General features: G+C 63.9%; 101 protein-coding genes, 2 tRNA genes and 3 pseudogenes (2 of these 106 only partly in view). 69 read left to right on the forward strand and 37 right to left on the reverse strand.

Annotated features, from left to right (window positions below):
* Positions 1–88, forward strand: partial view of an NAD-dependent malic enzyme gene (locus tag O6R08_RS03925; RefSeq protein WP_271418826.1) — the final stretch only. Its footprint begins 1,619 nt before the window's first position; only the last 88 of its 1,707 coding nucleotides appear in the window; its start codon lies beyond the left edge, outside the window; its stop codon occupies positions 86–88.
* A gap of 110 nt (positions 89–198) precedes the next feature.
* On the opposite strand, the gene O6R08_RS03930 is transcribed toward O6R08_RS03925, so the two are convergent.
* On the reverse strand, positions 199–441 hold the full coding sequence (locus tag O6R08_RS03930; RefSeq protein WP_271418827.1) for a hypothetical protein: 243 nt from the start codon (positions 439–441) through the stop codon (positions 199–201).
* Here O6R08_RS03930 and O6R08_RS03935 point away from each other — a divergent pair.
* Both O6R08_RS03935 and O6R08_RS03940 read left to right on the forward strand, forming a co-directional pair.
* Positions 434–724, forward strand: a pseudogene (locus tag O6R08_RS03935) (hypothetical protein); the annotation flags it as partial. The gene O6R08_RS03930 and the pseudogene O6R08_RS03935 sit on opposite strands and share 8 nt — an antisense overlap.
* Before the next feature lie 172 nt (positions 725–896).
* Positions 897–1,901, forward strand: a complete 1,005-nt coding sequence (locus O6R08_RS03940) for a DUF4192 domain-containing protein (protein WP_271418828.1) — start codon at positions 897–899, stop codon at positions 1,899–1,901.
* 24 nt (positions 1,902–1,925) lie between these two features.
* Here O6R08_RS03940 and O6R08_RS03945 read toward each other — a convergent pair whose 3' ends face one another.
* Positions 1,926–2,759: a VIT1/CCC1 transporter family protein gene (locus O6R08_RS03945; RefSeq protein WP_271418829.1), complete on the reverse strand. Its 834-nt coding sequence runs from the start codon at positions 2,757–2,759 to the stop codon at positions 1,926–1,928.
* A gap of 141 nt (positions 2,760–2,900) precedes the next feature.
* Between O6R08_RS03945 and leuS the strand changes: the two genes are divergently transcribed.
* The 5 genes from leuS to holA all read left to right on the forward strand — a co-directional run bounded on the left by leuS (position 2,901) and on the right by holA (position 11,738).
* Positions 2,901–5,381, forward strand: coding sequence for a leucine--tRNA ligase (gene leuS / locus O6R08_RS03950; protein WP_271418830.1), 2,481 nt, complete (start codon positions 2,901–2,903; stop codon positions 5,379–5,381).
* Between the two features lie 169 nt (positions 5,382–5,550).
* Positions 5,551–6,522 carry a helix-hairpin-helix domain-containing protein gene (locus O6R08_RS03955; RefSeq protein WP_271418831.1) on the forward strand — a complete coding sequence of 324 codons (972 nt, stop codon included), beginning with the start codon at positions 5,551–5,553 and terminating at the stop codon, positions 6,520–6,522.
* A 40-nt stretch (positions 6,523–6,562) separates the two neighbouring features.
* On the forward strand, positions 6,563–8,845 hold the full coding sequence (locus tag O6R08_RS03960) for a ComEC/Rec2 family competence protein (protein ID WP_271419226.1): 2,283 nt from the start codon (positions 6,563–6,565) through the stop codon (positions 8,843–8,845).
* Positions 8,846–8,991: 146 nt separating this feature from the next.
* Positions 8,992–10,707: a DEAD/DEAH box helicase gene (locus tag O6R08_RS03965; RefSeq protein WP_271419227.1), complete on the forward strand. Its 1,716-nt coding sequence runs from the start codon at positions 8,992–8,994 to the stop codon at positions 10,705–10,707.
* 32 nt (positions 10,708–10,739) lie between these two features.
* Positions 10,740–11,738 carry a DNA polymerase III subunit delta gene (gene holA / locus O6R08_RS03970; protein WP_271419228.1) on the forward strand — a complete coding sequence of 333 codons (999 nt, stop codon included), beginning with the start codon at positions 10,740–10,742 and terminating at the stop codon, positions 11,736–11,738.
* A 174-nt stretch (positions 11,739–11,912) separates the two neighbouring features.
* Here the strand turns inward: holA and rpsT are convergent, their stop codons facing one another.
* Positions 11,913–12,179 (reverse strand): 30S ribosomal protein S20, encoded by a 267-nt coding sequence (gene rpsT, locus O6R08_RS03975; RefSeq protein ID WP_271418832.1) that lies wholly within the window; start codon positions 12,177–12,179, stop codon positions 11,913–11,915.
* A gap of 254 nt (positions 12,180–12,433) precedes the next feature.
* On the opposite strand from rpsT, the gene lepA reads away from it, so the two are divergent.
* From lepA to menD, 3 genes are read left to right on the forward strand one after another with little or no spacing between them, the layout of a single operon-like run.
* The gene (gene lepA, locus O6R08_RS03980) at positions 12,434–14,281 is read left to right on the forward strand and encodes a translation elongation factor 4 (protein WP_271418833.1); all 1,848 of its coding nucleotides are present in this window, start codon (positions 12,434–12,436) and stop codon (positions 14,279–14,281) included.
* Positions 14,278–15,294: an o-succinylbenzoate synthase gene (locus O6R08_RS03985; RefSeq protein WP_271418834.1), complete on the forward strand. Its 1,017-nt coding sequence runs from the start codon at positions 14,278–14,280 to the stop codon at positions 15,292–15,294. Before lepA ends, O6R08_RS03985 begins: the two co-directional genes overlap by 4 nt.
* Complete coding sequence (gene menD / locus O6R08_RS03990) at positions 15,291–16,835, forward strand: 2-succinyl-5-enolpyruvyl-6-hydroxy-3-cyclohexene-1-carboxylic-acid synthase (RefSeq protein ID WP_271418835.1); 1,545 nt, start codon at positions 15,291–15,293, stop codon at positions 16,833–16,835. Before O6R08_RS03985 ends, menD begins: the two co-directional genes overlap by 4 nt.
* Positions 16,836–16,864: 29 nt before the next feature.
* Here the strand turns inward: menD and O6R08_RS03995 are convergent, their stop codons facing one another.
* From O6R08_RS03995 to O6R08_RS04010, 4 genes are read right to left on the reverse strand one after another with little or no spacing between them, the layout of a single operon-like run.
* Positions 16,865–18,100, reverse strand: a complete 1,236-nt coding sequence (locus O6R08_RS03995) for an isochorismate synthase (RefSeq protein ID WP_271418836.1) — start codon at positions 18,098–18,100, stop codon at positions 16,865–16,867.
* Positions 18,097–19,263, reverse strand: a complete 1,167-nt coding sequence (locus tag O6R08_RS04000) for an AMP-binding protein (protein WP_271418837.1) — start codon at positions 19,261–19,263, stop codon at positions 18,097–18,099. Before O6R08_RS04000 ends, O6R08_RS03995 begins: the two co-directional genes overlap by 4 nt.
* Positions 19,264–19,302: 39 nt before the next feature.
* The gene (locus tag O6R08_RS04005; protein ID WP_271418838.1) at positions 19,303–20,292 is read right to left on the reverse strand and encodes a 1,4-dihydroxy-2-naphthoyl-CoA synthase; all 990 of its coding nucleotides are present in this window, start codon (positions 20,290–20,292) and stop codon (positions 19,303–19,305) included.
* Positions 20,293–20,325: 33 nt separating this feature from the next.
* Positions 20,326–20,847 (reverse strand): rhomboid family intramembrane serine protease, encoded by a 522-nt coding sequence (locus O6R08_RS04010; RefSeq protein WP_271419229.1) that lies wholly within the window; start codon positions 20,845–20,847, stop codon positions 20,326–20,328.
* 228 nt (positions 20,848–21,075) lie between these two features.
* On the opposite strand from O6R08_RS04010, the gene acs (O6R08_RS04015) reads away from it, so the two are divergent.
* The 3 genes and pseudogenes from acs (O6R08_RS04015) (at position 21,076) to O6R08_RS04025 (ending at position 26,151) form a co-directional block, all read left to right on the forward strand.
* Positions 21,076–22,962, forward strand: a complete 1,887-nt coding sequence (gene acs / locus O6R08_RS04015) for an acetate--CoA ligase (protein ID WP_271418839.1) — start codon at positions 21,076–21,078, stop codon at positions 22,960–22,962.
* 143 nt (positions 22,963–23,105) lie between these two features.
* Positions 23,106–24,989: an acetate--CoA ligase gene (gene acs / locus O6R08_RS04020; RefSeq protein WP_271418840.1), complete on the forward strand. Its 1,884-nt coding sequence runs from the start codon at positions 23,106–23,108 to the stop codon at positions 24,987–24,989.
* Positions 24,990–25,162: 173 nt separating this feature from the next.
* Positions 25,163–26,151, forward strand: a pseudogene (locus O6R08_RS04025) (IS481 family transposase).
* Positions 26,152–26,848: 697 nt separating this feature from the next.
* On the opposite strand, the gene O6R08_RS04030 reads toward O6R08_RS04025, so the two are convergent.
* The gene (locus O6R08_RS04030; protein WP_271418841.1) at positions 26,849–27,418 is read right to left on the reverse strand and encodes an AAA family ATPase; all 570 of its coding nucleotides are present in this window, start codon (positions 27,416–27,418) and stop codon (positions 26,849–26,851) included.
* Between the two features lie 118 nt (positions 27,419–27,536).
* On the opposite strand from O6R08_RS04030, the gene O6R08_RS04035 reads away from it, so the two are divergent.
* From O6R08_RS04035 to O6R08_RS04050, 4 genes are all read left to right on the forward strand, one after another.
* A complete protein-coding gene (locus O6R08_RS04035) occupies positions 27,537–27,974 on the forward strand; it encodes a hypothetical protein (RefSeq protein WP_271418842.1) in 438 nt (145 codons plus the stop codon).
* 225 nt (positions 27,975–28,199) lie between these two features.
* Positions 28,200–28,580 carry an IS110 family transposase gene (locus tag O6R08_RS04040; RefSeq protein WP_271418843.1) on the forward strand — a complete coding sequence of 127 codons (381 nt, stop codon included), beginning with the start codon at positions 28,200–28,202 and terminating at the stop codon, positions 28,578–28,580.
* Positions 28,581–28,719: 139 nt separating this feature from the next.
* Positions 28,720–28,899: a transposase gene (locus O6R08_RS04045; protein ID WP_271418844.1), complete on the forward strand. Its 180-nt coding sequence runs from the start codon at positions 28,720–28,722 to the stop codon at positions 28,897–28,899.
* Positions 28,900–28,981: 82 nt separating this feature from the next.
* Positions 28,982–29,179 (forward strand): hypothetical protein, encoded by a 198-nt coding sequence (locus tag O6R08_RS04050; RefSeq protein WP_271418845.1) that lies wholly within the window; start codon positions 28,982–28,984, stop codon positions 29,177–29,179.
* 384 nt (positions 29,180–29,563) lie between these two features.
* On the opposite strand, the gene O6R08_RS04055 is transcribed toward O6R08_RS04050, so the two are convergent.
* Genes O6R08_RS04055 through O6R08_RS04065 form a run of 3 tightly spaced genes read right to left on the reverse strand, consistent with a single transcriptional unit; the run spans position 29,564 to position 32,704 of the window.
* A complete protein-coding gene (locus O6R08_RS04055; RefSeq protein ID WP_271418846.1) occupies positions 29,564–30,418 on the reverse strand; it encodes a carbohydrate ABC transporter permease in 855 nt (284 codons plus the stop codon).
* Positions 30,411–31,415, reverse strand: coding sequence for a carbohydrate ABC transporter permease (locus O6R08_RS04060; RefSeq protein ID WP_271418847.1), 1,005 nt, complete (start codon positions 31,413–31,415; stop codon positions 30,411–30,413). The genes O6R08_RS04055 and O6R08_RS04060 overlap by 8 nt, the downstream gene beginning before the upstream one ends.
* Positions 31,412–32,704, reverse strand: coding sequence for an ABC transporter substrate-binding protein (locus O6R08_RS04065; protein WP_271418848.1), 1,293 nt, complete (start codon positions 32,702–32,704; stop codon positions 31,412–31,414). The genes O6R08_RS04060 and O6R08_RS04065 overlap by 4 nt, the downstream gene beginning before the upstream one ends.
* A 140-nt stretch (positions 32,705–32,844) precedes the next feature.
* Between O6R08_RS04065 and hemW the strand changes: the two genes are divergently transcribed.
* From hemW to O6R08_RS04080, 3 genes are all read left to right on the forward strand, one after another.
* The gene (gene hemW, locus O6R08_RS04070) at positions 32,845–34,035 is read left to right on the forward strand and encodes a radical SAM family heme chaperone HemW (RefSeq protein ID WP_271419230.1); all 1,191 of its coding nucleotides are present in this window, start codon (positions 32,845–32,847) and stop codon (positions 34,033–34,035) included.
* 75 nt (positions 34,036–34,110) lie between these two features.
* On the forward strand, positions 34,111–34,989 hold the full coding sequence (locus tag O6R08_RS04075; protein ID WP_271418849.1) for a DUF3097 domain-containing protein: 879 nt from the start codon (positions 34,111–34,113) through the stop codon (positions 34,987–34,989).
* Positions 34,986–35,747 (forward strand): inositol monophosphatase family protein, encoded by a 762-nt coding sequence (locus O6R08_RS04080; RefSeq protein WP_271418850.1) that lies wholly within the window; start codon positions 34,986–34,988, stop codon positions 35,745–35,747. Before O6R08_RS04075 ends, O6R08_RS04080 begins: the two co-directional genes overlap by 4 nt.
* A 20-nt stretch (positions 35,748–35,767) precedes the next feature.
* On the opposite strand, the gene O6R08_RS04085 is transcribed toward O6R08_RS04080, so the two are convergent.
* Complete coding sequence (locus tag O6R08_RS04085) at positions 35,768–36,451, reverse strand: MBL fold metallo-hydrolase (RefSeq protein ID WP_271418851.1); 684 nt, start codon at positions 36,449–36,451, stop codon at positions 35,768–35,770.
* 143 nt (positions 36,452–36,594) lie between these two features.
* Here O6R08_RS04085 and hrcA point away from each other — a divergent pair, with 143 nt between their 5' ends.
* The 3 genes from hrcA to O6R08_RS04100 are packed head-to-tail and all read left to right on the forward strand — an operon-like array spanning position 36,595 to position 39,533.
* Positions 36,595–37,623: a heat-inducible transcriptional repressor HrcA gene (gene hrcA, locus O6R08_RS04090; protein WP_271418852.1), complete on the forward strand. Its 1,029-nt coding sequence runs from the start codon at positions 36,595–36,597 to the stop codon at positions 37,621–37,623.
* A 3-nt stretch (positions 37,624–37,626) separates the two neighbouring features.
* On the forward strand, positions 37,627–38,802 hold the full coding sequence (gene dnaJ, locus O6R08_RS04095; RefSeq protein WP_271418853.1) for a molecular chaperone DnaJ: 1,176 nt from the start codon (positions 37,627–37,629) through the stop codon (positions 38,800–38,802).
* Positions 38,799–39,533 (forward strand): 16S rRNA (uracil(1498)-N(3))-methyltransferase, encoded by a 735-nt coding sequence (locus O6R08_RS04100; protein ID WP_271418854.1) that lies wholly within the window; start codon positions 38,799–38,801, stop codon positions 39,531–39,533. Before dnaJ ends, O6R08_RS04100 begins: the two co-directional genes overlap by 4 nt.
* Positions 39,534–39,655: 122 nt before the next feature.
* On the opposite strand, the gene O6R08_RS04105 is transcribed toward O6R08_RS04100, so the two are convergent.
* The 4 genes from O6R08_RS04105 to O6R08_RS04120 all read right to left on the reverse strand — a co-directional run bounded on the left by O6R08_RS04105 (position 39,656) and on the right by O6R08_RS04120 (position 45,077).
* Positions 39,656–40,063: a DoxX family protein gene (locus tag O6R08_RS04105; RefSeq protein WP_271418855.1), complete on the reverse strand. Its 408-nt coding sequence runs from the start codon at positions 40,061–40,063 to the stop codon at positions 39,656–39,658.
* A 158-nt stretch (positions 40,064–40,221) separates the two neighbouring features.
* Complete coding sequence (locus tag O6R08_RS04110; RefSeq protein WP_271418856.1) at positions 40,222–42,372, reverse strand: RecQ family ATP-dependent DNA helicase; 2,151 nt, start codon at positions 42,370–42,372, stop codon at positions 40,222–40,224.
* An 83-nt stretch (positions 42,373–42,455) separates the two neighbouring features.
* On the reverse strand, positions 42,456–43,673 hold the full coding sequence (locus O6R08_RS04115) for a UDP-N-acetylglucosamine pyrophosphorylase (protein WP_271418857.1): 1,218 nt from the start codon (positions 43,671–43,673) through the stop codon (positions 42,456–42,458).
* A 171-nt stretch (positions 43,674–43,844) separates the two neighbouring features.
* A complete protein-coding gene (locus O6R08_RS04120) occupies positions 43,845–45,077 on the reverse strand; it encodes a hypothetical protein (RefSeq protein WP_271418858.1) in 1,233 nt (410 codons plus the stop codon).
* 119 nt (positions 45,078–45,196) lie between these two features.
* Between O6R08_RS04120 and tgt the strand changes: the two genes are divergently transcribed.
* From tgt to O6R08_RS04145, 5 genes are all read left to right on the forward strand, one after another.
* Positions 45,197–46,438, forward strand: coding sequence for a tRNA guanosine(34) transglycosylase Tgt (tgt, locus tag O6R08_RS04125; RefSeq protein ID WP_271418859.1), 1,242 nt, complete (start codon positions 45,197–45,199; stop codon positions 46,436–46,438).
* A gap of 47 nt (positions 46,439–46,485) precedes the next feature.
* Positions 46,486–47,835: a sensor histidine kinase gene (locus O6R08_RS04130; RefSeq protein WP_271418860.1), complete on the forward strand. Its 1,350-nt coding sequence runs from the start codon at positions 46,486–46,488 to the stop codon at positions 47,833–47,835.
* A complete protein-coding gene (locus O6R08_RS04135) occupies positions 47,835–48,491 on the forward strand; it encodes a response regulator (protein ID WP_271418861.1) in 657 nt (218 codons plus the stop codon). The genes O6R08_RS04130 and O6R08_RS04135 overlap by 1 nt, the downstream gene beginning before the upstream one ends.
* A gap of 84 nt (positions 48,492–48,575) precedes the next feature.
* Positions 48,576–49,508: an ABC transporter ATP-binding protein gene (locus O6R08_RS04140; protein WP_271418862.1), complete on the forward strand. Its 933-nt coding sequence runs from the start codon at positions 48,576–48,578 to the stop codon at positions 49,506–49,508.
* Positions 49,505–50,716, forward strand: a complete 1,212-nt coding sequence (locus O6R08_RS04145; RefSeq protein WP_271418863.1) for an ABC transporter permease — start codon at positions 49,505–49,507, stop codon at positions 50,714–50,716. Before O6R08_RS04140 ends, O6R08_RS04145 begins: the two co-directional genes overlap by 4 nt.
* 130 nt (positions 50,717–50,846) lie before the next feature.
* Here the strand turns inward: O6R08_RS04145 and O6R08_RS04150 are convergent, their stop codons facing one another.
* On the reverse strand, positions 50,847–51,599 hold the full coding sequence (locus O6R08_RS04150; RefSeq protein ID WP_271418864.1) for a queuosine precursor transporter: 753 nt from the start codon (positions 51,597–51,599) through the stop codon (positions 50,847–50,849).
* A 37-nt stretch (positions 51,600–51,636) separates the two neighbouring features.
* On the opposite strand from O6R08_RS04150, the gene pip reads away from it, so the two are divergent.
* Positions 51,637–52,641 carry a prolyl aminopeptidase gene (gene pip / locus O6R08_RS04155; RefSeq protein ID WP_271418865.1) on the forward strand — a complete coding sequence of 335 codons (1,005 nt, stop codon included), beginning with the start codon at positions 51,637–51,639 and terminating at the stop codon, positions 52,639–52,641.
* Between the two features lie 44 nt (positions 52,642–52,685).
* On the opposite strand, the gene O6R08_RS04160 is transcribed toward pip, so the two are convergent.
* Positions 52,686–53,774: a phosphotransferase gene (locus tag O6R08_RS04160; RefSeq protein ID WP_271418866.1), complete on the reverse strand. Its 1,089-nt coding sequence runs from the start codon at positions 53,772–53,774 to the stop codon at positions 52,686–52,688.
* A 177-nt stretch (positions 53,775–53,951) separates the two neighbouring features.
* Between O6R08_RS04160 and O6R08_RS04165 the strand changes: the two genes are divergently transcribed.
* From O6R08_RS04165 to leuA, 5 genes are read left to right on the forward strand one after another with little or no spacing between them, the layout of a single operon-like run.
* Positions 53,952–54,905 carry a PhoH family protein gene (locus tag O6R08_RS04165; RefSeq protein ID WP_271419231.1) on the forward strand — a complete coding sequence of 318 codons (954 nt, stop codon included), beginning with the start codon at positions 53,952–53,954 and terminating at the stop codon, positions 54,903–54,905.
* On the forward strand, positions 54,902–55,369 hold the full coding sequence (ybeY, locus tag O6R08_RS04170) for an rRNA maturation RNase YbeY (protein WP_271418867.1): 468 nt from the start codon (positions 54,902–54,904) through the stop codon (positions 55,367–55,369). The genes O6R08_RS04165 and ybeY overlap by 4 nt, the downstream gene beginning before the upstream one ends.
* Positions 55,366–56,664: a hemolysin family protein gene (locus O6R08_RS04175; RefSeq protein WP_271418868.1), complete on the forward strand. Its 1,299-nt coding sequence runs from the start codon at positions 55,366–55,368 to the stop codon at positions 56,662–56,664. The genes ybeY and O6R08_RS04175 overlap by 4 nt, the downstream gene beginning before the upstream one ends.
* The gene (era, locus tag O6R08_RS04180) at positions 56,657–57,679 is read left to right on the forward strand and encodes a GTPase Era (protein ID WP_271418869.1); all 1,023 of its coding nucleotides are present in this window, start codon (positions 56,657–56,659) and stop codon (positions 57,677–57,679) included. Before O6R08_RS04175 ends, era begins: the two co-directional genes overlap by 8 nt.
* A gap of 39 nt (positions 57,680–57,718) precedes the next feature.
* On the forward strand, positions 57,719–59,443 hold the full coding sequence (gene leuA / locus O6R08_RS04185; RefSeq protein WP_271418870.1) for a 2-isopropylmalate synthase: 1,725 nt from the start codon (positions 57,719–57,721) through the stop codon (positions 59,441–59,443).
* Positions 59,444–59,472: 29 nt separating this feature from the next.
* Here the strand turns inward: leuA and O6R08_RS04190 are convergent, their stop codons facing one another.
* Together O6R08_RS04190 and O6R08_RS04195 are read right to left on the reverse strand one after the other, a co-directional pair.
* Positions 59,473–60,168, reverse strand: coding sequence for an isoprenyl transferase (locus tag O6R08_RS04190; RefSeq protein ID WP_271419232.1), 696 nt, complete (start codon positions 60,166–60,168; stop codon positions 59,473–59,475).
* Positions 60,169–60,329: 161 nt separating this feature from the next.
* Entirely contained in the window at positions 60,330–60,995 is a 666-nt protein-coding gene (locus tag O6R08_RS04195; protein ID WP_271418871.1) for a hypothetical protein, read from the reverse strand.
* Between the two features lie 142 nt (positions 60,996–61,137).
* Between O6R08_RS04195 and recO the strand changes: the two genes are divergently transcribed.
* Complete coding sequence (gene recO, locus O6R08_RS04200; RefSeq protein WP_271418872.1) at positions 61,138–61,878, forward strand: DNA repair protein RecO; 741 nt, start codon at positions 61,138–61,140, stop codon at positions 61,876–61,878.
* A 10-nt stretch (positions 61,879–61,888) separates the two neighbouring features.
* Here the strand turns inward: recO and O6R08_RS04205 are convergent, their stop codons facing one another.
* Positions 61,889–63,064 (reverse strand): sensor histidine kinase, encoded by a 1,176-nt coding sequence (locus tag O6R08_RS04205; protein WP_408640132.1) that lies wholly within the window; start codon positions 63,062–63,064, stop codon positions 61,889–61,891.
* A gap of 36 nt (positions 63,065–63,100) precedes the next feature.
* Positions 63,101–63,283 carry a hypothetical protein gene (locus O6R08_RS04210; RefSeq protein WP_271418874.1) on the reverse strand — a complete coding sequence of 61 codons (183 nt, stop codon included), beginning with the start codon at positions 63,281–63,283 and terminating at the stop codon, positions 63,101–63,103.
* Positions 63,284–63,619: 336 nt separating this feature from the next.
* Here O6R08_RS04210 and O6R08_RS04215 point away from each other — a divergent pair, with 336 nt between their 5' ends.
* Positions 63,620–64,291 (forward strand): response regulator, encoded by a 672-nt coding sequence (locus O6R08_RS04215; RefSeq protein ID WP_271418875.1) that lies wholly within the window; start codon positions 63,620–63,622, stop codon positions 64,289–64,291.
* On the opposite strand, the gene O6R08_RS04220 is transcribed toward O6R08_RS04215, so the two are convergent.
* The gene (locus O6R08_RS04220; protein ID WP_271419233.1) at positions 64,292–64,699 is read right to left on the reverse strand and encodes a Fur family transcriptional regulator; all 408 of its coding nucleotides are present in this window, start codon (positions 64,697–64,699) and stop codon (positions 64,292–64,294) included.
* Between the two features lie 230 nt (positions 64,700–64,929).
* Between O6R08_RS04220 and O6R08_RS04225 the strand changes: the two genes are divergently transcribed.
* The 4 genes from O6R08_RS04225 (at position 64,930) to O6R08_RS04240 (ending at position 70,113) form a co-directional block, all read left to right on the forward strand.
* Positions 64,930–66,321 carry a glycine--tRNA ligase gene (locus tag O6R08_RS04225; RefSeq protein WP_271418876.1) on the forward strand — a complete coding sequence of 464 codons (1,392 nt, stop codon included), beginning with the start codon at positions 64,930–64,932 and terminating at the stop codon, positions 66,319–66,321.
* Between the two features lie 233 nt (positions 66,322–66,554).
* On the forward strand, positions 66,555–67,214 hold the full coding sequence (locus tag O6R08_RS04230) for a succinate dehydrogenase cytochrome b subunit (protein WP_271418877.1): 660 nt from the start codon (positions 66,555–66,557) through the stop codon (positions 67,212–67,214).
* The gene (locus tag O6R08_RS04235) at positions 67,211–69,358 is read left to right on the forward strand and encodes a fumarate reductase/succinate dehydrogenase flavoprotein subunit (RefSeq protein ID WP_271418878.1); all 2,148 of its coding nucleotides are present in this window, start codon (positions 67,211–67,213) and stop codon (positions 69,356–69,358) included. The genes O6R08_RS04230 and O6R08_RS04235 overlap by 4 nt, the downstream gene beginning before the upstream one ends.
* On the forward strand, positions 69,355–70,113 hold the full coding sequence (locus O6R08_RS04240; RefSeq protein ID WP_271418879.1) for a succinate dehydrogenase/fumarate reductase iron-sulfur subunit: 759 nt from the start codon (positions 69,355–69,357) through the stop codon (positions 70,111–70,113). The genes O6R08_RS04235 and O6R08_RS04240 overlap by 4 nt, the downstream gene beginning before the upstream one ends.
* A 110-nt stretch (positions 70,114–70,223) precedes the next feature.
* On the opposite strand, the gene bluB is transcribed toward O6R08_RS04240, so the two are convergent.
* Positions 70,224–71,990: a 5,6-dimethylbenzimidazole synthase gene (gene bluB / locus O6R08_RS04245; RefSeq protein ID WP_271418880.1), complete on the reverse strand. Its 1,767-nt coding sequence runs from the start codon at positions 71,988–71,990 to the stop codon at positions 70,224–70,226.
* 215 nt (positions 71,991–72,205) lie between these two features.
* On the opposite strand from bluB, the gene dusB reads away from it, so the two are divergent.
* The 4 genes from dusB (at position 72,206) to O6R08_RS04265 (ending at position 76,710) form a co-directional block, all read left to right on the forward strand.
* Positions 72,206–73,273: a tRNA dihydrouridine synthase DusB gene (dusB, locus tag O6R08_RS04250; protein ID WP_271419234.1), complete on the forward strand. Its 1,068-nt coding sequence runs from the start codon at positions 72,206–72,208 to the stop codon at positions 73,271–73,273.
* A gap of 48 nt (positions 73,274–73,321) precedes the next feature.
* Positions 73,322–74,440 (forward strand): HD domain-containing protein, encoded by a 1,119-nt coding sequence (locus tag O6R08_RS04255; RefSeq protein ID WP_271418881.1) that lies wholly within the window; start codon positions 73,322–73,324, stop codon positions 74,438–74,440.
* A 258-nt stretch (positions 74,441–74,698) separates the two neighbouring features.
* Positions 74,699–76,063 carry a hypothetical protein gene (locus O6R08_RS04260; protein ID WP_271418882.1) on the forward strand — a complete coding sequence of 455 codons (1,365 nt, stop codon included), beginning with the start codon at positions 74,699–74,701 and terminating at the stop codon, positions 76,061–76,063.
* 2 nt (positions 76,064–76,065) lie between these two features.
* Complete coding sequence (locus tag O6R08_RS04265; protein WP_271418883.1) at positions 76,066–76,710, forward strand: hypothetical protein; 645 nt, start codon at positions 76,066–76,068, stop codon at positions 76,708–76,710.
* Positions 76,711–76,842: 132 nt separating this feature from the next.
* Here the strand turns inward: O6R08_RS04265 and O6R08_RS04270 are convergent, their stop codons facing one another.
* On the reverse strand, positions 76,843–77,565 hold the full coding sequence (locus tag O6R08_RS04270) for an ABC transporter permease (protein ID WP_271419235.1): 723 nt from the start codon (positions 77,563–77,565) through the stop codon (positions 76,843–76,845).
* A 96-nt stretch (positions 77,566–77,661) separates the two neighbouring features.
* On the opposite strand from O6R08_RS04270, the gene dnaG reads away from it, so the two are divergent.
* From dnaG to O6R08_RS04295, 5 genes are all read left to right on the forward strand, one after another.
* A complete protein-coding gene (gene dnaG, locus O6R08_RS04275) occupies positions 77,662–79,539 on the forward strand; it encodes a DNA primase (protein WP_271418884.1) in 1,878 nt (625 codons plus the stop codon).
* Between the two features lie 87 nt (positions 79,540–79,626).
* Positions 79,627–80,439: a sigma-70 family RNA polymerase sigma factor gene (locus O6R08_RS04280; RefSeq protein ID WP_271418885.1), complete on the forward strand. Its 813-nt coding sequence runs from the start codon at positions 79,627–79,629 to the stop codon at positions 80,437–80,439.
* A gap of 4 nt (positions 80,440–80,443) precedes the next feature.
* A complete protein-coding gene (locus O6R08_RS04285) occupies positions 80,444–80,959 on the forward strand; it encodes a hypothetical protein (RefSeq protein WP_271418886.1) in 516 nt (171 codons plus the stop codon).
* A 275-nt stretch (positions 80,960–81,234) separates the two neighbouring features.
* On the forward strand, positions 81,235–81,969 hold the full coding sequence (locus tag O6R08_RS04290; protein WP_271418887.1) for a DUF6882 domain-containing protein: 735 nt from the start codon (positions 81,235–81,237) through the stop codon (positions 81,967–81,969).
* A 189-nt stretch (positions 81,970–82,158) separates the two neighbouring features.
* Positions 82,159–82,231, forward strand: a tRNA-Asn gene (locus O6R08_RS04295).
* 133 nt (positions 82,232–82,364) lie between these two features.
* On the opposite strand, the gene O6R08_RS04300 is transcribed toward O6R08_RS04295, so the two are convergent.
* The gene (locus O6R08_RS04300) at positions 82,365–83,768 is read right to left on the reverse strand and encodes an alpha,alpha-trehalose-phosphate synthase (UDP-forming) (RefSeq protein ID WP_271418888.1); all 1,404 of its coding nucleotides are present in this window, start codon (positions 83,766–83,768) and stop codon (positions 82,365–82,367) included.
* A 125-nt stretch (positions 83,769–83,893) separates the two neighbouring features.
* Here O6R08_RS04300 and otsB point away from each other — a divergent pair, with 125 nt between their 5' ends.
* Positions 83,894–84,787 (forward strand): trehalose-phosphatase, encoded by an 894-nt coding sequence (gene otsB / locus O6R08_RS04305; protein WP_271419236.1) that lies wholly within the window; start codon positions 83,894–83,896, stop codon positions 84,785–84,787.
* Between the two features lie 511 nt (positions 84,788–85,298).
* A complete protein-coding gene (cysK, locus tag O6R08_RS04310) occupies positions 85,299–86,234 on the forward strand; it encodes a cysteine synthase A (protein WP_271418889.1) in 936 nt (311 codons plus the stop codon).
* 51 nt (positions 86,235–86,285) lie between these two features.
* On the opposite strand, the gene pdxR is transcribed toward cysK, so the two are convergent.
* Positions 86,286–87,692 (reverse strand): MocR-like pyridoxine biosynthesis transcription factor PdxR, encoded by a 1,407-nt coding sequence (gene pdxR, locus O6R08_RS04315; protein WP_333907907.1) that lies wholly within the window; start codon positions 87,690–87,692, stop codon positions 86,286–86,288.
* A gap of 146 nt (positions 87,693–87,838) precedes the next feature.
* Here pdxR and pdxS point away from each other — a divergent pair, with 146 nt between their 5' ends.
* The 5 genes from pdxS to O6R08_RS04345 all read left to right on the forward strand — a co-directional run bounded on the left by pdxS (position 87,839) and on the right by O6R08_RS04345 (position 92,764).
* The gene (gene pdxS, locus O6R08_RS04325) at positions 87,839–88,678 is read left to right on the forward strand and encodes a pyridoxal 5'-phosphate synthase lyase subunit PdxS (RefSeq protein ID WP_271419238.1); all 840 of its coding nucleotides are present in this window, start codon (positions 87,839–87,841) and stop codon (positions 88,676–88,678) included.
* 1 nt (position 88,679) lies between these two features.
* A complete protein-coding gene (gene pdxT, locus O6R08_RS04330) occupies positions 88,680–89,297 on the forward strand; it encodes a pyridoxal 5'-phosphate synthase glutaminase subunit PdxT (protein WP_271418890.1) in 618 nt (205 codons plus the stop codon).
* Positions 89,298–89,370: 73 nt separating this feature from the next.
* Positions 89,371–90,708, forward strand: a complete 1,338-nt coding sequence (gene bioA, locus O6R08_RS04335) for an adenosylmethionine--8-amino-7-oxononanoate transaminase (RefSeq protein ID WP_271418891.1) — start codon at positions 89,371–89,373, stop codon at positions 90,706–90,708.
* Entirely contained in the window at positions 90,705–91,409 is a 705-nt protein-coding gene (bioD, locus tag O6R08_RS04340) for a dethiobiotin synthase (RefSeq protein ID WP_271418892.1), read from the forward strand. Before bioA ends, bioD begins: the two co-directional genes overlap by 4 nt.
* Positions 91,406–92,764 carry an APC family permease gene (locus O6R08_RS04345; RefSeq protein WP_271418893.1) on the forward strand — a complete coding sequence of 453 codons (1,359 nt, stop codon included), beginning with the start codon at positions 91,406–91,408 and terminating at the stop codon, positions 92,762–92,764. Before bioD ends, O6R08_RS04345 begins: the two co-directional genes overlap by 4 nt.
* A 16-nt stretch (positions 92,765–92,780) precedes the next feature.
* Here O6R08_RS04345 and O6R08_RS04350 read toward each other — a convergent pair.
* A pseudogene (locus O6R08_RS04350) lies at positions 92,781–93,982 on the reverse strand (SLC13 family permease); the annotation flags it as partial.
* 192 nt (positions 93,983–94,174) lie between these two features.
* Between O6R08_RS04350 and O6R08_RS04355 the strand changes: the two are divergent.
* Both O6R08_RS04355 and O6R08_RS04360 read left to right on the forward strand, forming a co-directional pair.
* Positions 94,175–94,248 (forward strand) — tRNA-Ile (locus O6R08_RS04355).
* A 335-nt stretch (positions 94,249–94,583) separates the two neighbouring features.
* Positions 94,584–95,618, forward strand: a complete 1,035-nt coding sequence (locus tag O6R08_RS04360; protein ID WP_065672635.1) for an esterase/lipase family protein — start codon at positions 94,584–94,586, stop codon at positions 95,616–95,618.
* Between the two features lie 146 nt (positions 95,619–95,764).
* Here the strand turns inward: O6R08_RS04360 and O6R08_RS04365 are convergent, their stop codons facing one another.
* Together O6R08_RS04365 and O6R08_RS04370 are read right to left on the reverse strand one after the other, a co-directional pair.
* Positions 95,765–96,562 (reverse strand): HAD-IIB family hydrolase, encoded by a 798-nt coding sequence (locus O6R08_RS04365; RefSeq protein ID WP_271418895.1) that lies wholly within the window; start codon positions 96,560–96,562, stop codon positions 95,765–95,767.
* Entirely contained in the window at positions 96,562–97,446 is an 885-nt protein-coding gene (locus O6R08_RS04370) for a hypothetical protein (protein WP_271418896.1), read from the reverse strand. Before O6R08_RS04370 ends, O6R08_RS04365 begins: the two co-directional genes overlap by 1 nt.
* A 151-nt stretch (positions 97,447–97,597) precedes the next feature.
* Here O6R08_RS04370 and O6R08_RS04375 point away from each other — a divergent pair, with 151 nt between their 5' ends.
* From O6R08_RS04375 to O6R08_RS04400, 6 genes are all read left to right on the forward strand, one after another.
* A complete protein-coding gene (locus O6R08_RS04375; protein WP_333907908.1) occupies positions 97,598–98,722 on the forward strand; it encodes an AAA family ATPase in 1,125 nt (374 codons plus the stop codon).
* 48 nt (positions 98,723–98,770) lie between these two features.
* Positions 98,771–99,775, forward strand: a complete 1,005-nt coding sequence (locus tag O6R08_RS04380) for a DUF58 domain-containing protein (protein WP_271419240.1) — start codon at positions 98,771–98,773, stop codon at positions 99,773–99,775.
* On the forward strand, positions 99,772–100,746 hold the full coding sequence (locus O6R08_RS04385) for a VWA domain-containing protein (protein WP_271418897.1): 975 nt from the start codon (positions 99,772–99,774) through the stop codon (positions 100,744–100,746). The genes O6R08_RS04380 and O6R08_RS04385 overlap by 4 nt, the downstream gene beginning before the upstream one ends.
* The gene (locus O6R08_RS04390) at positions 100,737–101,699 is read left to right on the forward strand and encodes a VWA domain-containing protein (RefSeq protein WP_271418898.1); all 963 of its coding nucleotides are present in this window, start codon (positions 100,737–100,739) and stop codon (positions 101,697–101,699) included. The genes O6R08_RS04385 and O6R08_RS04390 overlap by 10 nt, the downstream gene beginning before the upstream one ends.
* Positions 101,700–101,753: 54 nt before the next feature.
* Positions 101,754–102,473: a YggS family pyridoxal phosphate-dependent enzyme gene (locus O6R08_RS04395; RefSeq protein ID WP_271418899.1), complete on the forward strand. Its 720-nt coding sequence runs from the start codon at positions 101,754–101,756 to the stop codon at positions 102,471–102,473.
* A 74-nt stretch (positions 102,474–102,547) separates the two neighbouring features.
* Positions 102,548–103,051 (forward strand): DUF3145 family protein, encoded by a 504-nt coding sequence (locus tag O6R08_RS04400; RefSeq protein WP_271418900.1) that lies wholly within the window; start codon positions 102,548–102,550, stop codon positions 103,049–103,051.
* Between the two features lie 54 nt (positions 103,052–103,105).
* Here O6R08_RS04400 and O6R08_RS04405 read toward each other — a convergent pair whose 3' ends face one another.
* The 6 genes from O6R08_RS04405 to O6R08_RS04430 all read right to left on the reverse strand — a co-directional run bounded on the left by O6R08_RS04405 (position 103,106) and on the right by O6R08_RS04430 (position 108,113).
* On the reverse strand, positions 103,106–104,380 hold the full coding sequence (locus tag O6R08_RS04405) for a beta-ketoacyl-[acyl-carrier-protein] synthase family protein (RefSeq protein ID WP_271418901.1): 1,275 nt from the start codon (positions 104,378–104,380) through the stop codon (positions 103,106–103,108).
* 72 nt (positions 104,381–104,452) lie between these two features.
* A complete protein-coding gene (locus O6R08_RS04410; protein WP_271418902.1) occupies positions 104,453–104,698 on the reverse strand; it encodes an acyl carrier protein in 246 nt (81 codons plus the stop codon).
* Positions 104,699–104,780: 82 nt separating this feature from the next.
* The gene (locus O6R08_RS04415) at positions 104,781–105,779 is read right to left on the reverse strand and encodes a beta-ketoacyl-ACP synthase III (protein ID WP_271418903.1); all 999 of its coding nucleotides are present in this window, start codon (positions 105,777–105,779) and stop codon (positions 104,781–104,783) included.
* Positions 105,776–106,648 (reverse strand): ACP S-malonyltransferase, encoded by an 873-nt coding sequence (locus O6R08_RS04420; protein ID WP_271419241.1) that lies wholly within the window; start codon positions 106,646–106,648, stop codon positions 105,776–105,778. The genes O6R08_RS04415 and O6R08_RS04420 overlap by 4 nt, the downstream gene beginning before the upstream one ends.
* A 188-nt stretch (positions 106,649–106,836) precedes the next feature.
* Complete coding sequence (locus tag O6R08_RS04425) at positions 106,837–107,751, reverse strand: 2-dehydropantoate 2-reductase (protein WP_271418904.1); 915 nt, start codon at positions 107,749–107,751, stop codon at positions 106,837–106,839.
* Positions 107,748–108,113 carry a NifB/NifX family molybdenum-iron cluster-binding protein gene (locus tag O6R08_RS04430; protein WP_271418905.1) on the reverse strand — a complete coding sequence of 122 codons (366 nt, stop codon included), beginning with the start codon at positions 108,111–108,113 and terminating at the stop codon, positions 107,748–107,750. The genes O6R08_RS04425 and O6R08_RS04430 overlap by 4 nt, the downstream gene beginning before the upstream one ends.
* 236 nt (positions 108,114–108,349) lie before the next feature.
* Between O6R08_RS04430 and O6R08_RS04435 the strand changes: the two genes are divergently transcribed.
* Positions 108,350–109,717 carry a sugar porter family MFS transporter gene (locus tag O6R08_RS04435; RefSeq protein WP_408640133.1) on the forward strand — a complete coding sequence of 456 codons (1,368 nt, stop codon included), beginning with the start codon at positions 108,350–108,352 and terminating at the stop codon, positions 109,715–109,717.
* A gap of 22 nt (positions 109,718–109,739) precedes the next feature.
* On the opposite strand, the gene O6R08_RS04440 is transcribed toward O6R08_RS04435, so the two are convergent.
* Entirely contained in the window at positions 109,740–110,843 is a 1,104-nt protein-coding gene (locus O6R08_RS04440) for a PucR family transcriptional regulator (RefSeq protein WP_271419242.1), read from the reverse strand.
* A gap of 365 nt (positions 110,844–111,208) precedes the next feature.
* Between O6R08_RS04440 and aceE the strand changes: the two genes are divergently transcribed.
* From aceE to mgrA, 3 genes are all read left to right on the forward strand, one after another.
* The gene (aceE, locus tag O6R08_RS04445; protein ID WP_271418907.1) at positions 111,209–113,962 is read left to right on the forward strand and encodes a pyruvate dehydrogenase (acetyl-transferring), homodimeric type; all 2,754 of its coding nucleotides are present in this window, start codon (positions 111,209–111,211) and stop codon (positions 113,960–113,962) included.
* A gap of 117 nt (positions 113,963–114,079) precedes the next feature.
* Positions 114,080–114,484 carry a DUF3052 domain-containing protein gene (locus tag O6R08_RS04450; RefSeq protein ID WP_271418908.1) on the forward strand — a complete coding sequence of 135 codons (405 nt, stop codon included), beginning with the start codon at positions 114,080–114,082 and terminating at the stop codon, positions 114,482–114,484.
* 4 nt (positions 114,485–114,488) lie between these two features.
* On the forward strand, positions 114,489–115,343 hold the 5' portion of the coding sequence (gene mgrA / locus O6R08_RS04455; RefSeq protein ID WP_271418909.1) for an L-glyceraldehyde 3-phosphate reductase. It continues 159 nt past the right edge of the window; 855 of the gene's 1,014 nt are visible here — the first part of the coding sequence; the start codon lies at positions 114,489–114,491; its stop codon lies beyond the right edge, outside the window.

The raw sequence follows: 115,343 nt of genomic DNA on the forward strand, positions 1-115,343 counted from the left end.
TGTGGCGACCGAGACCACGGACAACCCGGTCGAGAAGGTGTTCTCGGCGATGTGGCAGGCCCATTACCCGCGTATCGAGGTCGTCTGACGGCGTTGTGTCTCGACGAGGAATTGTGCGGCGAGGCGCCCGGTGTCATGCCGGGCCCCTCGCCTTTGCCCGATCAGTGCTGCACGCCGCGGATCATGCCTTGATGCGGATCAGCCCTTGATCGTCAGCGCGGAAATGGGATTGACCAGTCCGCCTTGATGAGTGAGCATGACTGTGGAGTCAGTGCGCGGGCAGTCAATGGTGATCGTGCCGTGGACCTCGTGGTCTGGGGAGACGGTGTCGCCGAGGGTCCCCGTGGTCCGCGAGTCCCCACCGTGGACGCTCGTCGACTCGTTTTCCATGACGTAGAAGTCGTAGCCGGTCAGGGATCCCTTGGTGACCTCGATGGTCACTGTGAGAGTGACACTTCCAGGCCCCCACTCGACGTCGTCGATCGACCACGTTCCCTGGGTGGCGTTGTCATCGTCAGTGAACGGCACTGAGGAGGCCGCCGCGGTGACCGATGCCGGGATCGGTGTCGCAGTGGTCGACGATGACGACGCCGTCACCGGAGTTGGTGTGGGGGTCGGGGAGGCAACAGGCTCTCTGGTGACCCGACGGGCGACCATGACGAGGGCAATGATGACTGCCACCGCGATGATGGCGGCAATCCAGCCGCCATGGCGTTTCGGCGGCTGATACTGGCTGATGTCAGGCGGTTGGCTCATGGTGGCCCCCACTGTACGTCGTCGCCACGTGCGGGTGTTGTCCACAGGGCCGGATCGGGGCGAGATGATCGGCGCCGGAGTTGTCCACAGATCCGAAATTGGTTGGCGGATTTCATGGGGTCGTGACGACAACTGTAAGTATGACAACACTGCATTCATCCACCACTGGTGATCGTGATCCGCTGACCGTCAGGACCGTCGACGATGCGATCACCCTGGCCCCCTATCTGCTGGGCTTCCACCCCAGCGACAGCTTGCTACTCATCGTCGCTGACGATGGCGCAACCTGCCAGGGGTTCGTCGCCCGGGTTGACCTCGACGACGTGGCATCGCCCCTCGGCATGGAGGCCTTCGCGTCTCGAATCGTCACGCTGGCAGGACACGGACGCACGGTCATCCTTGCCTTCACCGAGGATCAAGACCGGGGCATGGCCGTTCTGGCATCAGCCACCCAGGCGATGGCGGGCGTCAACATTGGTGAGGCCGCTTGGACCGACGGCCACTGCTGGCGCAGCCTCTACTGCAACGAACCACACTGTGCGCAGAATCACCCGTACACGCCCGCTCCGCAGATTGCTGCCGAGGCGGTGTATCGGGGGCTCACCGTCTTGCCGAGCCGCACCAACCTCGTTGATCAACTGTCGGGGCCCGGACGCACATGCGACCCCGACACCCGTGGACTCCTCACCAATGCGCGACGACGACTCTCGCGCCGCAGTGACGCCGTCGTCGCCGCCAGATGCCGTGCCCTCGTGACGTCCGGTTCGCCGATCGACCACGCCGTCGTCGCTGAGATGGCCGTCGCTGTCCAGCGCCCAGAGGTGGCACGCACCGTGTGGATGGCCATGGAACGCACGTCCGCGTCGAGATGGCTGACGATCTGGAGCCAAGCCGTCGGGATGATCCCTGACCGTATGGCCCCGGCCCCCTTGGCTCTCTGTGGGCTGGCCGGGTGGCTCAGCGGCGACGGGGCGGTGGCGTCAGTGTGTGCCAGCCGATGCCAGTTCATGACCGGGGCTGCAGACCTGCCCCAGGCCCTCACGGTCATCGTCGACTCCTTCGTGCCGCCCAATCTGTGGGAGATCATGGATCACGACCCCACAGTGATCGCCCACCCACTCCCGGAGGAGCAGGTGGGCGCATGAGTCACATGGCAGGGGCGAGGACGGTCAGACCTGCGCGCCGACGAGGTGACCGATGAGGTAGGTGATCGTCATCGAGCAGATGCCCACGATGATGTTGCGGGCTATCGGGCGGGCCTTGCCGCTGCCGCTGGCGAGGGCCGACCCCAGGCCAGTGAGGAACAGGCCGATGATCGTCGCGGCGATGGTCATGTAGACGCGGATGGTCGTGGGGGAACACACCATGGCGAGCAGAGGCACGAGGGCGCCGACGGTGAAGGCCGCCATCGAGGCGAACGCCGCGTGCCAGGGATTGGTGTACTCGTCGGGGTCGATACCCAGCTCAGCCTCGGCATGGGCGCGCAGCGGATCATGGTCGGTGAGCTCGCGGGCAACCTGACGGGCAGTCTTTTCGGACAGGCCCTTCCCGGCGTAGATTTCGGCGAGTTCCTCGAGCTCCTCATCAGGGAAGTCGCGCAGCTCGGCAGCCTCCTTGGCCATGACGGCCTTCTCGATGTCACGCTGGGAGCTCACCGAGACGTACTCGCCACCGGCCATGGACAAGGCCCCGGCGACCAGCCCCGCCAAGCCGGCGATGAGGAGGGAGGAACGATCAACCGTGGCGCCGGCGACGCCCATGACGATGCCGGCCGTCGAGATGATGCCGTCATTGGCTCCGAGCACCGCGGCACGCAACCAGTTGAGTTTGGAGTTGAGGCTGCCCATGCCCTTGTCAGCCTCGTGGGGCTTGCGGGCCGGAGCGGGGGAGTCGGTCGAGGGGGTCGACGATTCCTGGATGGGGGCCAAGGCAGACATGGCAGGAACGCAGGGCGTCGTGGTCTCCTCGTCTGGCGTGTTCGTGCGGCGTGCCGTGGTACTCATGACATCAACTGTGCTCTTGCGCAACGACTGTTCACAAGCAAGGACAGGGAACCCTGACGGTGCATGTGGGCTGGTTTCGCTACACTGGCGCGTACGTGTCGCGGGTCCGCTGAGACCCGTAGTGGATCCGAGAGGTGTGACGTGAGCGACGAGGTGCGCGAGACGACGGGCTACGACGCAGCCGCAGCCCAGGAGAAGTGGTCCCAGTACTGGCAGGACAACCGCACCTTCGCAGCCCTTGACGATGGCTCCAAGGAGCGCCGCTACGTCCTCGACATGTTCGCCTACCCCTCCGGTGACCTCCACATGGGTCACGCCGAGGCGTTCGCCATCGGTGATGTCCTCGCCCGCTACTGGCGCCTGCGCGGTTTCGACGTCCTGCACCCGGTCGGCTGGGACTCCTTCGGTCTGCCGGCCGAGAACGCCGCCATCAAGCACGGCACCCACCCCGCCGAGTGGACCTACCGCAACATCGACACCCAGGCCGCATCCTTCCAGCGCTACGCCGTCTCCTTCGACTGGTCGATGAGGTTGCACACCTCCGACGAGGAGTATTACCGCTGGACCCAGTGGCTGTTCAGCCGCTTCTTCGAGAAGGGGCTGGCCTATCGCAAGGACTCCTGGGCCAACTGGTGCCCCAATGACCAGACGGTGCTCGCCAACGAGCAGGTCAAGGATGGCCGCTGCGAGCGCTGCGGCGCCGTCGTGACGAAGCGTCAGCTCAACCAGTGGTACTTCCGCATCACCGACTACGCCCAGCGTCTGCTTGACGACATGGACCAGATCGAGGGCAAGTGGCCCGATCGAGTGCTGTCGATGCAGCGCAACTGGATTGGACGTTCCGAGGGCGCCTACGTCGACTTCACCATCGACGGCCGCCCCGAGCCGGTGCGGGTCTTCACCACTCGCCCCGACACCCTCTACGGGGCGACCTTCATGGTCGTCGCCCCCGATTCCGCCCTGGCCCAGGAGATCGTCTCCGACCAGGCCCGTCCCGACTTCGAGGCCTACCTCGACGAGGTCAAGAAGAAGTCCGAGATTGAGCGTCAGTCCACCGAGCACGAGAAGACCGGTGTGCCCCTGGGCGTCGAGGCCACCAATCCGGTCAACGGGGCCAAGATCCCGGTATGGGCCGGTGACTACGTGTTGGCCGACTACGGCACCGGTGCCGTCATGGCTGTGCCGGCTCACGACCAGCGCGATCTCGACTTCGCCCGCAGGTACGGCATCGACGTCATCCCGGTCATTGACACTGGTGAGGCTGATCCGCGTGAATCCGGTATCGCCACCACAGGAGACGGCGCCTACCAGAACTCCGGATTCCTCGACGGCATCACCACCAAGGCCGAAGCCATCGAGAAGATGAGCGAGTTCCTCGGCGACAAGGGGATCGGCGAGGCAACGATCACCTACCGTCTGCGTGACTGGTTGCTCAGTCGTCAGCGTTTCTGGGGATGCCCCATCCCGATCATCCACTGTGAGTCCTGTGGCGACGTCGTGGTCCCTGACGACGAGCTGCCGGTCAAGCTGCCCGACCTGCGCGGTGCCGAACTGGCCCCCAAGGGCACCTCCCCGCTCGCCGGTGAGGAGGCCCGCGAGTGGCGCGAGGTGCCCTGCCCCAAGTGTGGCCAGGCTGCCCAACGCGACACCGACACCATGGATACCTTCGTGGACTCGTCGTGGTACTTCCTGCGCTACTGCTCCCCGCACTTCGACCAAGGCCCCTTCGACACCGAGGCGGTGCGTCGATGGATGCCGGTCGCCCAGTACATTGGCGGCGTCGAGCACGCCACCATGCACCTGCTGTACTCGCGGTTCTTCACCAAGGTGTTGCACGACCTCGGCATGGTCGACTTCACCGAGCCCTTCGAACGGCTCATGAACCAGGGGCAGGTCATCAACGAGGGCCGGGCGATGTCGAAGTCGCTGGGCAACGGTGTTGACCTGGGCAAGCAGATCGACCAGTTCGGCGTCGACGCGGTGCGCACCACCGTCATCTTCGCTGGCCCGCCGGACGAGGACATCGACTGGGCCGACGTCTCCCCGGCCTCGACCCTGAAGTTCCTGCAGCGGGCATGGCGGGTGGCCTCGGAGGTCACCAGCGACCCCGACGTTGACGTGACCAAGGGGGACGGCAACCTTCGTCGCGTGACCCATCGCAGTATCGCCGACATCACCGAGCTGTTGGAAAGCGGTCGCTACAACGTCGTCGTGGCGCGCATCATGGAGCTGGTCAACGCCACCCGCAAGGCCATCGACTCCGGTTGCGGCCCGGCCGACCCTGCGGTGCGCGAGGCCGTCACCTTCACCGCCCAGGCGCTGTCGCTGGTGGCCCCGTACCTGGCTGAGGAGATGTGGGAGATGCTTGGTCTGGCTCCTTCTGTCGCCAACTCCCAGTGGCCGACCGCCGACGAGAAGCTGCTGGTCGCCGAGGAGGTGACGATGGTCGTCCAGGTGACGGGTAAGGTCCGAGCGAAGATCCAGGTCAGCCCTGACATCACCGAGGAGCAAGCCCTTGAGGTGGCCCTGGCCGATCCCAACGTCCAGCGGTTCACTGAGGGCAAGGAGATCGTGAAGGTCATTGCCCGCCTACCGAGGATGATCTCCATCGTCGCGAAGTGACCCGCCCAGATCCTGGCGGTCATGCTTCCGCATGATCGTGGCGATAACGACCTGACATTGTGACGACGCGGCGGCGAGCCTGTGGACAGCAGACTCGCCGCCGCGTCGCGTTGTCCACAGAAGTAAAAAAGGTGGCGGATTTCGGGGTCCTGAGACGACAAATGTAGGTATGAGCGACGAGTACCGAGAACGTCTTGAGGACCTCATGGCCCGCCTGCCTGCCCGGCAACTGGGGCCGCGACGTTCGGCCACCCCCGTGGCGCAGGAACCAGCGAGAGGGGCACCAGAGAGGCAGGAGCCGACCGAGGAGGAGTCCACGAGGCCGAGACGACCAGTGACCCGGGCCCACGCCTCAGCCGTGGGTATCCTGCTCGTCCTCGTGCTGTCGGTGGTGGCCGTGGGATTGCTGAGGTCCAAACCCACCGAAGTGCCTGCCGGGGTGGCGGTCGTCTCGACGGTGCCAGAAGGTGCCAGTCTGCCGGGTACCTCCAGCAGCGACTCGCAGACCACTGGGGAGTCAGCCCCGGCCGCAGGCCCAGGAGTGAACGCGGCACCAGAAGTGAACACCGCCCCAGGAGGGAACGCGACGCCGGGCGGGAACACGGTGCAGGGAGCGAACCCTTCGCCAGCGCCGGGCCAGGTCGGTAGCGTTCAGGTGCACGTGGCGGGGAAGGTGAGACACCCGGGCGTCTACACGGTGCCAGCCGACGCCAGGGTGGTTGACGCCGTTGACGCGGCCGGAGGTATGGCCTCGGGAGCCCATCCGGGACACCTCAACCTTGCTGCCCCGATCTGCGATGGCTGCCAGATATGGATTCCCAGCCGTGGGGACGCCACTGTGACCCCTCCTGGCCAGACAGCCGATACCCAGACAGCTACTACGACGACACATCAAGGGGCCGGGCCGACCGATGCTGGTGAGTCGGGAAGTGGGTCGACGGCTGGCGGTGGCCCGATCAATCTCAATACGGCGAGCCAGGGCGAACTCGAGTCGATCGATGGGGTGGGGCCGGTCATGGCAGGCCGGATCATGGCGTGGCGCCAGGAACACGGTCGGTTCACCTCGGTCGATCAACTGCGCGAGATCTCCGGGGTCGGCCCCAAGACCTTCGAGAAGATCAAACCCCATGTCACGCTCTGATCGTGCCCGTGAAAGGCAGGACGTCACACCGGATGTGCGCATGGTTCCGGTCGCCGCAGTGGCGTGTGTGGCAGCGGCACTGGGGACCAGCGATCATCCCCGGCTCATCCTCGCCGCCGCTGCAGGATGCCTTGTCGCGACCATGATCGCAGCATGGCGCACGAAATGGCTGGTGGTCGTGGCGGCCCTCGTGGGTCTCAGCGTCCTGGCCACCTCCGGTATGCGCAACCACATCGTCCACGACATGGGCGTGGCGGAGCTGGCCGACGCAGGGGCCATGGCGACGCTGACAGGTCGGGTGACCGTGGAGCCACGGACCTTTGAGGGTGACGGGCCTGGCGGATCGACGGTCATGATCACGCTGGCCGTCAGTCGCGTCGCCACGGAGGATCGGGTCGTCAAGCAGGCGACCCAGGTCGTCGTCATGGCAACGGGGGCCAGGTCGGCACCAGCCAGCAAGCTCGCCGTGGGGGATCATGTCGAGGTCCGTGGCCTGCTGACCCCGCCACGGCCAGGACGGGCGGAATCGGCCGTGGTGAAGTTGCGTTCACCGCCCAAGGTCGTGGCCCGCCCCGGTCCGCTGGACCGTGCCGTCAATCACTTTCGCGCCGGTCTGGTGACGGCGGTGGCGGGGTGTCCTGACGGTCAGCGAGCCATCGTGCCTTCCTTGGTTCTCGGGGACACCACTGCAGTCTCCGACGACATGTCCGACGACTTCCGTGTCACCGCCTTGACTCACCTCATGGCCGTGTCGGGGGCCAATCTGGCTTCCACGACCGCCTTGGTGTGGTGGATCGGGGCGTGGTGCGGCATGAAGAGACGCGGGTTACGGGTGCTCTCGGTGATCGGTGTCGTCGGCTTCGTCGTGGTGTGTCGGGCTGAGGCCTCCGTCGTGCGAGCAGCCGCCATGGGAGCCGTGGCGATGGCGGCAACCGGGGTGTCCTTCGACCGGCGCGGGGGAGTGCGGACCCTGGCGGTCGCGGTGACCGGCCTCATGCTCGTCGATCCGTGGCTGGTGCGCTCCGTGGGATTCTGGCTGTCGGCCTGCGCCACGGCAGGGATCTTGTGGTGGGCTCAACCCTGGGCGAGCGCGATGGCATGGGCGCCAACCTGGCTGGCAGCCGCCGTCACGGTGCCGTGGGCTGCCCAGCTCGCGACTCAACCCGTCGTCACCTGGATGGCAGGATCTGTCTCCACCACCGGTCTCGTCGCCAACTTGGCAGCCGCCCCCTTCGTCCCACCCGCCTCAGCCCTGGGAATGACGGCCGCACTCGTGGCCCTCATCTGGCCACCCTTGGCGGTGCCACTGGGTCGCCTGGCCGGGTGGTGTGTACAGCCCATCATCTGGATCGCTCATCTGGGAGCCAAGGCGCCGGCTGGCCTGCTGACCTGGCCCGTCACGGGAACGGCCATCGCCGTGCTCGGCGGGCTCTGCCTGGGACTGGCCCTCATGACACCAACCGTCCTGGCAAGGCCATGGTTGACGACGTTGGCTGGCCTTGTGATCCTCGCAGCCACCGTGGTCCGACCTCCCGTTGCCGGCTGGCCGGGAACCTGGCAGGTGGCGGTGTGCGACGTCGGGCCGGGGAGTGCTGCGCTGGTGCGTGCTGGCCCCCGTGCCGCAGTCGTCGTCGACACTGGTCCTGATCCGGGCAGACTGGGCCGCTGCCTCGACGATCTTGACGTCGACCAGGTGCCGATGGTGGTGCTCAGCCATGATCATCCCGATTCCGTTGGCGGGTTCGACGTGATCAGCGATCACGGGCCGACGACCACGGTTGTCGTCCCTGCGTTGTCGTCCGCCCAAGGGGTGGCCACGCCGGTGGGACAGACCGCAGCACGGCTGGGAGCACAGGTCATCGCGGCGCACTCGGGTCAGGTCATGACGGTCGGCACGGCACGGCTTGAGCTGTTCGCGTCGCACCCCCTGGTTGATGCTGAGGCACCCCAGGGCGAGCCTGTCGGGGAGAACACCTCTCGTCTCATCGTCAAGGTCACGGTCGAGGGACTACGAGTTCTGCTGGCCGGGGACGCCGAACCCGACGCGCAGCGCCATCTCCTGACCGGTCACGCCGACCTGTCAAGTGATGTCCTCGTCATTGCCCGGCGCGAATCGTCCCATGAGGATGGCGACTTCTGGGCTGCTACCGGCGCGAGCGTCGCGGTGATGTCGGCAGGCACGTCCAACTCGTCGGGGCGGTCCTCGCACCAGGCAGCGTCCCTGGCCGCGACGATGGGGATGCAGGTGCACAGCACGGGCGAGGAAGGCACGGTATTGCTGGCGCGCCGTGGTGAGACGGTCCTGGTGCAGACCCGGTCATGACCGATCCCGTGTTCTGTCTTGCCGGAAGATTCGTTGCTGTGGAGGTGTCGCTTGGGCGCGCTAATCTGAGCGGTCGGTTCACCTGAGGTGTGCCCTCGTGGGAAGGAGAACAGGTGGCGTCACGGTTCACGACCAAAGGGCCCCGCATGCCGATGCGGTTGCGTACCTGGCAGCGGGAGGCACTGGATTCGTACCTGGCTTCCAACCCCCGCGACTGGCTGGTGTGCGCCACCCCTGGTGCCGGCAAGACGACCTTCACCCTGGCCGTCGCAGCGCATCTGTGGCAAGACCACGTCATCAACCGTGTCATCGTCGTATGCCCAACTGATCACCTGCGCACCCAGTGGATCGGCGCGGCCCGAGGGCTTGGATTCGATCTGCGTGACACCACGAACGCCGAGGCTCTCCCACCCGACTGCCACGGCTGCGTCGTCACCTATGCCCAGGTGGCCCAGAAACCTGCGTTGCACGCTGCCCGGGCGACCAACATGCGCACCCTCGTCATCTTCGACGAGATCCACCACGCCGGCGACGTCATGAGCTGGGGTTCTGGGGTCATCGAGGCCTTCTCGGGTGCACAGCGACGCCTTGGTGTCACCGGAACTCCGTTCCGTTCCGACGAGGCCAAGATTGCCCACGTCCGCTACGAGGAGGTTGGTGATGGCGTCTTCGAGTCGGTGGCCGACTACACCTATGGCTACGGTGACGCCTTGCGCGACGGGGTCGTGCGTCCCGTCACCTTCGCCACCTACACCGGACGATCCACCTGGACTGACGCGGTGGGGGAGACCCACACCGCCATTCTCGGTGACTCCGAACTGACCAAGGCCAACGAGGAGATGGCCTGGCGTACCGCGTTGGACTCCGACGGGGAGTGGATCGCCCACGTCATGGCGGCGGCGTGGGCGCGCGTCAACCAACTGCGCGAGTCCGGGACGATTCCGCACGCCAAGGTGCTCATCCCGGCCTCGAACCAGAAGGTGGCCAAGGAATACGCCGAGGTCTGGCGAGACGTCACTGGCAATGAGCCTTCGGTGATCCTGTCCGAGGATGCGGCCTCGGCCAAGAAACTCACCGCCTACCGCGACGATCCCGACGCGATCTGCGCAGTCTGTGTGCGCCTCATCACCGAGGGCGTCGACGTTCCCGACGCCGCGGTGCTGATCTACTCGACGACGGCCTCCACCCCGCTGTTCTTCGCCCAGATGGTGGGGCGTGTGGTCCGTGCACGCAATCGTCGCGAGCGTGCCACGGTCTTCCTTCCGGCGGTGGGACGTCTGCTCGACCTGGCCTCCGAGATGGAGGAGACCCGTGACCACGTCATTGGGCCACCACAGGAGCCCGACCTCATCGAGGAGTTCGACACCCGGGAGCGTTCCGAGCCTGATCCCGACGCCGGGACTTGGCAGGCGGTCGCCTCCGACGCCATCCTCGGCGAGGTCATTGACACCTATGCCCCCACGCCGTCTGATGGCGGACTGTTCGCCCTTGACGGGCTTCTCAGCCCCGAGCAGGAACGCGCCCTGCTGGCCCGTGACGAGAAGATCCGCGCCGAGCAGGCTCGCCGCGTCGCCTCAGCTCGCCGTGCCTCCAAGGCGTCCCAGGCGGAGCAGGAGAGGCAGGCCCGACGTGACGACCTCGTCGCCCTGCAGCGCCAAGGTGGTTCGGTGTATGACACCATCAGCGATCCGCGTGAGATGCGCCGAGAGATCCATCGAGCCCTGCTCGACTACTCCCGCCACCACGACCTCACCCCGCAGGCAGGGTGGGGGCAGCTCTATCGGGAGGTGCCCGGCCCCAAGAACGAGTCGGCACCGATGGATCTGTTACGCGCCCGATTGGAGTGGCTGCACTCTCACTGAGTCCTTGACCAGGCAGAACATCGCCGGAGGCGATCTCGACGGCGTCCTCTGGCATCCTTGGGAAGGTGAGTTCGGTCTACGGCAGAGCATTGTTGGTCCAGGGGTCAGAGACCCTGCTGTCGGACAGGGCAGTCGACTCCCGGGTGAAGGCCGCCCGACGAGAAGCCCCGGAGGCTGAACTCGTCGAGTTGGTCGGTCGCGAGGTCGATGCCGGTCGTTTCGTGGAAGCCACCGGAGGATCGCTGTTCAGCGAGGCGACGATCGTCATCGTCGACTCCATCGCCGATCTCGACAAGGATCTGTTCGACCTGGTTGCCACCACCGCAGCGCACCCCTCGGAGGACCTGTGTCTCATCCTCGTCCATCCCGGAGGGGTGAAGGGGAAGGGGCTGCTCACCAAACTCTCCAAAGCCAAGATCGAGACGGTGAAGGCCGATTCCCCCAAGCCGTGGGCCATCCCCGAGTTCATCGCCACGGAGGCCCGTCGAGCCCATCTCGACATGGATCATGACGCCGCCGACGCCTTGCACCAGGCCCTCGGCAATGACCTGCGCACCTTGGCTGCTGCCATTGACCAGCTCGCCAGTGATTCACCCGACGGGCGGATTGACGCTCAAGCTGTCACGACCTATTTCGGCGGCAGGGCGGAAATCTCGGCCTTCAGCGTGGCCGATGCCAGCTTGGAGGGGCGACTTCCAGATGCGTTGGAAACCTTGCGATGGGGGTTGTCGACCGGAGTCCAGCCGGCAGCGGTGACGGCTGCGATGGCACTCGGGCTGCGTTCCCTGGGGTTGTTCCTGGACATGCGCAGTTCTCGGATGGGCGACAAGCAGTTGGCTCAGGCGATCGGCGTCTCGCCGTGGAAACTCAAGGCTCTCAACAAGCAGGGGCGGTCGTGGAGCAAGGCCGGGGTGGCCAGGGCAATTCGGCTGGTCAATAGCTGCGACGGTGCTGTCAAAGGTGCCGCAGTGGATGCCAACTACGCCTTGGAGTCGATGCTCATCGACGTCGAGAAAGCCCGGCAGGAGTAAACGTCCGGATGGTCGCGCCGGAGGACCCCGGACCGTCTGGCTGTCTGACGGGGTGGGTTGGGCTGCGATGGTTGGCCGGGTCCTGAGCGTGGTTCACAGCAGGCACGTCAAGCGCCTCGACCACCCAGTGGGTCGAGGCGCTGTGTGTGTCCCCTGACGGGGAGAGAAAAATACTCAGGCGGCCAGCGAGTTGAGCTTCTTGGAGATGGCCGACTTGCGGTTGGCGGCCTGGTTCTTGTGGATGACGCCCTTGGACACGGCTTTGTCGAGCTGACGGTTGGCGATCCTGGCGGCCTTGGTGGCAGCCTCGACGTCTCCGGCCTCAGCGGCGCGACGGAAGTTACGCACGTAGGTGCGCAGGGCAGACTTGACGGCCTTGTTGCGCTGGCGCGCCTTCTCGTTGGTCTTCACGCGCTTCATCTGCGACTTGATGTTGGGCACTGGGCAGCCTCTGATTTCTTGATCGATGTACGTGGAAAGCGCCAGACAGGCGCGACAGGACACATTACCAAATCAACACGGCAGCCCCAAATCAGTGGACTTTCTCGTGGCAGCCCTACCCCCGGCGTCGTCCGTCGTGCTCAGATGCGTTCGCATGTGAGCCCCCGACGTGAGCCCCCCGAGATGAGCGCGGTGTCGCTGGTGCGTGAGAGACTGATAGTTGAGCCGGTCACCCCGGCACCCACCGTCGAGACATGAGGGAGCAGATGTCCGCGCCTCAGCCTGGCAGCACAGATCCGGCCATCATTCGGAACTTCTGCATCATTGCGCACATTGACCACGGCAAGTCGACCCTGGCCGACCGCATGTTGCAGATCACCGGTGTCCTTGACGATCGCAGCGCCCGCGCCCAGTACTTGGACCGGATGGACATCGAGCGGGAACGCGGCATCACCATCAAGTCCCAGGCAGTGCGGATGCCGTGGCAGGTCGATGGCGTCACCCACATTCTCAACATGATCGACACCCCTGGTCACGTCGACTTCTCCTACGAGGTGTCGCGGTCCCTCCAGGCTTGCGAGGGGGCGATCCTGCTCGTTGACGCAGCCCAGGGCATCGAGGCCCAGACCTTGGCCAACCTGTACCTGGCCCTGGAAGCCGACCTGGAGATCATCCCGGTTCTCAACAAGATCGACCTCCCGGGAGCCGAACCGGATCGCCACGCTGCTGAGATCGCCGGGATCATCGGTTGCGACGAATCCGAGGTGCTGCGTGTCTCCGCGAAGACCGGTGACGGGGTCGACGACCTGCTCAACACCATCGTCGCCAAGGTCCCGGCCCCCGAGGGAGTGGCCGACGCCCCCGCTCGCGCCCTCATCTTCGATTCGGTTTACGACACCTACCGCGGCGTCGTCACCTATGTTCGCGTCGTCGACGGCGCGCTGAATCACCGCGAGAAGATCCTCATGATGAGCACCGGGGCCGCCCATGAGGTGCTTGAAATTGGTGTCATTTCCCCGGAGATGGTTCCCGCTGACGGGCTGTCCGTCGGTGAGGTTGGGTACCTCATCACCGGCGTGAAGGATGTTCGTCAATCCCGAGTCGGCGACACCGTTACCAATGCCGCCAAACCTTCCGAGACCGATCTCGGTGGCTACCAGCACCCCAAGCCGATGGTGTACTCGGGGCTCTTCCCGATTGACGCCAAGGACTTCCCGGAGCTGCGTGACGCCCTCGACAAGTTGCAGCTCAATGACGCGGCCCTGGTCTACGAACCCGAGACCTCGACGGCCCTGGGATTTGGTTTCCGCGTCGGTTTCCTCGGACTGCTGCACATGGAGATCGTGCGTGAGCGCCTGGAACGTGAGTTCGACCTTGACCTCATCTCCACCGCCCCCTCCGTCGTGCACCACGTTCTCATGGAGGACGGGTCGACCGTCACCGTCACCAATCCGTCGGAATACCCGACCTCCGGACGTATCGCCGAGGTGCGCGAGCCCATCGTCGATGCCACCATCCTCAGCCCCGCCGAGTACATCGGCACCATCCTCGAGCTGTGCCAGCAGCGTCGCGGGGTCCAGCAGGGGCTGGATTACCTGTCCTCAGATCGCGTGGAAATTCGGTACCAGTTGCCACTCTCGGAGATCGTCTTCGACTTCTTCGACCAGCTCAAGTCCCGCACCAAGGGGTACGCCTCGCTGGATTACCACGAGGCAGGCGAGCAGGCCGCTGACCTCGTCAAGGTCGACATCCTGCTCAATGGCGATCCGGTCGACGCCCTCAGCTCGATCGTTCACCGCGACAAGTCCTATTCCTATGGCGTCGCCATGGCAGCCAAGCTCAAGGAACTCATCCCACGCCAGCAGTTCGAGGTGCCGATCCAGGCCGCCATCGGTGCCAGGGTCATCGCCCGCGAGACCATCCGCGCCGTCCGTAAGGACGTGCTGGCCAAGTGTTACGGCGGTGACATCTCCCGCAAGCGCAAGCTGTTGGAGAAGCAGAAGGCCGGTAAGAAGCGGATGAAGGTCGTCGGCTCGGTCGAGGTGCCCCAGGAAGCCTTCGTGGCCGCCCTGCGCACTGGTGAGGCGACGGAGAAGAAGTGAGTGCCCATCTGCGGGCCTACCGGTTGCACGTTCCGCCGCTGCTGGCCGACCGCGGTATTGATGAGGTCATCGCCTTCACCGTGCCGCTCACGGTGAGATTCCGCGGCATCGAGGTGCGCGAGGGCACCCTGCTGCACGGCCACGAAGGGTGGGGGGAATGGTCCCCGTTCTGGGACTACGACCCGGTTGAGTCCGCATCCTGGTTACGAGCTGGGATCGAGGGGGCCACCGAACCTGTCCCAGCGCCCCGACGAGACCGCATCCCGGTCAACGTCACCATCCCTGTCGTCGACGCGGATCGGGCTCGGACGATGGCGGCCCAGTCGTCCTGCACCACTGCCAAGGTCAAGGTTGCCGATCCCCGCAGTGACCTGCGCGAGGACTGCCGGCGTGTCGCTGCGGTACGCGAGGCGATGCCGGCGGGCCGGATTCGGGTGGACGCCAATGGCGCCTGGGACGTCGAGACAGCAGTGCGGGCCATCACCGAGCTCGACGCCGCCGCCGAAGGGCTGGAATACGTCGAGCAGCCCTGCCCCCAGGTCGAAGATCTTGCCCGGGTGCGCCGGCGGGTCGATGTTCCGGTGGCCGCTGACGAGTCGGTGCGTCGCGCCGAGGACCCAGTGGCGGTGGCACGAGCCGGAGCAGCCGACCTCATCATCGTCAAGGCCCAACCGCTGGCCGGCATCTCGCGCGCCCTGGAGGTCATCGACGCTGCCGGATTGCCCGCCGTCGTCTCCTCAGCCCTGGACACCAGCATCGGCATCGGGCTGGCCACACACCTGGCGGCTGCCCTGCCACACCTCGACCATGCCTGCGGGTTGGGGACCCTGCGGCTGTTCCGCGGTGACGTCAGTGACTCGCCCCTGACTCCCGTCGATGGTTACCTGAGGCCCCAGCGAGGGGTTGTCGACGTCGTGGCCGACGACCCCGACGACGACCTGTGCCCCAGATGGGCCCAGCGTCTGGATCTCACCGTGGCCGCCTGGGCCGAGATGGAACGGAGACGACCGTGAACCCCTCCACCGCAGTGGCCCGCCGACTGGTCAGTGCCCTTGCCGCAGCCGGGGTCGAACATGTCGTCTACTGTCCTGGCTCCCGCGACGCCCCCATCGGTTATGCCCTGGCTGACGCCGAGGCCGCCGGGTGGCTGCGCGTGCATGTGCGCCTCGACGAGCGTTCCGCCGGATTCGTCGCCCTGGGCCTGTCGCGGGCCTCGGTCATGGAGGGGCTGTGGCGTCCGGCCGTCGTCGTGACGACCTCGGGGACGGCCGTGGCGAACCTGCATCCTGCGGTCCTGGAGGCCGACGCCAGTGGGGTTCCGCTCATCGTGTGCTCTGCCGATCGTCCCCACGAGATGTGGCAGACCGGCGCCAATCAGACCACCACCCAAGAGGGGATTTACGGGACGGCACCGAGATTCTTCGGCGCCATCCCCGCCGGTTTCCCCGCCGATGACCGCCTCGACGGGCTCGTGCTGCGTGCCGTCACGGCGGCCAGCGGGGCACTGTCGGCTGACCCCGGACCGGTCCACCTCAACGTTGGATTCCGTGACCCGCTCGTGCCCGACGAGCCGTGGCAGCCGTGTCTACCGAAGCCTCGAGTCGTGGATAGGGTTTCCCGACCGGCGACCCCGGTCTCCATGCCCCCTCACACCGTCGTCGTCGCCGGTGATGGTGCCGGACGCGACGCCGTGACCGCCGCTGAGGAAGGATGTTGGCCCCTCCTGGCTGAGCCGAGTTCTGGGGCCAGGCTGGGCCACAACGCCCTCACCGACTACCAGGGTATCCTCGGCACCGATCTGGCCGAGGAGGTCGAGGCCGTCCTCGTTCTCGGCCATCCCACTTTGTCACGACCCGTGTCACGGCTGTTGGCGAATCATCGCGTCACCGTCGTCGCCAAGCGGCCCCAGTGGACTGACGTTGCTGGGGATGCCCGGGTCGTCCCCGGACCCATCACCGTGCGCACCAGCAGCCAGAACGAGGGATGGCTCGCTCGGTGGAAACGCGCCGACCATCCGGCGGCCCTCACCCTCAAAGACCAGATCTGTGCGGCCATCTGGGCCGATGCCTGCCGTGGGGTGGGACCACTTCTCGTGCTCGGCGCATCCGCTGTCATCCGATCCTTCGACCGGTGCGCGGTTCCCCAGCAGCGCGGGCCGGTGGCCATCGCCAACCGCGGAGTGGCCGGAATCGACGGCACCGTCTCGACGGGTGTCGGACTGCACCTGGGGCTGGGAATGCCGGTGCGAGTTGTCGTCGGAGACCTCACCGCTGCTCACGATGCGACCGCCCTGCTCAAGGGAGCGGCTGAACGAGATGTCGACGTCCAGGTCGTCGTGCTCAATGACGCCGGGGGAGCGATCTTTGCCGGGCTGGAACACGCTGCTGCTCCTCGTCCGGTGTTGGAGAGGTTCTTCCTCACCCCGCAGGACTTCTATCTGGAGGGGCTGGCCAAGGCCGTGGGTGCCCGCTACCAGCGCGCCGACACCACCGATTTCCTGGCCGAACCTGTTCGGGGACGAAGCATCGTCGAGGTGACCCTGCCCCCGGTCTGAGTAGGGCCGAAGGTCTGTGGCAAGGGTTCCTAGCCCTCCAACACCGACGTGAAGGCCTCCATCTTGGCCCGGGTCTCGATCCATTCCTTGTCCGGGTCAGAACTGGGCATGATCCCGGCGCCGGCATGAACTCGTACGGATTGGTTGTCAGGGGAGAACTGACCGCAACGCAGGGCCAGGGCCCACTGGCCCGATCCGTCCGGCGACATCCATCCGACTGGGCCGGCGAACCGTCCTCGGTCGATGGTCTCGGTCTGCTCGATGAGCTGGTAGGCCAGTTCTCGCGGGGTACCGCACACGGCTGCCGTGGGGTGAATGACGTCGACGATGTGTGCCGCGTTCGTCGTGGTGACCCTGGCCGTGATGTCGGTGGCCAAGTGGGTCACATTGGGTAGTTCCAGCAGGAAGGGTCCTCGAACAGCAGGTTCGGACAGCCCTGCCTCGGCCAGTCGCCCCGTCACGGAAGCCACCGCGAGTTCGTGCTCACGGTGCTCCTTGGGATCGTGCAACAACTCATGGGACCACGAAGGCTTGCGGGTGCCCGCGAGCACCCGGCAACGAAACAGGCCATCGCGGCAGTCGACGAGCAGCTCGGGAGTCGCCCCAACCAAACCGTCATGGCAGTAGGTCCAGCAGCCGCTGAACTTGCCCGAGAGCCGGGCGGCGACCAGTCCACGGTCCATGGGGGCGGATGCTCGCACACTCACCGACCGCGAGAGCACCACCTTTTCCAGCTCCGAGTCCTGCGACAGCCGAGTCGTCGCGGTGGTGACGGCATGGCGCCACTGATCGGCGTCAAGGTCGAGAAGCAGGGTGTCGATGACCGGCAGGTCGCCATCGCGCCGATGAAGCTGGGGGGAGTCTGCGCCGAAGACGACAGTGCTCTCGCCCAGGTGACGACGCACGAGGAGGACAGCGGGGACGACGAGGAATCCGTCGGCGTCACGGGAGAACGGGAAGGACCCAAACGCCACGGGGGCTGCGTCGGGGTGCTCGGCAGCCCACGACGAATAGGCCGTGAAGGCCTTCTCGGCGGCGCCATGCCCGTGCGCGGTGAAACGGGCCTGCTCACCCCAACCGACCATGGCCGGGGCATCGTCGGTGTCAGGAGCGACCCAGATCCACGGGTCGACCTGCGGCGGGCAGTAGCGACGCACGGCGTCCAACCATCGTGCCCCACTCGCAGCAGACAGATCGACATCGCAGGACAAGGTGTGCACGAGGGCAGATGCTACTCCGGTGCGCCTCGCCTCAGGGGCGATCATCGCGTCCAGGCAGATCCCTCCGCCCGGGCCTGCTCGGCCAGCCTGATCACCTCACGGCGATCCACCTTCCCAGGAGCCAACATGGGAATGGCCTCAGCCGTCACAACCACCTGCGGACGCAATTGCCGTGGCAGATCGACGGCTTCTCGGACGCGATGCGGCTCCGCACACCCCGTGACGACAGCCGTGACAACCTGACCCCACCTCTCATCAGGTAGCCCCACGACCACACACTCAGCCGCCAACCCGGTCGAAGTGACGGCATGGGCCACGTGACCAGGGGAAATCTTGAGACCGCCGGAGATGATGAGGTCATCGGCCCGACCATCGACGACGAGACGGCCATCCTGCCAGTGGGCGATGTCCCCGGTGCGGTACCACTGCCCGGTCGGGCCCTCGTCGAGGTATCCCGACATCACCATGGGACCTGACAGGGACACTCGCCCGTCCTCGTCCAGACTCACCTGCACACCGTCGAGCGGAACCCCGTCGTAGACGCACCCGCCACAGGTCTCGCTCATCCCGTAGGTCAGCACGATCGGTATTCCGGCCGCCCGAGCCTCAGCAACCAGCTCTGGAGAGGCCGCAGCACCCCCGACGAGGATCGCCGCACACCTCGCCAAGGCCACCCGAGCAACCGGATCACCCATGCAATCGGTCAACTGGGTTGGCACCAACGACAGGTACACCCGATCCTTCGGGTCCTTCTGAACTGCGGCATCGATGGCCTCAGCAAGGGCTCCAGGAGTGACCTTTCCCTCGACGACGACCACCGAACGATCCCCGACTGCGGCACGGGCGACGACCTGCAGACCGGCAATGTGGTGGGGAGGAAGGGCGAGCACCCACGTTCCGGCCCCGCCGAGTCGGGCATCCGTGGCGTTGATGGATGCCAGCAGCTGAGACGCTGAGATACCGACAAGACGCCCGTGAGCAGATGTCGACCCAGACGTCCTCAGGACCAGCCCGACCTCATCGGGCAGGAAGACCGTCCGTCTCTCGATGTTCTCGAGGGTGGCCACGAGGTTCTCCTCGCCCCCGGCCGGCACGAGAACTGACCTCGTCGAACCATGAAGGAACTTTCTCAAGCGCTCTGTCAGCCAGTCGACGTCTGCTTGGGTGCGCTCCACCCTGACGACGTGCAGTCGTGCGGTCTCGGCCATCAAGCCTCCTGTCGGGTCGTGGTGTCCGCCGGTGAGGGATCAGTAGTAGTACGGGTAGGCCGACCAGTCGGGGGAGCGGTGCTCGAGGAAGGCGTCTCGACCCTCCTGGGCCTCCTCGGTCATGTACGCCATGCGCGTCGCCTCCCCGGCGAAGGCCTGCTGACCGGCGATGCCGTCGTCAACCATGTTGAAGGCGTATTTGAGCATCCGGATGGCCTGCGGGGACTTGCCGGCGATCGTCAAGCCCCACTCGATGGCGATGGTCTCCAGCTCGGCGTGGTCGACGGCGCGGTTGATGACACCCCACTGCTCGGCCTGTTCGGCGGTGTAGGTCTGGGCCAGGAAGAAGATTTCACGGGCCCTCTTGTCACCGATCTGGCGAGCCAGCAGGGCCGAACCGTATCCGGCGTCGAAGGAGCCGACGTTGGCGTCGACCTGCTTGAACCGTGCATTCTGCCGACTGGCCACGGCCATGTCAGCCACCACCATGAGGGAGTGGCCGCCACCGGTCGTCCAGCCAGGAATGGCAGCAATGATCGGTTTGGGGGTGGCGCGCATGAGGCGCTGCACCTCGAGGATGTGCAGACGCCCCAGTCGTCCCTTGGCGATCCGCTCCCGGCGTGCGTCAGTGGCCAGGTCCTCGTCGCCGGCAGCCTCCTGGGACTCATACTGGTAACCGGCTGCCCCCCGAATGCGCTGGTCACCGCCGGAGCAGAAGGAGTACCCGCCGTCGCGCGGGGAGGGCCCGTTGCCGGTCAGGATGATGGCGGCCACGTCGGGAGTGCAGCGGGCGGTGTCGATGCAGCGGTACAGCTCGTCGACGGTGTGCGGTCGGAAGGCGTTGCGGATCCCCGGACGGTCGAAGGCGATGCGTACCACCGGCAGATCCTCGCCGGCCGGGGCGTGATCGACCTCACCTCGCGAGATGAGCCGGTGGAAGGTCATGTCGGTCAGGGGATCGCCGGAAAGGCTGACCTCGCGCCAGCGGTCTGCGTCGAAGGTGTCGGAGACGAAAGGAAGGGTGCTCACTCGGTGGAAGCTACCACCCTTGGCTGGGCTGCCTCATCTGCGATGGCGTGCCAGCCATGACGCCGCGAGCACGCCACCGATGGCACCACCCAGATGGGCCTGCCAGGAGATCCCGGCCTGCCCGGGTAGGACACCCCACAGCACTGATCCGTAGATGAGGAAGACGACGATGGCCACGACGATGTCGCGCAGCCTCTTGGTGAACAGACCTCGGACGAGCAAATAGGTCAACCATCCGAAGACAATTCCGGAGGCTCCGAGGGTGATGGTCCCCGGGGCGCTGAGGAACCAGGCGAACAGTCCCGAGCACACCGTGATCATGAGTCCCGAGACGACCCAGGTTCGCGTCGACTCCATGTAGACGAGCATGCCGAGGACGAAGAGTGGCACGGAGTTCCCGGCCAGGTGGGCCCAGCCGTAGTGCAGCCACGGGGCAGTGAAGATCTCCCACAGCCCCTCGGCAGTCCAGGAGTGGATCCCGAACTGATCGAGGGTGTTGCCGAGCGCAGTGTCGACCACCTCGAGGATCCACATGATCGCGACGACGACAGTCATCACGCCAGCACTGCTGGCGATGGAGTTCGTGCGGCTCGGCGGTTGGGCCTGACGTCGACGGACAGGGGTGGACGTCGGAGGCGGGTAGGAAGTCATGTATCCAGTGTGTCAAAGAAGAATCGGGATAATTCTGTGATTTTGGTCACAAAAGACCCCCTGTTGTGGTTCCATCGTTTCCAACATGCGAAACGGATGCCGCGAGAGTGGCAGAAGGTCGAGGAGGACCGTATGACCGACCAGCACGACGTCTTTCAACCTGATCAGAGCATCATCGACAATGCCTGGGTCTCGGACTGGAAGACGCTTGAGGAGAAGGCCAAGGCCGACCCGGTGGCGTACTGGGAGGAACAGGCCCGCAATCTTGAGTGGTCCAAGCCGTGGGACAAGGTCCTCGACGATTCCGGCAAGCCCTTCTTCAAGTGGTTCACCGGAGCCAGGACGAATATCGTCACCAACGCGGTGGATCGTCACCTCAACACCGCTCGTCGTAACAAGTTGGCCCTCATCTGGGTCGGTGAGAACACCGACGAGGTGCGCACCTTCTCCTACTTCGCCCTCAACCGTGAGGTCGAGCAGATGGCCAACGTCCTCAAGGCCATGGGCGTGCGCAAGGGCGACGTCGTCACCATCTACCTGCCGCGCATCCCAGAGATCTTCTTCGCGATGCTGGCCTGTGCCAAGATCGGTGCGGTGCACTCGGTGGTGTTCGCCGGGTACTCGTCGGAGGCCCTCAATCAGCGTATTGACGGTTCGGAGTCCAAGGTCGTCATCACCGCTGACGGGTCGTGGATCAACGGCAAGGTCTTTCCGATGAAGCAGATCGTCGATGATGCCGTGAAGTTCTCGCCGACCGTCGAGAATGTCATCGTCGTGCGCAACACCAAGTCTGACGTCGCCATGGATTCCACCCGCGACCACTGGTATCACGAGCTGTGCAAGCTGCCGATCGCCAAGGGCAAGTGCCAGACCGTCCAGGTGGACGCCGAGGATCCGCTGTTCATCCTCTACACCTCCGGGTCGACCGGCAAGCCGAAGGCCATCGTCCACACCCACGGTGGCTACCAGGTTGGTACCTACACCACCCTCAGGAACTGCTTCGACATCAAGGAAGAGGACCGTTGGTGGTGTACCGCCGATCCGGGCTGGATCACCGGTCACTCCTACCTCGTCTACGGCCCCCTGCTCAACGGGGCCACCGTCTTCATGCATGAGGGCGGCCCGACCTACCCGTATCCCGACGGATGGTGGCAGCTCATCGAGCATTACGGCATCACGAGTTTCTACACCGCTCCGACGGCCATCCGCACCTTGATGCGCTTCGGCGAGGCCTGGGTGCGCAAGCACGACCTGTCCAGCCTTCGCATCCTCGGCTCGGTCGGTGAGCCGATCAACCCGGAGGCCTGGCGATGGTTCCACGATGTCGTCGGCAACGGCAAATGCCCCATCACCGACACCTGGTGGCAGACCGAGACCGGAATGTTCCAGATCACCACGGTTCCCGCGATGCCTCTCAAGCCCGGCGCTGCTGGTCGGCCGGTCTTTGGTCAGGAGGCCGCCGTCATGGACGAGGAGGGTAACGAGCTGCCCCCGGGTCAGGAGGGCTTCCTGGTGCTCAAAAACCCCTGGCCATCCATGATGCGGACCCTGTACAAGGATCCCGACCGCTACCTCGACACCTACTGGAAGAAGTACCCGGGGCTCTACCTCACCGGCGACTCCGCCCGTATCGACGAGGACGGCTACATCTGGATCATCGGTCGCACCGACGACGTCATCAAGGTCTCCGGTCACCGCATCGGCACTGCCGAGGTCGAGTCCGCCCTCGTCTCTCACCCGGCGGTTGCCGAGGCCGCGGCCATCGGCTTGCCGCACGAGGTCAAGGGAAACTCCATCCATTGCACCGTGATCCTCGCTCAGGGTTACGAGCCTTCCAAACAGCTCACCGCCGACCTACGCGCCCACGTCGCCGAGGTGCTCTCCCCGATCGCCAAGCCCGACAGCTTCGACTTCGTTGAGAAACTGCCGAAGACCCGTTCAGGCAAGATCATGCGTCGCGTCCTCAAGGCACGCGCCCTGGGCCAGGACGAAGGAGACTTGTCCACCTTGGACGACTGATTCCCGACGCTGCTTGCGCAGGTACATCGGACACCACCACATATGGACAACTGAAAAGGGTCTCGACGCTGGGTACGCCAGGCGTCGAGACCCCACCCATATCCAGTTCAGATTCACCAAACCCGAGTGTCAAGGAGGACACCATGACTGACGAGACCATTGTTGACCCACCCCAACCCGTCGTCGATGTCGCCAATGTGGGCGATTGGAACACGCTGCTCGAATCTGCCGTCGCTGATCCCGAAGGTTTCTGGGAGGCCGAGGCCCAGGAACTTGAGTGGTCCAAGCCGTGGGACAAGGTGTTGGATCGTTCCGACGCCCCGTTCTTCAAGTGGTTCACCGGAGCCAGGACGAATATCGTCACCAACGCGGTGGATCGTCACCTCAACACCGCTCGTCGTAACAAGTTGGCCCTCATCTGGGTTGGTGAGGACACCTCGAAGGTGCGCACCTTCTCGTACTTCTCGCTGGCTCGTGAGGTCGAGCAGATGGCCAACATCCTGCTCTCGATGGGTGTGCGCAAGGGTGACGTCGTGACCATCTACCTGCCGCGCATCCCGGAATTGTTCTTCGCGATGCTGGCGTGCGCCAAGATTGGTGCGGTGCACTCGGTGGTCTTTGCCGGGTATTCGTCGGAGGCTCTCAATCAGCGTATTGACGGTTCGGAGTCGAAGGTCGTCATCACTGTCGACGGGTCGTGGATCAACGGCAAGGTGTTCCCGATGAAGCAGATTGTCGACGATGCTGTGAAATTTTCCCCGACCGTCGAGAATGTCATCGTCGTGCGCAACACAGAGTCTGAGGTCACCATGGATCCGACCCGTGATCACTGGTATCACGAGCTGTGCAAGCTGCCGATTGCCAAGGGCAGATGCGAGACCGTCCAGGTGGACGCCGAGGATCCGCTGTTCATCCTCTACACCTCCGGGTCGACGGGCAAGCCGAAGGGAGTCGTCCACACCCACGGTGGCTATCAGGTGCACCTGTCGGCGACCATGAAGTACTGCATGGACATCCACGAGGAAGATCGTTGGTGGTGTACCGCCGATCCGGGCTGGATCACCGGCACCTCCTACGTCATTTATGCCCCGCTGCTGCGTGGCGCGACTACCTTCATGGCTGAGGGCAGCCCGGTCTTCCCGTACCCGGACGTGTGGTGGCAGCTCATCGAGCATTACGGGATCAACAGCATGTTCACCGCTCCGACGGCCATCCGTACCCTGATGCGTTTCGGTGACGCTTGGGTGCGCAAGCATGACCTGTCCAGTCTGCGCATCCTCTTCAGTGCCGGTGAGCCTCTCAATCCGGAGGCCTGGCAGTGGTTCCACGATGTTGTTGGCAATGGAAAGTGCGCCGTCATCGACACCTGGTTCCAAACCGAGACTGGTGCTATGCAGCTCACCAGCCTCCCCACGATGCCAAAGAAGCCGGGATCGGCGGGCAAGCCCATCCCCGGTCAGGAGGTTGCCGTCGTTGACGAGGACGGCAAGGAGGTTCCGCCGGGCACTGACGGCTTCCTGGTCCTCAAGAACCCGTGGCCGTCGATGCTGCGCACGCTCTACAAGGAGCCGGAGCGCTATGTCGACACCTACTGGTCGAAGTACCCGGGGGTCTACCTCACCGGTGACTCGGCCCGTATTGACGAGGACGGCTATGTCTGGATCATCGGTCGGACCGACGACGTCATCAAGGTTTCTGGTCACCGCATCGGGACTGCTGAGGTCGAGACGGCTGTTGGCTCCCACCCAGCCGTCGCCGAGTGCGCCGCCATCGGTCTGCCGCACGAGGTCAAGGGCAATGCGATCCACATGGTCGTGGTGCTCCACACCGGATATGAGCCGTCCAAGGACCTCATCGCCGACATCCGCGCCCACGTCGCTGAGACCCTCTCGCCGATCGCCAAGCCCGACACCATTGATTTCGTCGAGAAGCTGCCGAAGACTCGCTCGGGCAAGATCATGCGTCGGGTCCTCAAAGCCCGTGCCCTCGGCGAGGACGAGGGAGACCTGTCGACCCTCGACGACTGAGTCACGTCGCTGATGTGACAGGGCCAGGAGTGAGAGGACCGGGACACTTCAGGTGTCCCGGCCCTCGTCATGGTTCCCGGCGGCGTGGGCAGCCACGCTCCTGGGAATGTGAGGGGGCAGGTCCTCGACAGGATGGGAGTTGCGACACATCCATCCGAACGAGGAGCCTGCCTTTGAGACACCACCGTAATGCCGCCTTGACCTTCGAAGCACGTCGCCGGCTGGTCCAGCGCTGCCACCATCGTCTGATCGCCCACGTGGCAGCCGAGGCTGGCGTGTCACGGGCGTGCTTGTCGAAATGGGTGAACCGCTACCGCCGGTTCGGGCAGGCCGGCCTGGTCGATGGTTCCAGCCGTCCCCGCACCAGCCCGACCATGACCAGCCCTGAGGTAGTCGACCTGATCGATACCTGGGGTCGTGACCACACGTGGTCGGCCGCCCGGATCAGTGTGGAGTTGGGGGTCAAGGGCCACCAGCTGTCTGTCTCCACGGTGACCCGCTGGCTGCGGAAACTCGGGCTAAACCAGCGCCGCTTCCTCGACGTCGATGGCACCTCTACCCGCAAGCCTGGCCGTACCACCGCCCGGTTGCCAGGCCACATGGTCCACATTGATGTCAAAAAGGTCGGCACGATCCCCGAGAGCGGGGGCTGGCGCATCCACGGCAGGGGCACCGACACGTCAGGTCCCACACGGGGAATCGGTTACACGTTCCTGCACACCGCCATCGACGGGTTCAGCCGCTTGGCCTACACCGAGGCCCTGCCCGATGAAAAGACCCAGACCACGGTCGGGTTCCTTGCCCGGGCCCGGGTCTGGTTCGCCGCCCACGGCATCACCCGCATCCTCAAGGTGATCACCGACAATGGCAACGCCTACCGCTCAGCAGTGTTCGCCACAGCGCTGGCCGCCACCCGGACCCGTCACCAGCGGATCCGGCCCTACACCCCCGCCACAACGGGAAGGTTGAGCGCTGCCACCGGATCCTGGCCGAGGAACTCCTGTATGCCCGGCCCTACCGGTCAGAAGCCGAGAGGAACCGGGCCATCGCCGTCTGGAACATCCACGACAACTACCATCGACCCCACACCGCCTGCCGAGACCAGCCACCAGCCACACGCGTCCACGAACGCGTAACCAACGTCATGACCTCTTACAGTTAGTGTGGGTCCTTTCTTTCTTCGGATGACGGCTTAGACGCCACTCATCCTGACGGGGAGACCTGCCCCCTCACATCCCCGGCCGCGTCTATAACGTCATGGACCGCAACGCCTAGACGCGAGGAGTTGCGGGGCCTGGCTGTTGAGCGGAGCATGGCTGTTGATAGGGGAGCCAGACACAGGCGCGATAGTAGCCGCTCCACGATAGTTTCGTGATCGACTCCGTTTGAGGGCGCGGCGCGCTAACAGACATGCCTCAGAGGATTGAGCCTTCAGCGGAGGACACGAGACGGACACCGCTCCCGGCTGTTTCCCCCCGAGCGTAGGCAGGCAGCGGTCGCCAGCTTCCTGCGGCAGACGGGCCGTCTCCATGGTGTCTTGTCTGCAACCGCAACCGATACGCTTTCGCGATGACCTTACTGACGCCCGCGCAGCGTCCGATAGCCGAATCCTCCTGCGCTCAGACACCGATCATGCCCTCACAACCGCCCTGCCGGAAAGCTCGACGGTAGATCATCCTGTTCGCGATGATTAAGAACCGGTCGCCCGGTTGGATCCCCGCCTCGACACCAGAATTATCACCCGTTCCCCTCGTCGCTTGACGAGGAAGGTAAAGACACCCCGGTACCAGACGAAGCCTTTCGCAGACGGTGGTGATGAGGGCGTTTTCCGCCAGATTGGGATTCCCCCTGCGTAGTCATCAGCCACGAAGTCGAAGTAGGGCTTTCTGCATAACCAACTCGAAGGGTTCTAGGCCGTCGATTGGATTCAGCGCCGTAGGGACCGGTTCGTAGCGGGCGATGAAGTCCTGTAGAGCCGATTCGGTGACGTGCAGGGCATCCGCATGAGTCTCCCGATTTCTCGCTGCCAGACGCTGGCGGAGTACGTCGATAGGGGGTTCAAATTTGACCAGAACAGGGACTCCTCCCGCTCGTGAAACGAGGCGTACCCACTCCAGACGATCATCGTCCGTCCACAGTCCGTGATCTAGGACCACGCGCTTTTCCCGGCCGATCTCATCGAGCAGCTGTCTCCGTGCAGTCTCTAAAGCTCTACGCTCAAACTCGGGATATAGAGGCTCAGGGTAGTCAACTCCGTAACGTCCGAATTCGTCAAAAACCAGCTGGTCGACCGAGATGCGAATCCCGCCCTTTGAAGCCACCCTCTTTGCGAAGGTAGACTTCCCAGAACCTGTCAGCCCTGCGAGAAGGAGACAAAGGGTTCGATGTCTTTCGGTGGAGGGCATCTGCTCCGTGTGGGGAACGTCCATGGTGGCATGGTACTGAATCGCTCCGGTATGTCCGGCGACTCCGAACTTTGGGAAGGTTGGAGTCGTATCGGGCAACACGAGCAAGCGCTACCCGACTGAGTTGGCGCGGGTGGTGCGGATGTATCACGAGACCCGCCCGGAGTACGAAGGTGACTGGCCGGCTGTGGTCAAGGTCGCCCAACTTGTCGGTGTCTCGACCCGGAGACCCTGCGGCGCTGGGGGCCGTCAGGACGAGGTCGACCAAGGACAGCGTCGGAGTGTTAGCAGCGAGGAGTCGTCCGAGGCCGCACGGTTGAAGCGTGAGAATGCGGAACTGAGAAGGGCGAATGCGATCTTGAAGGCGGCGTCGGCTTTCTTTGGTGGCCGAGCTCTACCGGCCGGGGCAGTGATCGTCGACTTCATCCGCGAGCACGCCGGCAGGCGTGAGGCGGATGGGTTGCGGTGGGATGCCGAGTCGATCTGCCAGATCCTGCGGGTTCATGGCATCGAGATCGCCCCATCGGCCTACTACGAGTGGCGCGACAAGCCCTTCGGTAAGCGTGAGCAGCGCGTCTAGACGGTATGGGTGACTCTGTTTCGGGGGTGAGGGTCTGGTGGGCTGGGGTCTTGCCGCGTGACGATTCGTGGGTTGCCGGGCGGGGTGGGCCCCTCTGGCCTTTCCGTCATGTGTGGGGGCTTGGTTGTTTATCGAGCGTAGGAGTGTTGGTTTGGATGTGTATGCCCGGTCCGTGGTGGTGCATGTGATGGACGTCCAGACCGGAGGAGTCTTCAAGGCCAGGCTGTGTCCCGATCCTGGGGGGAGGTGACGGCGTGGGTCACGGCTTTGCCCGGGCTAGCTGCGGTGATCTTGGAGGCTGGCCCGACCGGTTATGGGCTGGCTCGAACTCTCCTGTGGTACGGCATCCGGACGGTCGTCGCGGCCCCGTCCAAGTTGCAGCGGCCTTCGGGGGCGAGGGTGAAGACTGATGCGATTGACGCCGAACACCTGTCGACCCTGTTGCGGCTGGATGGGTTCACTGCAGTCACTGTCCCCGACGAGTTCACCGAGGCTGCCCGCGGCCTCGTCAGGGCTCGGGAAGACTGCCGCAGTGACCTGATGCGAGCCTGTCATCGAGGCTCGAAGCTCCTGGCGCGTCATGGGGTCGTCTACTCGGGTGGGTAGGCCTGGAGTAACGCGCATGATGCTTGGCTTCAGCGGTAACGGTTCGACTCTGTGCTGGTCCAGGCCGCGTTCGATGAGGCCTATGACAGTGTGATCACGATCACGGCGCGCCGATTGTCTCGACCAGCGCATCACCGTCATGGCCCAGAACAGCCTGTGGGCCGACACGGTTCACCGGCTTGGCTGCCTGCGGCCAATCTCGACCCTGACCGGGTTTGGCCTGGTGGTCGAGATCGGCGACTGGGCCAGGTTCACTGGCAACTCGATTGGCTCGTTCGTCGGTGTGGTCCCGTCGGAGAACTCCTCGGGGCAGTCATGATCGCCGGGCCGATCACGAAGACCGGTAACGGTCATGCCGCCGGCTGCTGGTCGAGGCCGTGTGGCACCACCAGCACCGTTACGTGGCGGGCACGACGATGCGTGAGCGTTGGGACCTCGCATCCCCAGCGGCCCGGGCCCGCGGTGACCTGGGCAACCGTCGTCTCCACTACCGCTGGGACCAGTTCACGAAGCGTAGCAAGCCCAGCAACGTCGCCGATGCTGCGATCGCCCGCGAGTTGGCGGGTTGGTGCTGGTCGCTGGCTGTCCTCGAGGAATAACCGGCTCGAGGCTCACACACTTGGCTCGAAGACCGGCCGGTCACGGGGTGAGGTAGCGACCGGAACGACCCGCGATACACCATGAGCAGCCGACACCAACGTGTCGGCGATGCTCGATCCTAGACGCGCGTGAGGTTGCGAGCCGAAAACATCGTCCTGCGGTATCCAGCCCGCGAATATCAGACTGACATGGCCGTGGTACAGACACGCGGAACCCCTGACCACAACCACTTCGGGTTAACACAAGGCAGGCGCCGCCAGACATCCAGCCCGGTGGCGCCTCGTCCTGCCCTCTTGACAAAGCCTGCACCCATACCAGGTGTTGCGGTGCATGACGTTGGTTACGCGCCGGGGTGTGAGGGGCACGGATCGAGGTGGGAGGTCTCAGTCCATGCCAGAGGTCTCCAAGCCCTGCACCAGATAGCGCTGCAGGACGAGGAAAACGATGACGACCGGCACGATCGCCACCAAGGCTCCGGCGAACAACTTGGGGTAATTGACTCCCTGGCTCGTCATGAATCGGCTCAAGGTGAGCTGGATGGTCATGGTGTTGTCGCGGGCCACCAGAAGTGGCCACAGGAAGGAGTTCCAGGCACCGATGAAGGTGATCGTCGTCACGGCCGCGATGATTCCCTTGGAATTGGGGACGACTATGCGCCACATCGTCGTCCACGGGTTGGCTCCGTCGAGATTCGCGGCCTCTTCCAGCTCGTGGGGGAACTCCAGCAGGGACTGTCGGAACATGTAGGTTGCGAAGGCCGAGAACATCATCGGGATGATGAGGCCTCGGTAGGAATCGATCCACCCGAACCGGGTCGTCATGATGAAACTCGGCACGAAGGTGACGGCAGTCGGCACCATGAGGGTGAGCACCGTCAGCCGTAGCACCACTGTCGCGGCCTTGTTGGGGAACCTCGCCAGCCCGTAACCAGCCATGAAACTGACGAGGACCGTCAGCAGCGTCTGGCCGACGGCCTGGATGGCCGAGTGGAGCATCGCTGCGGGCAGGTTGAGGTCAGTGTCGCTGAACAGATCCCGCAGTACCGAGAAGTCGAGGTTGTCAGGCAGCCACGTCCATTCTGCGGCGACGAAGGCTTCCGAGCTGGTGAAGGCATTTCGGAAGATGACGTAGAAGGGCAGCAGGAACAGCAGGGCCAAGATGAACAGCACGACGATCTTGAGGCCGTGCAGGAATCTCCCGGAGCGGCCCGTGACCATGTGGGAACGTTCCTCAGCCATGGGACACCTCCTCGCGACGATCCTGGGCGGTCGGCGTGATGGCCTTCTTCTCGCGACGCTCCTGGCCGGTCACCAGCCAGTTCTGGGCCAGGCCGAACAGCACGATGATGCCGGTGACGATGACCGTTCCGGCCCCGCCCATGCCAAGATCCTGATCGGCCCCACCGACGCTGATGAGGTACAGGTGCACCAGCGGGGGACGCGCGTACGGCGGATAGGTGCCCGAGGAGGACAACAGGTTGTAGAACTCGTCGAATGCCTGGAAAGCACCGATGAGCAGCAGCATGAGGACCGCAGCGCTGACTGCGCGCAGTTGCGGCAGGGTGACGTGACGCAGGGTCGCCCACCGGCCCGCGCCGTCAATGGCAGCAGCTTCATAGGTGTCAGTCGGAATGCGGTTGAGACCGGCGATGAGCAGGATCATGTAGTAGCCGACCTGCAGCCACAGTCGCAGTGAGACCAGCGCGATCCAGTACCAGTAGCCCACCCCGGACAGCCAGTCGATGTTGCTGCCACCGACCTTGCGCAGCAGGGAGTTGACCAGGCCGAACCGTGCTCCGTTGAAGAAGCTGAGCCGCCAGACCATCGCCGCGACGACATAGGAACAGGCCGTCGGGATGAAGAAGGAGGAGCGGAAGAAAGCCCGCAAGGTGCCGACGTTGTTGAGTGCCAGCGCAAGGGCCAGGGAACACACGTAGGTGAGAGGGACGATGAACACCGCGAAGACGATGAAAACCAGCATCGACTTGCGGAACAAGGGGTCGGTCAACAGGTTCTGGTAGTTGGCGAAACCGACGAACGTCGTGGGGGACAGGGTCGCCCGAGCATCGAAGAACGACAGGTAGGCGCTCCAGATAATGGGGATGCAGACGAAGATCAGCAGCCCGATCAGGAACGGCGCAACGAACAGGGCAAACCAGAGGTTACGTCCCTGGCGCCCCCGAACTCGCTGCCAGAAACTGCGGGGCGGGGGCTTCGAGAGTGTCGACGAACTCACTTGTTGACGCGCTTGAGTTCAGCCTTGGCCGTCGACTGCACTCCCGCAAAGGCCGATTTCGGGTCTTCACCCTTCTTGACGACGTTCGTCAGCGCGGCGCTGTAGGCGTCGGAAATCTTGGAGGTCCAGAACAGGCTCGGGGCCTTGCCATACTTGTCGACCATCTTGGCGGCGTCCTTGCCGGGGCCGCTGTTGATCTGGGAGCACTTCTCGGTGAGGTCAGGCTGGGACGGGATGTGCGTTCCGAAGGAGTTGGCGAAGTCGACCTGCTTGTCAGTCTGATCGACCCACAGCCACTTGGCAAACTTCCGGGCAGCCTCGACGTCGTTGCTCGTCCCCTTGGCAGCGACACAGGAGCCGTAGGCACCGAAGGGGACGGCCTGCTTGCCGGATGCGCCGATGGCCGGGAATGCGATGACGCCGAAGTCGTCCTGCCATTTCTTGGCGATGTCGCGGAGGGACCACAGGCCACCCCACTGCATGGCGGTCTCGCCGTTGACGAAGGGGGCGGGGTCGAACCAGTCCTTCGATGCGGCGGTCAGCAGAGCACCGGACTGGTGGAAGTCACGGTAGGCGGACACGGCGTCGAAGAAGGGTTGCTCCATGAAGGCGACGTCGGTGTGGTCGTCATTGAGCTGGTCGAAGCCGGAGGCCCAGATGAGGAGGTTGCCGAGCACACCGACGCCACCGTCGTTGCCGGCGAAGAACCCGCCCATGTCGTTGGTCTTGACGGCCTTGGCAGCCTCGACGAGTTGCTCGAAGGTGGTCGGGGCCGACAGCTTGGCCTTCTCCAGTACTGACTTGCGGTAGTAGAGCAGCTGCATGTCGACGACCTGGGGGATCGCGTAGATCTTGCCGTCGAGGGTCATACGATCCAGCACCGGCTGGGAGAACGTGGACTTGGCGTCACCGATGGTGTCGGTGAGGTTAACGACCTGGCCCTTCTGGATCATGTCAAGGGTGGCGCCGTACTCGGACTCGAAGACATCGGGGACGCCCGATCCGGACAGCAGGGTGGTGCCCAGCAGCTTCATGTAGTCGGTGCCGGGGTTCCATTTCACGGTGACCGAGGCGTCCTTGTAATCCTTGGCGTAGCGATTGACGGCTTCCTGGACACCTTTCTCGCCGTACTCGTGGTACCACTGGACGATCTTTCCGGAGCCACCCGACGTGGAGCTGGACTTCGAGCCGGTGGATACCCCACCGGTGTTCGACCCGCACGCGGTCAGGACGGCGGCAGTGGCCAGGCCGGCAGAGGCGCTGAGGAGACGACGGCGAGAGACATTCATGAAGGCAGCTTAAACCTCGAACTGTTGAAATTTCACCCGTCGCCCTTGGTGTTCGCCATTCGGATAGCCAGAAGGTGTGGTGGCTCGGCCCCACCCGCCCCAGATGGCATCATGCAAGAGCGACATCTCAACCCCTGGGACTGAGGAGGACCATGACGCCCCCAGACGGACACCTGCCAGCCCTCCAGCCCGCTGACGGGCCATGGAGTATCTACGTGCACGTGCCGTTCTGCGCGTCTCGGTGTGGCTACTGCGACTTCAACACCTATGTCCTCTCGGCCATGGGGGATGATGCCGTCTCCGGTTACCTGGCCGCCGCTCATCGCGAGATGGATCGTGCTGCTCAGGTGTTGGGGCAGCGTCCGGCGGTGTCCACGATCTTCTTCGGTGGTGGGACTCCGACGATGCTCACTGCCGATCAACTGGGGGAGCTCGTCGACCACGTGCGTACGGTGTGGGGGATTAACGACGATGCCGAGATCACCACGGAGGCCAATCCGGAAACCCTCGACGAGGATGTGCTGTCCGGGTTGCTCGAGGCGGGGATCAACCGGTTGTCCATGGGTATGCAGTCCTCCGACGAGCACGTCCTGACGATCCTCGATCGTCGTCACCGGCCCGGGCGTGCGGTGGAGATGGCGCAACTGGCCCGCCGGGTGGGATTTGACGACGTCAGTCTCGACCTCATCTTCGGCACTCCAGGTGAGGATCTGGACTCGTGGCGACGCAGCCTCGATGCGGCGTTGACGGCCGAGCCCGATCACGTCTCCGCCTATTCCCTCATCGTCGAGGAGGGCACCAGACTGGCGGCACGCATTCGGCGTGGCGATGTGCCGATGACTGACGAGGACGACCTGGCCGACAAGTACCTCATCGCCGAGAAGACCCTCACCGAGGCGGGGTACGTCAACTACGAGGTGTCGAACTGGGGCCGGCCCCGCAACGGTCGTGACCACCGGTGTCGTCACAACATGGCGTACTGGCTGGGACACGACTGGTGGGGGATCGGTCCGGGAGCCCATTCGCACGTCAACGGGACACGGTGGTGGAACGTCAAGCACCCGGCGACGTATCGCAGCCGGTTGGCCGATGGTCGGCTGCCCGTCGAGGACCATGAGGTTCTTGACGCCCAACAGCGCCACGAGGAAACGGTGCTGTTGCGGCTGCGCCTGGCTGACGGGTTGGCCTTGTCCCAGTTGACGCCGGTGGAACGTCACCGGGCTGAGCAGATCGCAGAGCAGGGGCTTGGGGCATTTGAGGATGACTGCTTGGTCCTCAACCTGTCGGGTCGGATGGTGGCCGACCGGATCATCACGGATCTGTTGATGTGAGCGTGTCGCGGTCCTACCGGGGATTTTTCGGCTGGTGATCGACGACGTGTTGTCATGGCCATGGGTGGCAATACAGTGGCTACCGTGATCGACCGGTACTCCCACGATGTGCTCGCAAGCGGCTGGCGCACCTCTCACATGAAAAGCAGCGTAGACATGCCGTTGGAACTCGACATGGTCGTCGAGGATCCCTCGAGCGGATATGTCGGGGCCGTCGTCGCGTGGCACAACGGCCTGGTTGTGCTCGAGGATCGCAAGGGCAAACGCAAGTCCTTCCCTATCGGTCCTGGGTTCTGGGTCGACGGCACACCCGTCACTCTGCGCATTCCCTCGCGTCAGGGCAGTGCGAGTATCACGCACACGGCGTCAGGATCGGTTGCTGGGCCGGCCGAACCTGCCAGGGTCGCTCTTCCCAGCCGCATCTACGTCGAAGGTCGCCACGACGCCGAACTCGTCGAGAAGATCTGGGGTGACGACCTGCGCCACGTCGGGGTCGTCGTGGAATACATGGGTGGTATGGACGATCTGGTTGGGATCGTCGCCGAGTTCAGGCCGGGGCCAGGGCATCGCCTGGGAGTGCTCGTCGACCATCTCGTGGCCGGGACCAAGGAATCCCGCGTGGCAGACGAGGTTCGGCGCGGAGGATATGGCGAGTACGTCATGATCACCGGCCACCGGTTCATCGACATCTGGCAGGCCATCAAACCCGAGCGGATCGGCCGGAAGGAATGGCCGCAGGTTCCCATGGACGAGGACTTCAAGCTCGGCACCCTGAAACGCCTCGGCCTGCCGCACTCCACACAGGCCGACGTCGGCAAGGCCTGGCAGGCCATGTTGCACCGGGTGCGTGACTGGCACGACCTGGATCCGCGATTCAACACCGAGATGGAGAAACTCATCGATTTCGTCACCTGTGACCACGTCGATGAGCTCGACGATGAGGAGATGGCATGAACATTGACGCTCAGAGTGTCGGCGATCTCATCCGCGACGTCGCAGCCAGGGTCATCGATCCGCGGTTCCGGTCCTTGCAGGATCACCAGATCCACGAGAAGAAACCCGGTGACTTCGTCACCGATGCCGATCGTCAGGCTGAGGAGGAGCTGGGTGCGGCGTTGATCGCGTATGCGGGTGGGGTTGTCGTCGGGGAGGAGGCCGCCTTCGCCGACCCGACCATTCTCGACGCCCTTCCCGACGCCGACCTGGCCTGGGTCATCGATCCCATCGACGGCACGAGAAACTTCGTGCGCGGATCGGAGGACCACGGGGTGATGCTCGCCCAGCTCAATCATGGCGAAACGGTGAGGGCCTGGATCTGGCAGCCCCAGCACGGCCACATGTGGTGTGCTGAGCGTGGCGCAGGGGTCACCTGTGACGGTGAGACGGTGAGACGAGGAGGCTCCCAGGTCCCGATTCGCGCCGCGACGACCCATGAGGCATACAAGATCGCCTCACCGCAGGTCGAGTGGCAGATGTCGAAGTGGTGCTGCGCGGTGGACTACCCGCTGATCTGCCTGGGACAGACCGACGTCACCGTGTATCAACACTCCCATCCGTGGGATCACCTGGCTGGAGCCCTCATGGTGCGTGAGCTCGGTGGGGTCGTCCGCAGCGCCGATGGGGTCGAGTACGGGCCAGCCGGCATGGCGGGAAAGCTCGTCGTCGCGGCTGATGAGCAGGCTTACCGGGTGGTCGCTGATCTGCTGGGTTGAGCGGTGTGGGGCGGCCGGCCTCAGGCCAGCTGGGGAGGAATGTGCTGGCCCACCGGGGTGAGGGGAATCTCGACGGGGATTCTCTCGGCCAGGTCGCCGCGTTGTTCCATGACGGCGACGGCATCGACTGGGCGCCCGTGGCCAGGCACGTAGACGCCCACGCCATCGGTGCCCGTGATGACCGCGTCAATGGCGCGCGGCCAGCCTCGCACATCGGTTGTCTCGTCGGACTGTGGTGGCCCGGCGGTCTCGACCAGATCCCCGACGAAGGTCACCTTCTCCTCGCGGATGATGACGACGAGGTCCCCGTCGGTGTGTCCAGGGCCCGGGTGAATGACCTCGGCGCCGAGACCACCCAGATCGACATAGGCCATCAGGGCGATGGGGTGGTCAACACGCAGGCCGGGGCAGTGAGCCACCGCAGCCTCGTGCATCCAGCTCTGGGCCCCATCAATTCCTGCAAGTCCGCCACTGTGGTCATCGTGGTGGTGGGTGACGACGACCCGATCGACCGGGCGGCCCAGCATGGCTGCTGCCGACATTGCCAGGCGTGCCCCCTGCTCAGGAGAGGATCCAGTGTCGATGAGGAGAACGTGATCGTCGCCGGCCACCAATCCACAGGTGACGGTTTCCGGTTCGATCGTCGTCGTCCACACTCTGGCCGTCAGAGCGGTCCACTCGGGATTCTGGGGATTGGTCGACATGGCCACCAGTGTGGCACGTCTGGGGAAATGCGCTGCCAGCGAGAGAAGCAGAAGGATTCCAGACGAACGCGATAAAGTGGCACTCGGCACCTGAGAGTGCCAAAGTGAGGCTTGTACCCGATGAGGTCGCGTGAGGAGGGATTGTGCTCGACGACCGCAAGCTCGACGTGCTCAAGGCCATCGTCACCGACTATGTCTCCAGCAAGGAGCCGGTGGGCTCCAAAGCCCTGGTGGAACGTCACGGCCTGGGGGTGTCCCCGGCAACAGTGCGTAATGACATGGCTGTGCTGGAGGAGGAAGGCTACATCACCCACCCTCACACCAGCGCCGGTCGTATCCCGACTGACAAGGGGTATCGCCTCTTCGTTGACCGAATCGCCACCGTCAAGCCGCTGTCTGGGCCAGAGCGTCGAGCCATCCATGCCTTCATGAGCGGGGCCGTCGACCTTGATGACATCGTGCGCCGCACGGTGCGACTTCTCGCCCAGATCACCCACCAGGTGGCGATCATGCAATACCCGGTGGCGACGACGGCCACGATCCGTCACCTCGAACTGGTGAGCCTGTCGACCGACCGCGTCCTCATCGTCGTCATCATGTCGTCGGGGTCGGTGGAGCAGCGGATCGTGGAGCTTCCCGGCCACGACGAGCAGAATCTTGCTGGGCTTCGCACCAGGCTCAACGAGGCCCTCGTCGGCCTGACGGTTGCACAGGCCGCTGACTCCCTCAATCGGCTTCTTGACGAGTTCGACGAGTTCGGACCAGCCGAGAGCCAGCACGCAACCTCGGTCGTCGCGACTGTCCTGGAAATCCTCGCCGTCGATCCGTCCGCCCGTGTGGTCGTCGCCGGAGTTCCCAATCTCACCGCGTTCGGTGCACAGTGGGAGACGATGGTGCGTCCGGTCCTGGAAGCCCTCGAGGAGCAGGTCGTCCTCATGCGACTGCTCGGCGAGGTCACCGCCGGGGAAGCCGGCGAGGTCACGGTGCGTATTGGTGCCGAGAACACTGACGTGCCCTTCCAGTCCACCTCATTGGTGGCAAGCACATACGGTCCTGACGATGCCCTGTCAAGCCTCGGTGTCGTCGGACCCACCCGAATGGACTACCCCTCAACCATGGCAGCCGTGCGAGCCGTGGCCTGTTATGTGGGCCGGTTCCTGGCAGAAGGATGATCCTTGAGCAACGACTATTACGAGATTCTCGGCGTTTCCCGGGATGCCAGTTCCGACGACATCAAGAAGGCTTATCGCCGCAAGGCCATGAAACTTCACCCCGATGTCGCTGGGCCGGGATCGGAGGACGAGTTCAAGAAGGTCCAGGAAGCCTATGAGGTGCTCCAGGACCCGCAGAAGCGCGCCGTCTTCGACCGTGGCGGAGACCCGAACGCCCGCATGGGTGGATTCGGCGAGGGCGGATTCAGCACTGCCGGATTCGACTTCACCAACCTCGTGGACGCCATGTTCGGTGGCGGAACCTCCTTTGGTGGTGGCGGACGTGGGCCCCGCTCCCGGACCCGACGCGGCCAGGACGCCTTGGTGCGGATGCGCCTGAGCTTGGCTGAGGCGGTGTTCGGCGTCACCAAACCGCTGGACGTCGACACCGCGGTGGTGTGTCCGAAGTGTCAAGGTAAGGGAGCACAGTCCGGCTCGGAGCCGGTGACCTGCCACACCTGTGAAGGGCGCGGCGAGGTCATCACGGTGCAGCGGTCCCTCCTTGGTGACATTCGCACGAGCCAGCCCTGCCCGACCTGTCGTGGCTACGGCACGGTGATCCCCGATCCGTGCCAGGAGTGCTCCGGTGAGGGGCGGGTGCGCACCACCCGCACCATCAACGTCAAGATCCCTGCCGGAGTTGCTGACGGCAACCGGATCCACCTGGATTCCCAGGGAGAGGTGGGCCCCGGTGGTGGCCCGGCCGGCGACCTCTACATCGAGATGACGGTCAGCCCGCACGAGGTGTTCACCCGAGAGGGAGACAACCTCGAGATGATCGTGACGATCCCGATGACGGCGGCTGCGCTGGGGAGCAAGGTGCCGGTTCACACCTTGGAAGCCGATCGCGAGGACTTCGCGGACTCCGAGAAGTCGGTCACCGTCGAGGTGCCATCGGGAACCCAGTCGGGCGATCGCATCGTCATCCCCGATCGTGGCGTGCCGCGACTGCGCCGTGGTGGCCGGGGTGACCTGGGTGTCACTGTCATCGTGCAGACTCCGACCAAGCTCGATTCCCACCAGAAGGAGTTGTTGCGTCAGCTGGCCGAGGCTCGGGGGGAGACCGATGCGTCGGCGTTCGTGGAGAAGTCCGGGGCACGCGGCATGTTTTCTCGCATCAAGGAAGCGTTCGGCGGATGAGTGACCCCTGCTTCCTCGGTGAGGTTGCTGGAGCCACGCCCGGAACAGTGGTCGACATCACCGGGGCGGAAGGCCACCACGCCAGTTCGGTACGCCGTATTCGGGTGGGGGAGTCCGTTCTCGTCACCGATGGCCAGGGCCATGCAGTGCGCGGACCTGCCATCGAGGTGACGAAGGGATCGGTGAGAGTCGAGGTGGTCGAGGTGCTCGAAGCCCCCGTCACCGCTCATCGCTGGGTTGGTGTCCAGGCCCTGCCGAAGTCTGACCGCGCCGAGCTTGCCGTGGCGACTCTCACCGAGATGGGCGTTCACGAGATCCTGGCATGGCAGGCCGATCGCAGCATCGTGCGCTGGAAGGGCGACAAGCAGGCCAAGGGCGTGGCCAAGTGGCAGGCGGCTGCTCGTGAGGCCACCAAACAGTCGCGCAGATTCCTTGTTCCCCCGGTTGCGCTGGCTCAGACCGAGGATGTGGTGGACAGGATTCGTGGCGCAGCCGCGGCCTATGTGTTCCACGAGTCAGCCACCGAACCCCTGGTGCGTCAGAACCTGCCGGAGTCTGGTGAGGTGATGTTCATCGTCGGGCCTGAAGGTGGCATCACCGACCAGGAAGTTGAGGCCTTCGTGGCTGCCGGCGCTCATCCGGTGACCATCTGTGACGCAGTGTTGCGGACCTCGACGGCCGGCGTGGTTGGGCTGACCCAACTTCGGGCCATGGCCGACCACGCCGGGTGACCTTCCGCGCTGTTCCATACCTGACATGGCCATACCTGATATGGCGATGGGGCCGGACGGGTTTCCGTCCGGCCCCATCGGTGTGGAGGGGGATTGCCGTCGCGTGACGGCAGTTCACTGGCTCACTTCTTGGTGGCACCACCCAGAGCAACGGCGAGCAGGCCACCGATGAGGCTGATGTTCTTGAAGAACTGGATCTGCTCGCCGGCCTTCTCATCGCCGTCCTTCTCCCAGAAGGGGTGTCCGGCAAGAGTGACGGGGACGAGCTGGGCGGCCAGGATGGTGGCGGCCAGACGCGGCTTGATGCCAAGGGCCAGCATGGATCCTGCGGTCACCATGGTGCCGCCGTTGACCTTGACCAGCAGGCTGGGATCAACATCGGGGATCTGGGAGCGAACTGCCTCGGGCATCTTCCCGAAGAGTCCGTCGACAGCTCCGGAAAGGTAATCGGCGCTCGTGACCTGGCCGAGGCCTCCCTTGATGAAGATGGCGGACAGAGCGGAACGGGCGATGAACTTGGCAAGAGACATGAATCCTCCTAGGTACTAGGTGCTACTTCCATCGTGCCCTATCAAGGCTCGCGAAGGTGCCACGTTCGCGTTTAGGTGACGAATCCACTACTTTTTCGTGGTCTCGCTCAGGGATAGTGGCGCACGCGGACGAGTGGTTGGCGGGGAAGTGCCGGGTCTCAGTGGGTCAGCGCGAGGGCCAGCGGCAGGACGGGGCCTGACCCAGCTCGTCTCAACACCCGTGCGGCGACAGCCATCGTCCATCGACTCGAGATGACGTCATCGACGAGAAGTACTGGGGCACCGCCGAGGTGGGACAGCCGTGACATGAGTTGCGGTCCGACGTTGAAACGGTCGTGCACATCTCGAAGGCGGTAAGCCGAATTCGTCGATGAATCGAGGCGTGGGGCGTTGTGTTCCAGATCGAGCCAGCCAAGGTCTTGGAGCTGACCGACTCGGGCCAGCCCCGAGGCCAGGGAGTCGATGAGGCGAGGCCGGGTGACCGATGGCACTCGGACCACGGCGGCCGGGCGATGTCCCCAATCCCATTCGGCCAGGACCTTGAGGCAGGCCTTGGCCAGTGCCGGGGTGATCTCGGCGTCGATGGGAACGCCGTTGGCATCGTTGCGCAGCAGGTCTCGCAGCGGCCCTCCCCAACCCAGGTCGGAGAGCCTGGCGATGACGCGGCCCTCCTCGGCCATCTCCTCGGTGCCGATACGGCCCTTGAGACCAACTCCCAAGGTGTCCATCCCCGATGGCCAGGTGGTGCGCGGCTCGATGGGAACACCGACCCTGTCGAGGATGGTTGTCGCCGAGCAGGATGCCGCCGGGTCGATGTCCGTCGGGTACCACGGGCCAGCGCAGACGTCGCAGCGGCCGCATGGTGACGCGGAGGGATCGTCGAGCTGGCCGGTGAGGAAGGCCATCCGGCAGGTGTCCAGATGCTCGTAAGTGAGCATGGCCTGCTGCTCGTCGTGGCGTGCCTGAAGGATTCGCTGATAGCGCTGGGTGTCATGAACCCACCCATTCCCGGTGGCTCTCCAGCCACCACGAACCTTCTCGACCGCCCCGTCCACCGCCATCACCTTGAGCAGCAGATCAAGCTGACTGCGTCTGATGTCGACGCGGGCCTCCAACGCCGGAACAGAGAGCACCTGCCCCTCGGACAGTGCTCCCAGCACAGCGTCGGCACGCTCCTGGGTGGGCATGGCTGCGGTGGCGAAGTACGTCCAGATGTCCTGATCCTCCGGGCCGGGAAGCAGCAGGACGTCGGCGTTCTCGGTGGCCCGGCCTGCTCGACCGACCTGCTGGTAATACGCGATCGGAGAGCTCGGCGCTCCCAGGTGCACCACAAAACCGAGGTCGGGCTTGTCGAACCCCATTCCCAGGGCACTGGTTGCTACCAAGGCCTTGACCTGGTTGTCACGTAGGGCTTCCTCGAGGGTTGACCGTTCCTCGGGGTCAGTGCGTCCGGTGTAGGCCCGCACGTCGTGACCTGCTTCGACCAGTGCGCGAGCGGTGTCCTCGGCCGCGGAAATGGTCAGACAGTAGATGATCCCGGATCCTGGCAGGTCATCCAGATGTTGCACGAGCCAGCCCAGACGATCAGTTGGGTTTGGCAGGTTGAGCACACCGAGCCGCAGGGAGGCCCGGGCCAACGGTCCGCGCAACACGAAGACATCATCGAGATCACGAGCCGGAGCGATCTGTTCTGCCACGTCCTGAACGACTCGCGAATTGGCGGTGGCTGTCGTCGCCAGCACCGGTATGGTGTCGGGCAGGGCTGAGACAAGGTCGCGGATACGTCGGTAATCGGGTCGGAAATCGTGGCCCCAGTCCGAGATGCAGTGGGCCTCGTCGATGACAAGCATCCCCAGTCGTCCCACCAGATCGGGCAGGTGCTCCGTGGCGAACGTCGGATTGACGAGTCGTTCCGGAGACACCAGCAGGACGTCGATCTCGTCAGCATCGAGCTGCCTGGTGATGTCGGCCCACTCGGTGACATTGGCTGAGGAGATTGCAGCAGCCCGCACGCCAGCGTGTTCTGCAGCGGCCACCTGGTCGCGCATGAGGGCGATGAGCGGGGAGACAATGAGGGTTGGTCCGAATCCGGCAGCTCGCTGCAACAACGCAGCGACGAAGTAGACCGCTGACTTTCCCCAGCCGGTGCGTTGCACCACCAGCGCACGACGGCGATGGGCGACAAGGGCCTCGATGGCCTCCCACTGGCCGGGGTGGAACTCGGCATCGTCGCGACCGACGAGACGACGCAGGATCGCCAATCCGCGGTCATGCAGGGTGTTGTTCGGTGTGTTGAACGGTGTCGTCATGGCCCCTCCCTTCGCCCCTCATCCTGACCGCGACCACCGACGGTTTGGCGTCGAGATGCCGGAACACGAGGAGAACAGCGAAGTCAGAACGGCAACAGAAGCTGGTCGATGACCTCTTGGGCCTGGGACTGCTGGGTGGAGACGATGCTGCCGAGCCACTCGACAATGGCGTTCTGGGTGGCTTCGTCGAATCCTCGCACGACGTCGAGATACTCGGCGCCACCGTTCGCGGCAGCGCCACAGGTTTTCACGACGTCACCGGGGGCCGGGGAGTCGAGGACGTCGAGGGCGGTCAGGAAGGCATCGCGATTCTCGATCAGTTGAGCTCGGCCGGCGTCAGTCGGCTGGACCTTGCCGATGAGTGACTTGAGCCTCTTGATCCGCTCGGTGCGCGCCGAGGCGAGGTTGTCGAGGGCTCCCTGCCACACCAGTTCGGACAGCCGGTCGCGAGACATGAAGAGACGACGGATGTGGAGATACCAAGCTTGCAGGGCAGACAGGTTGCCCAGGTAGGTGACGTTGTGGGCGATGATGCGATCCAGTTTGCGATAGCTGGTCGGGGTTACCGGGCGCTGTCGACCGGTGGGCGGAGGAGGCAGGACGAGCTGGTCGTCGTCGAGGATGTCGTCGCGCAGGATTGACCCAGCCCCGACCACGGTGCCGAATCCGGTCGTCACTGGGCCAACTGTTCCGCCCTGACCGCCCAGGAAGATTGGATGCTGGTTGAGCAGCACTCCGTGTGGGACGTCACCGAAGAGAGAGGCCGTGGTCTTGTCGCCGTCAGGAGTGAAGTTGAAGTGAATGTAGGACGACCCGACCTCGGAGTGATCCGACCGAGATGTGCCACCGGCCATGAGGGCATCACAGAAGTTGATGAGGCTGCCGAGGGTGACGAAGGGCAGCAGAATGGTCTGCTTGAGGCCGACGGTGTGGGCCCCGTTGGCCTTCTCCTCGAGGATGGTGCCGCCACGGACGTGGGCTCCCGATCCCATGCTCGCCCCGGAAAGGAATACGGCGTCTTGGGCGAAGCCTCCCTTGAGTGTGACCCCGGTGCCCAGTTGGCAGTCCTGAATCGTCATGGGGGTCTCGTCGCCGAGCACGCACCCGGCAGAGATAACGGTGCGACGGCCACGAATCCGACATCCGGGGCCGATGACGACGCCCTCACCGCTGATGTTGTCGACGTTGATGTCCTCGTCGATGTCGACGGTCAACGGGTTGGGAATGTGCACCCCCTTGTCGATGAGCTCGGCTATCTTCTCCAGGCCACGCGGCTGAAGCGTAGGGAAGTTGACGTCCATCGGTGGTCCTTTCCGGGGGGCGGGTCCGTACCCAACAGGGTAGCCATAGGTGCTGGCGGCTATGGGTCATGGGCAGGGCCGCCGATGGCAACCGCATGGCAACTGTGCCCTGCGCTCATTTCTGGGCCATGGAGGTCGTGGTCAACGAGGTTTCGTGGTGAAGCGGGGGTCTCAGGGGGGTGTTAGCAAGGCGAATCCTGACAGAAATAGGCCAGAGAAGATGCCCCCGGAGCGTTCGTGGGCTTCCTTGGCTGCTGATGAGTCCACTTCTTTGATCATGGCTCCGGTTTCCAGATCGTAAAGGCGGATGGTGGGGGTGTCGGTGGAGGTGTCGATCACTCCGACGGTTTTGCCTTGGATCCGAGGTGGTTTCCCTTGGTCTGTGGCCAGGTCGGTGTTCACGATGAGGCGGGATTTTCCAGTGGTCAGGTCAGTGGCCACGACCTGTCCGGACAGGAGGGTCCAGATGAATTCATGTCCCATGATGACCGCGTCTGAACCGGTAGGGCCCATGCTGTCTTCGCGGACTCCTCCGCCGTCGATCGTATTGAGGGGTTTTCCGTGTTCATCGGTGATCGGGATTTGCCGGGCTGATCCTGTTTTCAGGTCGAAGAATGCCAGGGTGGTTTGCGGATATGTCGCCTTCTTGTTCCATGACGTTGCGCCCAGTCGCACGACGAGATCTTTCCCGTGACATGCGAGGCCGCTTTCGGGAGTCAACCCCCACCGGGGTGTCATAAGAGGCCCGAGGTCTACTGTCTTGCGGTGCTGTCGGTCGACACGGAAGAATTGCACTCCTGAAGGGCTATGGTATGCGTTGTGGGAAATCCCATATATCTGATTGTTGCACATTGTAATATCAGACACCCAGTGTGGTATGTGCATTGATGTGCCGTCGGTGAATTCGAGGAGGAATGTGTATTTGTCGGGATTTGATGGATCGTCACCCCAATTCGACAAGAATGCGAATTCTCCGCCACCGAGGGGATAGGGGTAGATGAATTGCGAATCTGGTACGTAAGGATCTGTCCGGGGTATGATCCTGGTTCCTGATTTCCCCATGACGTACATGTTGGAGAAGTCAATAAAGGCAACGTTCCCATCAGTATCGGAGCCGACGCTAGTGTATCGGGGCGCGTTGTCCAATTTTTTGACTGCATGGGTAGTGTCGCCGTCGAGGGACAAGAGCCCCGGACGATTGAAGATGGGGTCATCCGGTTGGCTCCAAGATGTGGCGATCCTGACATCGGCGGGAAGCGTATCGGTTTCACCGATGGGCGTCGTCTGGACCCTTGCGCAGGCGGTGGTCGTGACGAGACAGGTCACCGCCACCGTAAAGGTCGCAAGCCTCGTGCGCTTGCGTCGTTTATTGAGTGATTTCATGATGATTGATGCGGTTTCCATCCTCGGTAATTCACGGGCTGACCGTAGATTATCAGTAGGTCCCGTGCCGGCGAGGGGGCGGTGTCGTGGCCCCGCCGATGGCGAGCGCTCGGGGTGGACTCGTCAATACAATGACGCCCATGCCATTCGGATTCGACGTCACCTCACATCTCGATGATTCCCACGGGCGCACCGGCGTCATCCACACTCCACACGGTGACATCGAGACGCCGGCCTTCGTCGTCGTCGGGACCAAGGCGACCGTTAAGTCCCTGCTACCTGAATCCGTGGCGGCACTGGGGGCTCAGGCCGTGCTGGCCAACGCCTACCACCTTTTCCTGCAGCCAGGACCAGAACTTGTCGATGAGGCCGGAGGACTGGGCCAGTTCATGAACTGGAGCGGGCCTACTTTCACCGATTCCGGTGGCTTCCAGGTGCTCAGCCTCGGCGCCGGGTTCAAGAAGACTCTGGCGATGGACATCTCCGAGCTGACCGAGGATGACGTCATGGCTGCCGACGCCGACCGCAAGGCCATGGTCGACGAGGACGGCGTCACCTTCCGCAGTCCCCTCAACGGGGACCGTCATCGGTTCACCCCCGAGGTGTCCATGAGGATCCAGCATCAGCTCGGCGCCGACATCATGTTCGCCTTCGACGAGTTGACCACACTCATGAACACCCGTGCCTACCAGGAGGAGGCGTTGGAGCGGACCCGACGCTGGGCAGAGCACTGCCTGGCCGAACACCGGCGCCTGACCGAGGCCAGGGCGTCAAAGCCGTACCAGGCCCTCTTCGGAGTCATTCAGGGAGCCCAGTACGAGGACCTGCGTCGCAAGGCGTGCCGCGATCTGTCCGAGATGGAGATTGACGGCCAGCGGTTCGACGGCTTCGGTCTAGGAGGGGCCATCGAGAAGGTCAACCTCGGGCGAATCGTCACCTGGTGTGCCGAGGAGCTGCCCGATGATCGTCCCCGTCACCTGCTGGGCATCTCCGAGCCCGACGACCTCTTTGCCGCTTGCCGGGCCGGTGCCGACACCTTCGACTGCGTCAACCCCTCCAGAGTGGCGCGTAATGCCGCGATTTACACCGTCGACGGGCGCTACAACATCAACACCGCTCGATTCCGGCGCGATTTCGGCCCGCTGGAGGAGGGTTGCGACTGTTACACCTGCACCCATTACTCCCGCGCCTACCTTCACCATCTCTTCAAGGCCAAGGAGATGCTCGCCAACACCTTGGCAACGATTCACAACGAACGCTGGACGGTGCGGCTGGTCGACCAGATCCGCGTCGCCATGCGTGGCGGAGATCTGGACGCCCTCGAGACGGAGTTCATGGGTCGCTGGAATGCCAACGCTGGAAGGCTGGCCAAGGCCGACTGACAAGCCTGTTCTGTGACATCTCATCCTCACGACGGAGGAGACTGGGGGTGCCACTCGCTACGCTCAGTGGCGTGCGAGAGGCAATCGTGTCCTTCATGGCGATGGACGATCTGTGGCGCCGCCGAGTGCCGGATACACGGGGCTGGCGAGTCCCGAGGGTGGGGTTCCTACCCGCTGTTGACGTGCTCGTCGGGGCGCTCGTGGCCCTCGCCGTGGGTGCCGGTGGGCTCTTGCTGGCCGCTCTTCAAGACCGCCTTGACGTTCTCGGAGTAGGTGACGTCATCGTCGTCATCGCCCTTGCTGTGGTGCTGTCCTTCCGGCGAGTGGCACCGGTCACCTCGGCCGCCCTCATCACTGTCATCTGGGTCATCGGAGCCTATGCGACGCCGTACATGGCGGCCAACTGGGTGTCGACCCTGGCCGTCTTCTTCTCCTACGACTCCCTCATGGGGTGGGCGCGGACCCGCCGTCTCGCCTGGGGGTCCATGCTGGCAGTCTTCGTCGTCATCATGGGGTGGGTTGCCCTCACGATGGCATTCGGGAACTCGCTCACCAAGCAGATCGAAGCCATCAATCCTGACAGCAATGGGGAGGGGATCATTTATCTCGTCCTCACCTATGTCATCATCAACGTCACCTTCGTCATCGGCGCAGCGTTGGCGGGTCAGGTGTCCTGGCTGCGGGCACGGGACCTGGCCGAGGTCCGCCGTCAGGCTGCCACGATCGAACGACAGCGCACCCAACTGGCCGAGCAGGCCGTTCTCGACGAGAGGTTGCGGATCGCCAGGGAGATGCATGACTCGGTGGCCCACCACGTGTCGGTGGTGGGTATCCATGCCGCTGGTGCTCGTCGAGCCCTCGACATTGATCCGGATCTGGCCCGCGACGCCTTGGCCACCGTGGAATCGGAGTCACGGGCGGTCGTCACCGAGATACGTTCCCTGCTGGGATCCTTGCGCGCCGGTGGTGAACCACGTGCCCGCCTCGGCCTGGCCGACCTTGACCGTCTGTGCGAGGAGCAGCGACGTGCGTCGGTGCGATTGCTGCGAGTGGGAGACGACTCCATGGTCGGCCCCCTGCTGGGCCACACCTGTTACCGGATCGTCCAGGAATCCCTCAACAATGTGGAGGCCCATTCCAGCGCCACCGAGGTGACGGTGTCGTTGCGGTGCAATGATGACGAGGTCGAGGTGGAGATCACCGACAACGGCCGCCCGATTCGCTCCGGCCCCTCGACCGGGGTGGGGATCGTCGGTATGTCCGAGCGGGTCGAGGTGCTGGGCGGGACCATCGAGGTGGGCCCGCGCAAGGTCGGTGGATGGCGAGTGCGGGCCGTCATGCCATTGCGTCAGGGTGAAAAGACGAGGGCCGAGGACATCGAGGACGGAGTGGACTGATGCGCGTCGTGCTGGTTGATGACCAGAAATTGGTCCGTCAGGGATTTCGTCTCATTCTCGCGGTGGAGCCCGACATCACGGTCGTCGGGGAAGCCGCCAATGGGGCCGAGGCCGTGGACGTGGTGAGGGAAACTGCTCCCGACGTCGTCCTCATGGACGTCCAGATGCCCGTCATGGACGGTATCGCGGCCACCGCGAAGATCCGCGAGTTCAGCGATGTCAAGATCGTCATCCTCACCACCTTCGACCGAGACGACTACCTTTTTGCTGCCCTCGATGCGGGGGCCAGCGGATTCATGCTCAAGAACGCCGACGCCGAGTCCTTGGTAGCAGGTCTGCGGCAGGTGGCAGACGGGCATGCCTTGCTCGCCCCCGAGGTCACCAGACGAGTCATCGCCCGATCCTCGCGGCTGGGCAAGATGGCGACCGACAGCAGGATCGAACAGCTCACCGCCCGCGAGATTGAGGTCGCCAAATTGGTGGCGCGGGGTCTGTCCAATGCCGAGATCGCGGCGAAGCTCGTCGTCTCCGAAGCCACTGTCAAAACCCATGTTTCTAACTGCCTCATGAAGTGCGACCTGCGCGACCGGGTCCAGCTCGTGGCTTTGGCCTACGAGTCGGGACTCATTCGTGTGGGGGAGACATCTGCCGACTGAAATCCGTCGTACCGCTGATGCGTGAAGGCCGCGACTTGGATGTGATGGTCATGTGATCGCAGGTCAAGGACGTAGGAGGTAGCCATGATCGACACAGACATGCGCCACCGAGAACCGGTGTCAATTCGGGTTGACGAACTCACCCGAAGTTTCGGGGAACTGGTGGCCGTTGACCATCTCAACTTCGAGATCCCCTCGGGTCAGATGACCGGTTTCGTGGGAGCCAACGGCGCTGGCAAGACGACGACGATGCGGATGATCGTCGGGGTGCTCAAGCCCGTTTCCGGTCAGGTGTTGTGGTCGGGCAAGCCGATCACGGCGAAGGACCGTCGCACCATCGGGTACATGCCCGAGGAACGAGGGCTGTATCCCAAGCAGCCGGTCATTGACCAGCTCGTCTATCTCGCTCGGATCAAGGGGGCCTCGGCCGGAAGCGCTCGCACCCAGGCCATGGAGTATCTGGAGAGGTTCGGCCTGGCTGATCGCGCCCGTGACCAGGTGCAGAAGCTGTCCTTGGGCAATCAGCAGCGGGTCCAGGTGACGGCCTCACTGCTCGCTGATCCGTCAGTTCTCATCCTCGACGAGCCCTTCTCCGGACTCGATCCGGTGGCCGTTGACGCGATGGCCGACGTGTTGAGGGAGAAGACCGGCCAAGGGGTCCCGGTCCTGTTCAGCTCCCATCAGCTTGACCTCATCGACCGGCTGTGTGACCGCATGGTCATCATGCACAAGGGACGAATGGTTACCAACGGCACCACAGAGGAATTGCGCGAGGTCGGCCCTCGACGCTACCGAGTGGAGGCGCGCGGCGATCTCGGCTGGCTGCGATCTCTGCCAGACCTGACGGTCGTCGACGTCGGCGGCACCACCGCTGTCATCGAGTTCCCGAATCCCGCCCAGATCGATCATCTCCTCGACGTCATCGTCACCGAGTCGATGAACCGTGGCGGACTGATCGAGTTGACCCACATTCGCCCGAGCCTGGGCGAGATCTACCGAGAGGTGGCCCAGTCATGACGAGCACATCATCGACCTGGCGTCTTGTCGCATCCCGAGAGATCGGCGTCAAACTGCGCGACAAAGGATTCATCATCTCGATGATCATCACGGTGGTTCTCATCCTGGCGATCCCGGTGGTGTCATCCATCATCTCCTCCCATCACGACCATGACGGCGTGGTCGTGACCGACGACAAGGCCGCCGCCGTCGTCAAGGTGGCTCAGCAGGACCTGGCTGCCCGTGGATCGGGCGACAAGATCGAGGTGGTTCGGGCGGCCGACGAGGCCGAGGCCCACCGCAAGCTCCACGATGACGACGACATGGTTTATCTGCACCAGAAGGATGGCCAGTGGCATCTCGACGGCTACGACAAGACCCCTTCGGCTGACGGGTCGTCCACGCGAGTCATGGAGGCGGCGGTGGCCCGAGCAGCCGTCGCCGACAACGCCGAGGCTGCTGGAGCTGATGCCACGGCCATGACCAGGGGAATGTCCCTCCAGACCGGACAAGTCAAGGCATCTGAGGGCACCTCGGAGGCTGTCGGATACATGCTGGCCGTCGTTTTCAGCATCCTGTTCATGATGTCGGCGATCTCCTACGGCATGATGATTGCCAACTCAGTGGTCGAGGAGAAGCAGTCCAGGATCGTGGAGATCTTGTTGACCGGAGTACCTGCCCGGCAGCTGCTCATCGGCAAGATCGTCGGAAATACGGTGTTGGCCGTCGGACAGCTCGTCATCATCTGCGGGTTGGGCATGCTCGCTGTGTCCTTCTCGTCATGGTCGGACGTCATCACGGTCGCGATGTCGTGGTCTGTGCTGTGGTTCGTGCTGTTCTTCCTCATCGGATTCGTGGCGCTGGCAAGCCTGTACGCGGCTGCAGGATCGATGGCCTCGCGCACCGAGGACCTTCAGAGCACCGCAATGCCACTGATGTACCTCGTCATGATCATCTACTTCTGGGTGGTGATGTCGATGTCGAACCTTGACGGCCTCAGCGCCAGGATCGGCAGCTACGTCCCGATCGCCTCGGTGGTATTCATGCCGCTGCGCATGCTTGGTCATCGCGCAACGTGGTGGGAACCGATCATCTCGATCATCATCACCCTCGGCTTCACGGCGTTCGCCGTGCTGGTCGGAGAAAGGATCTACCGACGCTCGATCCTGCAGACGAACGGTCGGGTGAGCTTCAAGAACGCATGGAGGCACAACGAGTCAGTGGCGTGACGTCGTGCACGGTATGACGGTGCGGGTCCCGATGTGGTCCGCATCGTCATGGCTGCCAGAGAACGTGGCGGATGTCGCGAATACCTGAGGTGGCGGATGCCCTGCGGTCGTGAATACCTGAGGTGGCGCGTCACTCCTGGGTCGCCGTCAGTCTCTCCTGGTAGGTCGGCTCGTGCTTCTTGATCCAGGCGATGATCCGAGTCGTGATCGGGATGCAGGCGTACTCGACGAGGGTCTTCCACAAGAACCCGAAGAAGGCGTAGTTGCACCACTGACCGAAGCTGGTGATGCCCACCACCGGTGCCGCGACGGTACAGAAGATGACGGTGTCGACGGCCTCACCCGCGCCCGTGGACCCCATGAGCCGACCGACGAGGCCACGCTCCAACCACGTGGCCTTGAGTCGAACCATGATGACCGAGTTGGTGAACTGGCCAGCGAGGAATCCGCACGCCCCGGCCAGCACCATCTGCCACACCGGCCCCAGCGACATCTCCAAGGCGGCGTCACGAGCCACCGAGTACGGGTCGTTGAACCCCGGCAGGGCAATGACCCCCCAGAAGCACAGCACCGAGAGAATCGCGCAGATGAAGCCCATGACGATGGTGCGGCGAGCTGCCTTCATCCCGTAGACCTCGGTGGTGATGTCTCCCATGACGTAGGCGAGCGGGAACAAGAAGAACCCGCCGTCAGTGGTGATGGGGCCAAGTTGGACTCCCTTCGACCCGCCGATGTTGGACAGGATGACCACGACACACATGAGAGTCAGCAGGATGTCGTAGTGCCCGGATCCCCGATCGGCATAGGTCGGTCGAGCAGTGGCAAATGACCTGCGGCTGGTGGAGTCTGACGTCACGGCGAAATGGTAACGGTGTTGGCGCATACCATCGAGGTGACGATCGCAACCACAGGAGGTTTCCGTGACCCTTGCAACCTCGGAACTCAACATCAGCCCGCAGCGGGGCCTGTACCCGCCGATCGAGCCCTACGACACCCGGATGGTCGATGTGGGGGAGGGCCAGCAGCTCTACGTCGAGCAGTGCGGCAACCCTGACGGCAAGCCGGTGGTCTTCCTCCACGGCGGCCCAGGCGGTGGTGGCGGCACCGAACGGCGCCGTTTCTTCGACCCCGAGGCCTACCGCATCATCGTGTTCGATCAGCGTGGCTGTGGCCTGTCAACGCCGCAAATCGCCAAGGCGCGCACCCCTGAGGAGATGGCCAACAACACGACGTGGAAGCTCGTGGAGGATCTGGAGAAGATTCGCCAGCTGCTGGACATTGAGCGTTGGCAGGTCTTTGGCGGGTCATGGGGGTCGTGTCTGGCCTTGGCCTACGCCCAGACCCACCCCGAGCGCGTCACCGAGCTGGTGCTGCGCGGCATCTTCACCCTGCGTGAGCAGGAACTCGACTGGTACTACAACTTCGGTGCCTCTGAGGTCTTCCCGGAGCTGTGGGACATGTTCTGCGAGCCGCTGCGCCGAGCCGGACACGATTTCTCCCGCGACAACATCGCCGCCTACTACGACCTGCTCTGGGACGACGACCCCGACGTCCACGGCCCCGCAGCCGTGGCATGGACAACCTGGGAGGGGGCGACGACCTCGCTGTCCTTCGACCCGTCCCACGTCGAGGAGTTCTCGGACCCACAGTTCGCGTTGGCCTTCGCTCGCATCGAGAACCACTACTTCGTCAACCACGGATTTATGGTCGAGGGGCAATTATTGCGCGACGCCCACAAGCTCGCCGACATCCCGACCGTCATCGTCCAGGGCCGCTACGACATGTGCTGCCCTGACGTCACCGCCGTCGACCTGTCCAAGGCCCTACCGAGCGCCGACCTGCGCATCGTGCTGGCAGGTCACTCAGCCTTCGAGCCCCTCATCGCCTCCGAGCTGGTCAAGGCCACCGATCAATTCCGCGGCTGAGATGTGAATCCGACAGGGCCGGCGTCTAGCGACGTCGGCCCGTGTCATGTCCGGGTCATCTGCGCAAAACAGGGGACCGTCTCCAATTCCGATGGCCATCCCCACTCCTGGACGGCCAGATCAGCCGCCCGACCACACATGAGGGCCAACTGTGGTGTCCTCCCCGGATGGTCGGCCACCCACCGCCACCGTGAGACCAGACGCTGACGTCCACTGCCGAACCGGCCGGGGGCATCGCGACGCTGCAATGGTTCCAGTGACAACTCGGTCGTCTGCAAGGTGGCCGCAGTCGCAGCCAGGGCAATCATGTCGTCGCTGACGGCGGGTCCGACCTCCCGATACCCAGCCATGGCGGCATCCCGGAAGGTCCCGTTCACCTGTCCGGAGTCGTCACAACTGACCCACGGCACCTGCAGATGAGCGACGTCGACCGCTGGGTGGTGGACGCTGCTGGCCTCGAAGTCGATGAAGGTGGCGTCGGGGGCATCGGCAGGAATCACGATGTTTCCCGGGCACGGATCGGCCTGGGTGAGGACGGCATCGTCCCCGCCCGCCAGCTCGGCGAACAGCCCGACCTCGGCCGTCGCCTCCTCGCTGAGTACGCCGTCGTCGAGCAGATCGGCAAGCCGAGACGCCCCACGACCGGGCAGTCGAGGAGATGCCGGACCGCCAGCCGACAAGGTCTGCGGATCGGCGGTCCTGACGAGGCGCCGGAAGGTCGCGACATCGGCACCGCGCATCGTCGCGCCCAGCCCGCGACCCCACGCCCGACCAGCTTCCACAGCGGCATCGGGATCAGATCCGCCCAGCACGTCGGCAAGGGTCGTCACCTCACCAAGATCAGCCATGACGATGACCCCCAGATCCAGGTCGGCGGCCAACATCTGCGGCGCCCCTGGGATCGTCGCCAATCCGGCCCACTCCCGCACGATCCCGAAACCGCCGGAATTGTGGGCCATCGCCTTGGAGTGAAAACACTTGGCAATGACGGTGTGGGCTCCCTGACTGGCCACGGTGGAACCGTCCACCCAGCACCGGGCCACACTGGTGCGCACCCCGTCTCGTAGCACCTCGTCGAGGGACAACTCCGTACCCAGCACGAACGCGGCATCATCGAGCCAGCCCAGTCCCATGTCCACCTCCGGAACACCGCAGCGATCAAGTCAGTCGTCAGCTCCGTCTACAGTGGGAGAGTACACATTCACCCCACCCCGGAGAGAACCCTGACCACCACCGCGCACTCCCACAACACCGATATCGGCACACACGGCCCAGCGCGCCGAGTCGTGACGGTGCCCGCATCCATTCCCATGGTCACCCTGGTCGGACCCAACGACGAGTTCCTCAAGCATCTCGAGAACGCTCTGGGTGCCGACATCCTGGTACGGGGCAATGAGATCCACCTCGCGGGACATCCTGCCGATCTTGCCGACGCCAATGACATCCTCACCGAGATGATCACCATCATCCGTACCGGGCAAGGGCTGTCGGCTGACGACGTCGACCGGATCGTCGCGATGACCCGCAACGGAGAAGGACCGGCCGAGATCATGACGGCCGACATCCTCAGCAACCGTGGCAAGACGGTCCGCCCCAAGACCCTCAACCAGAAGCGTTACGTCGACGCCATTGACGCCAACACCGTCACCTTCGGTATCGGCCCTGCTGGCACGGGCAAGACCTATCTGGCGATGGCCAAGGCGGTGCAGGCCCTCCAGACCAAACAGGTGAGCCGGATCCTTCTCACCCGCCCGGCCGTTGAGGCGGGGGAGAAGATCGGCTTCCTGCCTGGCACCCTGTCGGAGAAGATCGACCCCTACCTGCGCCCGCTCTACGACGCGCTGCGTGACATGGTCGACCCGGACTCCATCCCGCGTCTCATGGCAGCCGGCACCGTCGAGGTGGCACCACTGGCCTACATGCGTGGCCGCACCCTCAACGACGCCTTCGTCATCCTCGACGAGGCGCAGAACACCTCACCTCAGCAGATGAAGATGTTCCTCACCCGTCTGGGTTTTGGGTCCAAGATCGTCGTCACCGGTGACATCACCCAGGTTGACCTTCCCGGCGGGGTGACCTCGGGTCTGCGAGTGGTGCAGGGCATCCTCGACGGCATTGACGACATCGCCTTCTGCAACCTCACCAGCCGTGACGTCGTCCGTCACCGCCTCGTCGGCAAAATCGTCGCCGCCTACGACCGCTATGACATCGACACTGCGCCGCAAAGTCCCAGGAACCCGCGCAAGAACAGGAAGACCCGATGATTGACATCACCAATGAGTCCGGCTCCCCGGCCGATGAGGAGAGGCTCGTCGGACTGGCGACCTTTGCTCTCGATTGGCTGCGCATCCACCCCTCCTCGGAGCTGTCCATCATCCTCGTCGACGAGGACACGATGGCGGCCTACCACGAGAAGTTCATGGGACTGCCCGGCCCCACCGACGTGCTGAGCTTCCCCATGGACGAGATGCGCGCTCCCGACAACGACGAGGACCCGCCCTCCGGTCTGCTCGGCGACATCGTGCTGTGCCCAACCGTCACAGCTCGGCAGGCCGCACAGAACGGTCGTACCCCTGACGGGGAGGCGGAATACCTCCTCATCCACGGTTTGCTTCACCTGCTCGGTCACGACCACGCCGAACCCGACGAGAAGCGGATCATGTTCGGACTCAACGATCAGATCATCGCCGCATGGGATGATCATCGAGAACAGGCAGGTCAGCGGTGACGCAGCAGGAATGGGTCGTTGTCGCGATCGCCTTCCTCTTCACGGTGTTGGCGAGCCTCAACGTGGCCATGGAGACGGCCCTTCAGCACATGTCCCACTCCAAGGCCGAGGAGCTGGCCGCCGACGGGCGCAAGCCTCACCTGCGAGTGCAGGACATGGTGGCCGACCCGGCTCCCTTCATCAACACCGCGATGCTGGTGAGGGTCATCTCGGAGGCGACGGCGACGACGCTTGTCGCCCTGATCATCTTCAGCCATTTTGATGTGCTCTGGGAACAGGTGCTCGTCGTCGTGGCGGTCATGGTCTTCGTCGACTTCCTGGCCTGGGGGGTGGCTCCGCGTACCCTGGGTCGCCAGCATGACAGCGCGATCTGCACCTTCTGGGCGCGTCCGTGGAGCGTCTTGGCCCAGATTCTGGGACCCGTTGCGGCCTTGCTCATTCTCATCGGTAATGCGTTGACCCCCGGCAAGGGATTTGCCGAGGGGCCGTTCACCTCCGAGGCCGAGCTGCGCGAGATGGTCGACTACGCCGAGGCCTCCGACCTCATCAAGGCCGGTGAGCGCGAGATGATCCACTCGGTCTTCGAGTTGGGCGATACTCTCACCAAGGAGGTCATGGTCCCGCGCACCGACGTCGTCTTCATTCCGCAGTCCAAGAATCTGCGTCAGGCCATGAGCTTGGCCCTGCGTTCGGGTTTCTCTCGGGTCCCGGTCATTGGTGAGGGTCTCGACGATGTTCGCGGCGTTGTCTACCTCAAGGATCTCTCCCGGCGCGTCCTCGACAATCCGGGCGGGTACGCGGCTGAGACCGTGGAGTCGATCATGCGTCCGGCGGTCGTCGTCCCCGATTCCAAGCCTGTTGACCAGGTGCTGCGCGAAATGCAGCGCGACCGCAATCACCTGGTCATCGTCGTCGACGAGTTCGGTGGCACCGCCGGCCTGGTGACGATCGAGGACATCGTCGAGGAGATCGTCGGCGAAATCGTCGACGAGTACGACGCCGAGCCCACCCTCACCGAGGAGATCGAGGACGGGGTGTTCCGCATCTCCTCGCGCCTGCCGGTCGACGACCTGGGTGAGCTGTTCGACCTCAAGGTTGACGATGACGACGTCGAGACCGTCGGAGGCCTCATGGCCAAGGAGCTGTCTGTCGTGCCCATCCCCGGATCTGTCATCATCTGGGAGGGGCTGGAAATCACCGCCGAGAAGGCAACCGGTCGACGTCACCAGGTGGACACCTGCCTGGTGAGGCGTGCCCCGGAAGGAACCCCCAAGGAGGAGGACGACGATGAGTGACGACGAGATGCCCTCACTGGCCGAACTCATGGACGGTGACGACGAGGAGATCTCCGACGTCGACTATGTGGCTGCCAGGGTAGCTGAGTCCACCCGAGCTGGATTCCACTCCGGGTTCGTGTGTTTCGTCGGACGCCCCAATGCAGGAAAGTCGACCCTGACGAATGCCCTGGTCGGATCCAAGATTGCCATCGCTTCCTCGAAGCCTCAGACCACCCGCCACGTCATCCGTGGGGTCGTCACCGACGAGGATTCCCAGATCGTCGTCATCGACACCCCAGGACTCCACAAGCCGCGCACCCTTCTGGGACAGCGGCTCAACGATCTCGTCTTCGACACCTGGACCCAGGTCGACGTCATCGGGGTGTGCCTGCCCTCCAACCAGCGGATCGGGCCGGGGGACACCTACCTCGTCACGCAGATCGCAGACCTGCCCAAGAAGCCTGCCCTCATTGCCTTGGCAACCAAGTCGGACCTCGTGTCCTCGGCTCGAATGGCGCAGCACCTCACGGCCATTGACAAGCTGCAGGAGGAGGTCGGCATCGAGTTTGCCGAGATCATCCCCTGCTCAGCGGTCTCCGGTGAGCAGGTCGATGAGGTCCACGACGCGATCACATCCCTGCTGCCCGAGGGGCCGGCCTACTACCCTGACGGCGAGGTCACCGACGAGCCGACCGAGACCCTCGTCGCCGAGCTCATCCGAGAAGCAGCCCTGGAAGGAGTGCGCGAGGAGCTCCCGCACTCACTGGCCGTGGAAATCGTGGAAATGGGCCTGCGCGAGGGACGACCGGAGGACCGCCCGCTGCTTGATGTCCACGCATCCCTCATCGTCGAGCGTGAATCCCAGAAGGGAATCATGATCGGCCACCGCGGATCTCACATCAAGGAAGTCGGCACCCAGGCTCGCCAACAGATCTCTGCTCTCCTGGGAACCCCGATTCACCTGGACCTCCAGGTCAAGGTGCTGCCGAACTGGCAGTCCGACCCCAAGTACCTCAACCGGCTGGGGTTCTGAGACCGATCCCGGCCCTCACCTTCGAAGAGACCACTACCGATGACGCGAATTCAGCCTCGCCCCTGCCAGCTGACCAGCTCCATGCCCATCGGTCGTTACAAGCCCTTCGTCGCCCAGAAGCTGGATGATCGCACCTGGCCTGACAAGACCTTGGACCATGCCCCTCGCTGGTTGTCCACCGATCTGCGGGACGGCAACCAGGCCCTTGTCGACCCCATGACTCCGGCTCGCAAGATGCGCATGTTCGAGCTGCTCGTCGAGATGGGTTACAAGGAGATCGAGATCGGTTTCCCATCCGCGTCCCAGGCTGATTTCGACTTCGTCCGTCAGGTCATCGAGTCCGGCATCATCCCCGATGACGTCACCATCTCGGTCCTGACCCAGGCTCGTGAGGACCTCATTGAGCGCACTGCGCAGAGCTTGATCGGCGCCCACCGCGCCACCATCCACATGTACAACGCGGTGGCCGAACTCTTCCGCCGCGTCGTGTTCACGATCGACGAGAACCAGTGCATTGACATGGCCCGTTGCGGCACCGAGTGGGTCGTCACGTACGCCGAGAAGTACCTCGATGACGTCGAGTTCGGCTATGAGTACTCACCGGAGATGTTCAGCCAGACTCCCACAGACTTCGCCATCGAGGTCTGTCATGGCGTCATGGACGTGTGGCAGCCCGGCCCCGACCGCCAGATCATTCTCAATCTTCCGGCCACCGTCGAGATGAGCACCCCGAACATCTACGCCGACCAGGTCGAGTATTTCTGCCGCACCATCCGCGACCGCGAGAACGTGTGCGTCTCCCTGCACCCCCACAACGACCGTGGCACCGCTGTCGCGGCCGCCGAGTTCGCGCAGATGGCCGGTGCCGACCGCGTTGAGGGCTGCCTGTTCGGTCACGGCGAGCGCACCGGCAACGTTGACCTGGTCACCTTGGGCGTGAACCTCGTCAGCCAGGGGGTTGACGCCGGCATCGACTTCTCCGACCTGCCCACGATTCGACGCACCGTCGAGTACTGCACCGGTTTGCCGGTCCCGGCCCGTCAGCCGTACTCGGGAGATCTGGTTTTCACCGCCTTCTCCGGCTCTCACCAGGACGCCATCAAGAAGGGGCTGGAAGATCTGACTCGGCGCGCCGAGGAGCAGGGGATCGACGTCCACGAGATCGACTGGCAGGCTCCTTACCTGCCCGTCGACCCGCACGATCTGGGCCGTAGTTATGAGGCCGTCATCCGCGTCAACAGTCAGTCCGGCAAGGGTGGCATGGCATACCTCATGAAGACCGAGCACCAGGTCGACCTGCCGCCTCGTCTGCAGATCGAGTTCTCCCGCGCGGTGCAGACCTACACCGATGACCAGGCCCGCGAGGTCTCCCACGACGAGATCTGGGACCTGTTCAACCGCGAGTACTTGCAGGTGCCCGGTATTGAGCTGGCCAGCCAGACGACCTCGACGGAGTCTGGGACCTACCAACTCACCGCGAACCTGCGGATCAACGGCACACAAACCCAGATCCACGGTGAGGGCAACGGCGCGGTCTCTGCCTTCATCGACGCCTTGTCCTGCCTCGACGTCGCTGTGCAGGTGCTCGACTACTGCGAGCACGCCATGACCTCGGGTGGCGCTGCGAAGGCCGCCGCCTATGTTGAGTGCGAGGTTGGTGACGGGGAGACCTCGCAGATCCTCTGGGGTGTCGGAATCGATCCCGACATCACTCAGGCATCCCTGAAAGCCGTTGTCAGCGCAGTGAATCGCTCCCGTCGCTGACGTGTGGTCGGCCAGTGACGACCAGCAGATCAGGTGGTGGGGGTGACCTCGTTGGGGATGGCCCCACCGAACCTGCGGTCCCGCTTCGCGTACTCCACGACAGCATCCCACAGGTCTCGACGGTCCACGTCGGGCCACAGCACGTCGGAGAACACCATCTCGGCGTAGGCCGACTGCCACAGCAGGAAGTTCGAGGTCCGCTGCTCTCCGGAGGAGCGCCAGAACAGGTCGACGTCGGGAATCTCCGGCTCGTCGAGGTGGGTGCGGAAGGTCTTCTCGGTGATGTGATCCGGGTCGATCTTTCCCTCGGCCGCCAGCCTTGCAACGTCACGCACCGCGTCGACGATCTCAGCGCGACCGCCGTAATTCACGCAGAACTGCAGGGTGAGCACGGTGTTGTCGGCTGACTGCTGCTCAGCCGACTCCAGCTCCTTGAGGACCGACTTCCACAACTTGGGACGACGGCCGGCCCATCGGATACGCACTCCCATGGCGTCAAGCTGGTCGCGGCGGCGATGGATGACGTCACGGTTGAACCCCATCAACCAACGCACCTCGTCGGGGGAGCGCTTCCAGTTCTCGGTGGAGAAGGCGTAGGCGCTCAGGTAGGGGATGCCCATCTCGATGGCTCCCTCGATGACGTCAAAGAGGGCATCCTCGCCACGGGCATGCCCCTCGGTGCGTTTGAGACCGCGCTGCTTGGCCCACCGACCGTTGCCGTCCATGACGATGGCGACATGCTGGGGGATGAGGTCGGGCGGCAGTTCCGGAGGACGAGCTCCGGACGGATGCGGCAGGGGGCCGCGCTTCGGGGGTCGCGGTGTGGTGTGGGCCATGGGTCACAGCGTAGTGGGGTCGTACTCGTCTGGTGGGCCTGTCCCCACCGTCACAGGGTCGTCGCGACGATGATGATTCCCGAGCAGAGACAGGTGATGATCGAGGCGATACTGGTCCAATGATTGACCCGTTCTCGGGTGCGTCCGGAGATACCCGAGGAATTGGGTCGCACACGATCGACGACGACCGGCAGCCATGCCGGAATGAGGACGATCCACCACGAGACGATGAAGGTGAGGATGCGCACGATGAGGGGCAGCGCGGCTGTTCCAATGCGCTGGCTGGAGGAGATGAACAGCGGAATCGTCGTGAAATTGGTGGCCATGCCGAGAGCACCCCAGGTGAACATGCCGTGGAAGCCCGTGGATCGGGGACCTGCCGATTTCTTGCGCCGGAATGTCTGGACGCGATGGGAGCCCCATTTCTTCCATGCCAGGTGACAGCCGAAGAGGAAGAGCAGAATGCCCAGTACCCGGTCGACGGTGTGGGAGGCCAACTGACGGGAGGCGAAGTCGGTGGCGCCATTTCCCAGTAAGCCGAAACTCGTGATGCCGATGGCGCCGATCACCAGACCCGCCCCAGACACGAAGGCCCAGCCGTAGTTGTGTTCCTGGCCGTGCACGGCGACGCTGGCATTGAGGATCATGACCGGGCTGATGGCTGCCAGGAGTACCAGGTACCACACGCTGCTCAGCAGCGCGACAAAGGTGTCCATGGGGCTTCTCCTAGGGCAGGGTTCGCGACAACGTTACTGGGTGGGGCGCTCCCAGTGTCGCCGGACACCCCTGACGGAGGTGCCCAAAGATCGTTGAGCAGTATTTTCGTGTGCGCACGGTGACGGGGAGACAATGGGTGTCATGCCCACCTACCGCGACCAAGCCGTCGTCCTGCGCACGCACAAGCTGGGCGAAGCTGATCGTATCGTCTCCATGCTGTCTCGGGAGCACGGCAAGATTCGCGCAGTGGCCAGGGGGGTGCGCCGTACCTCGAGCAAATTCGGGGCCCGACTGGACCCTTTCAATCTTGTCGATCTGCAGTTGGTGCAGGGACGAAACCTCGATGTCGTCGCCCAGGTGGAATGTCTTCACCCGTATTCGGCACCATTGCGCCAGGACTATCGGCTCTTCACGGCCGCAGAGGTCATGGTCGAGGCGGCCGATCACTTGGTCCCAGTGGACCGGGAGCCGGCTCCGGCCCAGTATCGATTGCTTGCCGGCGGGTTGCGGGTTCTTGGTCAGGGGACGACAGACGGTCCGCGTCCCCCTGAGATGGTGTTGGACTCCTATCTGCTGCGCTCCTTGTCGGCGTCGGGGTATGCCCCTGATCTGGTCGATTGTGTGCGTTGTGGAGCTCCCGGACCGCACCCTGGGTTCTCGCCCAGCCTGGGAGGGGTGGTGTGCATCACCTGTCAGCCACCCGGCACGCCACACCCCCATGAGGAGACCATCGCCTACCTGCGGGCGCTGCTGGTGGGGGATTGGCCCGCTACCCGTGAGGTGACGTGGCCGAGGATTCGGGAAGGATCGGGCCTCGTCGCTGCCTTCGTGTCCTGGCACATGGATCGAGGACTGCGTTCGTTGCCTTTCCTGGAACGTTGACTCGGTCTGGTCAGTTTTCGCGAACGGGTTTGGCTCGCGGGATTCGTGCATCGACGACCCACCAGCCGTTGTGTAGGCCAATGGAGATTTCTCCGCGCAGCAAGGAGACGCGTTCTTTGAGTCGCGCAATACCCATTCCGGTGGAACGGACGGGTTCAATGTCAGAGTCAGTGACGGGGTTGGACACGGTGACGACGACATCATCGCCGTCGTCACGGACAATGATCTTTACGGTGGCCGGGCCATTGTGTTTGATGGCGTTTGCCGTCGACTCGTCGAGGATTCGGTTGACGGCGTCGGAAACGCTCACGGGCATCGGTTCGCATTCAACCGACGACTCGACTTTCCATCCCAAGGTTTCCAGCCGTGTCACCATCGCTGCCACGGTGGCCTCGACGGAGTCCTCGTGGGTCGGGGAGGACACCAGCGGAAGATTCTGGTTGCGCAGCACCAGGAGGAGACGCTGAAGGTCGTCGAGGGCTGTCCGCGAGGTCGTCTCGATGGATTTCGACGCATCGATGACGCTCTCATCGGCCGTGTTGAGACGCAGGGAACCTGCCAGCATCGTGATGACGGTGAGGTCCTTGGCCACGACGTCGTGGAGTTCGGCTGCCAACTGTTGGCGCTCTTCCTCTCGGGCGTGGGCTGCCTGTTCAAGGGCGTCGGCTGCCTGCTCCTCAGCTTGCTCCCGACGACCGTCGAGCCAGCGAAAGGCGGACCCCAAGGCGGCTCCAATGCTAGCAGCGGCGATGGCGACGAATAAGGCGGAGGTCCATTGCGCCGTGTGTGAATGGAAAACTGACCGCAGTGTTATGACGACGACGCCGAGGACAATGGGCGTCCAGTGGCGTTTCAGGCCATGTTGGCCTGCCACGAATGCCAGCAAGCCGAGAATGGGTGGGCCGAGAGGAGCCTTCCCGACGACGACACAACCGAGGAGTGCAATGAGAAGTAAGAGTTCCTGTACCTGGGGCCATTTGGAGCACAGTAAAGCGATGATGCTGAGAACATAGACCCCCACAGCCACTGCAAGTGTGCCCGGGTGATCGCCGGCCTGGATAAAAAGTCGCAGGTCGTCGATCCCGGACAGCACAAGAAAGGTGATGGCAACTGCAGCCACGCTGATATTTCGGCTGAGGTGACCTTCGCTGCTATGGGGATGTCGTGTCGTTGAACCGGTGGTCATATGTGACGAATCCCCATGAATGAACGGGAAAATGAATCAGTCGCACCAACTGGGGTAGTAGTCGCAGAACGCGAACATGAGTCCCTGGGTCTGGGTGCCGGTCTGGGTGGAGACACGGTGCTGAAGGGAAGCGGATGTCGGAGCAGCCTGGGCGGGGGCGGCGATGGAGAAGGATGTGATGGTCAGGGCAGCCAAGGCGGCTGTGATGAGTTTCTTCATGGGAGAAGGGTATCTCCTCGCAGGGCCATCTCCAACGCTCTTCCAGCAAGGGAGGTCACCAAAAATGACGTCAGTGAGAGACCCCGCGTCGTGCCGGGTTTTCCCGACCGTATGGGCACGGCTGCTTCCACATTGTGGACGTTTGGCCATCGAGGGCGTGATTTTGGTAACGAGCTGCTCGTGAACTGTTCTCACGTGCGAGGATGGAGGTCCGCGAGGTGGTCCGGCTAGCTCGGGCTGATGGCGGTACATGGTTGAGCGCTGGAAGCTCTCACCCTTGTGGTCATTCCCCCGGCCAGGAGACAATGGCTTCCAGCTAAAGCATAGGGAGGTGCGATGTCAGTTCGACTCGTCGTCACTGACGATCATCCGATCATGAGGCAGGCCCTGGCTGGCTATTTCTCCCGCCTTGAGGACATGGAGGTTGTCGGTCAGGCCTCCAACGGCCGTGAAGCCGTCGAGCTCGTCGACGAGCTGGAGCCCGACGTTGTCCTCATGGATCTCAAGATGCCCGAGATGGACGGTCTGACGGCGACTCGCATGATCGTCTCACGTCATCCTTCGGTGCGCGTCGTCGCCTTGACGACCTTCGCTCGTCGAGACATCGTCGTCGAGGCCATCCTTGCCGGCGCGGCCGGATACCTCCTCAAGGAGTCCGAGCCAGAGGCCGTCATCGCCGGAGTACGCGCTGTCATGGCCGGTCAGGTGAGCGTCTCCCCGGAGATTGCTCGAGGGGTGGTCGAGGCCTTCGCGGCGCAGTCCAAGGACAATGAGACACGCCAGGTTGACTTGGCCCCGGTGGAACTGTCCGAGTCCGACAGTGCTGTGCTCAAGCTGCTTGCCGAGGGATTGTCCAACGCTGCCATCGCCGAAGAACTGTGCCTCAGCGAGTCCGCCGTCAAACAGCGCATTGGTCACCTGGCGAAGAAGTTGGGTGTGCGCAGCCGACTCGAGGTGCTGGTGCGAGCCTGCGAGCTGGGGCTGGCAACCCCTCGGCTGCGTCGCTGATCAGGAGTCCGCGCGCTGCGCTGAGCAATCCGAGCAGATCCCGAACAACTCCAGTTCGTGACCGGTCTCACTGAACCCGTGCGCGGCGGCGATGTCGCGCGCCCAGTCCTCCACGATCTTGTCCGAGCTGATCTCGACGGCCTTGCCACAATTGCGGCACACCAGGTGGTGGTGGTGAACCGAGGAACAGCGCCGATAGGTCATCTCACCGTCCTCGGAGCGGATGGCATCGAGCTCGCCATCCTCGGCCATCGTCTGCAAATTTCGGTACACCGTGGCCAGACCGACCTGCTCCCCGCGCTCCTTCAGCTGGTCGTGGACTTGCTGGGACGTCAGGAAGAAGGACTCGTCGTCAAACAGGGCACGAATGGCAAGGCGCTGTTTGGTCGTGCGCCGCCTATTCTCCACTGTGATCACCTCACTGCTTGGGCATGGAATTGGCTCAAATGTACCCCCAACCGCTTGTGGGAACACGTTTGGCCGCTGTGAGGCCGGTTGGGTGGTCATTGCTCTGGGGGTTCACCTGTAGGCTGGTCCGTGGCCTCGCTGCCCGGAGCTGCACATCCGTCGGTGGCGCTGCCCGCGTGGGCACCATCCGGGTGTCCACTCCAATGAGGACTTGGAAGAAAGGGACGGCCATGGCCTCCACCAGCACACTCGACAACGTCATCAACCTCTGCAAACGTCGCGGATTCGTGTTCCCCTGCGGCGAGATTTACGGCGGCACGCGCGCCGCCTGGGATTACGGCCCATTCGGCGTCGAGCTCAAGGAGAACATCAAGAGGCAATGGTGGCGTTACATGGTCACCCGTCGCGACGACGTCGTCGGGCTCGACTCCTCGGTCATCCTGCCCCGCGAGGTGTGGGTTGCATCCGGTCACGTCGGCGTCTTCAACGATCCGCTGACCGAGTGCCTGGCCTGCCACAAGCGCATGCGTGCTGACCACCTTCAGGAGGGCCACGCCGCCAAGCACGGGATTGACGATCCGGACTCTGTCCCGCTGGAGGAGATCCACTGCCCCAACTGTGGCAACAAGGGCCAGTGGACCGAGCCTCGCGACTTCAACATGATGCTCAAGACCTACCTCGGCCCGGTCGAGGACGAGTCTGGTCTGCACTACCTGCGCCCCGAGACCGCTCAGGGTATTTTCGTCAACTTCCAGAACGTGCTCACCAGCGCTCGCAAGAAGCCGCCCTTCGGTATTGCCCAGACCGGTAAGTCCTTCCGCAACGAGATCACCCCCGGTAACTTCATCTTCCGCACCCGTGAGTTCGAGCAGATGGAGATGGAGTTCTTCGTCGAGCCCGGCACCGACGAGGAGTGGCACCAGTACTGGATCGACACCCGCACGGCCTGGTACACCGACCTCGGCATCAACCCGGACAATCTGCGTCACTACGAGCATCCCAAGGAGAAGCTCTCCCACTACTCGAAGCGCACCGTCGACATCGAGTACAAGTTCGGGTTCGCTGGCTCCGACTGGGGCGAGCTCGAGGGTATTGCCAACCGCACCGACTTCGACCTGGGCACCCACTCGAAGCACTCCGGCAAGGACCTGTCGTACTTCGACCAGGCCAACAACAAGCGCTACCTGCCTTATGTCATTGAGCCGGCGGCTGGTCTGACCCGCTCGCTCATGGCCTTCATGGTTGACGCTTATACCGAGGATGAGGCCCCGAATGCCAAGGGCGGGGTCGACAAGCGCACCGTCCTCAAGTTGGATCCGCGTCTGTCTCCGGTGAAGGCTGCCGTGTTGCCGCTGAGTCGTAACTCTGACCTGTCTCCGAAGGCTCGGGATTTGGCGGCTCGTCTGCGTCAGCATTGGAATGTTGATTTCGATGATGCTCAGGCCATCGGCAAGCGTTATCGCCGTCAGGATGAGATCGGTACTCCGTTCTGCATCACTGTTGACTTTGATTCCCTCGAGGATGATGCTGTGACGATTCGTGAGCGCGACTCGATGGGTCAGGAGCGTATCGGCATCGACAAGGTCGAGGAGTTCCTCGCAGGAAAGCTGCTTGGCTGCTGATCGTTTGGTTCGATCAAGCTGAGGGGGTCGGGGTATCCAGTGGGGATACCCCGACCCCGGTGTATTCGGCGAAAACGTCATCCTTTAGTCTGTTGGGACAGCAGCGAAAGGGTGATGACTCCATGAGCGTGCCTGACGTTCGACAGCGACGTGGACGTGAACGACGGGGGGATGCTGTAGCCATTCATGCGCACAGCGCAGCGCGTCCCTCCAATGTCACACTGAAATTGATCATGGCCATTACGGGGACGATCTTCGCATTGTTCGTCTTCGTTCACATGGTCGGAAACCTCAAGGCCTTCATGGGCCCAGGCGATTACAACGCCTACGCGCAGTTCCTCCGCACGATCTTGTACCCGCTGTTTCCCATAGGCGGAGTGCTGTGGTGCTTCCGGATCGTCCTGCTGGTCTGTCTGGTCCTGCATGTGTGGGCCGCCCTGACGATCTGGGCACGAGGACGACGAGCCCGCGGACGGTTCTCCCGGCACAACATGAAGACGCTGGGATGGGGAGCCCGCACGATGGTGCTGTCGGGCCTGGTCATCCTGGCCTTCATCGTGGTGCACATCCTCGACCTGACCTTGGGCAAGGGTGTCGCGTCCTCATCCTTCCGCGCTCCGGTCAATGAGGGAACCCCCGACATCCAGATCAGCGCGTACCAGAACCTCATCGCCAGCCTGTCGCGCCCGTGGATGGCGACCTTCTACACCGTCGTCATGGTCATCATCGGGTTGCACATCTGCCAAGGTGTGCGCAACACCATCAACGATTTCGGCGGAACCGGCCGTCGCCTGCGTGTCATCTGGACGGTGATCGGCCTGCTCATCGCACTGGCCATCGTGGTGTGCAACGGCGCACTTCCCATGCTCATTCTCGCCGGGGTGATCTCATGAAAAACGTCATCGATGCCATCAAGAAACCTCTCGCCAAGACATCTCTCAGGAAGATTGTCGGTCGCCACGGTGAGGAGGCCGGCGACGAGACGGCCACAACCGTGGTCAAGGCCGAACGGCCCCAGATGTGTCGGGCCGAGGCGAAGGCGCCACGGCGAGTCGTCAGCAAGGGCGCCAAGGCCCGCGACACCCTGGGGCCAGCCCAGAAGAAGGCCGGATACCTCGTCGGTGACGACGTGGACGGCAAGGCTCCCGACGGCGACCCACTGACCGCGTGGACCCGTCGTCAAAGCGAGTACAAACTGGTCAACCCCGCCAACCGTCGCAAGATGAACGTCATCGTCGTGGGAACCGGACTGGCGGGGTCCGGAGTCGCGGCAACCCTGGGCCAGCTCGGTTACCACGTCGATGCCTTCTGCTTCCACGACTCCCCACGTCGGGCCCACTCGGTGGCAGCCCAGGGAGGCATCAACGCCGCTCGCGCCCGCAAGGTTGACGGCGACTCTCTCAAGAGATTCGTCAAGGACACCGTCAAGGGTGGCGACTACCGAGGACGTGAGGCCGACGTCGTTCGACTTGGCACCGAGTCGGTCCGGGTCATCGACCACATGTACGCCATCGGCGCCCCGTTTGCCCGCGAGTACGGGGGCCAGCTGGCCACCCGATCCTTCGGTGGAGTCCAGGTCTCTCGAACCTATTACACCCGCGGCGAGACCGGCCAGCAGCTCGAGGTGGCCTGCTCTCAGGCCCTCCAGGCGCAGATCGACGCTGGCTCGGTGACGATGCACAACCGCACCGAAATGCTCGACCTCATCGTCGCTGACGGCAAGGCTCAAGGCATTGTCACCCGTGACCTCCTCACCGGTGAGATCAAGGCATGGACGGCCCACGTCGTCATCCTGTGCACCGGCGGATACGGGTCGGTCTACCACTGGTCCACCCTCGCCAAGGGATCCAACGCCACCGCGACCTGGCGAGCCCACCGTCAAGGGGCCTACTTCGCCAGCCCCTGCTTCGTGCAGTTCCACCCGACAGCCCTGCCCGTCAGCACCCACTGGCAGTCCAAGACGACCCTCATGAGTGAGTCGCTGCGCAATGACGGCCGGATCTGGGTGCCGAAGAAGGCCGGCGACGACCGTCCGGCCAATGACATCCCCGAAGAGGAACGCGACTACTACCTGGAGCGCAAATACCCCGCCTTCGGCAACCTGACGCCCCGAGACGTCGCCTCCCGCAACGCCCGAACCCAGATCGACAGCGGCCACGGCGTCGGCCCGCTCAAGAACTCGGTGTACCTGGACTTCCGGGACGCCATCCAGCGCCTGGGCAAGGAGACCATTGCCGAGCGCTACGGCAACCTGTTCGACATGTACCTCGATGCCACCGGGGAGAATCCCTACGAGATGCCGATGCGTATCGCCCCCGGAGCCCACTTCACGATGGGCGGCCTGTGGGTCGACTACGACCAGATGAGCACCATCCCGGGGCTGTTCGTCGGCGGCGAGGCCTCGAACAACTACCACGGCGCCAACCGGCTGGGGGCCAACTCCCTGCTGTCGGCCAGCGTCGACGGGTGGTTCACCCTGCCACTGGCAGTGCCGAACTATCTGGCCGGATTCGTCGGGAAACCGGTGCTGCCCCTGGACGCCCCCGAAGTCAGCGCGGCCATCGACAGGGTTCACAAGCGCACTGAAGCCCTGCTCAACTGTGGCGGTACGCACCGCCCGGAGTGGTTCCATCGCGCGCTCGGTGACATCCTCTACGAGCACTGCGGAGTCTCCCGTGATGAGGCCGGTCTGCTCGAGGGGCTGTCCAAGGTGCGTCAACTGCGAGACGAGTTCTGGCGCGACGTCAAGGTCGTCGGAAGCGGCGACCGGCTCAACCAAGAGCTGGAAAAGGCGGGCCGGGTCGCTGACTTCATCGAACTCGGCGAGGTCATGATCCTCGACGCCTTGGACCGCCGGGAATCGGCGGGCGCGCACTTCCGCACCGAATACGCCACCGAGGCTGGCGAGGCCAAACGCAACGATGACGACTGGTGCACGGTGTCGGCATGGGAGACACGACCCGACGGCACCCACGTTCGTCACAGCGAACCACTGACGTTCTCGTTGATCGATCTGCAGGTGAGGGATTACCGATGAGGGTGACACTGGATATTTGGCGTCAGGACGGCCCGAACGCCAAGGGACATTTCGAACGCCACGTCGTCGAGGACGCCGAGCCGCAATGGAGCATCCTCGAACTGCTCGACCGGCTCAACGACCAGATCATCGACAATGGCGGTGATCCGATCGTCTTCGAGTCCGACTGCCGAGAGGGAGTGTGCGGCTGCTGCGGATTTGTCGTCAACGGCAAACCACACGGGCCGCTGCCCAACACCCCGGCGTGTCGTCAACACCTGAGGGCCTTCCCCCACATCACCCACTTCAAGATCGAGCCCTTCCGCTCGGCAGCCTTCCCGGTCATCCGTGACCTGGCCATCGACCGAACGAGCCTGGATCGCCTCGTGCAAGCCGGGGGAACCGTCGACGTCATGACCGGAACTGCTCCCGACGCCGACTCGATACCTCAGCCCCACAAGGAGGCCGAGCAGGCCCTCGACTTCGCCTCCTGCATCGGGTGCGGAGCCTGCGTGGCCGCCTGCCCCAACGGTGCAGCCATGCTCTTTGCCGGTGCGAAGCTGTCACACCTGGCGATGATGCCCCAAGGTCGCCAGGAACGCTCGAAGCGAGCCCGTCGCATGGTCAACGCCCTCGACGAGAACTTCGGCCCCTGCTCCTTGTACGGAGAATGCGTCGAGGCGTGCCCGGTCAGCATCCCGCTGGTCGCCGTCGCCCGGGTCAACCGGGAGCGCTGGCGTGCCGGGTTCCGGGGAGCGCGCAGCAAGGACAACTGACCAGCGCCTCCAGCAAACTTGGCCTCGAGGCGTTGGCCTAACGACCGTTAGTCGGGGTGGTTCAGTGCCCCCAGCAAACCTGGCCTCGAGACAGCGGCGTCTGGTAATCCTCAGTGCGTGCGCGCTGCGGTGCGTCGCACCTGCAGACCGGTGAGGATCGTCTGGGCTCCCAGACAGGCGCCGACCCCCTCACCGGCCCGCATCCGCAGTGCCATGAGGGGCTCCAGCCCAAGCTCGGCGAGAACAGCTTGGTGAGCGTGTTCCCGGGAAACATGGGAGGCGACGAGCCAGCCGTGGAGACCGGGGGCCAGGGTCGCGGCGATGAGGGCAGCGATGCTGGTGGCCAACCCGTCCAACACGATGGGGGATCCGGTCTGCGCCGCTCCCAGACACACCCCCGCGAGCACGACGAACTCGGGTCCACCGAGAGCTGCCAGAAGATGCTCGGGGTCGTCAGGGGTTGCATGAGCACGCGCCAGCGCAGCCGTGATGACCTCAGCCTTGCGCTCAACCATGGCGGTGTCGCTGCCAGCCCCCAGACCAACGGCCTTTTTGGGGTCCAGGTCGGCCAGGGCGCAGGCCAGGGCAGTGGCGACAGTGGTGTTTGCGACACCAACCTCTCCCAGACACACCAGGCCCGCCTCGGCAGCCTCCTTGCCCAGAGCTTGACCGTCGCGCAGCAGGGCCTCGACCTGGGTGGGGGACATGGCGTCGGTGTGGAGGAGGTCGCCGCGGCGGCCTGGAACGCGCATGGACCGGGCCCCGGCCACCGGCTGGGCGACCCCCGCGTCGATGACGAGATGGGACAGCCCAGCGGCGGTGGCCGTCGAGACGCCAAGTCCAGTCCCAGCGACCGAGGCCGCCATGACGTCATGGGTGACGGTGGGATCGAAGGCCGTCACACCCAGATCGGCGACGGGGTGGTCAGCTCCGACGAGGACGAGGGTGCCGCCGGTGATCTCGGCTCCACCTGCTGCCTCGACGCGATCCAAGGTCTGGTCGAGCAGACCGAGGGAGCCGGGCGGAGTGAGGAGCTGGTCGGCGTCGTCATGGGCTGCCACCACCCGGTGACGGTCAGGGGAGTGCAGGGTCTGCCGGAGGGCGGAGATGGGGGAGTCGGGCTGGCCGTCAGCAGGCCAACGATCAGCCAGGGTGACCTCGGACAGGGGAAGCCGTCGGGACCAGCCACGTCGCTCGAGTCCAGGGGCCGGCGGACGTTCATCAGGCCATCCCAGGCACAACCATCCCAGGGTCTCCACGCCTTCGGGCAGACCGAGCAGCGCAGCGAGCTCCTCGGGTTCGAAGAGGGTCACCCATCCCATTCCCAGGCCGTGCGCACGGGCCGTCAGCCACATGTTCTCCACGGCGCAGGCGCAACTCCACATGTCGGCGTCGGTGAAGGTGTTGCGCCCCAGCACTCCGGATGCGGGGGTACGGCGATCGCAGGCCACCACGATGCCAACCGGGGCCTCGCGGATTCCTTCGAGCTGCAGGTCAAGAAGTCGGGCGCGACGATCGGGGGTCAGCAGCTCGGCCTGACGTAGTCTCTGGCGGTCGGCCATGACGGCGGCGCGGTCGCGGGTGTCGGCGTCGCGTACCACGATGAACCGCCATGGCTGGCTGTGACCGACGCTGGGGGCGCGGTGGCCAGCCCACAGGACGGTGGTGACGAGGTCCTCGGGGACGTCGTCGTGGCGGTAGCGACGGATGTCACGCCGGGCGTCGATGGCGGCGTCAAGACCCTGCTGCACCTGGTCGCCCAGGCACCACCCAGCGGGATCGGCGGCGCGGGCGGCCGAGGAGGTGGTGTCGCCGATCTTGGGGATCGGGCGGGCCCAACGCTGGCTGGTGGGTGCAGTCTCATCAGGGGTGCTCACAGCACGAGGGTAGTGGTCAGCCTGTCGCGGGTTGCTGCCGGGATGGTGTGGTGATGTGGGTGGTGATGGGTTGAGGTGCCATCTGGGCTGGCACGACGGGTTCGGCTCACCCGGTATGCCACGTCTACCATGGGCGGGTGCCTTTGAACCCCTTGACCCTGACTGCGCCCTCTGGCGGCACCGTGTCGGTGGACACCCCGGTGGTGTTGGCGCCGATGGCCGGCGTCACCAATGCCGCCTTCCGTCAGCTGTGCGCTGAGCAGGGGGCAGGGCTCTACGTCTGCGAGATGATCACCTCTCGCGGCCTGGTCTACGGCGATCACAAGACCCACGACATGCTGGCCTTCGCCGACTGCGAAGATGTGCGCTCGGTGCAGTTGTACGGGGTTGACCCCGCAATGGTCGGTGAGGCGACGTCGATCCTGTGTGAGAAGTACGGGGTGAACCACGTCGACCTCAATTTCGGCTGCCCGGTGCCCAAGGTCACCCGCAAGGGTGGTGGGGGAGTCCTGCCCTGGAAGCGTGACCGGTTCGCCGCCGTCGTCTCCGCTGCCGTCCAGGCCGGCGACGCCCACGGGGTTCCGGTCACCGTCAAGACTCGTATCGGCATCGACCCCGACCACATCACCTATCTCGACTCTGCCCGCATCGCCGTCGACTCCGGATCCGCTGGGGTGTGCTTGCACGCGCGCACCGTAGCCGAGGCCTATGCCGGGCACTCTCACTGGGACGCCATCGGAGACCTCGTCGAGGCTGTCGACGTCCCGGTCATCGGGAATGGCGACATCTGGGAGGCCAGTGACGCCATGACCATGGTCGAGCAGACCGGGTGCGCCGGGGTCGAGGTCGGGCGTGGCTGCCTGGGCCGCCCTTGGCTGTTCCGTGACCTGGCTGACGCCTTCGCTGGTCGTGACACGACCACCTTGCCGACCTTGGGTGAGGTGTGCACGATGATCCGACGTCACGCCGAATTGCTCGTGAAATACCAGGGAATCCACGGCCTGGTCGACATGCGCAAGCACATGGCCTGGTACCTCAAGGGTTTCCCGGTGGGTGGGCAGACCCGCCACGCTCTGGGTCAGATTTCCAGCTTCGAGGAACTCGACGCGCTGTTGGCCACCTTGGACCACGACGCGCCCTTCCCGGTCAAAGAGCTTGGCAAGGCCCGCGGGCGGCAAGGGGCCCCGCGTCGCAAAGTCGTCATGCCGCACGGTTGGCTCGATTCGCGCACCCTTGACGATGACGATCTTTCGGCCGCCGAGATCGACGCGTCCGGAGGCTGAGACCACCCTGGTCTGGTCCCGGGGATCGAGGTGGGACAGGATGGAGCCATGTCCGAAGTGGGAGAACGTACCCGGGCCTGGGCTTTGACGATGGCTGGTCATCGCGGCGTTGGTGACGTCGTCCATGCTCACCCGTCAGGTGGCGCGCGCATCGAGACCGGAGAGGTCGTCGGACGACAGATGCGCGAGGAGAGGGAGAACCTCCTGCTGCGTCCCGGGGCTACCCGTGCCGACGGGGCGGGGAATCGTGCCATTGCCGAGGAGCCGGACCCGCAGCGGACCTGCTTTGAAAGGGATCGCGATCGCATCGTCCACTCGACCTCGTTTCGACGGCTGGCTGGCAAGACTCAGGTCGTCGTCCATCCCACTGATCACCAGCGCACTCGGCTGACCCACGCCCTTGAGGTGGCCCAGGTGGCCCGGTCCATCGCGGTCGGCATCGGCGCCAATGTCACCTTGGCCGACGCCATGGCGCTGGGCCACGACTGTGGCCACGGCCCGGGAGGTCACGCCTCGGAGCAGGCCTTCGACGCCTTCATCCCGGAGGGTTTCGATCACGGGCCGTGGGGGGCCGACGTCAGCTTGGCCAGCCTCAATCTGTGCGCCGAGACCCTGGACGGTATCCGTAACCACTCCTGGTCGCGTCCGGCTCCCAGCACCGTGGAGGGAGAGGTCGTCTCCTTCGCTGACCGGATCGCCTACTGCGCCCATGATCTGGAGGACGCCATCAAGGCGGGGATCGTCACCGTGGCGGACCTGCCGGAGGTCGTCGTCGAGGTGGCAGGCACGGACCGACGTACCCAGCTGTCGGTATTCATTCGTTCGGTCATCGACACCACGTGTGAGACGGGGCAGGTGGGGATGGCTGCCGATGTTGCCGAGGCCCTGGCGGCCCTCCGGGCTTTCAACTACGAGCGGATCTACACCCGGCCCGAGTCACTAGGGCAGGCAGAGGCAGTTGTCGAGGTTCTCCACGGGCTGGTCGCGTACTACCAGAGCCACATCGACGTGGTCCCGGCAGAATTCCTCCAGACCGACGCCGACAGAATCCACCAGGTCGTGGCATACGTGGGCGGAATGACCGATCAGTTCGCTTTCTCCCAAGCCACCGAATTATTGGGATGGGACCGCAGCCGGCTTCCCAAGGGGATGGGTCGGGGCTTCTGACGGGCACTCGAGTGTTACGTAGGAGAACAAGAGCTTCGAGATGGTGCACCGATGTCCTGATCCGGTGACCGTTGAATGAGTGTCGGCTGCAGTTTCGTCGACGGCGGAGGCGGTGAGGTCATGCGGGCTGATGAACGCCTGTGCCGCCCTGGCTCACCCCTGCAGAATCGGCTGAACCCGAGGCTGATAAGGTAATTCCCGGCTCATAGATCCGTTACCCCCTTGTCGTTCTTGCCCCCTAGGAAGGGAGCTTTCCCTATGGCCGGTATCTCGTACAACGCCCAAAAGAACCCATATTTGGGTCCCGCCGGTAGCGCCACGATGCACTGTGACGCGCAAGCCTCCGACGCCAGCCCTATGCGTGGCCCGGGCGTTCCCGGCCCCGGACAGCGGTGGGTCACCAAAGAGATCAAGATGGGCGGTGCCTGCCCCACGATTCTCGTGGGCGAGGACAACATCGTCCAGGTGCTCTGCACAAAGGTCGTGTCCTCGGATGGGATTGCCCTACAGCCCAATGTCGCCACACTCTCTGCTGACGGCACACCGATCGATGATCTGAACCTCCCCAAGGGGGCACTGCTCGGCGGCGTGTACGCCTACATCGACAACGCCAACCGCATGGTGCTTGTCGACGGCACCTCCACCCTGATCCGGGTGGCCCACGATGCCGGGGGCGGTAATCTGCACATCGATTCCCGTTTCGACCTCTCGTCCGTGCTTCGAGGCGACCAGATCGTGGGCCTCACCCCCGACTGGCAGGGCCGCATCTGGCTGGCCTCGAAGAATGCGTTGACCATCGTGGTGGATTTCGAGCGCGGCATGATCCGTGCCACGAAGCTGCAACAGTTCGCCACTACCGAGGTCGTCGACAACTCCATCTCCTCCAGCCCAGACGGGGTGAACATCATCACCTCCCACGGGATCTATCAGCTCCACGCCGACGAGATGGGCCGGCCTCAGATTTCGTGGTCCCACTCCTATGACCGTGGCAACCACCGCAAACCCGGTCAGCTCGCGTGGGGATCGGGTGCCTCGCCGACGTTCTTCGGACCCAACGGCTCCGATTACGTCATGCTCTCCGACAACGCCGACGACCAAGAGTCGGTGATCGTCTACCGGGTGGCCGACGGCAAGCTCATTGGCTCGGCGAAGCTCTTCCAGCCCGGCAAGTCCGGCACGGAGAACTCGATGATTGGCATCGGGAACACCATCATCGGCGCCTCCACTTACGGCTACCCCTACCCGAAATACCCTGACGGCGCCGGCACCTCCGTGCCCAAGAGTGCCCCGTTTGCGCCTGGCATGGAACGCTGGGACATCACCGAGAAGGGGCTCGTCAACGTCTGGAAGCGCGATGACGTCTACTCCTCGGCGGTGCCGCGCTACTGTGCGCCCGACAACATCATCTACACCTGCGAGCGCGGACGTGGTTTCTTGGGGATCGACCCCATCTTTGCCTTGGCCATCGACATGGAAACCGGCGAGACCCTGCACCGGGTGGAGCAGCCAGGAAAGGCGATGATCGGCAGCTCTGACACGCTCGAAATGGTCGGCGTCATCAAGGACGGCGTGTGGTGGCAGGGAACCATCAGCCGCATCCTCCGAATCTCGATGGGAGCGTGAACATGACCACCAACATCAAACGCCGCACCGTTGTTCAGGGCATCGCATGGTCTGTTCCTGCCGTCACCGCAGCGGTGACCGTGCCCGCCTTCGCGGCGAGTACGCCCGTGAATCCGCTGAGTTGCGCGGCCACCGATCCCGTCGACCAGGGCCGCATGGAATCCCCCAAGTGGAAGGACTCGAGCCTGAGGCTCAGTTTCTCCAAGCCCGAGGAGATTACCCTCAGTGGCGGGACTCGCCTGGCTGCGCCAACGAAGCTCACCATCGCCAACGTCGGCCCCACCGAGCTGCCTGCTGGCACCAGCGTCGGCATCACAGCCGCCAGCCTGGATGCCAGCGGTATCGTCCGCCCTAATGCCAATAGCCTCACTGCGCTGAGCGCGAAGGCTGTTGACGCCACAGGCAGGCCGGTGAATGCTCTGAAGTTCCAATCCCCCGACACCCGTCAGACGACGATGGCGCTGGGCTGCGCCATGGAGAAAGGGCAATCTGTGACCACCGAACTCACCTGGGGTCTCGCCCCCGGCGCCGAAACGTCCAACCTCGCCTCGCTGCAATTCATCGCCCGAATCATCACCGACGCCTCGGTGCCCACCTACACCGAGTTCCAGTCGCCCGAGGTTCTTGGCGGTACGCGCACACTCTGAGCGCAACCGTCGTCGCCAGCCAGACAACAAGGAGGGATTCCGCCGAATTTGGTGGGGTCCCTCCCTGTCGTGGGCGCGGCTGACACATCCCGGCGCGCATCTCGCCACGGGGCCGTGCGGGGGCCTACCGGTTCACGGGTGAAGCTTGCCGGCAAGGTCCTCGGGTAGCAGCTTGGCCCTCGTGACCAGGTCATGGGCCACGACCACGGTGACGACCTGACCCGCCAAGATGCCGATGAGGACGAGGGCTTGGGCGGCGCCGGCCTGGAGAGCCGAGCCGCCACCGAGCAGCACACCGACGAAGGCGCCCGGCAAGGTCACCAGGCCGACGGTCGCGGTGCGGTCGACAGTGGGCAGCACCGATTCGGTGACGCTCGGCTCAGTGACTAAAGCGATGGCGTCATGACGTGGGAAACCGACGGCCAGACCGGCCTCGAAGATGCCGATACCCTCGCGCAGATCAGCAAAGAAACGACGGCAGGCCAGGGTGTGACCGCTCATGATGTTGCCGATGATGATGCCGGCCACCGGGATGAGGGAGGCAGGGCTAAACGGTGCGCAACCCGTCGCGAAGATGATGAGGAGGACCGGGCTCACACCGGCAAACATGGATACCGCAGCCCATATCCACGCCTTGTCAACTCCGGAGCGATTCGCCGTCGTGCGGACTGCGATGGCAAACATCAACAGGGTGAACAGGCAGGCAGCCCACAGGTGGGAGAGGGCATAGACGAGCACGAATGAGACGATGCCGAGCTGTACGACAGCGCGGATCGACGCCACCACAGAGGCTTTTGCGATGCCCAGCCGTCCAACAAGCGAGGCGGCGACGGTCAGCACCACGAGCAGCACGATCGCCAATGCGAGTTGCCATGTGGGGTTCACGGTCACGGCGCAGAGTTTGGCACCAATCCGGCCCACCCGCATGCTTGGTTAGCATCACCTAGGCAGATGGGTAGGATCATGAGCATGGCTGGCCGGATCAACGAGGAGGACATCGCGCTGGTCCGGGAACGAGCGCGGATCGACGAGGTTGTTGGTGAGTACGTCGCCCTGCGCAACGCCGGCGGCGGTTCCCTCAAGGGGCTGTGTCCTTTTCACGACGAGAAGACACCCAGTTTCCAGGTGACCCCCTCTCGCGGACTGTTCTACTGCTTCGGTTGTGGAGAAGGCGGTGACACGATCTCCTTCGTCCAGAAGATCGACAACCTGACCTTCGCCGAGGCCGTCCAGCGTCTTGCCGACAAGGTCGGGGTTCAGCTGCGCATCGTCGATGACGGCCGTCCCGGTCTGGAACCAGGACTGCGCATGCAAATTCTGGCCGCCAATGATGCGGCCGCGGAGTTTTTCCAGGCTCAGATGTCGACGAAGGAGGGCCAGATCGCCCGAGACTTCGTCGCCGGACGCGGATTCTCCCCCGATGCCGCGGTGCAATTCGGGATGGGATATGCGCCGCGCGGCGGGCACGTACTGCGTGACTATCTGCTGGCGAAGGGGTTCACCCCCAAAGTTCTCATCGAATCGGGTCTGGTGCGTTCCCAGGGTTGGGACTTCTTCCAGGGGCGGGTTCTGTGGCCGATCAAAGATTCCGGGAAGTCGGTCCTGGGCTTTGGGGCCAGACGGGTTTACGACGATGATCGTCTGCCGGCAAAGTACGTCAACACGCCGGAGACCCCGGTCTACAAGAAATCCCACGTTCTCTACGGCCTTGACATGGCTCGAGCCAACATCGGCAAGAAGAGTCAGGCCGTCATCGTCGAGGGATACACCGATGTCATGGCGGCGCACCTGTCCGGCGTCGACACAGCTGTTGCAGCGTGTGGCACGGCATTCGGCGAGGACCACGCCAGACTCATCCAGCGTCTCATGGGCAACAGCGGCTCTCTCAACGGCGAGGTCATCTTCACCTTCGACGGTGACGCCGCCGGCCAGAAGGCTGCCCTCAAGGCCTTTCGCGATGACAAGCAGTTCTCCGCCCAGACGTACGTGGCCATCGAACCCACCGGACTCGATCCATGCGACCTGCTCATGCAGCGCGGCCCCGAGGCCGTCAGGGAGCTGGTGGCCCGACGGGTGCCGTTGTACCGCTACGTCATGGAGAACACCGTCGGCCAGTTCGACCTCGACCGGGCGGACGGACGTCTCGCCGCGATCCGGGCGGCAGCCCCACTCGTGACGAGTATTCGTGACCAGTCCCTGGTTGACGGTTACCTGCGCGAGCTGTCCCAGGTGGTGGGAGCCGACATCGACGTGGTGCGTCGTGAGGTGTCTCGTGCTGGCAAGCAGCATCACCGTGAGCCAGAGCTGACGGTGATGCCACCTTCTCAGGATCAGCCCCAGCAGCCCGCCGGTATTCCGTGGCCCGACCCGGCCGACATGTCCTTGGCCGTGGAGCGCGGGTTCCTCAAGCTGGCCCTGCAGTATCCCGAGCTGTTCGACGAGGAGTGGGATCAGGTCGAGGTCGAGGACCTACGCCACCCCGCCTACCGGGCGGTATTCGAGGCGATCCTGTCCGTACCACGGGGTCAGGACAGGTGGGCCGAGAAGGTCGGTGAAGCCACCAGCGACCCCCAGGTGAAACAGCTGGAGGTGGCCCTCCTCGTTGAGCCTGTGCTGCGCGAGGACCCCGACCGCAGCTACGCCGCTGCCTATGCCGCGCGGGTGCGATTGCTGTCGGTCACTGACGACATCGCCAACCTCAAGTCCCGCTTGCAGCGCACCAACCCGAACCAGGATCGCAAACTCTACGACGCAATGTTCTCCGACCTGGTGGCCTTGGAGGCATTGCGCAAGAGTCTCATCCTTGCTGGTGGAGCGACCTCAGCCTGATGTGACATCTGTGGACAATTCTCGTGGTGTCCACAGATCGGCGGACCAGGGTTCCACCCCAGGTGTGCGGCGCGTCATCGTCAGACCATGAGATACACCGATTTCATCGATGGTGTCGTCGCCCTGGACCCCGCTGACGAGCGTGAGCTGTTTCGCAGACTTGATGCCGGAGTCACCGCTGACGCCATCTTGTCCGGACGATTCCTGGCCTCGACGCCGGTCACCGTCGCCGAATTGACCGCGATCTCTGATGACGGGGCGGCGGCAAGGCAGATGCTGTGGCGACAGATGCTCGCCATGGTGCTCACCCAGGCCCGTCAAGCGGCCTCAACCCATGGGTGCAGCTTCGAGGACCTGGTCCAGGTCGGCTGCGTGGGGTTGGGGGAGGCCATCGAGCGCTACGACGAGCGTCGCGGGGCTCGGTTCTCGACGGTGGCCTGGACCTGGATTCGTCGTCGTATCGGTGAGGAGATCGTGCGTCTTCGCGGCGCGAGGTCACGGGCCGCGATGAGGGAGTCGGCGGAGGTGGCCCGGGTTGAGGAAGAATTGACGATGCGAACCCAGCAGGTGCCCAGCAGCGAGGCGATTGCCGCGCGCATGGGCAAGGACATCATGTGGGTCGAGCAGCGACGCGGTGAGTGCTGGCAGATCGACAGCGCCGTTGTGGAATACGTGGCTGATCCTCACGATCAGCCGGTGAGTCGGGAATTACACCTGCTCGCCGCGCTACCAGGACAGGAACGGCGTGTCGTGGCCCTGCGTCACGGATTCGAGGGGGATCCCATGACCTTTGAAGCCGTTGGTGAAGAACTGGGGATCTCGGCATCCAGCGTCAGACGCATTGAGCAGCGTGCCCTCGACCGCCTGCGTCATCGCATGAGGCGGGCTGGGACGGTGTGACAGGATGGGCGTCATGTGGTGGACGAGAGGGCCGAGCCGTGAGGAGATGACCCGGGTGCGAGCCGTTCTCGGGTTTGACGACGTCATGGTGCTCGCCAGCGGTAAGGGGGAGGAAGCTACCGTCATCGCGGTGACGGAAGGACTCGTGGTCCTGACCGAGGAGACGGACTCCGCAGTGGCCTGGCACGAGATCGTCCACGGCGGGTGGAATGGTGACACCTCGACCCTGACCTGGGATTTCCTGGACGGATCTGGTGCCCATGTGGTGCTCGAGAAGCCCGGCAAGATCCCCGAGGTGTTCCGAGCGCGAGTCACCGAGTCGATAGCGGCAACTCGAACCGTCCCGGTGCGTGGAGGAGACGTCCTCATCGCCGGGCGTATTCCGGCCGGACACTTGGGCGATCCACAGGGCGCCATCACGTGGACCGCGATGGCTCGGGGTTCTGCAGACCTCAATGATCCCGAGACTCGCCAGACGGTGTTGGAGGCCACCGAGGCTCTCAAGAAGGAGTGGAACTGACGGCCACGACGTCTGTGGCCGGGCTCGGTGTCGACTTCGAAGAAGCCGGCTTCGGCTTTGACCTTGTTGCCGGTTTTGCGCCGCGTGATCGAGGTGCGCAGCAGGGTGCCCGGTTTCGTCGAGGTCTTGGCCTGGGTCGTCTCGTTGGCCCGCATCGTGTCGTTGGCTCGGATCGGGGCCAGGTGCGGGTCGATTGTGGCCATCGGCAGGCTAGCGCAGCGGCAATAACTCCCGATTCGTGGCACATTAGGTTACCCGTCGCTTAGATTGAGAACATGCCATCCATCTCTTTGGACAACAATCGAGACTGTCTGGAACAACTCGTCGAGCAGGCCTCGATCCTTCTCCAAGAGACGACGCTCGCCTTCTACGACCGTCACCGATCCTCCAGGCAAGTTTCCATCGACCTTTTTGCCCAGCCTTTCCCTGCCATGCGCATGGCAGACCTCGGCCTTGTGTATCGCGCGCATTTCCTCGGTACCTTCTCCAACGTCTCCAACACCTTCCTGTGGGGCTGGGAAAACATCAACGGATTCCCGGAGGAAGCGATCACCGTCGCTCAGAACGTGCGCAGGTTCGGGGAGGCGGCCCACGTCCCCGAGTTCTTGACGCCCAGCATCCCCGTGCCCGATGAACAGACGGCTGCACGCATCGCATCCAGTGCGGTGCGCACCACAGGTAACGGTAACTTTTATCGCATCCCCTCGCAGTACGGTGAGGCGTACTACCTGATCGAGGGCTTCGATCTCGGCCCCTCGCAAGTGGTGGCTGTTCAGCGCGCGATTGGCAATGCGATCTCCAGCGGATCGGTACACAACCACGTCGACGCGCTCGCCGCCTACCTCGACATGCGCCCGGGTGTTTCGGGCCGTGGCACTCAGCAGGGCTTGGTCATCGACTGCTCCGACGGCAGCCTCGAGATCGGGCTCGACGATCAGCGGCGCGTCGCGATGATGCGGTTCATCGTCGACGAGCGCAGCAAGGATGGGCTACGCACCTTCGACGAGTAGTGACGCCCAGGCCTACTCGGCGTTGCCCAGGGCTACGGCGGCGGTGAGCTTCGGGCTAACCTGCCAGTCGGATGGGCAGCGCCGGGCCTGCCACTTCAGCGTTTCCCGGGGGTAACTCTGTGAGTGCCGTCGCGATTTGGCATGTGTCAAAGGGTGCTGCTAGTGTTCTATCTCGCGCCGGGGCGCTGATCCCCTGTAGCTCAATTGGCAGAGCATCTGACTGTTAATCAGAGGGTTACTGGTTCGAGTCCAGTCGGGGGAGCGTACACTATCCCAGATCCGATCATGGATCTGGGATTTTCCATGCCCAGACGGCGCCGATCATCGACGTGGGAGTGGCCGGTCGGTGTCACACCGATCGACCACTCCCACGTGCCGACTCTTGAGCCTGCCGCTCAGCGACCTTCCAGCTCTGTGAGGAAGTCGTCGGCCCAGACGTCAATCGTCTTGTCGAAAACCTGACGACGCATCGAGCGCATCTTGCGGGCCTTGACCTTCGGGGAATCCGTGAGGGCCTGCATGATCGTGGCCTTCATGCCGTCGATGTCGTAGGGGTTGACCATGTAGGCCTGCTTGAGCTCCCGGGCGGCGCCTGCGAACTCGGAGAGCACCAAGGCCGAATCATCGTTGGACCGGCAGGCGATGTACTCCTTGGCGACAAGGTTCATCCCGTCGCGCACCGGGGTGACGAGCATGAGATCAGCCACCTGGTACATCGCAGCAAGGACGTCGCGGGGCACCGATTTATTGCGGTAGACCAGTGCTCGCCTGGCGATCGTCCCCACCTTCGAGTTGATCTGTCCGACGAGGAGGTTGATGTCGTCGCGCAAGATCTTGTATTCCTCGACACGCTCGCGCGACGGGGTGGCCAACTGCAGGAAGACGACCTCGTCAGGATCGAGCTTGCCTTCCTTGAACAACTCTCCGACGGCCCGGATGCGCTGGCGAAGACCCTTGGTGTAGTCCAGGCGATCCACGCCGAAGATGATCGTCTCCGGGTTCCCCAGATCCTCACGCAACTTGTCGGCCTCGGCCTGAACCTTCTCGGAGGTGGCCAGTTCGTGGAATCCACGCGAATCGATCGAGATCGGGAAGTCACGGACGATGACGTCACGTCCGTCACGGGTGTGGGCCTTGCCTCGGGAGGTTGTGACACCGGGACGACGCTTGGCCAGACGCAGGAAGTTGGCGGCGGCGCCGGGAGTCTGGAATCCGACGAGATCGGCTCCCAGAAGACCCTCGACGAGCTCCTCACGCCACGGCAGACGGCTGTAGAGCTCAATCGGCGGGAACGGAATGTGGAGGAAGAACCCAATGCGCAAGTCGGGACGCATCTGGCGCAGGTACATGGGCACGAGGGTGAGTTGGTAATCCTGCACCCACACCGTGGCGCCCTCGGCAGCCTGCTCGGCAGCCTGTTCGGCGAACCGCTTGTTGACCTTCTGGTAGGCGTCCCACCACTCGCGGTGGAAGACCGGCTCAACGACACAGTCGTGGTACAGCGGCCACAAGGTGGCGTTGGAGAAACCCTCGTAGTACTCCTCGACCTCCTGGGCACTCAGCGGCACCGGATGGATGTCGTAGCCGTCATGGTGGAAGGGGTCGACGACTTCGTCCGGGGCACCATGCCATCCAATCCATGCGCCGCCCTTGCGCTGCATGACCGGCTCAAGCGCGGTCACCAGACCACCGGGGGAGGACTGCCAGCTGACATTGCCGTCATCGTCGACCTTCCGGTCCACGGGCAAGCGGTTGGCGATGACAAGGAAATCAACCTTGTCCTGGACGGTCTCCGACATGTCTGATCACACCTCTCATGCAGGTCCTGCCGAACAGCAGGCCCGCTTTCACGCTATCAAGCAGTAGTTCCCACCTGAAGATGATCCTTGTGATTTGTCTGCTGAGTGCCCGCCACGGGACTCAGATGTGTGACGATGGGACCATGACTGACCGTCGTGCCCCAGCCGAAAAGTCGTGGACCCCTCTCACCGAGGCCGGGAGGGGCCTTCTCGACGCCGTCGCCGCCGATCCGGGTTCAGTGCTGCTCGCATTGGACTTTGACGGCACCTTGGCCCCCATCGTCGACGATCCCGCAGACTCAGCCATGGCAGAGGAATCCCGACATGCGATGTCACGGATGGACGGCAAGCTCGCCATCATGGCCATCGTCACGGGCCGCGAGGTGGCCGCAGTGCGACGCATGACCAGCGTCGACGAGGTTCCCGGTCTGGAGCACCTGGTGGTGCTGGGGCAGTACGGGGTCGAGCGTTATGACGCCGCCTCCGGGGCTCTCCGAGACCCCGAAGTGCCCGAGTCGATACGCATCGCCAAGGGCCGTCTTGAACAACTCATTGATGAGCTTGCCCAGCACGATCCCCGTGACGCCGGGTGCCGGATCGAGGACAAGGGTCGCGCCGTGGCTCTGCACACCCGGCGTGCGGCTGATCCAGCCCATGCCTTGACCACCGCAGTGCCGCGAGTCCGCCAGATCGCCGAGGAACTGGGTCTCCACTGCGAGGACGGCCGCAACATCATCGAACTCAAGTCTGCCGTCACCACCAAGGCCCAGGCCCTGCGAGAGCTCATCGACGAGGTGACCCCGCGTGTGGTCATCATGTGCGGCGATGATCTGGGTGATGTCCCGGCCCTCGACGTCATCTCGGAGTGGATTGGGCAGGGCCACCCCGGTGCCCGCGTCGTCAGTTACTCCGATGAGCAGCCGTCAATGGCCGATCACGCCGACATCATCTGCGATCAGACGGAGGGAATCTCTGCCTTCCTGGAAGCTCTCGCAGACCAGGTGTGTTCTACAAAGTGAGACGAGATCTCAGAAGCTAAGACAAAATCACGGTTTTCTTGAAACATCAAGCCAACTGTGCTTGTCTGAATTCAGATGCCATTGACGACCGTTGTGACACAGCCTGCCCGGTATCCTCTGAAGAGCCGAGGAACGTCACGACGGAATCATCAATCATGGTTCATGAATGGAAGGACGAGAAGGTGAACACACGCCGTGTCTGGGGTCATCGTGCCGGTCGATCGGTCATGAACTCCACCATGATGGTGTGTTCGACCTGTCAGTGTTGTTGCTGATCCTGGGTTGATCCCACCTGCACCTGGCGCCTTTGTTATGCAACGCGCTCGCCCGTGATCGACGCTTTTCGCCAGGTATGGGTTCCCACGGCCGGCTACCCAGTTATCTACGTTCTCAAGGCGGGTGATGCCGGCTGGACGATCATCGTCGAAAAGGCATGACCCACACGAACCCACCCACAACAGCCGTTTTGTCAACACCACTTACCCCAACCTCAACCGAAAGGACTCACACCATGGCAAAGATCGCTCACGACGTCACCGAACTCATCGGCAACACCCCGCTGGTCAAGATCAACAAGCTCTTCCCGGAGTCACAGGCCACCGTGCTGGCCAAGCTGGAGTTCTTCAACCCCGCCTCCAGCGTCAAGGACCGTATCGCCAAGTCGATCATCGACGCCGCTGAGGCCTCCGGGCAGCTCAAGCCGGGCGGAACCATCGTCGAGGCCACCTCCGGCAACACCGGCGTCGGCCTGGCCCTCGTCGGTGCAGCGCGCGGCTACAAGGTCATCATCACCATGCCCGAGACGATGTCCAAGGAGCGTCGCGCCATCATTCGCCTCCTGGGCGCCGAACTCGTGCTCACCCCGGGGGCTGACGGCGTCCCGGGAGCCAACGCCAAGGCCGCAGAGATCGTCAAGGAAACCCCCGGCGCCATCCTGGCCAGCCAGTTCGACAACCCGGCCAACCCGGCGGTCCATCACGACACCACCGGCGAGGAGATTTGGAACGATACTGACGGCAAGGTTGACGCCATCGTCGCAGGCATCGGCACTGGCGGCACCATCAGCGGTGCCGGTAAGTACCTCAAGGCCAAGAATCCTGAGGTGAAGACCTTCGGCGCCGAGCCCGCCGAGTCCCCGGTCATCACCAAGGGCGAGAAGGCCCCGCACAAGATTCAGGGCTGGGGCCCGGGCTTCGTGCCGGAAAACCTCGACACGTCCGTCGTCGACGAGATTCTTCTGGTCCCTGGTGACGAGGCCATCGCACTGGCCCGCCGCGCCGCCGCCGAGGAGGGCATCATCACCGGTATCTCCGGTGGCGGCGCTCTGCAGGCCGCCGGCCAGGTAGCCGCTCGTCCGGAGTTTGCCGGCAAGACGATCGTCGTCGTCATCGCCGATACCGGTGAGCGTTACCTGTCGACCGCTCTCTTCGAGGGCCTCGTCGACTGACGATTGATCCGACGTTCGGCCGGTACCCCACAGGGTGCCGGCCGAGTTGCGTCATGAGCCGGTGCGGTCGGCGACCACCCGGGCGATCGTCGTCAAGGCTGCTGCCAGGGTGTCGTCGTCGTGGCTTCCGAAACCCAGCACGATCCCGGCCGCGTCGGCGTCGGTCGATCCCCAGTAGGTCGACAACGGTGTGACCCCCACCCCCTCACGACGACAACCCTCGACGACCTCCTCCTCACAGCCGTCAACACGCAACACCGCGTGCAATCCGCCGTCGATCGGCTGCAAGGTCGCACCTGGCACCGACCCGAGAATGTCGATGACGGTGTCGCGTCGACGTCGGTACACCTGGCGCATCCGCTGAGTGCGACGCCGCAACGCCCCGGTCGACAGGTAATCGGCGACGGCCTCCTGGACGATGGCCGCAACGGGTTGGCCGGTGGCCTGACGCTGCCGGGCGAAAGGGCCGACCAACTCAGGCGGGACCACCAGATACCCACAGCCCAGGGCAGGGGTCAGCACCGAGGAGAAGGTTCCCAGCACAATGGTGTGCTGGGCATCCAGGGAAGCCAACGCTGGCAGGGGGGCGCCGACGTGACGCAGCTCGGAGTCGAAGTCGTCTTCGATGATCCAACAACCCGCACTCTCGGCCCACTCGATGACGGCAGCACGACGACTCGCCGACAAGGACCCTCCCCAGGGGTACTGGTGACTCGGTGTGACGAGCACCGCATCGACATTCCTCGCATCACCTCCGGTCGGAAGGCCGTCGGGGTCGAGTCCCTGATCGTCAGTCGGCAGTCCGATGATGCGATGGCCAAGCGCCGTCGGCACCTTCCTCAGGCTGGGGTACCCAGGGCTCTCGACCCCGACCGTCAGGCACCCAGACCCATCGCAGAGCACCTGAATGAGTTCGGCGAGACCAGCGCGAGCGCCGCCAGTGACGACGACGTGTCGAGGATCGGCGAGCAGGCTTCGCATCTGACGCAGGTGTTCAGCGATCTCATGACGCAGCCGAGGAGACCCCAGCGGATCGGTGATCCGGCGCGGCTGGACGCAGGCACGACGCCACGCTGACCGCCATGCCGAGTTCGCCAACCCGGAGGTGTCGGGCGCTCCCGGAGTCAAATCGATTCCGTGGTGGTGGCGAGGAGGTGGGGGAGGGGTCGGGGTGGCAGAGCGTCGATGGAGACCCCGTAAATCGAGATTGACCTGGGTTCCTGACCCGCTCGACGCGACGAGATACCCTTCGGCCTCCAGCTGTTCGTAGGAGGCGACGACAGTGCCCCGGGAGACTGCGAGCTGAGCCGACAACGCCCTGGTGCTTGGCAGGTGGTCGCCAGGGGCAAGAACCCCGTCCATGATGAGTTCGCGCATCCCTTCACAGATCCGCACCGGGAGTGGGCGGGAGTCGGCAGGCAGGTCCAGGGGGACGTCGACGACGAGGTCCGGTCTCATCTCATCCACCCCAAAAGTGGTCCAACAAAAGTGGTCATATATGGATCTTGTCATGGACCATCGGTATCGGTTGTATGGAGTGCATGACTCAGAACACGACTGCAACCTCGACGGGAACCACGCGGGTCAAGCGCGGACTGGCTGACATGCTCAAGGGCGGGGTCATCATGGACGTCGTCACCCCTGAGCAAGCAAGGATCGCCGAGGACGCCGGGGCCTGCGCCGTCATGGCCCTCGAGCGCGTCCCCGCGGACATTCGTGCCCAGGGTGGAGTGGCCCGGATGAGTGATCCCGACCTCATCGAGGGAATCATCGACGCCGTCTCCATCCCAGTGATGGCCAAGGCGCGTATCGGTCACTTCGTCGAGGCCCAGGTGCTCGAATCCCTCAAGGTGGACTTCATCGACGAGTCCGAGGTACTCAGCCCGGCTGACTACGCCAATCACATCGACAAATGGGCTTTCGACGTCCCCTTCGTCTGCGGCGCCACCAACCTGGGCGAGGCCTTGCGCCGCATCACCGAGGGGGCCGCTATGATCCGCTCCAAGGGGGAGGCCGGCACCGGTGACGTCTCCGAGGCCGTCCGTCACCTGCGTACCATTCGAGCCGAGATGGCACGTCTGGCCAGCATGTCTCCTGACGAGCTTTACGTCGCCGCCAAGGAGCTTCAGGCTCCCTACGACCTCGTCGCTGAGGTGGCTCGCACCGGTGAGCTCCCGGTGGTGCTCTTCGTCGCCGGTGGTGTGGCTACCCCGGCTGACGCCGCCCTCGTCATGCAGATGGGTGCCCAGGGAGTCTTTGTCGGCTCGGGCATCTTCAAGTCCGGCAACCCGGCTGCTCGTGCTGCTGCCATCGTCAAGGCCACGACGGCCTATGACGATCCCGACACCATTGCCGAGGTCTCCCGTGGACTGGGTGAGGCCATGGTCGGCATCAACGTAGCTGACGTGCCGGCACCGCATCGTCTTGCCGAGCGGGGTTGGTGAGGTGGCCCCGCTCATCGGGGTCGTCGCCCTGCAAGGTGGATTCGCTGAGCACATTGAGGTTCTCGAATCCCTCGGTGCGACCACGCGTCGAGTCCGTCGACAGGCTGATCTGGTTGGACTCGACGGGATCGTCCTGCCTGGCGGGGAGTCGACGGTCATCGACAAGCTGATGCGCTCCTTCGGGCTCGCCGATCCGCTGCGCGAGGCCATCGCCGGGGGTCTGCCGGTGCTGGCCACCTGCGCCGGTCTGGTCGTCTTGGCCCAGGAGCTCGAGGACGCTGCCAAGGATCAGCAGACCCTCGGGCTGCTCGACGTCTCCGTGCGTCGTAACGCCTTCGGCTCCCAGCTCGACTCCTTCGAGGGACATGTGGACATCAACGGGGTGGGGGAGGCGATCCCGGCCACCTTCATTCGAGCCCCGGTCGTCACCCGTACTGGGTCTGACGTCCAGATCATCTCAAGGCTGCCCGACGAGGCCGGGGAGGCCAGCGGCGCCATCGTCGGGGTGAGGCAGGGGGCCATCCTCGCCTTGTCCTTCCACCCTGAGGAGACCACAGATGATCGCGTTCACCGGGCCTGGCTGGAGCAGGTGTCGGGCAGGAGTCTGAGTGCGGCTTGAGTCGACACGTCCGCCCTCTTGAACACTGCCCCTCCTGAACACTGTTCAAGGGTGACGATTAGCATTCTTCGCTGTGAGTCCTGAACAGCACCTTCTCGAATACGACAGGCGTCATGTCTGGCACCCCTACGCTCCGACGGTTGGCGCCGATCCGATGCTTGCCGTCACGGGGGCCGACGGAGTTCGGTTGCAGCTTCATGACGGGGATCGCCGCTACGAGGTCATTGATGGCATGGCCTCGTGGTGGTGCCAGATCCATGGTTATCGCAACCGGGTCCTCGACGAGGCCTTGAATCGTCAGAGCCGCCAGTTCAGCCATGTCATGTTCGGTGGTCTCACTCACCAAGCCGCTGTTGACGCCGTCGAGGCCCTGGTCAACCTCGCCCCAGACCCGCTGGATCGGGTTTTCCTGGCCGACTCAGGCTCGGTGGGAGTCGAAGTGAGCCTCAAACTGGCTCGTCAGGTACAGATCGCGCGTACCGCTGCTCGCGGCGGCACCCTCACTCGTACTCGCATTGCCGCGCTGCGTGGCGCCTACCACGGCGACACCCTCGGTGCCATGAGCGTGTGCGACCCGGTTGGCGGGATGCACGCCATGTTTTCCGACTCAATTCCCCAGCAGCTCTTCCTGCCCCGTCCGCCCGCCTTCGACGCCGACGCCGAGGCCGTCGAGACCTGGTGCGCCCAGGCTGACGAGATCCTCGACGCCCACCGTGACGAGCTGGCCGGAATCATCGCCGAGCCGATCCTGCAGGGGGCGGGAGGCATGTGGCCGTGGTCCCCGGCATGTCTCAAACACCTTCGCCAGCGCGCCGACGACCTGGACCTCGTGCTCATCGCTGACGAGGTTGCCACCGGATTCGGTCGGACCGGCAAACTTTTCGCCTGCCAGTGGGCTGACATCGTGCCCGACATCATGGTCGTCGGGAAGTCCATGACTGGCGGGTACATGACCCAGTCGGCCGTGGTGTGCTCCGACGAGCTGGCCACCGAAGTCAGCAGGGGCCCGGGCGGGTCCCTCATGCACGGGCCGACCTTCATGGGTAATCCGTTGGCCAGCGCCGTCACCGCGGCCAGCCTGGGTATCGTCGCCCAGGGCGGCTGGCGGGACGACGTCACCCGGATCAATGCGGTGATGACCCGTGAACTGGCTGCGCTGCGAGACTTTGACGGTGTCACCGAGGTGCGCGTCTTCGGAGCTGTCGCAGCTGTCCAGATCGACACCCCGATCGCCATGAGGCGAGCCACCCGCACCGCTGTCGAGCACGGGGTGTGGCTGCGTCCCTTCCGCGACCTCGTGTACGCCATGCCGCCCTACATCTGTACCGAGGACGACCTCGTGCAGATGGCCGCTGGAATGCGGGCGGTCGTCACCGACCAGCTGGAAAATATGTCACTGGAGGAGTCATGAAGATCACCGATCTCGACGGGATCGTCGTCGTCACCGGAACCGATACCGACGCTGGCAAGACCGTCACCACCGCTGTCATTGCCTCAGCGCTGAAGCAGGCCGGCAAGGACGTCCTCATCATCAAGCCCTACCAAACGGGTTTGGCTCCCGGGGAGCCCGGCGACGTCCATGACGCCGGCCGTTTGGCAGGTATTGATCGGGAGAATCTGCTTGAGTACGTGCGGTGCCCCGAGCCACTGGCTCCGACGACCTCGGCTGCTCGCGCAGGCATGACGATTCCTTCCATTGACGAGGTTGCCGCCCGGGTTCTCGTCGACTCTGATGGTCACGACGTCACCCTCGTCGAGGGAGCCGGGGGAGTTCTCGTCGGTCTGGACAATGACGGCGCCACTGTCCTGGACCTCATGGATGCTCTGAAACGCCGTGGCCACGAACCCCACGTCATCGTCGCAACCCGCTCGGGGCTGGGCACCCTCAACCACACCGGGCTCACCTGCAATGCCATTCGTGATCGTGGGCATCAGGTCGACGCCATCATCATCGGGTCCTGGCCGGCCGACCCTGACCTGGCAGAGAGGTGCAACCTCGAGGAGATTGAGGATGCCGCCGGAGCCCCATTGGCTGGAGTCATTCCGGCCGGCATTGGGAAAGACCCCGGCGCCGTTCAGCGGACGGCCCTGACACTGGGAGAAACTCAGTGAGCGTAACCCTCGCCCCCGACTCCCAGTTGGAGGACCTGGGCTACCAGCCCAGTCTGAACCGTCAGCTTCCCCTCGGTTCGCTGTTGGTCTACGGACTGCTCTTCTTCGTCCCGATGGCCCCGGTCGCCGTCGTCGGCCCGGTGGTCAACCGCTCCGGTGGGGTACCGGTGCTGGTGTACCTGGTGGCCGCTGCCGTCATGGGACTCTCGGCCATCAGCTATCGCGAGATGGCCCTGCGCTTTCCAGTTGCCGGATCGGTGTACGGGTACACCCGGTTCTCCCTGGGGCGATTCCCCGGGTTCATCGCCGGATGGCTCATCCTGCTTGACTACATCCTCATGCCTTCCTTGTTGACGGTGCTCTCGGCCGTCGCCCTGGCCCACATCTGGCCCAGCGTCCCGACGGGAATCTTCGCCGTGGTCTTCGTGCTGGCCTCCATGGCCCTCAACCTGCAAGGGGCGACGGTCACCATCCGACTTGGCCTCGTCCTGCTGGCCATCCAGTTGGTGACGATCGCCGTCTTCCTGGTGTGCGTCGGGCAAGGGTTGGCCAGTGGCGACGTGGCGTGGAGTTGGCATCCGGGGACGTCGTGGGTGTCGGTGGCCTCGGCGGTGTCCATAGCCGCGCTGAGCTACCTCGGTTTCGACGCTGTCGCCACCCTGAACGAGGAGGCCCGTGGGGGAGGCCAAGCCGTCGGCATCGTCACCCTCCTCCTCGTCGGCCTGCTGGCCGTCCTCTTCGGGGTGCAGGTGTTGGCCGCCGGTCTGGTCTCTGACACCATGCACTTCGCTCCCGGCGGGGCGACCGATCGGGCCTTCTACCGCACCGTCGATCAGGTGTGCCCGGGCTGGTTCACCTCGATCTTCACCGTCGTCAATGCCTTCGTCGCCATCTTCGCCTGCCTGGTCGTCGCCCATTCGTCGACGGCCCGGCTGGTCTTCGCCATGGCTCGTGACAAGGTGATGCCCTCGGTGCTCTCGCGCACCAGTTCCAAGGGTGTGCCGTGGGTGGCCACCGTTGTCGTCGCCACCGTCACCGCCATCCTGGCCGTCACCTTCGCCTCCCACGTCGAGACGATGACGACCCTGGTGACCTTCGGTGCGCTGTCGAGCTACGTCTTCCTGCATGCTGACGTCATTGCCCAGTGCGTGTTCAAGGAGGGCTCACGCAAGTGGATGCGTCACCTCGTCGTCCCGATCCTGGGTGCCCTGACCCTGCTCATCGCCCTGGCGAAGACCGAGGAGAAGACGCGGATCGTGGGCCTCAGCTGGCTCGCGGCTGGTGTCATCGGTGCGATCATCGCTCGGGCGCACAGGTCACGTCAGGCTGGGAAACTGGCCTCACATCAGGCGTAATTCCGCCCCGAAGAGGCCGCTTATCGCCCACACCGCGCACACCGAGACGAGGATGCTCGCGGGAACGGTGAGCAGACCCAGCCGGGTGAATCTGCCGATGTGGGCAGGTCGGTCATGTTCGCCGATGATGCGACGCCACAAGAGGGTGGCCAGGGATCCGGCGTAGCTGAGGTTGGGGCCGATGTTGACCCCGATGAGCATGGCCAGCACTGCGACCCACCCGGCGGGGGAGACGAAGGGCAAAAGAACCATCACTGCGGGCAGGTTGTTGATGAGGTTCGACAACAGAGCCGCGATGACGGCGACGGCCAGCAGGCTGAGCAAGGTCTGGCCGGAGGGGACGAGACGGTCGATAAGGTCCCCCAGCCCGTTGCCGACGACGGCCTCGACGATGATTCCCAGGCACAGGACGAAGGCCAGAAAAAGGGGCTTGGTTGCGCGCAGGGCGCGTCCGGCCTCGACTGCGAAGTTCCCGCTGTGACGGACGAGCCTCAGCACCATCAAGGCGAGGACGCCTCCCAGAGCAGCCCAGAAAGGTTCGGCCCCCAGCAGCGAGCACACCGCGAATCCGGCCAAGGTGAGTCCGAGGATGATGAGGGCTGCGATCGGGGCGCGTTGCTGCGTTTCGACCCCTGCGGTGACCTTTCCGAAGAATTCCTCGCGGAACTCGATGTGCATCGCCAACCATTCGATGCTGATGGACAACAGCCATGGCAGGGCCATGACGGCGGTGAAGCGTCCGAAGGTGAGTTCGGGCACGGCTGCCACCGCTAGCAGGTTTGTGAGGTTGGACACCGGCAGCAACAGGGACGCCGTATTGGCCAGATGTGCGGTGGCGTACAGGTGTGGTTCAGGTCGGGCCTCGAGTCGTCTCGTCGTCGTCAGGACGATCGGTGTCAGCAGGACGATGGTGGTGTCGAGGCTGAGAACCGCCGTCGTTACCGACGCCACGATGAAGACCCACAATAGAAGACGATTCGAGGAGGATTTTGCGTGGGTGGCCATGAGCTCGCCGGAGTAGCGGAAGACCCCTTCGGCTCGGGCAAGCTCGGACAGGGCGAGGACTGCTGCCAAGAAGATGACGGTAGGTCCCATGGTGGTGACCTGGTGGCCGGCATCGGACCAACTGATGGTTCCGACGAGGCACAGCAGCAGAGCTCCCGGCACCGCGGTCGTTGCCTCCGGCAGACCGTGCGGACGGACGAGGGCGAAGATCATCACGGTGACGAGGACCGCCACGCCAAGTGTCTCAGCTAACCACGAAGTCACTGCTGAATGCTATCGGAAGGCGGTGACGGTGGGCGGCGAAAAGTGTTGGCGACGGCTGGCACGAAGCACGGTCACATAGCCATAACGGGACCGAGGAGGATGCTGCCATCAGCATAACCCGGTAAGGTAATCATTCGTCTCGGGGCGTTAGCTCAGCCGGTCAGAGCAGGGGACTCATAATCCCTGGGTCGCGGGTTCGAGCCCCGCACGCCCCACTCCATCCGATCCTGCAATTTGCCCGGGCAGCTCGCCACTGCGGTTATGGGTTCCGCGGCGTCGAGATGTGAAATCGTCCGTCGAACCCGGAGCGAAGATGATGTGGGCGGTCATTCATTCGCATGATGAAATGAATTATTCAATCGGATGTTCGGGTGTCAGTTAAATGACGCATATGAGTCTACCGTGAAGCGAAAAACTGTGCGTTGAGATGCCTTGGTGCTGCACAATTGGTCGTTTTGTCAATGGTGTACTGAAATGCGCCATCCCCTCGGTAGCGTGATCGTCGCCTGGGCATTGGAGCCAGGTTATTGATCGACAAGGAGTGTCATTCATGAGATCTACCAAGCTACGTAGGTCGGTTCTTGCCGTCCTCACTGCGGCAGCTACTGCGCTACCGATGACGATGGCAGCCGGCACCTCATGGGCTACGGACTCGGGAATCACTCCCGATCATCCCGGTGGCGTCGCTGCTCCGCACAGCCCGGATGGCGTTCCGTCGAGTGGCACGGGGCCGCAGTTTCGCACCTGGCCGGTGGCTTCCCAGTATTCACACGCGCATGTGGGTACGAATCCAAAGGGAGCTAACGATTTCACGTGTAAGCCTGCGCCAGGTACTCGACCCGTCGTCCTCATCCCTGGCACCGGTGAGGACGCATTCGCCACGTGGTCATATTACGCGCCGGAGCTCAAATTGGCCGGTCTGTGCGTATTCACCTTCAACTACAACATTCAAACGAACCCTGATCGCGAATGGGCTGCCACCGCTGGCGACATTCGTTCCAGTGCCGCGTTTCTGGCCCACTACGTTGAGAAAGTACGGGCCGCGACCGGAGCCGAAAAGGTTGACCTGGTGGGGCATTCCCAGGGTGGAGGCCCCCTCCCTCGTGCCTATATCAAGTGGTTTGGAGGAGATCGGGTCGTCAACCATCTGATTGGTCTCGTCCCCTCCAATAAAGGCACCAGTGTCTACGGTTTGGCTACTTCCGTTGGCCTCGACCGGCCCGGAAGCCTGAGCGCTCGGGCTTTGCAGAACTATGCGGATAAACACAACTATGAGTCGCTTCCGCAGCAGCTTGCGGGCTCTCGCTTCCTGGGTGAACTCAATGACGGTGGGATGACCGCACCGGGTGTCCGGTACACCGTCATCAGTACCAAGTATGACGATGTGGTGACTCCATACACCAACGCATTCATCCGTGAGCCTGGAGTAACGAATATCACCATGCAATCAGTGTGTGCCAAGGACCACACGGATCATTTCGGGTTCACCTATGACCCCGTTGCCTTCCAGGTCGTCTTCAACACGTTGCTTCCTGACAAGGCCAAGGCCATCCGCTGCGTATACGTGCCGGGGTACATCCAGTGATCGTTATCGCTGTTGCTCCATTGGTGTGATGAGTCCTGTTCGCGCTGGTTGCCATCCTGGCAGCCAGCGTGAACGATGTCATGGTGGTGGTCGAGTGCTATGACTCACAAGTATGAGGGGCTGCACTGGATTGGCCAGGACGCGAATTAACCCAGCAAAATACGTATCTGTCGTCCTACCGCAGACTCGTCATGGTTTCCGATGATGGGGAATCCACGATCACGCAGTATTGGGTGGGCGTCCGAGACAACATACGGATGTCCCACTAACTCCAGCATGGTGAGATCGTTGGGCATATCACCAAAAGCTGCGGCGTCAGATGGGTCAATGCCGAGATCTTGACAGACCTGGGCCAACGCCATTCCCTTCGAAACCCCGGGAGCCGCGATCTCCACGAGACCGTTCGTCATGGTGGCGGAAAAAGTCGCCGTGCCGCGGTCGCCCACGATGGGAGCGACGACGTCGAAAAGGGCCTCACTGGGGACGTCAAGAGCTCGGACCAACAACTTGACGATACGATGATCGGTACCCAAGAAGTTCTCGATCGGACCCTCACCGTCGGGCGGACCGCCGATCTTCCAGCGATCGAATCCCTCGTCAGCGAACCACTGAGTGGCCTCCTCGGTGCAGAACAGCGCTTCAGGTAGGGCATTGCGCACGTCCGCGATGATCTGGGCGGCATCGGCAGGACTCATGAAGATGTCATGGAGGACCTCGCCGGTCGCGGCATCGACGCTCACCGCCCCATTGGAGGCCAGCAGGGTCGGATGGACGGACCGAAATGGCTCGAGAACCGTCAACCAGCGGTACGGACGGCCAGTGGCGAAGACGACGTGGATCCCCGCCTCGGCTGCCGCGAGCATCGCCGCAGTGTTCTCGGCGCTGGGCATCTTGTCGGCGCCCAGAAAAGTGCCGTCCAAATCGGTGGCAATGAGTGAGACCATCACAACCTCCTTCGACCAGTCGGGGATGCCGAGGACGTTCCGGAGCCACTGTTCCCCGGCGTGGACATCGACGGGGTGCGAGACCCAGACACGGATGGATTGTTTGACGGACTGCGTGACTCGTTCGGTGAGGAGCTGTCACCCGTCGACGGCGAGGGGCTCTCGCTCGAACTTTGATCCGGGCTCGGGCTCGAGGAACTGTTGGCCGAACTGGTCGACGAGGCTGAGGTCGGAACCGGGGGTGGTGGGGGAGCGGGCGGCACGTTCTGGAACAACAGCACCGCGATGAGCAGACCCGTCAGAGCGATGAAGATCGTCAACAGCCATGCCACCACAGTCGTCGACCAACCAGCCTTGTCGCGACGGCCAGGCCACGGCAGCGGCCACGTTCGCACCCGACCGGGGAGAGTGTCGTCGATCCAGTGCAACCGGAAATCTGGGCCTGCTGGCGATGATCCCGACAGGGTTGACATGTCGACGGCTTCCAGGATGCGCCTGGCCTCGGCCACCGCTGCGGCGGAGCCGTCGTACACCAAGGCCACCCAGGGAGCCAGGGACTCGCCGGCGGCGCCATCCGGACCGGTCACCGGGCGGTACAACCTGCCCAAGCGTCCAGAATCCTGCCCCGGGCCACCCCGGGCGATGACGGTATCGGAGTGCAGGTGGTTGACCTCTCCGGCCAATCGATCCCAGGAACCCGGATCGCTGGTGGCTCCGTGAGACAACAAAATGACCAGAACGGGCTGTCCCTGGTCATCGTGGGCGCGGTACACGGTGCCCGAAGGCGTCGCAAGAACACGGACGTCGAGCCAGAACTCGTCCACCCTTGGCGGGTCACACGGTTCTAGTGGCAGGGCCCCTACAGGCCACGGGTTACTCGACATCGCCCACCATCTCACCACATTCCAGCCCCGACCTCCCAACAACACGTGTTCGCACCCGGTGATTTCTCGCCGTTGTCGGGCTACGGCACTCTGACGGTATCGTGAGTGTGGACCCGTCGCGGGTCTTGCACCAGTCAGGCAGGAGACGTCAGTGAGCACCCAGCACTACTCGGATGGTCAGGACATCGGCAAGGGCAATCAGAATGGCCCGATGTCCAATGATGAGGCCGCTCAACTCATCGGCCAGGCCATCGGGCAGGTTCAGCGGGTCATCGTCGGCCAGGAGCGCATGGTCGAGCAGCTCATGGTCGGTGTGTTGGCCAAGGGCCACATCCTCCTCGAAGGTGTCCCCGGTGTCGCCAAGACCTTGGCGGTGCGCTCCTTCGCCACGGTCCTCGGCGGTGACTTCGCCCGTGTGCAGTTCACCCCTGACCTCGTCCCCTCCGACATCGTTGGCACCCGCATCTACTCGGCATCCAAGGAGACCTTCGACGTCGAGCTCGGCCCGGTCTTCGTCAACTTCGTGCTGGCTGACGAGATCAACCGAGCACCGGCCAAGGTGCAGTCGGCCATGCTCGAGCTTATGGCGGAAAAGCAGGTCTCCATCGCAGGCCAGACCTTCCCCGCCCCGCACCCCTTCAGCGTCATCGCCACCCAGAACCCGGTAGAGTCCGAGGGCGTCTACCCACTTCCGGAAGCTCAGCGCGACCGCTTCTTGCTCAAGATCGACGTCCCCTACCCGCGCGGCAACGAGGAGTTCGAGATCCTGCGCCGGATGAGCGTCAAGGCTCCCAAACCTCAGCGAGTGCTCACACCCAAGGCTGTCATCGCCCTGCAGGACATGGCCTCCGACGTCTTCGTCCACAATCTCGTCGCCGAATACGTCGTCCGGTTGGTGCTGGCCACCCGTAACCCCGGCGATTTCGGGATGCCGGACCTCGCCAACGTCATCCAGATCGGCTGCTCCCCACGAGCCACCCTCGGTCTGGTTGCCGCTGCCCGCGCGTTGGCTCTCGTTCACGGACGTGACTACGTCCTTCCCACTGACGTCCAGGCCGTCGCCGTCGACGTCATGGCTCACCGCCTGGTACTGAGCTTCGACGCCATCGCCGACAATGTCTCGGCCGCTGACGTCATCGAGCGGGTCGTCGCCATGGTTCCGCCTCCCACCCCGGTGTGGGACGAGGATCAGCGTGAGGCCTCCCACCAGCAGCACAGCTACCCCGGCGACCCGGCCCAGTATCCCGCTCCCACGATCCCGCCTGCCCAGTTCTGAGTCAGCTCCATGACGCGACCAACATTCCGCGATCCGCAGCCGTCATCGGTGGCGCAGACCCTGGTGAGTCCGCCCACCGGTGCGACGGTGCCGCTCAACCAGCTGGCCCCCGAGGCTGCGCTGCGCCGTCTGGAGCTGACGATCGTGCGCCGTCTGGAAGGGTTCCTGCACGGAGACCATCTTGGCCTGCTTCCGGGGGCAGGTGCTGACGTCAACGACGCCCGCCCCTACGAGCCTGGCCAGGACGACGTGCGCATGATGGATTGGGCCGTCACGGCTCGTACCACTGTTCCCCACGTTCGCGAGACCATCGCCGACCGCGAACTCGAGGTGTGGGCCCTGCTGGACGTCACCGGATCGATGAACTGGGGCACGGTGTCGATGACGAAACGTGATCTGGGCATCGCAGCGATTGCCACCATCGGGTTCTTGTCCCAGCGAATGGGGGACCGTTTCGGTGGGCTCATCATGAGGCCAGACTCGGTGCGTCGTCTGCCGGCCCGCTCCGGCAGAACCGCGCTCTACGGCCTGCTGCGCTCAATGCTGACCGACCCGATTGTGGCCGACAATGCCACTGGCGACATGACCTTGGCCAAGGGAATCGAGAACCTGGCGGCCTCAGGGCGACGTCGCGGCATGAAGGTTGTCGTCTCGGACTTCCTCTCCCCAGGCGACAGCACCATTGATCCCAATAATCGTCCCGACTGGGAACGCTCCTTGCGGCGTTTGTCAGTGCGCAACCAGGTGCTGTGCATCGAGGTCGTCGACGCCGCCGAGGTCGACTTCCCCGACGTGGGCGACGTCCTGGTCGAAGATCCTGAAACCTCCTTCGCCCACTACGTCAACACCTCCAACAAGGCCACCCGGGAGCGCATGAACGCGGCCTCCCAGGTCCAGCGTCAGCGGGTTGCGGCTGCTATCCGCCGAGCCGGAGCAGGACACCTGCAATTGCGCACCGACTCCGACTGGGTCACCGACATTGCCCGCTTCGTGCTCGGGTACCGCCGCACTGCGGCGATCCTGCATCAGCCTCCGCAGGGGGTGACGAAATGACGCCATTGTTCCTGGGCCTGCCTGAGGTCAAGACGCCGGCCGTGTTGTGGCTCCTGCTCATCATCCCGGTGCTGCTGGGCTTCTACATCTGGGCCCTGTATCGCAGTCGCTCCACGGCGATGAGGTTCACCAATACCGGGATTCTCGGCTCGGTCATGAACAAACAGTCGCAATGGAAGAGGCATATTGCCGTCGCCGCTGCGCTGATGTGCCTGGCGACGACCATCTTTGCGTGGGCCCGGCCCATGGGCATCGAGAAGGTTCCCCGCAACCGCGCCACCATCGTCGTCGCCATCGACGCCTCCTTGTCCATGAAGGCTGAGGACGTGTCGCCCAATCGCCTGGCAGCGGCCAAGACCAAGGCCAAGGACTTCATCAACAGTCTTCCGGACGGGTTCAACGTGGCGGTGGTCAGTATCGCTGAGCATTCCGAGATCCGCATGCCACCCTCGACCGACCGACCCACCGTCCTGCGAGCTGTCGACGGCATCGACCTGCAGGACGGCACCTCCTTGGGCGGGGCCATCGAGAAGTCCCTCGATGCCGTCAAGATGGCTCCTGGGGCCAAGGATTCCAAGGATCCTATCCCGGCAGCGATCGTCATGCTCAGTGACGGCGGCAACACCCAGGGCAGTTCTCCGCTGGTGGCCGCCAACCGCGCCGTTGCCGAAAAGGTGCCGGTGTACACCATCGCCTTCGGCACCGAGACCGGGTACGTCGACGTCGATGGAACCCGCGAGCGCGTCGCTCCCGACACCAAGGCGTTGTCCGACATCGCCGAACGTACCGGCGCCCAGTCGTGGACTGCCGACTCGGCTGACAAGCTCCAGGAGGTCTACAAGCAGGTGCATTCCTCGGTGGGTTATGAACCGGTCAAGAAGGAGGTGACGGCAATCTGGGCCTTCTACGCCTTCTGCTTCGCCGTCGTCTCAGGTCTGACAACGATGTCGGTGGCGGTGAGATGGCCATGATGACCCTCATTGCTTTTGGGCGTCCGGAGCGCCTGTGGTGGCTGTTGGTGCCGCTTGCATTTCTTGTCGTCTATCTCATCGTCCTCGTGTGGCGTCGCCAGCCTCGTCAGGGCCGCAACGAGCTCAAGAGGTTGCTGCCCAGTTCGCGTCCGTGGAAGCGGCATCTGGCGATGGGTCTGTCGATGATGTCGATGGCCACGATGGCGCTGGCCTTCGCCGAACCGAAGGCCTATCACGATGTGCCGCGCGACCGAGCCACGATCGTTGTTGCCATTGACGTCTCACGGTCGATGGTGGCCACTGACGTCGACCCCTCCCGGCTGTCTGCGGCCAAGACCGCTGCCAAGGACTTTCTGGGGGATCTGCCGCCCCGATTCAATGTCTCGCTGGTGAAGTTCGCGGCCTCTGCCCAGATCGTGGTGCCTCCCACCACCGACCGAGCTGCGGTGGCGAACGCGATCTCCAACCTCCAGGTCATGCCGTCCACCGCCATTGGCGAGGGGATTTATTCCTCCCTCAACGCCGTGAAACTTGTCCCTGACGACCCGAAACATCCTGGACAAAAACCTCCTGCGGCGATTGTGCTGTTGTCTGATGGCGCCACCAACGTGGGGCGTCCCTCCGTGGAAGCCGCCAAGGATGCCGGAAGCAATCACGTGCCCGTCTACACCATCGCCTATGGAACCGCCAACGGATACGTCGTCGAGAATGGTCAGCGCCAGGGTGTTCCGGTCAACCACTACGAGCTCGCCGCAGTGGCGAAGGCCTCGGGTGGTGAGAAGTTCTCCGCCGAATCCTTGGGCGAACTCTCCGAGGTCTACAAGTCGATCGCCCAGTCGGTCGGTTACGAGAAGGTCTATGGCGAGGTCACTCACACCTACGTCGGCGTTGCCGTGGCTCTCATGGTGTTGACGGCGGCATCCGTGGTCACCCTGTGTGCCCGTTGGCCCTGATCGGCCGTCAGCGCGGAGAGTAGATTCTTCAACATCTTCGTACAAGGAGTCACCATGAGCGTGGCCGACAATCTCACGGCTGTCCGTTCCCGCATCGATGAGGCGTGCCGCGCCTGTCATCGCGACCCCAGCGACGTGTCCCTGCTGCCGGTGTCCAAGACCAAGCCGCCGAGCATGGTGGAGGAGGCGTATCAGGCGGGCTACCGACTGTTCGGGGAGAACATCGTGCAGGACGCCCTGGCGAAGTCCGAGCTCATGGATGCCGATCACCCTGGGCTGCAGTGGGCCATCATCGGCGGTCTGCAGACCAACAAGGCCAAGTATGTTGCCCGATTCGCCACCGAGTTCCAGGCCCTGGACTCCCTCAAGGTGGCCCACGAACTCGACAAGAGGTTGCAGATCGAGGGACGACAACTCCGTGTCCTGGTTCAGGTGAACTCCTCGGGCGAACCGCAGAAATCCGGTATAGCTCCCGAGCAGGCCGTCGATTTCGCCAAGAAACTGGCCGTCTCCGACTCCTTGGACGTGCGCGGCCTCATGACGGTGGCTCTCAACAGCCCCGACCCGAAGGCGGTGGCTGACTGCTTCGACGTCGTGGTCGGCGTGCAGGACAAGCTGCGTCAGGAGGTCAACGAGGTCTCCGACTGGGCGCAACTGTCCATGGGGATGTCGTCAGATTTGGAGATCGCGGTCGCCCATGGATCCACCCAGGTGCGTATCGGCACCGACATCTTCGGGGCCAGAACCGACCCCGCCAAGATCTGGCATCGATGAACCCGGTCGTCTATGGTTGATGTGTCCGTACCGCACCACTGCAGGGGAAGGCACGTGGTATCGGGAGGACGACCGTGGAAACAACACAGCTGGCCAGTGGAACCCTCTTCATCCACTCGGCGCCGACGGCATTGCGCAGCCACATCGAATGGGCCGCCGATGCCGCATTTGCCATGCCCGCACCGCTGCGCTGGACCAGCCAGCCCGTGGAGCCCGGAAGCTGGCGAGCGGAAACCCCGTGGCGTGGCGACGTCGTCGATGCGCAGCGGTTCATCTCCACGGTCGCAGCATGGCAGCGGGTCCGCGTCGAGATGACCGTGCAGACTGGAGGCGTTCCGCACCGGTGGAGCGTCACCCCGAGCTTGGGTATTTTCTCCGCGCACACCGACGAGGCTGGATCGGTCCTCGTCGACGAGATGAGGTTGCGTGCCGCCATGACGGCGTCACGCAGGACAGGCCTTCGGCTTGAGGACGAGATCTGTGATTTGCTCGGTGAGCCCTGGGATGTCGAGTTGGAGGCCTATCGGGCGTGTGACCCGTCGGTGGACGTGTCGTGGCTGTCTCGCCAGGTCAGCTGACGGAATGTGCTGAGGCCCCGGCCACCACTGGTGACCGGGGCCTCATCACGTCTGTCAGCGGGTGGCGTTGGCGTTACTGAACGCCAAGGTGACGTTGTGGCCCCCAAACCCGAAGGAGTTGTTGAGGGCAACGAGATCACCGGCGGGCAGGTCAGTCGTCTCTGTGGCGATGTTGACCTCGAGCCCCTCCTCGAGCTGGTTGACGTTGATGGTGCCGGGAACCTTGCGATCCAACAGGGCCATCACCGAGGCGAAGGACTCCAAGGCGCCAGCTCCACCGAGCAAGTGCCCGGTCATCGACTTGGTACCAGTGACGAGTACCTGATCGGTGGCGTCTCCCAGCACCGCGGCGATGGAGTGAGCCTCAGCGGTGTCGCCGAGCGGAGTCGAGGTGGCGTGGGCGTTGACGTGCTTGACGTCAGAGGGGGACAGTCCAGCCGATTGGAGGGCCTTGCGCATCGCGGATGCCTGGCCTGAACCCGTCGGATCGGGCTGGACGATGTCGTGGGAGTCGGCGGAGATGCCCGAACCGACGAGGGTGCCGTAGATCTTCGCACCGCGGGCCTTGGCGTGCTCCTGGGTCTCGATGACCATGATCGCCGCGCCCTCACCAATGACGAATCCGTCACGGTCCACATCCCAGGGACGAGAGGCGTGTTCGGGGTCGTCGTTGCGGGTCGACAGGGCCTTCATCTGGGCGAAGGCGGCCACCGGCAGCGGGTGAATGATGGCCTCAGCACCACCGACGACGGCAATGTCGGCGCGGCCCAGACGAATCTGGTCCAGGCCCAGAGAGATGGCCTCCGAGGAGGAGGCACAGGCCGACACCGGGGTGTGGACGCCGGCCTTGGCGTGCACCAGGAGACCGATGTTGGCGGCCGGGGCGTTGGCCATGAGCATGGGGACGGTGAACGGGCTGACCCGCTTGAATCCCTTGTCCTTCTGGATGTCCCACTGTCCCAGCAAGGAGTGCAGTCCGCCGATGCCGGTGGCGCAGCAGACCGCGAGACGCTCGGGGTCGATGCCGTTGGAGGCACCTGTCTCGTCGTCGGGCTCGGGAAGCTCCAGGCCGGCGTCGGCCCAGGCCTCCTTGGCAGCGACGAGGGCCAGCTGGCTGGAACGGTCCAGGCGGCGGGCCTGGGGGCGCGGAATGTGATTCGTCGGCTCATCCACCACCGAGGCGGCGAAGGTGACGGGGACGTCGTCGATCCAGTCGACATCGAGGGTGTGCACCCCGTTTCGGCCTTCCAGCAGCCCCTGCCACGTGGTGGGGGCATCGGGTCCCAACGGTGTGGTGGCCCCGAAACCAGTGATGACGACGTCGCTCATGAATTCTCCAGTGTCGGTGATGGGTTGGGGTGGGACGGTGTCCGGGGCAGGTCCGCCCCGGACACCCTGGAATCAGTCCTTGTGCTCGATGACGTAGTTGACGGCGTCGCCAACGGTCTTGATGTTCTTGGACTCCTCGTCGGGGATCTCGACGCCGAACTTCTCGTCGCAGGCGTAGATGATTTCGACCATGGAGAGGGAGTCGACGTCGAGGTCGTCGACGAAGGACTTCTCAAGGGTGACCTCGGACTGGTCGACACCGGTGATGTCGTTGACGATGTCAGCCATGTCGGCGAGGATCTGGTCTTTGTCAGCCATGATGGTTGTTCCTTTTTCTCGGGGTTTCCCCGGGCCGTCGACCCGAAGTGTGTGGGTTTTCTTCGTGGGATGGGTATGGGGATCAGGGGAGTCTGATGACCTGGCCGGCATAGACCAGCCCGGCTCCGAATCCGATGATGAGGGCGAGGTCACCGCTGTGAGCCTCTCCACGGTGAAGCATACGGTCGATGGCGATCGGCACTGAGGCTGCAGAGGTATTTCCCATGTCAGCGATGTCGTGGCAGACCGTCACCGACTCGGGCAGCTTGAGATGACGGCAAATGACGTCGGTGATGCGGTCATTGGCCTGGTGGGGGATGAACACGTCGAGGTCCTCGGGAGTGATCCCGGCCTCGGCCAACGCCTCAGCGGCACGCTTGGCGACGTCGGTCATGGCCCACTTGAAGACCGCGCGACCCTCCATGTGGATGAGGGGGTGGACCTTCGCGGGATCGGCGCTGGCGCTCGCCCAGTCCTCGATCTCGATGGTCTCGAGCTGGTCGGAGCGTGACCCCCACACGACCGGGCCGATTCCCGGCTCATCGCTGGCACCGATGATCGCAGCCCCGGCGCCGTCGGAGAAGAGGAACGCCGTCGAGCGGTCGTCACGATTAATCATCTCGGAGAGCTTCTCGACACCGATGACGAGGACATGGTTCGCAGATCCGGTACGGATCATCGAATCGGCCAGAGCAGTCGAGTAGCAGAATCCTGCGCACGCGCCATTGAGGTCGAAGGCTGCGGCATTGCCCAGGCCGAGCTCGCGGGCGATGTAGGTCGCCAGGCTGGGGGAGGGATGGTGATGGGACACCGTCGCGACGATGATGGCGTCGATCTGGGAGGTCTCGAGGCCGGAGCGCTCCAGCGCGGTGCGGGCAGCTTCGGTACCCATCGACAAGACGGTCTGGGACTCGGTGGCCCACCGACGCTCGGTGATACCAGTGCGCTGCTCGATCCACTCCGGGGTGGAGTCGATCATGGTGCACATTTCCTCGTTGGTGACGACCCGCGATCCGCGGGTTGACCCGGTGGACAGGAACGTGGAGTACCTGTTGATCGGGCGGGTCTTGATGGTGGTCATGCATTCTCCTTGCCGGCATGGGCCGCGATGAACTCGCGGGCAGCCGGGATCTGGTCGGGGGTGTTGAGGTTGAACAGCTCAACCCCCTTGAGGTTGCGCTTGGCGATACCCGTCAGGGTGCCAGCTGGGGTGAGTTCGAGCAGGCCAGTGATGCCACGTTCGGCCATGGTGTCCATGCACAAATCCCAACGCACCGGATGGGCAACCTGATTGACGAGGCGATCAGCGAACTCGCGGCCATCCGTGACCACAGCACCGTCGCGGTTCGACAACAGGGCCACCGATGGGGTGGTCGTCGGCATGGCGGCGGCGACCTCGCGGAGGTGATCGACTGCAGGCTCCATGTGAACAGTGTGGAAGGCTCCCGCAACCGATAGCGGGAACAGTCGGGTACGAGCCGGAGGTTCAGCGGCGAAGGCCTCGAGCTGCTCGACGGTGCCAGCGGCAACGATCTGTCCCTTGCCGTTGTGGTTGGCAGGTGTGAGACCGGCGGCCTCGATGGCTGACAGGACCTCGTCAGGGTTACCACCGATGACGGCGGTCATCGAGGTGGCGGTACGAGACGCAGCTTCGGCCATGGCGCGGCCACGTTCGCGGACGAGAACCATGGCGGCCTCAGCGGAGAAGGCACCGGCAGCAGCGCCGGCAGCGATCTCGCCGACGGAGTGGCCGGCCAGCAGGTCTGCCTGGGAGAAAATCTCCGGATCGACCGACCATCCGGTCGCCAGCGCGGCAGCGACGAGCAGCGGCTGGGCGACAGCAGTGTCCTTGATGGTCGCCTCGTCGGAGGTCGTGCCGTGGGTCACCAGATCAATGTCGGCCACCGCTGACAACCACGCGAGGTGGTCAGAGAAGGTGGGGTCGGACATCCAGTCCGACAGGAATCCTGGTTTCTGGGCACCCTGGCCCGGAGCGACAATTGCAAGCACATCCCCACTGTGCCCCTTGGCTGGGCCTGACACGAGACATGGAACCGACGAAGTACCAAGGGTCGCCTTTGTAGGGTTCCCACAAAGAGACAGGGGGGTTCCTCCAAAAAATGGGTGTCTGCTTCGTGTCAGGCCCGATTCTTGGCCTCCCAGCGCCCCAGCACGGCCGACATGACGTCGTTGATGGGGGTGTCGACTCCCACCTCTCGACCCAGCCCGGGCACGGCCCCGACCTGGGCGGCGTACTCGCTCGCACGGCCAGCAAGGATGTCGCGCTGGAAGGACGTCGTGGATGCAGGATCCTGCCCGGCAAGGAACTCAAGGTTCTTCTCAACAAAGTCGTTGGGAAGCGCGGCACCGTGTCCACGAGCTACCTGCGCCGTTTCGTCAATACACCGGGCAAGGATGTCGCGGTAGGTGCCAAGCAGGTCGCCGAGGGGGACATCGAGGACAGCTCCACAGGCTCCCTGGGGGACGACCGAGCACATCTTGACCCACAGCGTGGTGGTGATGTCGTCAATGACGGGGGAGACGAGGCCGGCCTTCTCGCAGGCAGTTCGTAACTGGTCAATAATCGGGTTGGGGGAGTCGTCCATCGTCGAGACCTCCAACATCCGAGGTCCGCCCAGATCCATGATGAGCCCCGGCTCGATGATCTTAACCCATTCCCTGCAGACGCCGGGGGCCACATACTCGGCACCGATGATGTCGGACAGCACCCGTGGTGTCATGACGCCATTCTGGGTCGTCACGACGAGGGTGTCAGGGCCTAGCAGAGCAGGCAGGTAGGCGCGAGCGGCGTCAGCAACCTGGAAGGTCTTGGTGCACATGAGCACAACGTCAACCGGCCCAATGTCGGCGGCATTGTCGGTGACGGGAACGTCGAGAGTTACCTCAGTATCGCCGACGATACGCAGCCCATGCTCCTTAATGGCCTGCAAAGTCGTGCCTCGTGCGATGAAAGAGACGTCGACACCGGCATCAGCTAGCACTCCGCCGTAGAAAGCGCCGATGGCTCCTGCGCCAATGACTGCGACCCTCATGAATCCGCTTCCTTCCGGGCGACCGCGCAGGCGGTGACCATGGCATGCTCCACCGATTCGCGGGCATCAGGTAGCGTGGCTGGCAGCAGCGGAACCTTCATCGCGGCCAGGGTGCGCTGCATCCCCATCCCGGCGTGAGTGGCCACACACGCCACAACCTCGTGCTCGCGCAGGAAACGGACGATGCGGGCATGATGACTGCCCTCGGTGCCCTCGTCGTGGAGGCGGTCCCATTCCACCTCGAAGGTCTGCCACTGCGTGACGTGACCGTTATCGTCGACCTGTGCGACGGCCACCATGGGGGCCTTACCGAATCGAGGCTCCACTGAGCCATCCGGGCGAACCGGGATCATGACGTTCATAACGTGAGCCTAGCTTCCCGAACGGTACGTGTGATGACAAGAGAACCGCCACGCGCGGCGCGAGGAAGCCGGGTGGCCATCATTAGCTGTAGTGTTCAAGGGCTGGTCATGCCGGTTATTGCGTGCGTGAAGTTCCGTGCCCCAGAGAAAGGACAGCTATGGCGTCGAGTGACCCTGTGCAGCGAGATGTCAAGGCAAGCAGATATGAGACAGATGGTGCCGCGAACAGTAACCAGATGCGTCGAGCGATCTTCATCGCAGTGACAGCAGCAGCGTTGGGAATTACCTACGGTTATGATATCTCTAACACCGCTGCCGCGTTGCAGTTCGTGAAACGGGACTTTGGTATCTATAGCAGTATCAACACGGCGTCAGTGCTGGGTCAAATTGGTGGCGCTATTATCGGTGGACCCATGGCTAATGCCATTGGACGCAAGAAATCGATGATTATTATCGCTGCTGGCTACACTGTTTTCGCTGTCTTGACGGCTGTTTCTCCATCTGCTGGGTCATTCCTTGCGATGCGAGTCCTCTTGGGCATAACTATTGGACTTTCTATCACAGTCGTCCCAGTGTTCATCGCTGAATCCGCCCCGGCGTCTCGGCGTGGTGGGTTGGCGACGGCGTATCAGGTGACGTGCGTCATCGGGATTATTTTGGGCTACCTTGTCGGGTACCTGTTGCTGCCCACTGACACGTGGCGTTGGATTCTTGGTGTAGCAGCTATCCCGGCACTCGTCGTCTTGGTGATGCTGTTTCGCACTGAAGAAACCCCGTCGTGGTACATGCTCAAGGGGCGAGAGCAGGAAGCTCGTCGTGCCATGGAGCGTATTGAAGCAGCAGAATTGGTGGAACCAAGCCTCGACGAGATTCGCAACTCATTGTCGTCCCAACCCGACGGATCTGTGTGGCAGAGATTGCGTGAGATGTTCCATGGCGGCATGGCCCGAACTACTCTTTTTGCTATTGTGCTCGGATTCTCAATCCAGATCACCGGTATCAATGCCACTATTTATTACGCTCCTGGCATCTATTCTCGAATGGGGTTCACGGATACAGCGACGACCTATCTCGTGCCGTCCCTGGTTCAGTTCTTGTCGTTGATCAGTGTTGTCATCTCTATGCTGGTTATTGATAAAGTAGGACGCCGGTTTGTGCTTATCACCGGAATATCCACGATGATCTTTGCGACGATCCTTCTCATCGTGACCTATCTGATGAGTGGATTCGAGGGCACCGCGGCTGGTGTCATGGGCCTCATCGGCATGTCGTTGTTCACGATGGGATACACCTTTGGCTTCGGCTCAATCGTATGGGTCTACGCGGGTGAGATCTTCCCGGCTCGGTACCGATCGATCGGTGCGTCCTTGGTGCTCACTGCCGACTTGGTCGCTAATGCGATCACTGCCCAGCTAGGGGCCGTCATGCTCGACGGTATCGGACTGGCGGGAACCTTCGGCGTATACGGTGGGCTGCTTGTCATTGCGCTGCTATTCCTGCTGCGATACGCCCCGGAAACCTCTGGTCGTTCGCTCGAGGAAATCCAGGACTACTGGAACAACGGCGCCAGGTGGCCTGAGACTGAATCATCGTCGATGGCATGAGCCCGACGACCGGCCCGCGCTCTCAGCTCGCCAGCCGCCCCACGGTGATGGCCAATCTCAGGACGTAGGCCTCTCGCGGGTCGGAAGGGGAGTACCCGGTCACGTCCTGGATTCGATTGAGTCGGTAACGCACCGTGTTCGGGTGGATGAACATGGCTCGCCCCGTGCCTTCGACCGAGCAGCCGTGATCAAGGAAGGAGACGGTGGTGTCCATGAGGTCCCCACTGGCGGCAGCCAAGGGGGTGTAGACCTCATTGACAAGCCACGCGGTGGCCTCGGCGTCGCCGGAGAGGACTTGCTCTGGAAGAAGATCGATGGCGGCCATGACTCGCGGACCCTCTGGCCAGGCGCGGGCGGCCCGGGCCCCCGATAGAGCAGCGCGGGCGGAGGCCGGTGCCAGGGTGAGATCGGCGACGACCGGCCCCACGACGATGGGCCCGGGTGCGAAATGCTCGGCCAGGGCCTCGGTGGCGGCCACGGCGGCGGGGTCGTCGACAAGTTTCGGACTGGCGAGGATGACGACCAGGCGATCGGACTGCAGGGCGGCCAGCACCGTCATCTGCATCCGCTCGCCGTCGCGACGCAGCACGTGGAGTTCATGCTCGGTGGTCGGGGCTTGGCCCACCACGACACACAGGTTGATGCCGGGCCGCCATCCCAGGGTGGATGCTCGGGAGATGAGCTGTTCGTCGGCGTCGGCGCGGACGACGGCATCGACGACGAGGGATTCCAGTCTCTCGTCCCAGGTGCCACGCCGCTCGGCGGCTCGGGCGTACACCTCGGCGGCTGCGAAAGCGACTTCCCGGGAGTAGTGGACGATCGCGGTACGCAGTACTTGACGGTCTCCGCGTGGCATCTCGGTCTCGATCTGCGCCTCGACGGCGTCGATCGTCGTTCTAACGAGTTCGACGGTCTGGTGCAAGGAAATCTTGCGAGTCATGGATCGCGGCGCGACGTCGAAGACATCGGTCGGGGAGTAGGGCTTGGCGTCATCGTCAGTAAACCACTTCACGAAGCCGTCAATGCCGGAACGGGCCACGATCGAAATCCACGACCTGTCCTCGGCGGCGAGATCGCGGAACCAGGAATGACGACGGCCCATCTCCTCAAGGGTGGCAGTCGTCATGGCTGAGGTGCGAGCGGCCAAGCGTTTGGCGATGGCTCGGCGGGTGCGATCAGAGGGCACGACGGTGCGTCCGGTACTCGACGTTCGGCGTGCGGATGTGGTCGCGATGTCGTTCCTGGCCACCTGAGCCTCCCTCGGCGAAACTCCCGACATTCTAGTGGGGGTTGTGACTGGGCCACGATGCCCTCCCAGCCGCCTGCGATCAAGGCAGGAATTTCGCGCTGAGTCGATTTACGGCATCTGCAAGTGACTTTTCTTCCACAACACGACACAATAAGTTGGTGGCGGGCCCTCGGGCTGCCACCTCGAACCGTCACCGGTGATGACGCCGGTAGCGCGTCAATGTCGATGAGAAAGGACCCAGCGTGATCCCACGCGAAGAACGCGGACCAGTCCTCAACGGACTACCGACAACACTGCCTGACATCGATCCCGAGGAGACCCAGGAGTGGATCGAATCCCTCGACAAGATGGTTGAGGCTGACGGCCCCAACCGTGCCCGGATCGTGTTGCTGAAGATGCTGGAGCGGGCTCGTAGCCACGGGCATCTCGGTCTGTCGGCTCTCACCTCCACCGACTACATCAACACCATCGCCGCCGAGGACGAGGAGGAGTACCCCGGCGACGCCGAGATCGAACGCAACATCCGTCGTCTGTTGCGGTGGAACTCGGCCATCACCGTGCACCGCGCTCAGCGTCCCGGTATCGGCGTCGGTGGCCACATCTCCACCTATGCCTCTGCAGTGACCCTCTACGAGGTCGGTCAGAACCACTTCTGGCGCGGACAGGACGCCCCCGGCGGTGGCGATCAGGTCTTCTTCCAGGGACACGCAGCCCCCGGTATGTACGCTCGCGCCTTCCTGGAGGGACGCCTCAGTGAGGAGGATCTCGACGGGTTCCGTCAGGAGAAGTCGAAGGCTGGTCACGGCCTGCCCTCCTACCCCCACCCCCGCATGCTGCCTGACTTCTGGCAGTTCCCAACGGTGTCGATGGGCCTGGGCCCGATGGACTCCATCTACCAGGCGTCCATGAACAAATACCTCACCAACCGAGGGATCAAGGATTGCTCCGACCAGCACGTCTGGGCCTTCCTGGGCGACGGCGAGATGGACGAGCCGGAGTCGCGCGGCTTCCTTCAGGTGGCCGCCAACGAGGAACTCGACAACCTCACCTTCGTCATCAACTGCAACCTGCAGCGTCTGGACGGCCCGGTGCGTGGCAACGGCAAGATCGTCCAAGAGCTGGAGGCCGTCTTCCGCGGTGCCGGCTGGAACGTCATCAAGGTCATCTGGGGATCCGGCTGGGATCCGCTGCTGCAGGCTGACCGCGACGGTGCCCTCGTCGACATCATGAACAACACTCGTGACGGCGACTACCAGACCTTCAAGGCCAACGACGGTGCCTACGTTCGTGAACACTTCTTCGGTCGAGACCCGCGCACCGCCAAGATGGTCGAGAACTGGACCGACGAGCAGATCTGGGCGCTGCGTCGTGGTGGCCACGACTACCGCAAGATCTACAACGCCTACAAGGCCGCCACCGAGTTCAAGGGAGCACCGACCGTGGTGCTCGCCTGCACCATCAAGGGCTACGACCTCGGTACCCATTTCGCGGGCCGAAACGCGACCCACCAGATGAAGAAACTGGCCCTTGAGGATCTCAAGCAGTTCCGTGACCGCCTGGAGATCCCGATCTCCGACAAGGTCCTGGAGGCCGACCCGTACCGCGCCCCGTACTTCCATCCCGGTGCCGACGACGAGCGCATCCAGTACCTCATGGAGCGCCGTCGGGCCCTGGGCGGTTTCGTGCCGGAGCGTCGCTCGAAGTTCACCTCGCTGCCGATTCCCGAGCAGAAGGCCTTCGACGGGGTCAAGCGCGGATCGGGCAAGCAGGAAGTCGCCACCACCATGGCCTTCGTGCGTCTGCTCAAGGACCTCACCCGCGACAAGAACTTCGCCCCGCACGTGGTCCCGATCATCCCTGACGAGGCCCGTACCTTCGGTATGGACTCGTTCTTCCCGACGATCAAGATCTACAACCCGCACGGCCAGAACTACACCCCGGTGGACCACGAGCTCATGCTCAGCTACCGCGAGGCCAAGAACGGTCAGATCTTGCACACGGGTATCAATGAGGCCGGCTCGACGGCTGCCTTCATTGCCGCCGGTACGGCCTACTCCACCCAGGGCGTGCCGATGGTGCCGATCTACCTGTTCTACTCGATGTTCGGCTTCCAGCGCACCGGTGACTCCTTCTGGGCTGCCGGCGATCAGATGTCCAAGGGATTCATCATCGGTGCCACCGCTGGACGCACCACGCTGACCGGCGAGGGCACCCAGCACATGGACGGCCAGTCGCCGATCCTGGCTGCCACCAACCCGGCGGTCATCTCCTACGATCCGGCCTACTCCTACGAGATCTCCCACATCGTCCAGGCGGGCCTGGAGCACATGTATGGCAAGAACCCCGAGGACGTCATGTACTACCTGACGGTCTACAACGAGCCGATCATCCAGCCGGCTGAACCGGAGGGGGTCGACGCCGAGGGCATCGTCAAGGGTATGTACCTGCTGTCGAAGGGCTCCTTTGACGGGGTTGGCGAGGATGCCCGGCGCGTCCAGCTGATGGCATCCGGTGTTGCGGTGCCGTGGGCTCTCGAGGCACAGGAGCTTCTCAAGGACGACTTTGGTGTCGTCGCCGACGTGTGGTCGGTCACCTCGTGGAACAACCTGCGCCGTGACGCCATGGAGGCTGAGGAACAGGCCTTCCTGCATCCTGAGCAGGGCAAACGCACCCCCTACATCGTGCAGCGTCTGGCTGATGCTCCTGGTCCGGTCGTGGCTGCCACCGATTACATGCGCCAGGTCCCCGACCAGATCGCTCAATGGGTGCCAGGGGATTATGCGTCCCTGGGGGCCGACGGGTTCGGATTCTCCGACACCCGAGCTGCTGCCCGTCGCTTCTTCCACATTGACGGACCGTCCATGGCCGTCCGTGCCCTGCAGATGCTGGCCGAGCGTGGCGAGGTCCCACAGGATTGGCCGGCCAGGGCGGCTGAGAAATATGACCTTCTCAACGTCAACGCTGGGTCGTCGGGCAACGCCGGCGGCGACGCCTGATCGAATCTGACGACGCGGAGGTCACCCCTGAGGTGGCCTCCGCGTCTCGCATCTGGCACGCTTGTTCCAAGGCGTCTTTTCGCGCCAGACGCACGTACGTGAGGAAGCTGAGGATTCGTGGGAAGCGGCACCGATTTGGACAAGCTCGGTCTCGAGGCCGGGCGGGTGGTCCAGGAGCTCGGTTGGGACGATGACGTTGACGAGGACCTCCGTCAGGAAGTCATGGACATCATCGACGGTGACATGATCGAGGATTCGATTGACGCCGTCGACATCGTCTGGTTGTGGTTGCGTGCCGATGACGGGGATGTGGCCGATGGACTGGTTGATGCCATGCGTGACCTCTCCGATGACGGTTTCATCGTGCTCGTCACCCCCAAGGTGGGACGCCCCGGCACCATCGACCCGGCAGACCTGTCCGACGGGGCTGACACCGCTGGCATGGTGCTGACGACCAGCTATGACGTTGGTGAGGATTGGCAGGCCCACAAGGTCGTGCGGCCCCGAGGCGGACGCCGTTGACATCATGGCAGTGAGCAGCTACGTGGCAGCCGAGGACCGCTACGACACCATGAAGTACCGGCGTTGCGGGGCCAGCGGCTTGTTGCTGCCCGCCATCTCCTTGGGCCTGTGGCACAACTTCGGAGACCTTCACCCAGGGGCCACCCAGCGTGCCGTGCTGCGCCGGGCCTTTGACCGCGGCATCACCCACTTCGACCTCGCCAACAACTACGGCCCGCCCTACGGCCAGGCCGAGATCAACTTTGGCCGCATCATGGCCACCGACTTCAAGCCCTACCGCGACGAGCTCATCATCAGCTCCAAAGCCGGCTACGACATGTGGCCTGGCCCCTACGGACAGGGTGGCGGCTCCCGCAAGTACCTCATCGCATCCTGCGACCAGTCCCTCAAGCGGATGGGCTTGGACTACGTCGACATCTTCTACTCCCACCGCTTCGACCCAGACACCCCGCTCGAGGAGACGATGGGCGCCCTCGACCGCATCGTGCGCTCCGGACGTGCCCTCTACGTCGGCATCTCCTCCTACGATCCGCAGCAGACGGAGACCGCAGCCGCCATTGCCCGCGACCTTGGTACCCCGTTGCTCATCCACCAGCCGCGCTACAACATGTTCGACCGCTGGGTCGAGGACGGCCTCCTGGACACCTGCGAGCAGGAGGGGATGGGCATCATATGTTTCTCCCCATTGGCTCAGGGCATCCTCACCGACAAGTACCTCAAGGACATCCCGGCCCAGTCTCGAGCTGGCATGGGTGCGGCCTCCCTGCGTCCCGAACAGATCGACGACGCCACCCGTGGCGCGGTCGCAGCTCTCAACGAGATCGCCAAGGATCGTGATCAGACTCTCGCCCAGATGGCT

The sequence above is a fragment of the Cutibacterium equinum genome, from assembly GCF_028021195.1.
In the GTDB taxonomy this organism is placed as follows: domain Bacteria; phylum Actinomycetota; class Actinomycetes; order Propionibacteriales; family Propionibacteriaceae; genus Cutibacterium; species Cutibacterium equinum.

Excerpts from the sequence above, each read along its gene's own strand:
- O6R08_RS03940 (WP_271418828.1), top strand. The coding sequence starts at position 897 with ATGACAACACTGCATTCATCCACCACTGGTGATCGTGATCCGCTGACC.
- O6R08_RS03945 (WP_271418829.1), bottom strand. The coding sequence starts at position 2,759 with ATGAGTACCACGGCACGCCGCACGAACACGCCAGACGAGGAGACCACG.
- O6R08_RS03955 (WP_271418831.1), top strand. The coding sequence starts at position 5,551 with ATGAGCGACGAGTACCGAGAACGTCTTGAGGACCTCATGGCCCGCCTG.
- O6R08_RS03960 (WP_271419226.1), top strand. The coding sequence starts at position 6,563 with ATGGTTCCGGTCGCCGCAGTGGCGTGTGTGGCAGCGGCACTGGGGACC.
- O6R08_RS03965 (WP_271419227.1), top strand. The coding sequence starts at position 8,992 with ATGCCGATGCGGTTGCGTACCTGGCAGCGGGAGGCACTGGATTCGTAC.
- lepA (WP_271418833.1), top strand. The coding sequence starts at position 12,434 with ATGAGGGAGCAGATGTCCGCGCCTCAGCCTGGCAGCACAGATCCGGCC.
- O6R08_RS03995 (WP_271418836.1), bottom strand. The coding sequence starts at position 18,100 with ATGATCGCCCCTGAGGCGAGGCGCACCGGAGTAGCATCTGCCCTCGTG.
- O6R08_RS04000 (WP_271418837.1), bottom strand. The coding sequence starts at position 19,263 with ATGGCCGAGACCGCACGACTGCACGTCGTCAGGGTGGAGCGCACCCAA.
- O6R08_RS04010 (WP_271419229.1), bottom strand. The coding sequence starts at position 20,847 with ATGACTGTCGTCGTCGCGATCATGTGGATCCTCGAGGTGGTCGACACT.
- acs (WP_271418839.1), top strand. The coding sequence starts at position 21,076 with ATGACCGACCAGCACGACGTCTTTCAACCTGATCAGAGCATCATCGAC.
- acs (WP_271418840.1), top strand. The coding sequence starts at position 23,106 with ATGACTGACGAGACCATTGTTGACCCACCCCAACCCGTCGTCGATGTC.
- O6R08_RS04030 (WP_271418841.1), bottom strand. The coding sequence starts at position 27,418 with ATGGACGTTCCCCACACGGAGCAGATGCCCTCCACCGAAAGACATCGA.
- O6R08_RS04035 (WP_271418842.1), top strand. The coding sequence starts at position 27,537 with ATGTATCACGAGACCCGCCCGGAGTACGAAGGTGACTGGCCGGCTGTG.
- O6R08_RS04045 (WP_271418844.1), top strand. The coding sequence starts at position 28,720 with ATGGCCCAGAACAGCCTGTGGGCCGACACGGTTCACCGGCTTGGCTGC.
- O6R08_RS04055 (WP_271418846.1), bottom strand. The coding sequence starts at position 30,418 with ATGGCTGAGGAACGTTCCCACATGGTCACGGGCCGCTCCGGGAGATTC.
- O6R08_RS04065 (WP_271418848.1), bottom strand. The coding sequence starts at position 32,704 with ATGAATGTCTCTCGCCGTCGTCTCCTCAGCGCCTCTGCCGGCCTGGCC.
- O6R08_RS04080 (WP_271418850.1), top strand. The coding sequence starts at position 34,986 with ATGAACATTGACGCTCAGAGTGTCGGCGATCTCATCCGCGACGTCGCA.
- O6R08_RS04085 (WP_271418851.1), bottom strand. The coding sequence starts at position 36,451 with ATGTCGACCAATCCCCAGAATCCCGAGTGGACCGCTCTGACGGCCAGA.
- O6R08_RS04100 (WP_271418854.1), top strand. The coding sequence starts at position 38,799 with ATGAGTGACCCCTGCTTCCTCGGTGAGGTTGCTGGAGCCACGCCCGGA.
- O6R08_RS04105 (WP_271418855.1), bottom strand. The coding sequence starts at position 40,063 with ATGTCTCTTGCCAAGTTCATCGCCCGTTCCGCTCTGTCCGCCATCTTC.
- O6R08_RS04110 (WP_271418856.1), bottom strand. The coding sequence starts at position 42,372 with ATGACGACACCGTTCAACACACCGAACAACACCCTGCATGACCGCGGA.
- O6R08_RS04115 (WP_271418857.1), bottom strand. The coding sequence starts at position 43,673 with ATGGACGTCAACTTCCCTACGCTTCAGCCGCGTGGCCTGGAGAAGATA.
- O6R08_RS04120 (WP_271418858.1), bottom strand. The coding sequence starts at position 45,077 with ATGGAAACCGCATCAATCATCATGAAATCACTCAATAAACGACGCAAG.
- tgt (WP_271418859.1), top strand. The coding sequence starts at position 45,197 with ATGCCATTCGGATTCGACGTCACCTCACATCTCGATGATTCCCACGGG.
- O6R08_RS04135 (WP_271418861.1), top strand. The coding sequence starts at position 47,835 with ATGCGCGTCGTGCTGGTTGATGACCAGAAATTGGTCCGTCAGGGATTT.
- O6R08_RS04140 (WP_271418862.1), top strand. The coding sequence starts at position 48,576 with ATGATCGACACAGACATGCGCCACCGAGAACCGGTGTCAATTCGGGTT.
- O6R08_RS04145 (WP_271418863.1), top strand. The coding sequence starts at position 49,505 with ATGACGAGCACATCATCGACCTGGCGTCTTGTCGCATCCCGAGAGATC.
- O6R08_RS04150 (WP_271418864.1), bottom strand. The coding sequence starts at position 51,599 with ATGCGCCAACACCGTTACCATTTCGCCGTGACGTCAGACTCCACCAGC.
- O6R08_RS04160 (WP_271418866.1), bottom strand. The coding sequence starts at position 53,774 with ATGGGACTGGGCTGGCTCGATGATGCCGCGTTCGTGCTGGGTACGGAG.
- O6R08_RS04165 (WP_271419231.1), top strand. The coding sequence starts at position 53,952 with ATGGTCACCCTGGTCGGACCCAACGACGAGTTCCTCAAGCATCTCGAG.
- ybeY (WP_271418867.1), top strand. The coding sequence starts at position 54,902 with ATGATTGACATCACCAATGAGTCCGGCTCCCCGGCCGATGAGGAGAGG.
- era (WP_271418869.1), top strand. The coding sequence starts at position 56,657 with ATGAGTGACGACGAGATGCCCTCACTGGCCGAACTCATGGACGGTGAC.
- leuA (WP_271418870.1), top strand. The coding sequence starts at position 57,719 with ATGACGCGAATTCAGCCTCGCCCCTGCCAGCTGACCAGCTCCATGCCC.
- O6R08_RS04190 (WP_271419232.1), bottom strand. The coding sequence starts at position 60,168 with ATGGACGGCAACGGTCGGTGGGCCAAGCAGCGCGGTCTCAAACGCACC.
- O6R08_RS04195 (WP_271418871.1), bottom strand. The coding sequence starts at position 60,995 with ATGGACACCTTTGTCGCGCTGCTGAGCAGCGTGTGGTACCTGGTACTC.
- recO (WP_271418872.1), top strand. The coding sequence starts at position 61,138 with ATGCCCACCTACCGCGACCAAGCCGTCGTCCTGCGCACGCACAAGCTG.
- O6R08_RS04205 (WP_408640132.1), bottom strand. The coding sequence starts at position 63,064 with ATGACCACCGGTTCAACGACACGACATCCCCATAGCAGCGAAGGTCAC.
- O6R08_RS04210 (WP_271418874.1), bottom strand. The coding sequence starts at position 63,283 with ATGAAGAAACTCATCACAGCCGCCTTGGCTGCCCTGACCATCACATCC.
- O6R08_RS04215 (WP_271418875.1), top strand. The coding sequence starts at position 63,620 with ATGTCAGTTCGACTCGTCGTCACTGACGATCATCCGATCATGAGGCAG.
- O6R08_RS04225 (WP_271418876.1), top strand. The coding sequence starts at position 64,930 with ATGGCCTCCACCAGCACACTCGACAACGTCATCAACCTCTGCAAACGT.
- O6R08_RS04230 (WP_271418877.1), top strand. The coding sequence starts at position 66,555 with ATGGCCATTACGGGGACGATCTTCGCATTGTTCGTCTTCGTTCACATG.
- O6R08_RS04235 (WP_271418878.1), top strand. The coding sequence starts at position 67,211 with ATGAAAAACGTCATCGATGCCATCAAGAAACCTCTCGCCAAGACATCT.
- O6R08_RS04240 (WP_271418879.1), top strand. The coding sequence starts at position 69,355 with ATGAGGGTGACACTGGATATTTGGCGTCAGGACGGCCCGAACGCCAAG.
- dusB (WP_271419234.1), top strand. The coding sequence starts at position 72,206 with ATGGCCGGCGTCACCAATGCCGCCTTCCGTCAGCTGTGCGCTGAGCAG.
- O6R08_RS04255 (WP_271418881.1), top strand. The coding sequence starts at position 73,322 with ATGTCCGAAGTGGGAGAACGTACCCGGGCCTGGGCTTTGACGATGGCT.
- O6R08_RS04260 (WP_271418882.1), top strand. The coding sequence starts at position 74,699 with ATGGCCGGTATCTCGTACAACGCCCAAAAGAACCCATATTTGGGTCCC.
- O6R08_RS04265 (WP_271418883.1), top strand. The coding sequence starts at position 76,066 with ATGACCACCAACATCAAACGCCGCACCGTTGTTCAGGGCATCGCATGG.
- dnaG (WP_271418884.1), top strand. The coding sequence starts at position 77,662 with ATGGGTAGGATCATGAGCATGGCTGGCCGGATCAACGAGGAGGACATC.
- O6R08_RS04280 (WP_271418885.1), top strand. The coding sequence starts at position 79,627 with ATGAGATACACCGATTTCATCGATGGTGTCGTCGCCCTGGACCCCGCT.
- O6R08_RS04285 (WP_271418886.1), top strand. The coding sequence starts at position 80,444 with ATGGGCGTCATGTGGTGGACGAGAGGGCCGAGCCGTGAGGAGATGACC.
- O6R08_RS04290 (WP_271418887.1), top strand. The coding sequence starts at position 81,235 with ATGCCATCCATCTCTTTGGACAACAATCGAGACTGTCTGGAACAACTC.
- O6R08_RS04300 (WP_271418888.1), bottom strand. The coding sequence starts at position 83,768 with ATGTCGGAGACCGTCCAGGACAAGGTTGATTTCCTTGTCATCGCCAAC.
- otsB (WP_271419236.1), top strand. The coding sequence starts at position 83,894 with ATGTGTGACGATGGGACCATGACTGACCGTCGTGCCCCAGCCGAAAAG.
- cysK (WP_271418889.1), top strand. The coding sequence starts at position 85,299 with ATGGCAAAGATCGCTCACGACGTCACCGAACTCATCGGCAACACCCCG.
- pdxR (WP_333907907.1), bottom strand. The coding sequence starts at position 87,692 with ATGAGACCGGACCTCGTCGTCGACGTCCCCCTGGACCTGCCTGCCGAC.
- pdxS (WP_271419238.1), top strand. The coding sequence starts at position 87,839 with ATGCTCAAGGGCGGGGTCATCATGGACGTCGTCACCCCTGAGCAAGCA.
- bioD (WP_271418892.1), top strand. The coding sequence starts at position 90,705 with ATGAAGATCACCGATCTCGACGGGATCGTCGTCGTCACCGGAACCGAT.
- O6R08_RS04360 (WP_065672635.1), top strand. The coding sequence starts at position 94,584 with ATGAGATCTACCAAGCTACGTAGGTCGGTTCTTGCCGTCCTCACTGCG.
- O6R08_RS04365 (WP_271418895.1), bottom strand. The coding sequence starts at position 96,562 with ATGGTCTCACTCATTGCCACCGATTTGGACGGCACTTTTCTGGGCGCC.
- O6R08_RS04370 (WP_271418896.1), bottom strand. The coding sequence starts at position 97,446 with ATGTCGAGTAACCCGTGGCCTGTAGGGGCCCTGCCACTAGAACCGTGT.
- O6R08_RS04385 (WP_271418897.1), top strand. The coding sequence starts at position 99,772 with ATGACGCCATTGTTCCTGGGCCTGCCTGAGGTCAAGACGCCGGCCGTG.
- O6R08_RS04390 (WP_271418898.1), top strand. The coding sequence starts at position 100,737 with ATGGCCATGATGACCCTCATTGCTTTTGGGCGTCCGGAGCGCCTGTGG.
- O6R08_RS04395 (WP_271418899.1), top strand. The coding sequence starts at position 101,754 with ATGAGCGTGGCCGACAATCTCACGGCTGTCCGTTCCCGCATCGATGAG.
- O6R08_RS04405 (WP_271418901.1), bottom strand. The coding sequence starts at position 104,380 with ATGAGCGACGTCGTCATCACTGGTTTCGGGGCCACCACACCGTTGGGA.
- O6R08_RS04410 (WP_271418902.1), bottom strand. The coding sequence starts at position 104,698 with ATGGCTGACAAAGACCAGATCCTCGCCGACATGGCTGACATCGTCAAC.
- O6R08_RS04415 (WP_271418903.1), bottom strand. The coding sequence starts at position 105,779 with ATGACCACCATCAAGACCCGCCCGATCAACAGGTACTCCACGTTCCTG.
- O6R08_RS04420 (WP_271419241.1), bottom strand. The coding sequence starts at position 106,648 with ATGTCCGACCCCACCTTCTCTGACCACCTCGCGTGGTTGTCAGCGGTG.
- O6R08_RS04425 (WP_271418904.1), bottom strand. The coding sequence starts at position 107,751 with ATGAGGGTCGCAGTCATTGGCGCAGGAGCCATCGGCGCTTTCTACGGC.
- O6R08_RS04430 (WP_271418905.1), bottom strand. The coding sequence starts at position 108,113 with ATGAACGTCATGATCCCGGTTCGCCCGGATGGCTCAGTGGAGCCTCGA.
- O6R08_RS04435 (WP_408640133.1), top strand. The coding sequence starts at position 108,350 with ATGCGTCGAGCGATCTTCATCGCAGTGACAGCAGCAGCGTTGGGAATT.
- O6R08_RS04440 (WP_271419242.1), bottom strand. The coding sequence starts at position 110,843 with ATGACGACTGCCACCCTTGAGGAGATGGGCCGTCGTCATTCCTGGTTC.